At 44.8% G+C, this 108,580-nt stretch carries 91 protein-coding genes and 1 other RNA gene; 37 read left to right on the top strand and 55 right to left on the bottom strand.

What is annotated here, in order from left to right:
* Nucleotides 1-157: 157 nt before the first annotated feature.
* Complete coding sequence (locus tag H6F77_RS06375) at nucleotides 158-787, bottom strand: LysE family translocator (RefSeq protein WP_190486467.1); 630 nt, start codon at nucleotides 785-787, stop codon at nucleotides 158-160.
* A 13-nt stretch (nucleotides 788-800) separates the two neighbouring features.
* On the bottom strand, nucleotides 801-3,494 hold the full coding sequence (topA, locus tag H6F77_RS06380; protein ID WP_190486469.1) for a type I DNA topoisomerase: 2,694 nt from the start codon (nucleotides 3,492-3,494) through the stop codon (nucleotides 801-803).
* A 470-nt stretch (nucleotides 3,495-3,964) separates the two neighbouring features.
* On the opposite strand from topA, the gene H6F77_RS06385 reads away from it, so the two are divergent.
* Nucleotides 3,965-4,258, top strand: a complete 294-nt coding sequence (locus H6F77_RS06385; protein WP_190486471.1) for a DUF8820 family protein — start codon at nucleotides 3,965-3,967, stop codon at nucleotides 4,256-4,258.
* A gap of 395 nt (nucleotides 4,259-4,653) precedes the next feature.
* On the opposite strand, the gene H6F77_RS06390 is transcribed toward H6F77_RS06385, so the two are convergent.
* Nucleotides 4,654-4,836, bottom strand: coding sequence for a hypothetical protein (locus H6F77_RS06390; protein ID WP_190486473.1), 183 nt, complete (start codon nucleotides 4,834-4,836; stop codon nucleotides 4,654-4,656).
* A gap of 296 nt (nucleotides 4,837-5,132) precedes the next feature.
* Between H6F77_RS06390 and H6F77_RS06395 the strand changes: the two genes are divergently transcribed.
* Nucleotides 5,133-6,566, top strand: coding sequence for a cytochrome c biogenesis protein (locus H6F77_RS06395; protein WP_190486475.1), 1,434 nt, complete (start codon nucleotides 5,133-5,135; stop codon nucleotides 6,564-6,566).
* A 263-nt stretch (nucleotides 6,567-6,829) separates the two neighbouring features.
* A complete protein-coding gene (locus H6F77_RS06400) occupies nucleotides 6,830-13,087 on the top strand; it encodes a PAS domain S-box protein (RefSeq protein ID WP_190486477.1) in 6,258 nt (2,085 codons plus the stop codon).
* A gap of 124 nt (nucleotides 13,088-13,211) precedes the next feature.
* Here H6F77_RS06400 and queF read toward each other — a convergent pair whose 3' ends face one another.
* The 5 genes from queF to H6F77_RS06425 form a co-directional block, all read right to left on the bottom strand.
* Nucleotides 13,212-13,643: a preQ(1) synthase gene (gene queF / locus H6F77_RS06405; RefSeq protein ID WP_190486478.1), complete on the bottom strand. Its 432-nt coding sequence runs from the start codon at nucleotides 13,641-13,643 to the stop codon at nucleotides 13,212-13,214.
* Nucleotides 13,644-13,677: 34 nt separating this feature from the next.
* Nucleotides 13,678-14,082, bottom strand: a complete 405-nt coding sequence (locus H6F77_RS06410) for a hypothetical protein (RefSeq protein WP_190486480.1) — start codon at nucleotides 14,080-14,082, stop codon at nucleotides 13,678-13,680.
* A gap of 95 nt (nucleotides 14,083-14,177) precedes the next feature.
* On the bottom strand, nucleotides 14,178-14,552 hold the full coding sequence (locus tag H6F77_RS06415; protein ID WP_190486482.1) for a phasin family protein: 375 nt from the start codon (nucleotides 14,550-14,552) through the stop codon (nucleotides 14,178-14,180).
* 204 nt (nucleotides 14,553-14,756) lie between these two features.
* Nucleotides 14,757-14,853, bottom strand: an RNA gene (gene ffs, locus H6F77_RS06420) — signal recognition particle sRNA small type.
* Nucleotides 14,854-14,946: 93 nt separating this feature from the next.
* Nucleotides 14,947-15,213, bottom strand: a complete 267-nt coding sequence (locus H6F77_RS06425; RefSeq protein WP_190486485.1) for a YciI family protein — start codon at nucleotides 15,211-15,213, stop codon at nucleotides 14,947-14,949.
* Between the two features lie 67 nt (nucleotides 15,214-15,280).
* Between H6F77_RS06425 and H6F77_RS06430 the strand changes: the two genes are divergently transcribed.
* A complete protein-coding gene (locus tag H6F77_RS06430) occupies nucleotides 15,281-15,835 on the top strand; it encodes a 2'-5' RNA ligase family protein (RefSeq protein ID WP_190486487.1) in 555 nt (184 codons plus the stop codon).
* Nucleotides 15,836-15,880: 45 nt separating this feature from the next.
* On the opposite strand, the gene H6F77_RS06435 is transcribed toward H6F77_RS06430, so the two are convergent.
* The 4 genes from H6F77_RS06435 to H6F77_RS06450 all read right to left on the bottom strand — a co-directional run bounded on the left by H6F77_RS06435 (nucleotide 15,881) and on the right by H6F77_RS06450 (nucleotide 19,606).
* Nucleotides 15,881-17,182: a RuBisCO small subunit-like domain-containing protein gene (locus tag H6F77_RS06435; RefSeq protein WP_190486489.1), complete on the bottom strand. Its 1,302-nt coding sequence runs from the start codon at nucleotides 17,180-17,182 to the stop codon at nucleotides 15,881-15,883.
* Between the two features lie 127 nt (nucleotides 17,183-17,309).
* On the bottom strand, nucleotides 17,310-17,633 hold the full coding sequence (locus H6F77_RS06440) for a ribulose bisphosphate carboxylase small subunit (protein WP_190486491.1): 324 nt from the start codon (nucleotides 17,631-17,633) through the stop codon (nucleotides 17,310-17,312).
* 47 nt (nucleotides 17,634-17,680) lie between these two features.
* Nucleotides 17,681-18,091, bottom strand: a complete 411-nt coding sequence (gene rcbX / locus H6F77_RS06445; RefSeq protein ID WP_190486493.1) for a RuBisCO chaperone RbcX — start codon at nucleotides 18,089-18,091, stop codon at nucleotides 17,681-17,683.
* An 84-nt stretch (nucleotides 18,092-18,175) separates the two neighbouring features.
* Nucleotides 18,176-19,606, bottom strand: a complete 1,431-nt coding sequence (locus tag H6F77_RS06450) for a form I ribulose bisphosphate carboxylase large subunit (RefSeq protein ID WP_190486495.1) — start codon at nucleotides 19,604-19,606, stop codon at nucleotides 18,176-18,178.
* Nucleotides 19,607-20,081: 475 nt separating this feature from the next.
* On the opposite strand from H6F77_RS06450, the gene H6F77_RS06455 reads away from it, so the two are divergent.
* The 4 genes from H6F77_RS06455 (at nucleotide 20,082) to H6F77_RS06470 (ending at nucleotide 23,984) form a co-directional block, all read left to right on the top strand.
* Nucleotides 20,082-21,194 (top strand): ligand-binding sensor domain-containing protein, encoded by a 1,113-nt coding sequence (locus tag H6F77_RS06455; RefSeq protein ID WP_190486497.1) that lies wholly within the window; start codon nucleotides 20,082-20,084, stop codon nucleotides 21,192-21,194.
* 133 nt (nucleotides 21,195-21,327) lie between these two features.
* On the top strand, nucleotides 21,328-21,873 hold the full coding sequence (locus H6F77_RS06460; RefSeq protein ID WP_190486499.1) for a hypothetical protein: 546 nt from the start codon (nucleotides 21,328-21,330) through the stop codon (nucleotides 21,871-21,873).
* Between the two features lie 60 nt (nucleotides 21,874-21,933).
* The gene (gene panB, locus H6F77_RS06465) at nucleotides 21,934-22,713 is read left to right on the top strand and encodes a 3-methyl-2-oxobutanoate hydroxymethyltransferase (protein WP_190486501.1); all 780 of its coding nucleotides are present in this window, start codon (nucleotides 21,934-21,936) and stop codon (nucleotides 22,711-22,713) included.
* A 161-nt stretch (nucleotides 22,714-22,874) separates the two neighbouring features.
* The gene (locus tag H6F77_RS06470; protein ID WP_190486503.1) at nucleotides 22,875-23,984 is read left to right on the top strand and encodes a tetratricopeptide repeat protein; all 1,110 of its coding nucleotides are present in this window, start codon (nucleotides 22,875-22,877) and stop codon (nucleotides 23,982-23,984) included.
* Between the two features lie 437 nt (nucleotides 23,985-24,421).
* On the opposite strand, the gene H6F77_RS27800 is transcribed toward H6F77_RS06470, so the two are convergent.
* Nucleotides 24,422-26,866 carry a tetratricopeptide repeat protein gene (locus H6F77_RS27800; RefSeq protein WP_242021955.1) on the bottom strand — a complete coding sequence of 815 codons (2,445 nt, stop codon included), beginning with the start codon at nucleotides 26,864-26,866 and terminating at the stop codon, nucleotides 24,422-24,424.
* Nucleotides 26,867-27,177: 311 nt separating this feature from the next.
* Between H6F77_RS27800 and H6F77_RS06480 the strand changes: the two genes are divergently transcribed.
* Nucleotides 27,178-27,438 (top strand): hypothetical protein, encoded by a 261-nt coding sequence (locus H6F77_RS06480; protein ID WP_190486505.1) that lies wholly within the window; start codon nucleotides 27,178-27,180, stop codon nucleotides 27,436-27,438.
* Between the two features lie 101 nt (nucleotides 27,439-27,539).
* On the opposite strand, the gene H6F77_RS06485 is transcribed toward H6F77_RS06480, so the two are convergent.
* Together H6F77_RS06485 and H6F77_RS27805 are read right to left on the bottom strand one after the other, a co-directional pair.
* Complete coding sequence (locus H6F77_RS06485; RefSeq protein ID WP_190486508.1) at nucleotides 27,540-27,908, bottom strand: hypothetical protein; 369 nt, start codon at nucleotides 27,906-27,908, stop codon at nucleotides 27,540-27,542.
* A gap of 274 nt (nucleotides 27,909-28,182) precedes the next feature.
* Nucleotides 28,183-28,704, bottom strand: coding sequence for a hypothetical protein (locus H6F77_RS27805; RefSeq protein WP_242021957.1), 522 nt, complete (start codon nucleotides 28,702-28,704; stop codon nucleotides 28,183-28,185).
* A 2-nt stretch (nucleotides 28,705-28,706) separates the two neighbouring features.
* Between H6F77_RS27805 and ahcY the strand changes: the two genes are divergently transcribed.
* Nucleotides 28,707-29,984: an adenosylhomocysteinase gene (gene ahcY, locus H6F77_RS06495; RefSeq protein ID WP_190486510.1), complete on the top strand. Its 1,278-nt coding sequence runs from the start codon at nucleotides 28,707-28,709 to the stop codon at nucleotides 29,982-29,984.
* Between the two features lie 139 nt (nucleotides 29,985-30,123).
* Here the strand turns inward: ahcY and H6F77_RS06500 are convergent, their stop codons facing one another.
* Nucleotides 30,124-31,524, bottom strand: coding sequence for a WD40 repeat domain-containing protein (locus H6F77_RS06500; protein ID WP_199321204.1), 1,401 nt, complete (start codon nucleotides 31,522-31,524; stop codon nucleotides 30,124-30,126).
* 328 nt (nucleotides 31,525-31,852) lie between these two features.
* On the opposite strand from H6F77_RS06500, the gene H6F77_RS06505 reads away from it, so the two are divergent.
* Nucleotides 31,853-32,539, top strand: coding sequence for a PspA/IM30 family protein (locus tag H6F77_RS06505; protein WP_190486512.1), 687 nt, complete (start codon nucleotides 31,853-31,855; stop codon nucleotides 32,537-32,539).
* Between the two features lie 90 nt (nucleotides 32,540-32,629).
* Here the strand turns inward: H6F77_RS06505 and H6F77_RS06510 are convergent, their stop codons facing one another.
* Nucleotides 32,630-33,253, bottom strand: a complete 624-nt coding sequence (locus H6F77_RS06510; protein ID WP_242021959.1) for a VOC family protein — start codon at nucleotides 33,251-33,253, stop codon at nucleotides 32,630-32,632.
* A 380-nt stretch (nucleotides 33,254-33,633) separates the two neighbouring features.
* Here H6F77_RS06510 and H6F77_RS06515 point away from each other — a divergent pair, with 380 nt between their 5' ends.
* Nucleotides 33,634-35,358, top strand: a complete 1,725-nt coding sequence (locus tag H6F77_RS06515; RefSeq protein WP_190486516.1) for an ABC transporter ATP-binding protein — start codon at nucleotides 33,634-33,636, stop codon at nucleotides 35,356-35,358.
* 44 nt (nucleotides 35,359-35,402) lie between these two features.
* On the opposite strand, the gene H6F77_RS06520 is transcribed toward H6F77_RS06515, so the two are convergent.
* A complete protein-coding gene (locus H6F77_RS06520) occupies nucleotides 35,403-35,777 on the bottom strand; it encodes a c-type cytochrome (protein WP_190486518.1) in 375 nt (124 codons plus the stop codon).
* A 351-nt stretch (nucleotides 35,778-36,128) separates the two neighbouring features.
* Between H6F77_RS06520 and petG the strand changes: the two genes are divergently transcribed.
* Nucleotides 36,129-36,242 carry a cytochrome b6-f complex subunit V gene (petG, locus tag H6F77_RS06525; protein WP_190486520.1) on the top strand — a complete coding sequence of 38 codons (114 nt, stop codon included), beginning with the start codon at nucleotides 36,129-36,131 and terminating at the stop codon, nucleotides 36,240-36,242.
* 47 nt (nucleotides 36,243-36,289) lie between these two features.
* Here petG and rsmD read toward each other — a convergent pair whose 3' ends face one another.
* Both rsmD and hisH read right to left on the bottom strand, forming a co-directional pair.
* Complete coding sequence (gene rsmD, locus H6F77_RS06530; protein ID WP_190486523.1) at nucleotides 36,290-36,838, bottom strand: 16S rRNA (guanine(966)-N(2))-methyltransferase RsmD; 549 nt, start codon at nucleotides 36,836-36,838, stop codon at nucleotides 36,290-36,292.
* A 94-nt stretch (nucleotides 36,839-36,932) separates the two neighbouring features.
* Nucleotides 36,933-37,568 (bottom strand): imidazole glycerol phosphate synthase subunit HisH, encoded by a 636-nt coding sequence (hisH, locus tag H6F77_RS06535; RefSeq protein ID WP_190486525.1) that lies wholly within the window; start codon nucleotides 37,566-37,568, stop codon nucleotides 36,933-36,935.
* 679 nt (nucleotides 37,569-38,247) lie between these two features.
* Here hisH and H6F77_RS06540 point away from each other — a divergent pair.
* Entirely contained in the window at nucleotides 38,248-38,433 is a 186-nt protein-coding gene (locus tag H6F77_RS06540) for a hypothetical protein (RefSeq protein ID WP_190486647.1), read from the top strand.
* 174 nt (nucleotides 38,434-38,607) lie between these two features.
* Here H6F77_RS06540 and H6F77_RS28825 read toward each other — a convergent pair whose 3' ends face one another.
* Nucleotides 38,608-38,715 (bottom strand): transposase, encoded by a 108-nt coding sequence (locus H6F77_RS28825; RefSeq protein ID WP_190486527.1) that lies wholly within the window; start codon nucleotides 38,713-38,715, stop codon nucleotides 38,608-38,610.
* 160 nt (nucleotides 38,716-38,875) lie between these two features.
* Between H6F77_RS28825 and H6F77_RS06550 the strand changes: the two genes are divergently transcribed.
* Nucleotides 38,876-39,415, top strand: coding sequence for a C15 family peptidase (locus tag H6F77_RS06550; RefSeq protein ID WP_190486530.1), 540 nt, complete (start codon nucleotides 38,876-38,878; stop codon nucleotides 39,413-39,415).
* A 186-nt stretch (nucleotides 39,416-39,601) separates the two neighbouring features.
* On the opposite strand, the gene H6F77_RS06555 is transcribed toward H6F77_RS06550, so the two are convergent.
* Nucleotides 39,602-40,171: a tetratricopeptide repeat protein gene (locus H6F77_RS06555; protein WP_190486532.1), complete on the bottom strand. Its 570-nt coding sequence runs from the start codon at nucleotides 40,169-40,171 to the stop codon at nucleotides 39,602-39,604.
* A 328-nt stretch (nucleotides 40,172-40,499) separates the two neighbouring features.
* On the opposite strand from H6F77_RS06555, the gene H6F77_RS06560 reads away from it, so the two are divergent.
* A complete protein-coding gene (locus H6F77_RS06560; protein WP_190486537.1) occupies nucleotides 40,500-40,799 on the top strand; it encodes an HNH endonuclease in 300 nt (99 codons plus the stop codon).
* A gap of 123 nt (nucleotides 40,800-40,922) precedes the next feature.
* Here H6F77_RS06560 and H6F77_RS06565 read toward each other — a convergent pair whose 3' ends face one another.
* Complete coding sequence (locus H6F77_RS06565) at nucleotides 40,923-41,786, bottom strand: alpha/beta fold hydrolase (protein ID WP_190486539.1); 864 nt, start codon at nucleotides 41,784-41,786, stop codon at nucleotides 40,923-40,925.
* Nucleotides 41,787-42,129: 343 nt separating this feature from the next.
* Between H6F77_RS06565 and sufU the strand changes: the two genes are divergently transcribed.
* The 4 genes from sufU to H6F77_RS06585 all read left to right on the top strand — a co-directional run bounded on the left by sufU (nucleotide 42,130) and on the right by H6F77_RS06585 (nucleotide 45,747).
* Complete coding sequence (gene sufU / locus H6F77_RS06570; protein WP_190486541.1) at nucleotides 42,130-42,612, top strand: Fe-S cluster assembly sulfur transfer protein SufU; 483 nt, start codon at nucleotides 42,130-42,132, stop codon at nucleotides 42,610-42,612.
* A 6-nt stretch (nucleotides 42,613-42,618) separates the two neighbouring features.
* Nucleotides 42,619-43,140 carry a Ycf51 family protein gene (locus tag H6F77_RS06575; RefSeq protein WP_190486544.1) on the top strand — a complete coding sequence of 174 codons (522 nt, stop codon included), beginning with the start codon at nucleotides 42,619-42,621 and terminating at the stop codon, nucleotides 43,138-43,140.
* A gap of 149 nt (nucleotides 43,141-43,289) precedes the next feature.
* Nucleotides 43,290-44,453 (top strand): iron-containing alcohol dehydrogenase family protein, encoded by a 1,164-nt coding sequence (locus H6F77_RS06580; protein ID WP_190486546.1) that lies wholly within the window; start codon nucleotides 43,290-43,292, stop codon nucleotides 44,451-44,453.
* A gap of 82 nt (nucleotides 44,454-44,535) precedes the next feature.
* Complete coding sequence (locus H6F77_RS06585; RefSeq protein WP_190486549.1) at nucleotides 44,536-45,747, top strand: aspartate aminotransferase; 1,212 nt, start codon at nucleotides 44,536-44,538, stop codon at nucleotides 45,745-45,747.
* A gap of 119 nt (nucleotides 45,748-45,866) precedes the next feature.
* Here the strand turns inward: H6F77_RS06585 and H6F77_RS06590 are convergent, their stop codons facing one another.
* On the bottom strand, nucleotides 45,867-46,481 hold the full coding sequence (locus H6F77_RS06590; RefSeq protein WP_190486551.1) for a hypothetical protein: 615 nt from the start codon (nucleotides 46,479-46,481) through the stop codon (nucleotides 45,867-45,869).
* Nucleotides 46,482-46,976: 495 nt separating this feature from the next.
* Here H6F77_RS06590 and H6F77_RS06595 point away from each other — a divergent pair, with 495 nt between their 5' ends.
* A complete protein-coding gene (locus H6F77_RS06595; protein ID WP_190486552.1) occupies nucleotides 46,977-50,870 on the top strand; it encodes a hybrid sensor histidine kinase/response regulator in 3,894 nt (1,297 codons plus the stop codon).
* 74 nt (nucleotides 50,871-50,944) lie between these two features.
* The gene (locus tag H6F77_RS06600) at nucleotides 50,945-51,943 is read left to right on the top strand and encodes a 1-acyl-sn-glycerol-3-phosphate acyltransferase (protein ID WP_190486554.1); all 999 of its coding nucleotides are present in this window, start codon (nucleotides 50,945-50,947) and stop codon (nucleotides 51,941-51,943) included.
* A gap of 48 nt (nucleotides 51,944-51,991) precedes the next feature.
* On the opposite strand, the gene H6F77_RS06605 is transcribed toward H6F77_RS06600, so the two are convergent.
* The 14 genes from H6F77_RS06605 to hisG form a co-directional block, all read right to left on the bottom strand.
* Nucleotides 51,992-53,854 (bottom strand): ABC transporter ATP-binding protein, encoded by a 1,863-nt coding sequence (locus H6F77_RS06605; protein WP_190486556.1) that lies wholly within the window; start codon nucleotides 53,852-53,854, stop codon nucleotides 51,992-51,994.
* A gap of 164 nt (nucleotides 53,855-54,018) precedes the next feature.
* A complete protein-coding gene (locus tag H6F77_RS06610) occupies nucleotides 54,019-54,912 on the bottom strand; it encodes an STM4011 family radical SAM protein (RefSeq protein ID WP_190486557.1) in 894 nt (297 codons plus the stop codon).
* Nucleotides 54,913-54,940: 28 nt separating this feature from the next.
* Nucleotides 54,941-56,140, bottom strand: a complete 1,200-nt coding sequence (locus H6F77_RS06615; protein ID WP_190486559.1) for a HEAT repeat domain-containing protein — start codon at nucleotides 56,138-56,140, stop codon at nucleotides 54,941-54,943.
* Nucleotides 56,141-56,146: 6 nt separating this feature from the next.
* Nucleotides 56,147-57,505 carry an STM4012 family radical SAM protein gene (locus H6F77_RS06620; RefSeq protein ID WP_190486561.1) on the bottom strand — a complete coding sequence of 453 codons (1,359 nt, stop codon included), beginning with the start codon at nucleotides 57,503-57,505 and terminating at the stop codon, nucleotides 56,147-56,149.
* 131 nt (nucleotides 57,506-57,636) lie between these two features.
* Entirely contained in the window at nucleotides 57,637-58,470 is an 834-nt protein-coding gene (locus H6F77_RS06625) for an STM4013/SEN3800 family hydrolase (protein ID WP_190486562.1), read from the bottom strand.
* Between the two features lie 204 nt (nucleotides 58,471-58,674).
* The gene (locus H6F77_RS06630; RefSeq protein WP_190486563.1) at nucleotides 58,675-59,808 is read right to left on the bottom strand and encodes an STM4014 family protein; all 1,134 of its coding nucleotides are present in this window, start codon (nucleotides 59,806-59,808) and stop codon (nucleotides 58,675-58,677) included.
* Nucleotides 59,809-59,822: 14 nt separating this feature from the next.
* A complete protein-coding gene (locus H6F77_RS06635) occupies nucleotides 59,823-61,001 on the bottom strand; it encodes a leucine-rich repeat domain-containing protein (protein WP_190486565.1) in 1,179 nt (392 codons plus the stop codon).
* Between the two features lie 92 nt (nucleotides 61,002-61,093).
* Entirely contained in the window at nucleotides 61,094-62,353 is a 1,260-nt protein-coding gene (locus H6F77_RS06640; RefSeq protein WP_190486567.1) for an STM4015 family protein, read from the bottom strand.
* An 85-nt stretch (nucleotides 62,354-62,438) separates the two neighbouring features.
* Nucleotides 62,439-63,674 carry a HEAT repeat domain-containing protein gene (locus H6F77_RS06645; protein WP_190486569.1) on the bottom strand — a complete coding sequence of 412 codons (1,236 nt, stop codon included), beginning with the start codon at nucleotides 63,672-63,674 and terminating at the stop codon, nucleotides 62,439-62,441.
* A gap of 313 nt (nucleotides 63,675-63,987) precedes the next feature.
* Entirely contained in the window at nucleotides 63,988-64,134 is a 147-nt protein-coding gene (locus tag H6F77_RS06650; RefSeq protein ID WP_190486571.1) for a hypothetical protein, read from the bottom strand.
* A 64-nt stretch (nucleotides 64,135-64,198) separates the two neighbouring features.
* A complete protein-coding gene (locus H6F77_RS06655; RefSeq protein ID WP_190486573.1) occupies nucleotides 64,199-65,998 on the bottom strand; it encodes a PAS domain-containing sensor histidine kinase in 1,800 nt (599 codons plus the stop codon).
* Complete coding sequence (locus tag H6F77_RS06660) at nucleotides 65,988-66,803, bottom strand: alpha/beta fold hydrolase (protein ID WP_190486575.1); 816 nt, start codon at nucleotides 66,801-66,803, stop codon at nucleotides 65,988-65,990. Before H6F77_RS06660 ends, H6F77_RS06655 begins: the two co-directional genes overlap by 11 nt.
* Before the next feature lie 321 nt (nucleotides 66,804-67,124).
* The gene (locus tag H6F77_RS06665; protein ID WP_190486577.1) at nucleotides 67,125-67,322 is read right to left on the bottom strand and encodes a hypothetical protein; all 198 of its coding nucleotides are present in this window, start codon (nucleotides 67,320-67,322) and stop codon (nucleotides 67,125-67,127) included.
* Nucleotides 67,319-67,963: an ATP phosphoribosyltransferase gene (hisG, locus tag H6F77_RS06670; RefSeq protein WP_190486579.1), complete on the bottom strand. Its 645-nt coding sequence runs from the start codon at nucleotides 67,961-67,963 to the stop codon at nucleotides 67,319-67,321. Before hisG ends, H6F77_RS06665 begins: the two co-directional genes overlap by 4 nt.
* Nucleotides 67,964-68,109: 146 nt before the next feature.
* On the opposite strand from hisG, the gene H6F77_RS06675 reads away from it, so the two are divergent.
* Nucleotides 68,110-69,045, top strand: coding sequence for a hypothetical protein (locus tag H6F77_RS06675; RefSeq protein ID WP_190486580.1), 936 nt, complete (start codon nucleotides 68,110-68,112; stop codon nucleotides 69,043-69,045).
* Nucleotides 69,046-69,137: 92 nt separating this feature from the next.
* Here the strand turns inward: H6F77_RS06675 and H6F77_RS06680 are convergent, their stop codons facing one another.
* Nucleotides 69,138-70,661: a serine/threonine-protein kinase gene (locus tag H6F77_RS06680; protein WP_190486582.1), complete on the bottom strand. Its 1,524-nt coding sequence runs from the start codon at nucleotides 70,659-70,661 to the stop codon at nucleotides 69,138-69,140.
* A 497-nt stretch (nucleotides 70,662-71,158) separates the two neighbouring features.
* Between H6F77_RS06680 and H6F77_RS06685 the strand changes: the two genes are divergently transcribed.
* Nucleotides 71,159-71,848 carry a response regulator transcription factor gene (locus H6F77_RS06685; RefSeq protein WP_190486584.1) on the top strand — a complete coding sequence of 230 codons (690 nt, stop codon included), beginning with the start codon at nucleotides 71,159-71,161 and terminating at the stop codon, nucleotides 71,846-71,848.
* Between the two features lie 181 nt (nucleotides 71,849-72,029).
* On the opposite strand, the gene H6F77_RS06690 is transcribed toward H6F77_RS06685, so the two are convergent.
* Nucleotides 72,030-72,608, bottom strand: a complete 579-nt coding sequence (locus H6F77_RS06690) for a pentapeptide repeat-containing protein (RefSeq protein WP_190486585.1) — start codon at nucleotides 72,606-72,608, stop codon at nucleotides 72,030-72,032.
* A gap of 332 nt (nucleotides 72,609-72,940) precedes the next feature.
* Here H6F77_RS06690 and H6F77_RS06695 point away from each other — a divergent pair, with 332 nt between their 5' ends.
* Nucleotides 72,941-73,321, top strand: a complete 381-nt coding sequence (locus H6F77_RS06695) for a hypothetical protein (RefSeq protein ID WP_190486588.1) — start codon at nucleotides 72,941-72,943, stop codon at nucleotides 73,319-73,321.
* Between the two features lie 68 nt (nucleotides 73,322-73,389).
* Here the strand turns inward: H6F77_RS06695 and H6F77_RS06700 are convergent, their stop codons facing one another.
* Entirely contained in the window at nucleotides 73,390-73,854 is a 465-nt protein-coding gene (locus tag H6F77_RS06700) for a hypothetical protein (RefSeq protein WP_199321205.1), read from the bottom strand.
* Nucleotides 73,855-74,088: 234 nt separating this feature from the next.
* On the opposite strand from H6F77_RS06700, the gene H6F77_RS06705 reads away from it, so the two are divergent.
* The 3 genes from H6F77_RS06705 (at nucleotide 74,089) to H6F77_RS06715 (ending at nucleotide 77,470) form a co-directional block, all read left to right on the top strand.
* Nucleotides 74,089-74,433, top strand: a complete 345-nt coding sequence (locus tag H6F77_RS06705; RefSeq protein ID WP_190486590.1) for a hypothetical protein — start codon at nucleotides 74,089-74,091, stop codon at nucleotides 74,431-74,433.
* Between the two features lie 119 nt (nucleotides 74,434-74,552).
* Complete coding sequence (locus tag H6F77_RS06710) at nucleotides 74,553-76,763, top strand: pentapeptide repeat-containing protein (RefSeq protein ID WP_190486592.1); 2,211 nt, start codon at nucleotides 74,553-74,555, stop codon at nucleotides 76,761-76,763.
* A gap of 152 nt (nucleotides 76,764-76,915) precedes the next feature.
* Nucleotides 76,916-77,470: a hypothetical protein gene (locus tag H6F77_RS06715; RefSeq protein ID WP_199321206.1), complete on the top strand. Its 555-nt coding sequence runs from the start codon at nucleotides 76,916-76,918 to the stop codon at nucleotides 77,468-77,470.
* A 766-nt stretch (nucleotides 77,471-78,236) separates the two neighbouring features.
* Here the strand turns inward: H6F77_RS06715 and H6F77_RS06720 are convergent.
* Nucleotides 78,237-78,374 carry a hypothetical protein gene (locus tag H6F77_RS06720; RefSeq protein WP_190486595.1) on the bottom strand — a complete coding sequence of 46 codons (138 nt, stop codon included), beginning with the start codon at nucleotides 78,372-78,374 and terminating at the stop codon, nucleotides 78,237-78,239.
* A gap of 50 nt (nucleotides 78,375-78,424) precedes the next feature.
* On the opposite strand from H6F77_RS06720, the gene H6F77_RS06725 reads away from it, so the two are divergent.
* The 4 genes from H6F77_RS06725 to H6F77_RS06740 all read left to right on the top strand — a co-directional run bounded on the left by H6F77_RS06725 (nucleotide 78,425) and on the right by H6F77_RS06740 (nucleotide 82,747).
* Nucleotides 78,425-80,851, top strand: coding sequence for a phosphoketolase family protein (locus H6F77_RS06725; RefSeq protein WP_190486597.1), 2,427 nt, complete (start codon nucleotides 78,425-78,427; stop codon nucleotides 80,849-80,851).
* A gap of 132 nt (nucleotides 80,852-80,983) precedes the next feature.
* Nucleotides 80,984-81,142: a hypothetical protein gene (locus H6F77_RS06730; RefSeq protein ID WP_190486599.1), complete on the top strand. Its 159-nt coding sequence runs from the start codon at nucleotides 80,984-80,986 to the stop codon at nucleotides 81,140-81,142.
* 230 nt (nucleotides 81,143-81,372) lie between these two features.
* On the top strand, nucleotides 81,373-82,584 hold the full coding sequence (locus H6F77_RS06735) for an acetate kinase (protein WP_190486602.1): 1,212 nt from the start codon (nucleotides 81,373-81,375) through the stop codon (nucleotides 82,582-82,584).
* Between the two features lie 16 nt (nucleotides 82,585-82,600).
* Nucleotides 82,601-82,747, top strand: coding sequence for a hypothetical protein (locus H6F77_RS06740; RefSeq protein WP_190486604.1), 147 nt, complete (start codon nucleotides 82,601-82,603; stop codon nucleotides 82,745-82,747).
* 146 nt (nucleotides 82,748-82,893) lie between these two features.
* On the opposite strand, the gene lepB is transcribed toward H6F77_RS06740, so the two are convergent.
* The 3 genes from lepB to H6F77_RS06755 form a co-directional block, all read right to left on the bottom strand.
* On the bottom strand, nucleotides 82,894-83,952 hold the full coding sequence (gene lepB / locus H6F77_RS06745; RefSeq protein ID WP_242021961.1) for a signal peptidase I: 1,059 nt from the start codon (nucleotides 83,950-83,952) through the stop codon (nucleotides 82,894-82,896).
* Nucleotides 83,953-84,097: 145 nt separating this feature from the next.
* Nucleotides 84,098-84,880, bottom strand: coding sequence for an SDR family oxidoreductase (locus H6F77_RS06750; RefSeq protein WP_190486608.1), 783 nt, complete (start codon nucleotides 84,878-84,880; stop codon nucleotides 84,098-84,100).
* Between the two features lie 126 nt (nucleotides 84,881-85,006).
* Nucleotides 85,007-85,798 (bottom strand): DUF8623 domain-containing protein, encoded by a 792-nt coding sequence (locus H6F77_RS06755; protein WP_190486609.1) that lies wholly within the window; start codon nucleotides 85,796-85,798, stop codon nucleotides 85,007-85,009.
* Between the two features lie 160 nt (nucleotides 85,799-85,958).
* On the opposite strand from H6F77_RS06755, the gene murG reads away from it, so the two are divergent.
* Nucleotides 85,959-87,020, top strand: a complete 1,062-nt coding sequence (murG, locus tag H6F77_RS06760; RefSeq protein WP_190486611.1) for an undecaprenyldiphospho-muramoylpentapeptide beta-N-acetylglucosaminyltransferase — start codon at nucleotides 85,959-85,961, stop codon at nucleotides 87,018-87,020.
* 30 nt (nucleotides 87,021-87,050) lie between these two features.
* Here murG and H6F77_RS06765 read toward each other — a convergent pair whose 3' ends face one another.
* A complete protein-coding gene (locus H6F77_RS06765; RefSeq protein WP_190486613.1) occupies nucleotides 87,051-87,365 on the bottom strand; it encodes a WGxxGxxG family protein in 315 nt (104 codons plus the stop codon).
* Nucleotides 87,366-87,524: 159 nt separating this feature from the next.
* On the opposite strand from H6F77_RS06765, the gene H6F77_RS06770 reads away from it, so the two are divergent.
* Both H6F77_RS06770 and H6F77_RS06775 read left to right on the top strand, forming a co-directional pair.
* Nucleotides 87,525-87,845: an S-layer protein gene (locus H6F77_RS06770; protein WP_190486615.1), complete on the top strand. Its 321-nt coding sequence runs from the start codon at nucleotides 87,525-87,527 to the stop codon at nucleotides 87,843-87,845.
* A 115-nt stretch (nucleotides 87,846-87,960) separates the two neighbouring features.
* A complete protein-coding gene (locus tag H6F77_RS06775) occupies nucleotides 87,961-90,477 on the top strand; it encodes a hypothetical protein (protein WP_190486617.1) in 2,517 nt (838 codons plus the stop codon).
* Nucleotides 90,478-90,529: 52 nt separating this feature from the next.
* Here the strand turns inward: H6F77_RS06775 and H6F77_RS06780 are convergent, their stop codons facing one another.
* The 7 genes from H6F77_RS06780 to ybiA form a co-directional block, all read right to left on the bottom strand.
* A complete protein-coding gene (locus H6F77_RS06780) occupies nucleotides 90,530-91,657 on the bottom strand; it encodes a hypothetical protein (protein ID WP_190486619.1) in 1,128 nt (375 codons plus the stop codon).
* Nucleotides 91,658-91,820: 163 nt separating this feature from the next.
* Nucleotides 91,821-93,455 (bottom strand): hypothetical protein, encoded by a 1,635-nt coding sequence (locus H6F77_RS06785; RefSeq protein ID WP_190486621.1) that lies wholly within the window; start codon nucleotides 93,453-93,455, stop codon nucleotides 91,821-91,823.
* Nucleotides 93,452-95,788, bottom strand: a complete 2,337-nt coding sequence (locus tag H6F77_RS06790; protein ID WP_190486623.1) for a CHAT domain-containing protein — start codon at nucleotides 95,786-95,788, stop codon at nucleotides 93,452-93,454. Before H6F77_RS06790 ends, H6F77_RS06785 begins: the two co-directional genes overlap by 4 nt.
* A 9-nt stretch (nucleotides 95,789-95,797) precedes the next feature.
* A complete protein-coding gene (locus tag H6F77_RS06795) occupies nucleotides 95,798-97,249 on the bottom strand; it encodes a tetratricopeptide repeat protein (protein ID WP_190486625.1) in 1,452 nt (483 codons plus the stop codon).
* 494 nt (nucleotides 97,250-97,743) lie between these two features.
* Complete coding sequence (locus tag H6F77_RS06800) at nucleotides 97,744-98,106, bottom strand: hypothetical protein (protein WP_190486627.1); 363 nt, start codon at nucleotides 98,104-98,106, stop codon at nucleotides 97,744-97,746.
* A 138-nt stretch (nucleotides 98,107-98,244) separates the two neighbouring features.
* A complete protein-coding gene (locus H6F77_RS06805) occupies nucleotides 98,245-98,454 on the bottom strand; it encodes a CHAT domain-containing protein (RefSeq protein WP_190486629.1) in 210 nt (69 codons plus the stop codon).
* 106 nt (nucleotides 98,455-98,560) lie between these two features.
* Complete coding sequence (gene ybiA, locus H6F77_RS06810; RefSeq protein ID WP_190486631.1) at nucleotides 98,561-99,031, bottom strand: riboflavin biosynthesis intermediates N-glycosidase; 471 nt, start codon at nucleotides 99,029-99,031, stop codon at nucleotides 98,561-98,563.
* Nucleotides 99,032-99,530: 499 nt separating this feature from the next.
* Here ybiA and H6F77_RS06815 point away from each other — a divergent pair, with 499 nt between their 5' ends.
* Nucleotides 99,531-101,531 carry a glycoside hydrolase family 10-like protein gene (locus tag H6F77_RS06815; protein ID WP_190486633.1) on the top strand — a complete coding sequence of 667 codons (2,001 nt, stop codon included), beginning with the start codon at nucleotides 99,531-99,533 and terminating at the stop codon, nucleotides 101,529-101,531.
* A 94-nt stretch (nucleotides 101,532-101,625) separates the two neighbouring features.
* Here H6F77_RS06815 and H6F77_RS06820 read toward each other — a convergent pair whose 3' ends face one another.
* Nucleotides 101,626-103,533 (bottom strand): response regulator, encoded by a 1,908-nt coding sequence (locus H6F77_RS06820; protein ID WP_190486635.1) that lies wholly within the window; start codon nucleotides 103,531-103,533, stop codon nucleotides 101,626-101,628.
* 387 nt (nucleotides 103,534-103,920) lie between these two features.
* Between H6F77_RS06820 and H6F77_RS06825 the strand changes: the two genes are divergently transcribed.
* Nucleotides 103,921-108,228 carry a PAS domain S-box protein gene (locus H6F77_RS06825; RefSeq protein ID WP_190486636.1) on the top strand — a complete coding sequence of 1,436 codons (4,308 nt, stop codon included), beginning with the start codon at nucleotides 103,921-103,923 and terminating at the stop codon, nucleotides 108,226-108,228.
* A 10-nt stretch (nucleotides 108,229-108,238) separates the two neighbouring features.
* Here the strand turns inward: H6F77_RS06825 and H6F77_RS06830 are convergent, their stop codons facing one another.
* Nucleotides 108,239-108,448, bottom strand: a complete 210-nt coding sequence (locus H6F77_RS06830) for a hypothetical protein (RefSeq protein WP_190486649.1) — start codon at nucleotides 108,446-108,448, stop codon at nucleotides 108,239-108,241.
* Between the last annotated feature and the right edge of the window lie 132 nt (nucleotides 108,449-108,580).

Genomic DNA, 108,580 nt, shown 5'->3' on the forward strand with positions numbered 1-108,580 from the left:
TCTCGCTCAAAGTTCCCGTCTAAAAAGCCATTTCATAGGGGAACTGGAACTCAATGTGAACATCTTAACTTCTCCATTCTCAACACTGCTTAGAGCTTAACCGAGAAGTATTGGGAGGCCTCCTGGGAACGAGTTTTGAGTCTTTACCTCAAAAAATTCAAACTCGACCGCTGAGGATAGCTAAACAACCAAACCCAGTAATAATAGCACCAGAGACTTTATTCACAAGCTGCAACACCTCAGCGCTTACCTTAGTCCGAAGTACATCCACACCAGAACTAAGAATTAGCCACCATAAACTTGAACCGAAGAAAACGCCCACAGCCAACATTGCAGTTGAAATATAGTCGCGATCGCCTGCGTCTGCAAATCCAAAACTAGCAAACACAGCCGCATACGAGAAAATAGTCACGGGACTAGCCAGTGTAAGGAAAAACGTTGATGCATAAGCACCAACAAGATTATTTTCTTTCCCCTCCGCTAATTCCTCCGCTTGTTGGGATAAAAATATCTTCAGCCCTAGAATACAAAGAATCCCACCCCCAATAAAGTGAAGCCAGACTTGTTCGCGGAGCAAAAAAGTAGAAATGAAAGTTAGGCCAAATCCGGCAATAGCGCCATAAATTGCATCCGCAGTAGCCGCACCCAAACCAGAAGCAAAGCCAAATGCCTGCCCTCCAGCCAAAGTACGGCGAATGCAAAGCACGCCAACTGGGCCAACTGGTACAGCGATTGAGAAGCCGATTAGCAGCCCTCCGAGCAAAAAACTTATTAAACCAATTGTCATGGATCTAAGCTAGCTAGGAAGTTTTTTTCTTGGCACGAGTTGAAGTCGTTGTTGTCTTTTTAGCAGCCGTCTTCTTAGTTGTTGAAGAAGTTCCCGCTGCCTTACTCTTATTCGATGCAGCTGATTTGCTCGATTTCCCCGTTGATTTCGCAGTAGTTCCTCCCTTAGCAGCTAACGCTTGCAGGGCGGTTTCTATTGTCATGCTTTCCACAGTTTCACCTTCTGGCAGTGAAGCATTGGTTTTGCCATGCTTCACATAAGGGCCATAAGGGCCATCGTAGATATTCACTGGCTCTCCATCAGCAGGGTGAGCGCCCAATTCCCGTAAAGCTGCCTTGGACTTGCGTGCGCTTCCGCCGCGTCCGGTCTTGGGCTGTGCCAATAACTCTAGCGCACGTTCCAACCCAACGGTTAATACATCATCGCCAGTTTTAAGGGAGCGGAACTCTTTCCCTTCTTTACCCTGGTCGTGGACAACGTAGGGGCCAAACCGTCCCAATCCTGCTTGGACTTTACTGCCAGTTTCCGGGTGGACTCCCAAAAGACGGGGTAGCGCTAACAGGCCAACTGCCATATCCAGGGTCACATTTTCTGGGGTGACACCCTTGGGTAGAGAGGCACGTTTGGGTTTTTTATTCTCCTCAGTGGTATCGCCTAATTGGACATAGGGGCCGTAAGTGCCGATCAGAACATAAACTGGTTCTCCGGTTTCTGGATGCAAGCCAAGTTTTTCCGGGCCTTCTGTTTTCTGCTGTAGAAGGGTCTCAACTAGCTCAACGTTAAGGTCTGAGGGGGTAAGATCTTTGGGGATTGAGGCTTTTACTGGCCCGGATTCGTTTTCAGCTTCGACGTAGGGGCCGTATTGACCGATGCGGACTTTAGCTCCACCTAAATCGTCCAGTTCTATGGTGCGGGCTGCTGTGGCATCTATCTCGCTTTCCCTTTCCTTAACTTGCGTTGCCAGCCCTTTATCTCCCAAATAAAACTTTTTCAGATATGGCAGCCATTGTGCTTCGCCCATAGAGATATCGTCTAGGGTCTGTTCCATCTTGGATGTGAAGCTGGTATCTACCAAATCGGGAAAGTGTTCTTCAAGCAGACCTGTGACGGCGAAGGCGGTGAAAGTGGGAACGAGGGCGTTACCATTCATCTGAGCATAGCCGCGATCGATGATAGTACCTATGATGCTGGCGTAGGTGCTGGGACGACCGATTCCTTCACTTTCGAGGGTTTTTACCAGGGAAGCTTCGGTGTATCGGGCTGGTGGCTGAGTTTCGTGACCGATGGAATCTAGGGCTTTGCAGCGTGGCTTGTCGCCCACTTCGAGCGGAGGTAGGATTACTTCCATGTTTTCAAGTGCGGCATCTGGATCGTCTGAACCTTCGACGTATGCGCGTAAGAAGCCGTCAAAGTCGATACGTTTGCCGCTAGCACGGAAACCCGCATCTTCGACTTGCAACTGTACTGTAATTTGAGTTTGCTGGGAGTCCGCCATTTGGGTAGCGACAGTGCGCTTCCAAATCAAGTCATATAGTGAAAATTCGCGACCGCTTAAGCCTGTTTCTTGGGGAGTGCGGAAGGTGTTTCCAGCGGGGCGGATGGCTTCGTGGGCTTCTTGAGCGCCTTTGCTCTTGGTGGTGTACTGGCGGGGTTGGGGGCTGAGGTATTGGGGGCCGTACATTTGCTCGACACAACTGCGGGCGGCTGCGATCGCTTGTTGCGATAAGTGTACGGAATCCGTCCGCATATAGGTAATATATCCCTGCTCGTACAAACTCTGAGCAGTCCGCATTGTGTCACGCGCCGATAAGCCCAGTTTCCGGTTAGATTCCTGTTGCAGTGTCGAAGTCGTAAACGGCGGTAAAGGTTTGCGAGTAACGGGGCGTCGCTCTAAATCTGCCACGGTCCAAGTTTTACCAGCCAGTCGCGCTTCTAAGCTTCTAGCTTCAGCTTCACTCAGCAAAATCACGTTCCGACCAGCAGTAATTTGCCCCGTAGCTTCATCAAAATCGCTGCCCGTTGCTACCTTAGTTCCTCTGAGGGTGACAAGTTTTGCTTCAAATGGCGTCTTGTCTTTGTCTAAAGTTGCTTTGAGATCCCAGTAACTACCCTTGCGGAAAGCACGCCGCGCACGTTCCCTTTGTACCAACAGCCGCACCGCTACAGACTGAACTCGCCCTGCTGATAAGCCATAGGAGATTTTTTTCCACAGCAGGGGCGAAAGCGTGTAACCCACAAGGCGGTCGAGAATGCGCCGCGTCTCCTGAGCGCGTACAACCTGCTCATCAATATTGCGGCAGTTTTTCAGAGCGTCGCGGATGGCTTCTCGCGTGATTTCGTGGAATACCATGCGCTTGATGGGCACCTTGGGCTTTAGCAGCTGGAGCAAATGCCACGATATACTTTCGCCTTCGCGGTCTTCGTCAGTTGCCAGAACTAATTCGTCGGCTTCTTTTAGAGCATTTTTTAGCTGGGTGACAGTTTTCTTTTTGTCCTTGGGGACGATATACAAAGGTTCAAAGTTAGCTTCCACATTGACGCCCAGCTGCGCCCATTTTTCCCCTTTATAGGCTTCGGGAATTTCGCTAGAAGATTGGGGAAGGTCGCGCACATGACCCATCGACGCCTCAACGATGTAGCTGGAGGGCAGGAAGTTACGAATGGTACGTGCTTTAGTGGGTGATTCGACGATAACGAGGGTTGTCATGGGGGCTTGTTAAGTAGCAGCTGGGCTGAACAGTCTAATTTAAATAATTTATGCCAAATGTCAAGAGGTGCGAACGAGTAGCTTCACGGATCTAGCGATGGTATGCCGACTCGAAATGAATTTCGCTCTAGGTAGCGGTGCATTAGCGCCGCTAATACCCGAAGCTAGCTCAAGCCGCATATAAGGCAAGCCATTCGGCCAGTTGCAACAGATTTGGGGACTTTTGCCATAGTGCGGGGGTGAGGTTAGCAAGACCAAGATCGCTAGCCTTAATGTCAAGCTATCTCAATTTCTAACTTACTGCTGATGGGTAAGGCTGTCGAACCGTAGCTGACGCTAGCAGAGATCTAGATTATTTTGGAGATGTGGGCAGCGATCGCACGCCTTAACTCTTATTGGTGGCAGCAGTCCATCCCGCAAGCATAGTGTTGTGCGACGCCTGAGACAAAAATATTTCAGGAGAATAATTTATGCAACCGATTCGACAAGGCGACGTAATTTTACTGCCTGCGGAGCAAGTCGAGGGAAAAACGCTACCTCACCTGACCTTAGCAGAAGGCGAGGTGACTGGACACGCACACCGCATCAGCGACGGACAGGCGGAATTGCGCGAAGAGAAAGGAATCTTATATTTGCGGGTACTTTCCCCGGAGGCAACTTTAACCCATGAGGAGCATAAGGCAATTAAAATTCCTCAAGGCAGTTGGATGGTGAGAATTCAGCGCGAATACGAGCCTAATTCTTGGAGATACGTTGCTGACTAGGGTGAAAAAGGTTATTGATAATCCCGGAAAAGGGGAGAGCGATCGCGATCCCCCGCCCCTTGGCTAACGCGCTTTCCACCGCGCCAATCGAGCTTCAAAAAATCTCTGAAGCCGTCAAGGCATCATAGGCAACTAACGCATTTGAAGAACAATTTTTTTATAGGCCTTATGCTGCCGTGAAACATTTTGTAACACTCAAAAGCTCCGCAGCAACAATAATTCATAGAGTGCGGTACGCTATGATTTTCTAAAAAATTTATAACCTAAATGATGTAATAAATAATTAATAATTTGTCAATTAAGTTAGCCAATTAATTATAATTTTATTTTAAAAGAAAATATATGAATTAGTACCTATATGTTGAAGATAATTAAATTATAATTTCATAAAAACATTAATCTGAGTAATTGAGGCTAGTAACTTTGATTAAAGTAGAGCGGTATTGAATTGCCATCATCGGGCTAAAAGCGGGGAAATCTTTCAGGCGATAGTCAAGCATTAGGGGTTGTTGTTGCCGAGAGAAAATAGCTGTAGCGTATGCGATCGCCCTATCAACCTCTTCGTGAATGACGAGCAACTGACCAGTCGCTATGGGAATTGGGAGCGATCGCAGAGATTTTTTGCGGGCGATCGCCCCACAAGCTTGCCAGCCAGATTTACACTAAAGTGTAAAGGCGAATAGCTGGCATTCTATTTTAAGGAATATTTTGTACCCTTCGCCCAGATGGTGCGATGCGAGCGTACTAGCCACCAGCAATGTCAAATCCAGTTGATTGCCCGTAATAAATTCTGTACGCAGTATGGGTAAGCTACTGGATTTGATATAAATTGTCTAATCAGGGCTTACCTGCCTGCTATCTTGAAAATCATACAATGGCTGTGAACGACTCGTTTTTATCAAATTTATCAAGCTGGGGGTCAGCTCCGCAAAAGTTCTTCAAACGGGAGTTGTTGCCCCTCTTAGCAGATTTGCGGCTGGCGATTTTCTTGCTTTTAGCGATCGCGGTCTTTAGCGTTTCTGGCACTGTCATTGAGCAGGGGCAATCCCTGGCATTTTACCAATCCAACTATCCAGAAAACCCAGCTTTGTTTGGTTTCCTCACCTGGAAAGTTCTCTTAACGCTTGGCTTAGACCACGTTTATCGGACTTGGTGGTTTTTAGCCATACTCATTTTGTTTGGCAGCAGTTTAACAGCTTGTACTTTTACGCGCCAATTTCCTGCTTTAAAAGCTGCCCGTCGCTGGAAATTTTACGACAAACCGCGCCAGTTTCAAAAGTTAGCTTTAAGCGCTGAATTAGAAACTGGCTCTTTGAATTCTTTAGCTACATTGTTGCAACAGCGGCGCTACAAAGTTTTTACTGAAGGGAATACGCTCTACGCTCGTAAAGGCATAGTCGGACGCATTGGCCCGATTGTCGTCCATGCGAGTATGTTAATCATTCTTTTGGGCGCTATTTTAGGCTCGATGACAGGCTTTGTTGCTCAAGAAATGGTTGCTAGTGGCGAAACTTTTCAGATTAAAAATATTTTCGATGCTGGACCTTGGGCAAAAGCGGAAGTCCTCAAAGATTGGGCAGTGCGAGTGAATCGCTTTTGGATTGACTATACTCCTAATGGTGCTATTGACCAGTTTTATTCCGATCTTTCTGTCGTGGACAACCAAGGGACAGAAATTGACCGCAAGACGATTCACGTTAATGAACCGCTGCGTCACAATGGAGTAACTTTATATCAGACTGATTGGGGTATTTCCGCTATCCGATTGAAGTTTAATAACAGCCCTATTTTGCAGCTGCCAATGTCGCCGTTAGATACCAACGGCAAGGGGCGAATTTGGGGAACTTGGATTCCTACTAAACCGGATTTGAGCGAGGGCGTTTCTCTTTTAGCTAGAGATTTACAAGGAACGCTGCTGCTTTATGATGCCAGCGGCAAATTGATTAATACTATCCGTGCTGGAATGTCACTAGATGTAAATGGGGTAAAGTTAACTATTGCTGATGTTGTAGGCAGCACTGGGTTGCAAATTAAAGCAGATCCCGGTATTCCACTTGTTTATGCAGGCTTCGGTTTGTTGATGTTGGGCGTGGTTATGAGCTATGTTTCCCACTCGCAAATTTGGGCATTAGAAAAAGGTACTTCTGTTGGTTCTGGGAAGGAGTTAGTAACGTATCCTTTTTATGTGGGTGGAAGGACTAATCGCGCTCAGGTAGCTTTTGAGCGAGAAGTTATGGAAATTTTGGATCAACTGGCGGCATCACCCAAAGAGCTGCCCGTTGTTACAACTGAAACCGTAGCTAGCTAAGATGATTTAAAAGGCGATCGCCTTTTATAATATTTAACCTAGAGGCGTTCTATGCAACGTCTCTAGAAGCCGTTCAAAAGTATGAAGATTGCGGTATCCGCGAGCGCGCATACATCTACCTATAAATTTAAATACATTGTTGCCAATCTTATTCTAAGAAATTTTATTTCCCAGTTATACTTACTAAATATTACCTATTTATTTGTTTATTTAATTAATAATTATTTAATTCTAGTATTTTACCACAAGCAGGCGGCAAATTGATGAGTAACATCAAAAAGAGAGTCCTGGTCGAGTTGATTGCGATCGCGGCTGTTGCCATGTTGGGATTTACGATGGCAACTTTTAAGTTATCAGAGATAATTAGCAAGCTGGCGTGCGAACGTCAGGAATCGCAAATTGTAGAATTTTTTGCTTTTATTTTAATTATGTCGCTGGCTTTTGGCTTTTTATTGTGGCAGATCTGGGGAAATCGGCACAATAAAGAGCTATTACAGATAAACTCAGAAAGCGAGTACCGCTTTCTATTTGAAAACAACCCACATCCCATGTGGGTTTATGACCAAAACACCTTAGAATTTTTGGCCGTTAACGATGCCGCTATTAATCATTACGGCTATTCGCGAGAAGAATTTTTGAGGCGGACAATTCTAGACATTCGTCCTCCCGATGATGTCTCCCTTCTGTTGGACGTTATATCTGTAAGTTCTCCTGGCGTTAATATACCAGGCATCTGGAAACATCAGAAAAAAGACGGCAGCATTATTGACGTAGAAATCGTATTTCATACCTTAACATTTGCAGGTAGAGCTGCCAGATTAGTTCTTGCCACTGATATTACGAATCGCCTATGGGCAGAGCGGGCATTGCGGTCTAGCGAAGAAAAATATCGAACGCTGTTTGAAGCATCCGCTGATGCAATTTTTTTGCAAACTTTAGATGGTTTTGTGCTTGACGGTAACACTTCAGCGTGTGAAGTATTTGGTTATAAACAAGAAGAATTAGTTGGGCTAAGTTTAAAAGATTTATTTACAGAAGATACCGCTAATCAAGTAAAGGCTTTAATCGCAGAAAGGTTAACGGAAGGGTGTATTTTTATAGAAGGAATTAGTAAAAATAAAGATGGCACAATTTTTCCATCTGAAGTCAGAGTAAAACGGCTAACGATGTGCGGTATTGAAATGCTTATTATTTATGTAAGAAATATCAGCAGCCGCAAGAAAACAGAAGAAAAAGTTATTTTTCAAGCGTCAATACTAGATCAAGTTCGTAATGCTGTAATTGCTACGGATGTAGAGGGAAAGATTATCTATTGGAATAAGTTCGCCGAAAAATTATACCAATGGAAATCAGAAGAAGTAATTGGAAAAAGTATTTATGCGATCGCAGTTCCGCCCAACAGCCAAGAAGAAGCTCAGGAAATTATTGCGGGTTTGAATAAAAGTCTATATTGGGAAGGTGAATTTGTTGTAAGTCGTAAAGATGGCAGCACATTCACGGCTCAAGTGGTGGATGCAGTAATAAAAGACACCCAGGGTAAACCGACAGCATTTGTTGGCGTGAGTATAGACATTACAGAACGCAAGCAGGCAGAGCAAGCATTGCAATTAGTTGTCCGAGGAACTGCATCGGTAACTGGCAATGGATTCTTTTATGAGTTGGTACGTTATCTGGCTCTTGCACTTAAAGTTCGCTATGCCCTAATTGGTAAAGCGATAGACAAAACGGGTAATAAAATACAGACTCTTGCAGTGTGGGCGGGTGACGAGTATGGCGAAAACTTTGAATACGATCTCGCGGGTACTCCTTGTGAAAATGTTGTAGGTCAGGCTCTACGCTTCTACCCTTGCGGCGTGCAGAGTCTTTTCCCGTTCGATTCTCTGCTAGCTGATATGGAAGTGGAGAGCTATCTGGGAATTCCAATTTTTGATTCGCAAGGCAGCAAACTTGGGATTTTGCTGGTGATGGATGATAAAGAAATGGCAGAATCGCCTAGTGTAATTTCGATAATGAGCATTTTTGCAACAAAGGCGGGAGCAGAATTAGAGCGCAAAGCTGCTGAAGAAAAAATTGAATTTCAAGCGAATATTTTGGCTCAAGTGAAGGATGCTGTTATTGCCGTAGATAACTGCGATCGCATCACTTATTGGAATCAGGGAGCGGAATTTTTATATAATCTAAAAATAGATGAAGCACTAGGACAGCCTATAGATGAAGTAGCTAACTATCGCTGGGTTAAACCAGAAGATGAACGGGCGGCAAGTGAATCTTTGGTAGCAACAGGTTTGTGGAAGGGAGAAAAGATTGCTACTAGGGATAGTGAAGAAATTTATATAGAATCAACAATTAGCATACTTAAGGATAGTAATGCTAACCCTGATGGCTTTCTTTATGTATGCCGCGATATCAGCCCCCGCAAGCAAGCAGAAGAGGCATTGCGCGAGAGCGAGGAGCGGTTCCGACAGTTGGCAGAGAACATTCATGAAGTGTTTTATCTGTCGGATCTGAGGAAGCCTAAGATAATTTACGTCAGTCCTGCCTATGAAGAAATTTGGGGTAGCACCTGCGAAAGTTTATACAAGCAGCCCACTTCATTTATGGATGCCCTGCATCCAGAAGATCGAGATCGGGCGATCGCTTTCTACGCCCAAAAACAGCGGGGAGAGGATTGCGAACTAGAGTATCGCATCGTGCTGCCTGACGGAGCGATACGTTGGATTTGGGATCGCAGCTTTATCATTTGCGACGAATTTAATCAACCTTACCGCGTCTGCGGTCTTGCCCAAGACATTACCGAGCGCAAAGCCGCCCAAGCAGGACTGCAAAAAGCTTATGATGCCTTAGAGATTGCAGTAGAGCAGCGAACGAGTGAATTAGGTAGCGCGATCGCGCAACTAGGAAACCAGATTGCCGAACGCGAACGCATCCAAAAAGCACTCCATCAAAGCGAAAGGCGCTATCGTGCTATTTCTGAACTCACCTCTGACTATGTATATGCTGTCAGGATTGACCCCAATGGACAACTGGCGGTTGAATGGGTGACAGAAGCATTCAACCGCATTACAGGCTACAGCTTAGAGGAGATAAATACCCTCGGTGGTTGGATGCGGGTGATTCACCCCGATGATTTGGAAATTGGTAAAGTATTCGGCGAAGCCATCTCCTCCAATCAGCCATTTGTGGGTGAATACCGAATTGTGAGAAAAGATGGTGAAATACGCTGGCTTATCGATCGCGCCCAACCGGAGTGGGATGCATCTAGCTCTCGACTTGTTGGTATGATTGGCGGCGTGCAAGACATCACTGTTCGCAAGCACGCTCTTCAAGCATTGCGAGAATCAGAGGAGCGGTTGTCTGCTTTAGCAAAACTCGTCGAAGACATCGCTGCCAATATTCCAGGCTCGGTGTATCGCCTAGCTATAAAGGATAACGGAAATATTGAATTACCATTCCTCAGCGCAGGCACGCAGGAACTTACTGGAATAGCTCCCAAGGAGGCGATGGCCGATCCCTCGCTATTGCATACAATTATCCATTCTGATGACAAAGAGCAGTTCGTTCAACTTACTTCAGCATCAGTTGAGACTCTTGAGCCTTTCCGCCATGAATACCGCATTATCACAACATCAGGGCAATTAAAGTGGGTGCAAGATAGTGCCCGTTATTACCGAACAGACAAGGGCGATGTAGTTGCAGACGGCGTGGTTCTCGACATCACCCCGCGCAAGCAGGCAGAAGAAGCGCGGTGGGAGAGCGAGCAACGTTATCAAACTTTGGCAAGAGTATCGCCAGTGGGTATATTCCGCTCAGATGTGAGGGGACAGACTTTATACGCCAACGAACGAGCCTGCGAGATTGCAGGAAGGACACCCGAACAAGTCTTGGGAGGCGGCTGGGGACAAGCGTTACATCCCGACGATCGCGATCGCGTATTTGTCCTATGGGAACAAGCAAAGAAGGATAATTTGCTGTTTCAGTCAGAGTATCGCTTGTTGCGCCCAGACGGAGTACAGACGTGGGTACTTGCTCAGGTAGCCGCTGAAAAGGGGAACGACGGAGAAGTTATAGGCTACGTGGGGACAATTACCGACATTAGCGATCGCAAGCAAGTTGAGGAGGAAAAAACCAGTTTAATCGCCTCTCTACAAGAAAGTCAGGAACGTTTTAGAAGCGCATTTGAGCATACGCCAATCGGCATGGCACTGGTGGGAATCGATGGTGCTTGGTTGCAGGTTAATCGTTCGGTATCCGAAATTTTGGGTTATTCAGAAGCCGAATTGCTAAAGAAGAATTTCCAGGAACTCACTCATCCAGAAGATCTAGATAACAATCTTGACTGTAAAGACAAATTGCTGGCGGGTGAAATTCGCACTTACCAAATGGAGAAGCGATACATCCACAAGCTTGGTCGCATTGTATGGGTGCTGTTGAGTGTCTCTTTAGTAAAGAACTCTGAGGGCAAACCTCTTTACTTCATTTCTCAGATGCAAGACATCAGCGATGCAGTGGCGGCGGCTACGCAACGCAAGCAAGCTGAAGAGGAACGCCAAAAGTTGGTTTCTCTGGTCGAAAACAGCGCTGATTTCATTGCTATGGCTACGTTTGAAGGAGAACCATTTTATCTTAATGAAGCAGGGCGACAACTCGTTGGCCTCGATAGCGTTGAAGAGGTTCTGGCAAGTTCAATCTCTGACTATTTATTGCCAGAAACTTGGTTGCAATATCGCGATGTTATTATTCCCGCAGCTCTGCAAACTGGTTATTGGGATGGTGAAAGTCAGCTTCGCCACTTTAAAACGGGAAGACTCATCGACGTACAAATGAGCTTATTTATTGTGCGAAATCCCGAAAGTGGGGCACCTATGTGCTTGGCAACAATTCAGCGCGACATCACAGAACGCAAGCAGGCAGAGGCGGCGCTGCAAGAGAGCGAAGCGCGGCTGCAAATGGCTCTAAGTTGTGCGCTTATGGGTACTTGGGACTGGAACGCGATCGCTGACGAGGTGAAGTGGTCGGATAGTATTGAATTTCTCTTTGGTGTTAATCCAGGTTCCTTGGCTGGAACTTATGCAGCCTATCTAGACTGCATCCATCCAGAAGATCGCAACTGCGTGGAACAGGCGATCGCTCTTTCTCTTAAGGAAGGTAGAGATTATTACGTCGAGCATCGCATCATCTGGCCTGATTGGACAATTCGCTATGTAATAGCTAAGGGGATGGTCTTGCGGGACGCAACAGGACGTGCCGTGCGGATGACAGGGGCGATTGTCGATGTTACTGCGGCTCGACAAGCAGAAGATGCACTAAAACAGCAGAACGAGCGATCGCGTCTGATTGCCGAAATTGCTCAGCGCGTTCGTCAGTCTCTTAACCTCACTGAAATCCTCAACAAGACTGTCACAGAGGTGCGAGATTTTCTGGAAGTCGAACGGGTAGCAATCTATCAAATAGATGTTGGCTTTGATGGTAAGTTTGTTGTCGAATCTGTTGCAAGCGGCTGTTCTTCACTTTTAGGCATCGCTTTAAAAGATCCTTGTTATAGTGCAGGATATATTCGCAAGTATCAACAGGGACACGTAACTGCAATTGCTGACATTTACACGGCGAAGCTAGCCCCTTGTTACGTTGATATGCTGGCTAATATCAAGATTCGCGCCAATCTGATTGTGCCAATTTTATTAGAAAGCGAACTCTGGGGCTTTCTCTGTGCCCATGAATGTTCCTCTTCACGTCAATGGCAGCAGTTGGAAATAGATTTGCTGCGCCAACTATCAACGCAGGTAGCGATCGCCATCAAACAATCCTCGCTTTTTCAACAACTCAGCGATCGCACTGCTCAACTGGAAGCTGTCAATAAGGAACTAGAAACATTTAGTTATTCTGTTTCCCACGACTTACGCGCCCCTTTGCGCCGCATTGAGGGTTTCAGCAAAATTTTGCAAGAAGACTACGCCGATCAGCTAAACGAAACAGGCAAAAACTACCTCCAGAGGGTTATATCCTCTACTCATCGCATGGGAGAACTGATTGAGGACTTGCTCGATCTATCTAAAGTGACGCGCACGCATTTTGAGCGCACTCAAGTCGATCTCAGCACTATGGCAAGAGCGATCGCCGCCGACCTCCAGCACCGCGACCCGCACCGACAAGTAGAATTTATAATTCCTGACGACCTTATCGCTAAGGCTGATGCACGGCTATTGCAAATAGTTCTAGAAAATCTTCTCAACAATGCCTGGAAGTATACATCCCACCACGCTACCGCCCGCATTGAAGTCGGAATCTGGTTCCATCCTGCTGGCTATCCAGTCTTTTTCGTCAGCGATGACGGGGCTGGCTTTGATATGGCTTACGCCAACAAACTCTTTGGGGCTTTCCAGCGCCTCCACTCACCTAATGAGTTTCCAGGTAGTGGCATTGGTCTAGCCACCGTACAACGCATTATTAATCGGCATGGCGGTCGCCTCTGGGCTGAAAGTGCTGTTGAACAGGGGGCAACTTTCTACTTTACCCTTAAATAAATTTGTAGGTACTTATATCAAATCCGGTTAATTGCCCATAATCGATTAAATTCAATTCCTCGCTAAGGAATTTGTAATGTTCTTCTCACCCTTAATTATGGTTATTCAACCGGATTTGATATTATTAAGCCTTTTGGCGTTGATGGCGGACTTCTATAACGGTATGGACGTTACCGCGAGGGGAAAAATCTCCTTTAATGGTGACTTCTAAGGGGTCGCAGGCTGCTACAAAGTCATCCAAAATTTGATTAATTGATTCTTCATGAGAAATGTAGCGATCGCGGTAGCTATTTATATAAAGCTTGATCGCTTTTAGTTCTACTACCCGTTCGTTTGGCACATAGGTAATATGGATCGTGGCAAAATCTGGATATCCAGAAAATGGACACTTACAGGTAAACTCTGGCAATGTAATGTGAATATCGTAACGTCGTCCTACTCTGGGATTCGGAAACGTAATTAACTGTCCCTCGGCGATATTGCGTTCGCCGTATTTTATATCTGTTGCTTGTGCCCCAGTATCATCCGAATTTGATTTTGTTGAAGAATAGCTCATCTTGACTAGATATTTAAGCAGAATGCGACAAGTCTCAGAAGGAATTATAATCGTCCGAGTTAGGAAATCCCGATTGCCAGTCTGGGCAATTTCCTTCTTCCCAGCCGTAAGGATGCATACCGCAGACTAATAAATTTCCGCCATAAACCTGACCGTGATAATGATGGCAACCAACACAGGCGGGGTGTTTTTCTGGAGTAGGCTCTACTGTATAGGTGAAAGAGGTATCCGTTTCACCCATCACTTCTTCAAATTCGGAATAAATGTCAGCTAGTGGTTCAAAGAGTTCTTGCAAACACTCGTCTAGCTCCTCGCCCATTGTAGTTTGTAACTGTTCGGCAAGGGAGTCTGCAATTTCTACAACCCCATTAAAGAACTGCTCGATTTCGTAAGCTACTGATTCGAGCATATCAAAGAAATCTTTAGGCCAATCTTGCATATTTGGCAGTTATTATCGACACAACTATATCCATTAGAGTAGCAACCAGCCCCAGAGATGGAACGTGCGATCGCAATACTTCGCGATCGCGCATTCTAATCTCGTCTCAGCCTACGCAGCTCTTCTTGCATTGCTTCCACCTGTTTCCGCATGTCATCCACATCTTTATCTGGTTTCTTTGCGGTTTCTTCATCCTCTGTAAGGATTTCTATGCGACGCGGCTCATTATTTGTTGGAGTCTGTCCCGATGCCTCCACGCTTTGCTGCTGTTGAGCCTGCTTCACCATATCATCAACCATGCGACGGGCTTCTTCCGTCGTCATTTCTCCTTTTGCCACCATTTCATCTGCGAGTTTTTGAGCTTGAGACCGCAGCTGACCTATGGTTTCCCCCGCTTGCTCGCCTGCCGATGCAGCTATCCCAACACCCAGGTAAAACGCTTTTTTGACAATATCTCCAAAACCAGGCATGGCAACTATTTCTATTTGCGTATTCTTCTTCTCATTCCAGGATAAGCGTCAAAGCTGTAAAATGCCCACTCACCCAAGACAGACACCAACTTTTTGCAGCATTATAGCGGGATATGAACCGAACCCCGGTTATAATTTTTATTTCAATCCCTGATAGGGATTTTGATTTCCCCGGCTGATATACAGCAATTTGCGGGATTATCAAATGACCCGGATTCCACGCCTATCGCAAGCATCCCGTATTGCTGCTACCTTCCGGTTCTGACAAGGTTTGGGCGTTGCGATCGCATGGGTCCGGATCAACATTACTATAACATCCTTTGACAGCAGTTGCCTAATTTAATCTTAAAAAGCTGCTTTTATATTAAAAACAGCTTTCTTACCTAGCGCTCCGTTACTCCACCACCACGCACCAGTGATACAGCTCGTATTTAACGCAGCCATTTTGCACGAGGGGATCTTGGTCAATAATTGCCTGCGCCTCTTCTCTTGATGACGCCTCAAATAGCATCATTCCACCTCCCCGCCTCGCCCAATAGCCCGTCCGCGCCTGATGCCCCTTGGCTATTAAATCCTGCACGTAGGCTTTGTGAGCGGGTACATATTTGTCAAAAGTGGTTTTATCGACGATGCCTTCTTCAATCTTTACAAACCAGGGCATTCTAGTTGTTAGTTCTTAGGTATTACTTGCTAACTTATTAAAGTAACTTAATCCGAGGCGTAAATATTTGGACAAAGCAAAAGCCCTATTCTTTATCGCACTCTTGCCACCCTTAGATATTCAGGATTATGTGTCGGACATTAAGCAGCACTTCGCCGAACGCTATGCCAGTAAAAGTGCGCTGAAATCTCCCCCGCATATTACGCTGCAACCGCCTTTTGAATGGCTAGTGGAGCAAGTGCCAGTCATAGAAGCATCGCTGAAAGCGTTTGCCACCATGCGATCGCCTATTCCTATCACGTTATCAGGGTTTAGTGCCTTTGCCCCCCGCGTTATCTACATCAACGTCCTTAAAACGCCAGAATTGCTAACTTTACAAAAAGAGTTGATGTCATGCATGGAGGCTGAGTTAGGAATTGTAGATACTGTTTCTAAGCAACGCCCCTTTGCCCCCCACATGACAGTCGCTTTTCGAGACTTGACGCGGCAGAACTTTAAGGCAGCATGGCCGGAATTTCAGCATCGACAGTTGCATTTTGAGTTTGCCTCGTCGAACCTGACGCTGCTAATTCACGATGGCAAGCGCTGGAACATCGGCAGCGAGTTTCCCTTCTTGTTATAAAATAGCCCGGATAGTCACTACCGGGCTATTTAGCTACTAGCAACCTTACACATCCGGGCGCTGGATAATCTTCTCCATAACCCGTCGTTTGGCTTTGGGGTCGATACCAATCAAGCGGATATAATCGCCAGAGTGTTCTGCGAGACAACTTTCCACAGCCGCGATCGCTTGTCTGCGATCGGTGTCCGAAATAGTTGGACAACTTTTCCAAGAATTAGTCCGAAATCGTCGCCGATCTACATACTCGATACCAATGTTATAACCCCCACTCAGTAGATTTTCCACATGTTCCAAAACTTCTGAACTTAGTTTTGCATGACCGTTACTACTACCAGAACCCTTAACCTTGTCTGGGTTATGAGATTTAGTCGGTTCATTCGCCAACTCATTCCGAGTAACAGCCTTATAGCTTTCTTGGGGTATAGATGTAACCCTCGCAGAATCTCTACCACCAACATCGCCAAATTGCGACGAGTGATTGTATTCTTGTGATAGTTTCATGTCCTCAACGCGCTGCTGTTCTTGCCTCATCACGTTGCCAAATTCGATTAAGCGAGGCAGTTTGAAATTAGGCTTGGGGAATTCGGGCGGGCCATCAACACTGTTGACTACGCGAACAGAAACGCGCTCAAAGCCTATGTCGTGGATGAACTGACGAATTTGTTCGTCATAGATGCGCGATCGCAGGGCGCTAAAGAAATCAACTGCTTGATTGGGGAATTTATCAACAAGTTGTTCAATATCGCTGCTAGGAAGATTATCTTCTGAGAAAATCCCCTTAACAATTCCAATCTTCTCCTCTCGATTGGGTTCCCAGAAAAACTTGTCCATCCTACCATCGCGAATCAACGGTGCGTATAGGGTCGATAAGTCATTCCCAGTAACAATAATTGGCACGCGATGTAGAGGCGTTGAGTCATAACTGCCGGGAAGTTGCACATCTGTAGGGTTATCGGCAATATTCATCAGAGTGCCGTTAACCATCTGAGTATTTACAGTATATTGAGTGCCTTTATCCATACGCCCAGCGCCAGCATCTAAGTCGTTGATCATCAGCACGCACATTTTGCCGCGCACCTTGATAAACTCAGCAGCTTCCCGATAGCGCAACCGAATTAATCGCGCTGGATCTCCAGCATCAGGACTTTCTAATTCGCCAGCAGACATATGGACAGCTTCGATGCCCATTTTCTCAAATACTAACTCGCATTGAAAAGATTTTCCCTCACCTTTGCGCCCATGAACTCCCAGAAGTAGAGGGACTCTTACACCAGGGAGATCTAAGTAATTTTTGGTGATATGAACTGCGAGTTTATCTAGAAAGCGGGGAGAAATGTAATAGCTCATAGTCTGTTATGTTGAATTGCTCGAATTGCTTGTAGGTTGATTTTCCCACCAATGAAATAAGAGAGGTAGAGTAATCTACCTCTCCTATTTTTAAATAGTTTCAGTTAACGAGTCTACGCTAATAAAACTAGCGTGGCTTGTGAACGATGAAGCTGAGAACTTGGCACTGCTTCACGTTATCGAAACCCACGACCCGGATGTAGGAGTTGGAATACTCAGAACGGCAAGCTTTTACTTCATTGAGTACTTCGGTAGGAGTTCCAGCGTTGAACAAAGGAAGCTTCCACAGAGTCCAATAGTGCATTTCTGGTGCGGAGCTTTCGCTGAATTCTACAGCGGGGATGTAGCCCTGATCCAGAATGTACTGCACTTGCTTGTTAATCTGGCTATCGCTGAGGGGTGGCAAGTATGAAAGGGTTTCGTAGCGACGCTCTTTTGGTAGAGTTTTCATAGCGTAAGGGAAAGTCTTCCTTGTATAAATGTTGTCAGGTGGAGCGGCTAACCAGAAATATTATCTTGATTAGGCTCAGAATCCGGTTGCTGTACAGGATGGGGGCTGGGTTCGCCGACAGTGAGGTGCGTCATTTTCTCCAGATGCTGCCGCCGATGTTCCATATTGCCTTGCTGAATGCTGGCGAGAACCATCTCCGGTAAGAAGTCTAAGACTTCCTCCGCCATGTGTTCTCTCACGGTCATTATCCGAATTGCCAGCTCTTGTTTTTCCCGCAGTAACGCTTGCAGAAAAGCTTCTCCATCTTGAACGCTGTTGTTTCCAGAAAAGCTATGCAGCCAGAGTGCTAAGGGAGGATTTGTTTCGCTCAACTGAGCAAGAACAATCCGCAAGGCTTGATAGGTCAGGTAGCTGTTCAGCACCTTGGTGGTGTCTTTCGCAACTTGTTTAAGATCCATGCTTGACCCCAGCCTTAGATAATTAGTAGTTAGGAGTTAAGAGTTTTGAATTAACTACTTATAACTCCTAACTCCTAACTTTGCCTACAGGGTGTCCATTGCCTCGAACTCGAACTTGATTTCCTTCCACAGTTCGCAGGCAGTGGCCAACTCAGGACTCCACTTGCAAGCTTCGCGGATAACGTCGCCACCTTCGCGCATGAGGTTGCGGCCTTCGTTACGAGCTTGGATACAAGCTTCCAAAGCGACGCGGTTTGCAGTTGCGCCAGGAGCGTTACCCCAGGGGTGTCCCAGAGTACCACCACCGAACTGCAAGCAGGAATCATCGCCGAAGATTTCTACCAGTGCTGGCATGTGCCATACGTGGATACCACCGGAAGCAACTGGCATTACACCAGGCATGGAAGCCCAGTCTTGGGTGAAGAAGATACCGCGTGCGCGGTCTTGTTCAACATAGTCTTCGCGCATCAAATCGACGAAGCCCATGGTGATGCCTTTTTCGCCTTCTAGTTTACCGACGACGGTTCCAGAGTGCAGGTGGTCGCCACCAGACATCCGCAAGCACTTAGCCAACACGCGGAAGTGGATACCATGATTCTTCTGACGGTCGATAACTGCGTGCATAGCGCGGTGGATGTGCAGCAGGATACCGTTGCGGCGGCACCACTTAGCCAATGTGGTGTTAGCTGTGAAGCCACCAGTCAGGTAGTCGTGCATGATGATTGGTGTTTTAAGTTCTTTAGCGAACTCAGCACGCTCCATCATTTCTTCGCAGGTCGGGGCAGTAACGTTCAGGTAGTGGCCCTTGATTTCACCTGTTTCAGCTTGAGCTTTCTCGATGGCTTCTTGAACGAACAGGAAGCGATCGCGCCAGCGCATGAATGGCTGTGAGTTGATGTTTTCGTCGTCTTTGGTGAAGTCCAAACCGCCGCGCAGACATTCGTATACTGCACGACCGTAGTTCTTAGCAGACAAGCCCAACTTGGGCTTAATCGTACAACCCAACAGAGGACGACCGTACTTGTTCAATTTGTCGCGCTCAACGGTGATACCGTGAGGAGGGCCTTGGAAGGTCTTCAGGTAAGCGACAGGAATCCGCAAGTCTTCCAAGCGCAGGGCACGCAAAGCTTTGAATCCAAACACGTTACCTACGATCGAGGTAAGCATGTTTGTGACAGAACCTTCCTCGAACAAATCTAGAGGATAGGCAACGTAGCAAATATACTGGTTATCTTCGCCGGGAACTGGCTCGATGTCGTAGCAACGGCCTTTGTAACGGTCTAGGTCGGTCAGCAGGTCTGTCCACACAGTTGTCCATGTACCTGTGGAAGACTCAGCAGCCACAGCAGCACCCGCTTCTTCGGGCGGTACTCCAGGCTGAGGCGTTACGCGGAAGGCGGCCAGAATATCTGTATCTTTAGGTGTGTAATCAGGCGTGTAATAAGTGAGGCGATAATCTTTTACCCCGGCTTGATACCCAGTTTTAGACTGAGTTTTGGTTTGTGAGTAAGACATGTATTCCTTCCTGAGCAATTACTGAACTTTGCCACGGATTAGCTATAGCCTCTGTCGATGGCCAGTGCTTTTTTTTGGGGCTAAGAAGCTATTCTAAGTTTCCCCGTCTCCGTTGGTTTTTTTTAACCCCGCAACCTGTTTGGTTGGCTGTTAAATCAGTCTATAACAACTGCACTACCTTTAAACACTATTTTAGAGATCGCATTTTTTAAATATTTGTATAACTCTGTCTTATGTTCACAAATAAAGTAAAATTTTGTAACAACTTGTTGTTTTAATTGCAGCGATCGCTCACAACATATCGCCAGCGCGTAACAAATCTACCAGCCTTTAAAATGGCAAAATTAAATATATTTAAGGAATGGAGAATGGGGAATTAGGAAGGGAAATTGGTAATTAGCATTAATTTTCCGACTTTCCCTGCCTATCCCCCTCTTTCCACTCTCCCCCTTGCCCCCTCTCGCTCTCTTGTTACATGAAACTTATTAACGTGCGTATAGGATTATTTATCACTACAGCGCTGCTAGGGTTGGCAGCTTTGCCAATAGGTGGAAAAATCTCCAACACAGAGGGATTGGGCAATGACGGACGAGTCTTGGCTCAAACAACCAACGACAATTCTCCATTTTACGCACCTAACCCACCGCCGCCCAGAAAAGACCCGTTGCCAGCAGAACGCGCAAGACAAGAAGCCACACCAACAAAAGCTGATTTTCGCATCAGTTCATTGCAAGCGGATTATTCAGGGGATCTCTGGGTTGGTTCGTGGCAGGGGCTATCTCGGATTAACCCCAATACTGGAAGAGTTGTAGCCCGCATTAATCTACCCAACTACACCCTTGGTGCGTTAAGTCAAGACAAAGTGGGACGGATTTGGGTAGGGACATACGAGGGTCTGTTGCGAGTAGACCCCCGCAGCAATGAAGTAACGGCGCAAAATATCGCTTTACCGTCTAATCGCGTGTTGTCGCTGTTGATAGACAAGCGGGGTTATCTATGGGTGGGGAGCGATCGCGGCCTTTCCCTCATCAGCCCCGACCAGGGATTATTGATGACAACCCTACAAGATCTACCAGGTGTAAGCGCCAACGCCCTTACCCTAGACCAAAAAGGTCAACTGTGGGTTGGAACGCTAGAAGGTCTGGTACAAGTGGATACAGCCAGCGCCTTAATCCGCCATCGCATCAGCAGCGTACCAGGCACAGTAGTTCAAGCCCTTGCTACTGATAATCAAGGTATGCTTTGGGCCGGAACCCCCAACAGCTTGCTTGTCATTGACCCAAACACTCGTCAAGTAATGCGTTCTATTACCGCATTGCAAGAGCGTAACGTTACATCTGTGCGCTTTGCTAAAGATGGTAGCGTTTGGGTGGGTACGGATAACGGCTTGGTGAAAATCAATCCCTCGACAGGCGATCTTCTCGGTCAGATTTCTGGTTTGCCCTCAAGTCGGATTATGTCTCTGGCGACTGACGTTGGCAATAAATTATGGGTGGGAACCAGTGAAGGATTAGCCTGGGTAAGTTTAACCACTGGGGTTGTGAAACCGCATTTGGCATTTATCAGAGAAAGACCAGCGGACTATTAAACCGCCACCTTGAAAGTAAAATTGTCAATCCGTATTTTTGCGTAATTATTCAGAAACAAGTTGAAGTCTCTTACAGGATGGCTTCTAGTCACCCGGCTAAAACAAGTCTTAGTTGTAAGAGGTTGACGCTTTCATGCTGAAAAAAGTTGTTGGGACAATTGGAATTTGCGCGATCGCTCTAACTACGAGCCTAGCAATTAGTAAAAAGGCTGATGCTAAAACGTATGCTACAGGAGACATTGCAGTAAACGCGATTAGGCTAGATACTTATACAGGCAGTACTAAACCGCGCCGTGCATACTTCGAGGTTCCCGATAGCAACACTGCCGTTTCTGCCTATGGCGATCGCATGACTCTCTCCGATGTCCACATTGCGCGGATGATTGCTTTGACTCATAACTATCACTGCACCTCAATCTATACGAGGGGCGTTGAAAACGTGATGATATGGAACTACGCAGCAGACAGTGGCAGACTCAGCAAGGGACAGGTTAGATTGCGTTGCAGCGTTGTCGAATGGGCAGTAAAAACATACGGATTAGGTAGAAAAGTACCGATGGCAATTAAGGTTTCAAATTCGCCTGCGGATGTTCTCACCATTCCTGTCTTAGACATACAAGGCGAAAGGGAAACTAAAAGCTTCATCAAATTTGTGCGATCGCTTAAACCTAAAAGTTAAAGTATTTAAAAGTTATCAGACGCAATAAATCGGCTTCTGGCAACTTCAAAGGAGAAAAGTATGGCAGTCACAACCGGGCAATTAATCCAGTGGAAACAACAGAAGCGTCCGATTGTGGCGCTGACAGCTTGGGATTATGCGATCGCGCAGCTTTTAGATACCGCTGGAGTAGATTTAATCCTGGTAGGAGATTCCCTTGCTATGGTAGCGCTAGGTTATGAAACTACCCTGCCAATTAGTTTAGATGAAGTAGTGCATCATGCCAAAGCTGTGCGGCGTGGAGTTAAACGGGCATTACTATTAGTTGACTTGCCATTTTTGAGCTATCAGGAAAGTCCGCAACAAGCAATACACTCAGCCGGAAGAGTATTAAAAGAAACTGGCGCACAGGCCGTAAAGTTAGAGGGGGGATATCCAGCAATGGTAGAAACCGTCAATCGCGTGACATTAGCTGGTATTCCAGTAATGGGTCATGTGGGTTTAACGCCGCAATCGGTGCATCAGCTTGGTTATCGCCAGCAGGGTAAAACGGAGGAAGCAGGGGAGAAGATTTTACAAGAGGCGATCGCGCTTGAACAAGCGGGTGCTTTTGCCCTCCTATTGGAGCATATACCAGATACTTTGGCGTCGCGAATTACCGAAAAATTGACAATTCCGACAATTGGTATTGGTGCAGGATTGCACTGTGATGGTCAGGTACTTGTTACAGCCGATCTGCTGGGTCTTTCCGAAAAACAACCCCCCTTTGCAAAATCTTATATAAATTTGCGCCAAGTAATTTCCCAGGCAGTGCAGGATTATAGTGTTGAGGTACGAGAGCGCCGTTTTCCAGAAGCTTAGAACATAAGCTAATTAAAATTTGTTAACTGGGGCAAATTTAAGATACTGGTTCAGACGGCGATCGCATCCCCCCTAATTAGCCAAATCTCATAGTCAGATCCGGGTATCAGGCTTATGCTTTAGGTGATAATAAATCTACCTTCTGATAGACGCATAGGTTTATGAACGAAGATCGCCTCAAAGCCTATATCAAGCTAATCAACTCCCTTCTGACTTGCGCCAAAGGTCAAGCAGTGGAGATTTTAAACGCCAACCAAGACTTGATTGACGTTGGCTTGGTAGAGACAATGGAAGGAGTAGCAACTATTTTGGTCGAACGGGGCGATCGCAATGCCGCCGATTGGTTGCGAAATATTGCTGCACAACTTGCCGCGGCGATAGGTAATTCACCTCAAACAAATCAAACAGGGGTGTCCCAGGAAGAGGGTAGAACCTCTGCATTGCCAGAGAATAGACTTTCGCAAGCCTATCTCTATTTTTTAATCAATCTTTTACAGAAAACCCAAGAAAGCGACGGCAACGTCGAAGTAGTTTATCCTCTGTTGCAAGCTAACTTAAACAAATTGGATGATAAATTTGTTCAGGTGTTGCAAACTTGGGCAATTTCTACAATAGCGGAAGTAGATCGAGAGACAGCGTATGAACTTGCGGGAGATATTAACAGTTTCAGCAAGTTAATTGCCAATTTTCCACACGGCGACAGGGCTATTAATTTAGAGATAGCGATCGCGGGTTATTTAATTGTTGAAAAAGTTTTTACCCGCGATCGCTTCCCGGCAAAATGGGCTAGCCTGCAAAACAATCTGGGCAATGCTTACCGCGATCGCATCCGAGGAGAACGAGCGAATAATTTAGAAGCAGCCATTAGCTACTACTTGTCTGCATTGCTGGAAGATAACCGCGAAAAATTTCCTCAAAACCATGCGGAAACTAAATTTAACCTTGGCATTACTTATCAAGAAGCCGGACAGTTGCACAATGCTTACCTTGCTTTTGCTACTACTATTGAAACGATAGAATCGCTTCGCCGTCCGCTTTTTTTAGGTAAGAATTTGAAAAAAACATTAGCTGAGGAATGGCATCCGGTATATGCAAGCTTATTGGAAGTTGCTTTGGAACTCGCCGCTAAGGAACCGGGGTACTATGTCCAAGCACTTGAGTATATCAAACATAGCCAATCTCCCAAGCTTATAGAATTCCTCTTCACCCAAAATGATATAGCTTGCAGAGTTGGTAACGAACTCCAGCACCTACGACAAGAGATGCAGTAGCAATCGATTTTTTTAATTATAGGAATTAGTATATTTAATTCGCCATCGTCCCACTTTGAATTTTAAAACTAAAGAGAGCATCCCACTTTTGTAAAAATACTTGGCGACTGAAGTGGGGCTATACAAACCCGCGTCCGCCTACGCGGACTAAATAGATAAATCTAATTATTTGTAGGATGCAGCGAGCGTAAGCAGACCCCATTAACCCCATATCAATGTTGGGTTTCGTTCCTCAAACGCCACGTCGCTCAACGGGGGGAAGCACCGCACGCGAGTGGCTCCCCAACCTACTTCAGATGTTTAGTTTAATTATGTCTAGTTAGTATAAGGGTTTGAAATTTTACTCTGCTAAATGTGACAAAAGAACGATAACTGTTGCTATTGTGAAGGTAGAAGGTAAAAGTCTGTAAGGCATTTTTTACTTTTACCTTTTTACTTTAAAAATTCTGCTCCCACTCTTGCTCAATTCTTTCTAAATCCTTAGCTGCTCCCAATTGCTGAAAGATTTGATGGGCTGTGTTGTAATGCTGTTGGGCAAGTTCTGTGTTGTTGCGCCGACGCTCAAGCCTTGCCAAGTCATAGTAAGCGTCAGCAACTTTCTGAGTATGTCCCAATTCTTGCAACGTTGCCAAAGCATCTTTTATAAACGGTTCTGCTGCTTCTAGATTACCTCTAAGCATTTCAATTTCTCCAAGACAACCAATTGAGGTTGCCATGCCAGAGCGATCGCCTAATTGAGTCTCTATTTCCAAACATCGGCGATACAGGCGCTCTGCCTCATCCCAGTTGCCTCGACAGTTCTCGATATCTCCCAACACTCCCCAACTTGTTGCCATGCCAGAGCAATCGCCTAATTGAGTCATTAATTCCAAATATTTGCGATACAGGCGCTGTGCCTCATCCAAGTTACCCCGATGGCGCTCGATATCTCCCAAGTGTCCCCAACTTGTTGCCATGCCAGAGCGATCGCCTAATTGAGTCCTTAGTTGCAAACATTGGCGATACAGGCGCTCTGCCTCATCCCAGTTGCCTCGACAGTTCTCAATATCTCCCAACAATCCTAGTGAAGTAGCAATACCACTCTTACTGTCTTGCTCTTGGGACAAAGATAAAGCGTCTTGAAAATAGTTTTCTGCTTCATTCCAATTGCCACAATCACGATGAATACAGCCTATAGCTCTGAGACAGTACGGACGTTTATCATCGTCAACATGAGGTAAAATCTGTTCATACAAATCTTTCAGTAAACTCCAGTTTCCCCAAGGTTTGAGGTAATCTTCTATACTCCAGTTCAGTAAGCTAAATGCTTCGCTGTAGTTACCCAACTGAAAAGCAAAATGTTGAGCTTCCAGAACTGGACGCAAATCCTCTAACGTCTTAGCATTTTCGACGTTTTTGCCAGTGCAATAAAACTGATAAACACTTTTGAGGAGATTGGGCAGCTCGTCTTTATACTCTGCTTGCAGAAACTCCACAATCACCCGATGCAAGCCATAAAAGATCTCACACTTCTCCTCATCGTAGCGACACTGCACCAAACTACTATCGGCTAATCGCTCTAAAATCGCTTCAGTTTCATTAATTTCTTCATCCATTAATTCAGCAGGTTCTTCCATTTCTGCTGCCATCGAAAAGCGACCAAATTCTTCTTCATCATCCCTATATAATCGCAAAAACGTTAATCCTCGAATATCAATCCCCACCCGCAACACACACATCCGGCAAAGTAAATCTCGCGCCGCTTCACTCTGCCTTGCCAACTGTTCCCTTAAAATCGGTTCAGCCTTTTTCGTCACCAATTCCGGATGCTTGCGGAGATGCCCAGGTTTCCCCTTCCCAACAGCCGCCAATTGAGTTAATAAAAATACATGACCCTCTACCCGTTCAGACACCCACAGCAAATCTGCCTGAGTATCTTTCAACTGGCGCTGTCGCAAAATCTCAACCCCTGCCTCATTCTCCACACCCCTCAGCGTCTCAATCCACACCAACTCTGAATCCGGTTCAGCCCCCTCATAGCGCATATCCGCCAAATCTGCTGGCACTTCCCGACTCGTCAAAATCGTCTGAGAGCGATGCTGCTGATACACTAAAGCATTTAGTAACTTACCCCAATCCGCTGAAATGGCTCGATGGGCTTTTGGTGCAGACATCTCGCCTGCATCATCAGCACCCTTAGCTGGGTGCAAAATCGATTCCAGGTTATCCAACACCAAAAGACAGGGCGTTTTTTCTAACCCCTCAATAATTTTCGCAATCTTCTCACTCGCATCCTTCAACGGTTCTGCTGTCTCAATCCCCAATCCATCCCTTAACAAAAACTCCGCCACATCATCAAAACTGCTCCCCTTCTGCGCCTTGAAGTACATCACGCACTCATAAGGACACTCTTCTAAACTTCCCCCCTTAACAAGGGGGGTTAGGGGGGTTGTTCCCTTAACAAGGGGAGTTAGGGGGGTTCTTCCCTTCTCAACGAAGGATTTTCCAGCTACATTAACGCCCAACGCTTCCAAGAGTTTAACCACTAAACTCGTTTTGCCAATACCCCCTTGCCCAACCAATGCCAATACCTTCAGCCGATTCTCCGGTTCCAGCAATCTTGCCAGCAATTCTTCCAGCAGTTTATCTCGCCCCTGCCAAACGGGTACAACAGGGATTGCCTCATGGACAACCACCCGCTTTTTAAGTGTTGTTTCCTCCAACTCATCCTCTGAAGCGCCGGAGGAGGGAACGCTTGAATGTTTAGATTTCTGATACTCATTAGTTAAAAAACTCAGCAACTTGGCAGCTTTTCCCGTGCCACTGCCAGCGATACTGAACTTTTCGTAAACCTTTCCCATGCGATAATTCAGTGTCGGTTCAGTGATATGGCAAGCAACCATAATCTCTTTGTTGCTCTGATCACTGCCAAACTTTCGCAGGAAAACATCCGTTTGCTCTGAGGAAAGCCTATAACGATCAGCTATCTGACTCAAAAACTCATGCGGCAGCATCAACTGTTATCCCTATCACCTGATAGCCAGTCTAACCAGAAAAGCCTTAGTAGTAGGCGGATATAGCCCAAATTTAGAGCTATCTCTGACAACTCAGAGTTATCTCAGGATAGTTTTGGAGGATTTTAGCATCAATTTTAGAGAAGCCTCTAAAACCCAATTGCGACAGTAGGTGTAGTCAAGAAATTGAGGTTACACCGATGCTAATCAACGCTATTCTGCTGCTACTTCTGCAAAAGTCTGGTGAGGTTGTTCTAGCGCTGCTACTGGAAAGCTTGTGGAAGCGGGTTCTGAGCGATCGCAACCTCAAGCAACGGCTCAAATCCCTGAAGCTCAGTATTCTCGTACTATATCTGGATTGGGTTTTACTCAAATCATCCATGAAAGATCTACCTGAGCAGCAAGAAGACGAAAATCATTATAAGGAAGCAGATAATCAGTCAAAAAGCGATCGCCTGTAAAGCGAAGATGCCCGACTTCTCCAAGAAGTCGGGCATCTGAGGAGCTGATATTTTACAGCTCAAATAGAATTGCTATAGTTGGTGCAACTATTAGGCTGTTATTACAAACCAACTAATTCACGAGTTTCAAAATCATTGAGTTGTTGGACGAGCGATAGCCGTGCTTCCAACTTGGCAACGCTGAACTGGTTACGCATATATTCTAGGTGAACAACAGCATTAGCCTTTTCAGAGTTTAGCTGGATAAGCGAATCGAGCGATCGCTGATATTCGATGTTGGTGGCAAGCACGTCAAACCGACGCGCCTTGCGTTGATTTTCATTTTTCAGATCTACCTCAAAAGCTGCTATTTTGTCAGCATTACCTTCCAAGCGATTAATTAATAAGTGGATAGAAGCAATCTGAGAATCTATCTCATTGACTCGTTGAGCAGCAAGAGCGATCGCCGCAGGATATTGATTCAGTTTCATAGCAATCTTCACGACTACAAGAATACTCGTTGTAAAAAATTCTGTGCATAGGTCAGAGCGGGCTTTGCCTTTGAGCCATATGGCTTATAGCCCTTACTATTACCCACATATGCCTCAAACATTGCAGGTTGTTGCTGGGTAATATAGCCTTACCGACCGGAAAGGCTTTCATAGTAGATGGGATTGGGGGAGAAAAACCCCCTGCATCCCTGTTTTATTGCGTAGATGTGTTTAAGAGCAAAAGACTTTCACCCTGCGGGTAAATTAGAGGCTATTAAGCAACTAATTCTTTTAATTGGGGTGCGGGAGCAACAACTGGAACATCGAGGGTAACTCGCTCAGGCTGAAGAACTGGAGCCTGTTGCAAAACTTGGACTTCAATATTAACAGCAACTAGATATGAACCAGCCTGCTCTCCTACAGCTTCGGCGATCAACCGAGCCAAGTCAGGGCGTCCACCTGTGAGGGCGTCTCGTAACGTGCAGCGATCCCAATCGTGGCTCGCATTGGGATTGAGTTGGAGAATGTAGTGCTTGTTCATGGGGTGAAAACTTGACTCCATCGGGGGTTGAGACGGTTGCTGAGTTGATTCGCCTACCCTTTTATTATAGTACAAGCGTACTAAAAATGGGGAGATTTTGGGAATGGGTTTTGAGTGGAATCTCTCACTCTCCCAGACTCCGGACTCCGGACTCCGGACTCCGAACTTCGGACATCGGACGCCGGACAACCCATCCTCATCTCGTGCGATTTGGTAATCTAGTGGAGACTGCCAGTGTAATTTTTTTGAAGACATACATGATTGCAACTCCAACGACCGCCAAGCACGAAGTTAAAGACCTGTCCCTCGCCCCCCAAGGCAGACAACGCATAGAATGGGCGGGTCGGGAAATGCCCGTGCTGCGGCAAATTCGCGATCGCTTTGCCCAAGAAAAGCCGCTAGATGGCATCCGTTTGGTCGCCTGCTGCCACGTAACAACAGAAACGGCTCATTTGGCGATCGCCCTCAAAGCTGCTGGTGCAGACGCCCTCCTAATTGCCAGCAACCCCCTCTCAACGCAAGATGATGTTGCTGCCAGCCTCGTTGCGGATCATGGAATCCCCGTTTTCGCCCTGAAAGGCGAAGACGCTGAAACTTATAATCGTCACGTACAAATTGCCCTCGATCACAAACCAAACATCATCATCGATGATGGTAGCGATGTAGTCGCAACGCTGATTCAAGAACGGCAGAATCAAATTGCCGATCTCATTGGCACAACGGAAGAAACCACAACGGGAATTGTTCGCCTCCGCGCCATGTTCAAAGATGGTGTTCTCACTTTCCCCGCCATCAATGTCAACGACGCCGACACGAAGCACTTCTTCGACAACCGCTACGGTACCGGACAATCAACCCTCGATGGCATTATCCGCGCCACTAACGTTTTGCTAGCTGGTAAAACCATCGTTGTCGCTGGTTACGGCTGGTGTGGCAAAGGAACTGCAATGCGGGCACGCGGAATGGGTGCTAACGTAATTGTGACGGAAATCGACCCAACCAAAGCCATCGAAGCGGTAATGGACGGCTTCCGCGTAATGCCTATGGCAGAAGCCGCATCTCAAGGTGATTTGTTTATCACCGTTACTGGCAACAAGCACGTCATTCGCGCCGAACACTTCGACGCTATGAAAGATGGGGCGATGGTTTGCAACTCCGGTCACTTCGACATTGAAATCGATCTCAAGTCGCTGGGTGCTAAAGCAACAGAAGTTAAGCAGGCGCGGAACTTCACGCAGGAATATCGCCTTAAGAATGGCAAATCAGTTATCGTGCTGGGTGAAGGCCGATTGATTAACCTTGCTGCTGCTGAAGGACATCCCAGCGCGGTGATGGATATGAGCTTTGCCAACCAGGCTTTAGCTTGCGAATATTTAGTTAAGAATAAGGGCAAGCTGGAACCAGGCTTGCACTCAATTCCTGTTGAGGTTGACAAGGAAATTGCGCGGCTGAAGTTGGAGGCAATGGGAATTAAGATTGATTCGCTGACTTCCGACCAAGTTGAGTACATCAACTCTTGGACTTCCGGAACTTAATCATTTCCCTTGCTTGTGCTAAATTTAGAAGCTATTAGCTAAAAGTATGGATTATGAAGTGCAAGATTGCATAATCAACCTTCATAATCCATATTTTTAAACTAGCGATCGCCGCTAACCAATGAACAATTAACCATCTTTATACAGCCCAAATCTTAATAGCTTCGCCAAGGCTGCCGCTAACAAGAGTTTGACCATCGTGGCTGAGGGCGAGAGAAAGAACGTAGCTGCTATGCCCCGTCAAGGTGCGGAGTAGTTTTCCCGTCACCAGATGCCAAATCTTAATCGTGTTGTCATCGCTGGCACTGTATAAAATCATTCCATCGGGGCTGATGGCGACCGAACTAACTGCGCCTGCATGATCCGAGAGAGTATGCAGCAGTTCTCCTTTATCTAGATCCCAGATTTTTATGGTGTTATCATTACTGCCGCTAACGAGGGTGTGATTATCAGGGCTGATAGCGACAGAACGGATGGCGACGGAGTTTTCCGTCAGCGTGTGCAGGAGTTCTTTGCTATCGAGGTCTCGAATCTTAATCGTGCGGTCGTTGCTAGCACTCGCAAGAGTGCGACCATCGGGGCTGATAGCGATCGCCTTCACTTCACCAGCATGACCGCTAAAGGAGTTGAGCAACTCTCCATTGCTCAAGTTCCACAGCTTGATTGTTCTGTCGGAACTACCACTCGCTAGAGTGTGCCCGTTGGGACTTATGGCAACGCAATGAACCCAGCCTGTATGCCCTGCTAAGGTGTTGAGTAGCTCTCCAGTCTTGAAATTCCATATCTTGATGGTTTTGTCGCCGCTGCCACTTGCTAGAGTCTCACCATCTGGGCTGATGGCGACAGAAGTGACAGAACCAGAATGCCCGTCAATGGTTTTTAACAGTTCGCCAGTAGCAATATTCCAGACTTTGATGGTCTTGTCATTACTACCGCTGACGAGATTATGGCCATCAGGGCTAATAACGACGGATCTGACGGCTTCTGAATGTTTCCTGATGTTGTGTTTGCAGGTAAACAGTCGGTAGGAGTGGAATCGCTGTATTGCTTCTTTCGCCTTTGGTAAGGCGCTTTGGCTCAATAAGTGATAAGCTACGCGCTGCACTTGTTCTGATTCGTCTGCTAGCGCTTGAATTAACAAGTCTAGACCATCAGTGTTAATTTGCGCCGTAGCTCTAGCCAGATCTGCTTGAAGTTGGGATTTTTCGGCCAAAGCCTGATGCAATCGCACTCTGAGTTCAGCTAAGCGCACTCCCAAGGTTAATGGTGCTGCTAATTCGGGCGATCGCACAGACTGTAGATGCAATCTCTCGTTCGTCTCGTGCTGAAGACGCGCTTCCAGTTCATCTAGTTTTGCGCTCAACTGCATTTTTGACCACAAGCCTCTTGCCCAAGTCAGTTTGACTTGTTCGTTTTGTATTAAGGCGTCAGGCACGCAATCGAGAAATTTGGAAATTTGGGTGAAATCCCAGCCGCAGGTAATGCAGCCATTGATTTCCCCTTCGGTGTATTCGGTTTGACAAATAGGACAGTGAGCCACAGATGCAACCCAAGAGGCTTCGCAAAGGATTTTCTTCTAGGATGTCACTCCTGAAGGTAAAAAGGCAAAGTGTCTGGAGAAATTAACTACTTTGAGTATACCCACAGACAATACAGACTTGCGTCTGCCCGCTTGTGATGTAGTAAATAGCTAGAACTAGCAGGAAACACCACAAATCTGTTTATTTTACACGCTGCGATCGCACTGCTACCCCAACCTGGCTTTGGTGGAGATACTTTTGGCAAATTATTTATTTTTGTGATAATTGGCCTAATTTTGGGAATACTTAAATTAGGGAATGCATTCATGGTAAGAAAACTGCTGACTTATGGACTATACTCAACTGCGAGCCGCCGTTGCTGCAAATATAGAGGCTCAAACAATTGCTCAAAGCTATTACGAAAAAGCTCAAGCTGAAGCACAACAATGGGAAATTAGGCATCAACTTGCTTTAAAGGAAGGCTGTGAAGAGTCCATTCGTCAGGCCGAATTTCGCAAGCACGTCTGTGCAACCAAAGCAGGCAATCTCAAAGCTGTGTTAGAAGAGCAAACATATACATTAGCAATTCTTCAACATAAGCTAAATTTAGCCCAACCTAAATTTGGTGAATTTCATACTACGCACATACAAACATATTGTGAATTGCCTAGCAATTTACCTGCTATTAATTTGCAAACTAAATTGCGCGAACTTGAACGAACTATGGAAGCTATGAACGTTCAACTTCTCCAGCAGCAGGCAGCAATTGCCAAGCTACTAAAAGAAAACTCAGCTGCTTTAGCACAAGTACAAACTTTGTTGGCAGGAGATTCTTGCCAAGCAACTCCTCTGATAAGTAATACCGCTATAGACACGCTAATTGCTTATCTTGAGGCTGGCAGCAATGTACCTAATGAATTTACTGCTAGGAAAAATCACCTACTTTCTAATTCTCCCAAGCCTCAAACAAATGTAATTTCTTTATGCGTCGATACAGAATTTAGAGGTGTAAAAAATAAGCTAAATCAATACTAACTGCTTATTTCACCTAATTTTGGTTACGGTCTTCGATTAAGGCGATCGCTCTCTTCATTATCACCGCCTTAATCTTTTGCATAGCGCTTATCAAGACAATTCCGAACAGCGAAGCCCGCCTATATTCTGACAGTAAAAAGTTGCGTTATTGTCAGGGCTACGGCTTATCAACTCTATAATTTGTCCTGCCGAGTTTTGCAGAAACCACTGACATAGCGAATCCCCATCCAGCGGTTCCAAAGATAAAGGTCGAAAACCTTTTTTCTGCCAAACTAATGCAGCGGCAGGCACATCCTCAACGCGAATTGCAACATGGTGGACGCCAGCCAGTCCCCTTTGTTGTATAAAACGGTCTTTTTGATCGCCTGGGGCGTGGGGTGCATCCAGAACCACCAGCCCGCCCGCTGGCATCAGCATTGTTAGTAAATATATCCATAAATCGGTTTTAATATTGTATCCATTAGGGCAAAAATCTATAGGAAAAAGTCCTGGCCCTTCAACTATTTTGTTTCCATAACAACCCAAAGCTGAGGCGTAGTTTTCCAGACTCTTGTGGTTAGGGAATGTTAGTACACAGTGATCTATAAAGACCTTCTCACCATATAACTTGGTAACAAAAGACCATTTAGAGAATAATTCAGGAGCAGTAAATCCTTCTTTGAATTCCAGCAGTCCATCTTTTTCATAAAAAGGTGACTCTAAGGTAGAGTCCAAAAAATTATTTATCTGTGCTGTGGCCATATTTTTTATAAATAGGATTTCTTGTGGTGGAGGGGCAAAGAAAAGGGATTTGTCTTTACATGAGAAACCCGTCTTTATAAATTGTACATAAAACTTTACAAAAACAGTGTAAGCTAGATTTTACTGAATGATTAAGCTTTGCTGCTGGCATATTCAATGGCAAGGCGAAACCAGTTGGCAGAGGTTAATTACCCGCAGGACTTAGCCAGAGATCCTCCAACCCCCACATTCCCAAGCGGAGCATGGGAACGAGGGGGGCTTTAGAGGACTTATCCGGAGAGGTTCTATACTCAGAAACACTTGAAAACTGGTAGCGTCAGACAAAGCAATAAGATTATTTTGGACATCGCGACTTGAAAAACCGCTCTAGTTACTGGCAACTACTCCCCTACATCCGCCCGCACTGGAAAACCATCTCCCAGGCATTTGCTTGCACGTTGGGTTTCACGGTCTTCTGGCCGATACAGGCCATACTGGCTGGGCAAATCGCTAATTTTATCGGACAGGGCGATATAGCTGCACTTGCCAAAATAGCTGGAGTGCTGGCGTTGGTTTTTCTAGTCCAGAAAATCATGCAGTTTGGTCAGGATTCGCTGATGGCGAAAGCAGCGATCGCAGTTGCGTTTGATTTGCGAAAACAAGTCTACTCCCACTTACAGCGGCTCAACCTTAGCTATTTTGAAACTGCACAGACAGGCGATCTAACTTACCGTCTTACCGAAGATATCGATCGCATTGGCGAAGTCATAAATAAAGTCTTCCACGACTTTATCCCCTGCGTGTTGCAGTTGATAGTCGTCCTGGGCTACATGATTTATCTCAACTGGCAGCTAACACTAGCAACATTTTTAGTTGCGCCCCTCATGGGTATTTTAATTGGCTGGTTTGGCGAAGAGATGCTGAAGTTTTCGCGCCGCAGCCAAAATCGCGTATCCAACTTATCCGCTTTGATGACAGAAGTATTCAGTGGAATTCGCCTAGTACAAGCTTTCGCAGCTGAGGAGTATGAAATTGCCCGCTTTGCCGAGGAAGCTGAACAAAACCGTCAAGCCAAGTATGCGACGGAACGGTTGAAGGCGATTCAGTTCCCCGTAGTGGGATTTATGTATGCGATCAGCGTGTTGCTGCTGCTATTTCTGGGTGGCTGGCAAATTTCCAAGGGCAACCTGACTGGGGCGGGATTTGTTAGTTACATTGCAGGTGCAGGACTGTTAATTGACCCCATCGCCCATATAACTAGCAATTACAACGAGTTTAAACAAGGTCAGGCATCTGTTGACCGGATTTTTGAACTGGTGGCAATTCAGCCAACTGTTGTCGAAAAGCCTGATGCAGAGGTTCTTCCCGTTGTCACTGGCAAGGTGGAATATTGCAATGTCAGCTTTGCCTACGATAGCACTCAACCTGTATTACAAAATTTGAGTTTTCTGGCGCTTCCGGGAGAAAAGATAGCCTTGGTTGGGGCATCGGGTGCGGGTAAAACTACTTTGGTTAATTTGCTACCCCGCTTTTATGACACGCAAGATGGAAAGATTTTAATTGACGGCGTTGATATTCAGAATGTGACGCTGCGGAGTTTGCGGCGACAGATTGGGATTGTGCCGCAAGACACGATGCTATTTTCTGGAACGATCGCTCAAAATATCGCTTTTGGACAAGCAAATTTTGATTTAGAAGCTGTTGAAGCGGCGGCTAAAGTTGCCAACGCCCACCAGTTTATTAGCCAGTTTACTCAGGGCTATCATACTTGGGTGGGAGAGAGGGGCGTTAATTTATCGGGGGGACAGAGACAAAGGATAGCGATCGCGCGTGCTGTCCTCCTCAACCCTAGAATCCTCATCCTCGACGAAGCAACTTCTGCCCTAGATTCAGAATCGGAAGCCTTAGTACAAGAAGCCTTAGAACGGATCGTCGAAGGGCGTACCGTATTTGTTATAGCCCACCGCCTCGCTACCGTCCGCCGCGCCGACCGAATTTTTGTGATGGAAGGGGGGCAAATAGTGGAAGCCGGGACGCATGAAGAGTTGTTAGATAAGGGCGATCGCTATGCCCGTTTCTATGCACAGCAGTTTAGTTAAGGGCTGGGGACAGAGGAAGTATGAGAAATTAAACTCAAAACTCATTACAGCTTTTCTAAATAACTAAGAAGGTCGGCCATTTCTTGCGAAGAGGGCTGAAATTGTGGCATTGGCGGCGTCTTACCACCAATCACTTGATTGATTATGTTCACGCGAGATTTTCGCCTGGAGATATTGCCCAAACTTGGCCCCACTCTACCTTGCGCCTGCAAGCCGTGACATCCAGCGCAGTTCATTTCAAACATGGCTTGTCCGCGCACCGGGTCGCCAGCCACAGACAAAACACTGTGTATATAAGGATCGGAGGCTCGCAATAGGTGAAAACTCACGACACCCATGAGTATGGCCAGCACGACAGCCAGCGCCATCACGCCCACGCGCTGTAGTAAAATTTCAGATTTGACGAGCTGGTTATCCAAAGGTCTCCTGTTAAAGTGAGGATTTACAAAAAGATTTTTTTATCAATCCAGAGAAAAACCCATCGAATAGCCGTAGCATTGCAGGGACTGGGTATCGCTCCACATTTAGATTAATAAACATAGCTTAAGATTTATAGACAGTCGAGGCAAGAGTTCTTAACACCAATTAAATTTGGGGGCTAGGGAATAACAATTATTCTTATCGCCAGGGCTGTCTGTAGTTGAATCCCCAAGCGGTTAGCCTTGCGCGGGCGAGAGGGGATTGAAACTTAGGCATTGGTACTCGACCAGCCAACGCAGAAGCTTGTAGTATGAAAAACAGGCAATAAACTTTAACACAGGAGAACTTACGTGGTAGAACCGCTGCTTTCAGGCATTGTTATTGGCTTAATCACAATCACCCTTGCTGGGTTATTTTTCGCTGCTTACCAGCAGTACAAGCGCGGAAATCAGCTAGGGCTGTAGAGTCTAGTAGGGTGGGCAATGCCCACCTGCTTAAAATTTTGTAGGCGTCAGTTGTTAGCCTGACAATAAAATGTTAGGGCTGTATTGCCATAGTATTTCTCGCGGCAGATTTCCAGAGTGGGAATGGGTGCAATAGTCCACTTGTTGGGACTGTGTTCTACTGCCATCTCACCATCAGCACTAAGTAGGTTATATTGAGCGATCGCCTCTAACACTGGTTGATATAATTTACTAGCATAGGGAGGATCGAAGTAAATGCGGTCAAATTGCTGCCCCTCCAAGCTTTTTAACCGTTTCACCACATCCCCGCGCACTACCTCAAATTTTTGATTTTCCTGTGCTACTTGTTCCCAATTTTGTTGAATAATCTCGCAAGCTTTCGCCCATTGTTCGATTCCCACTACCAAGGCTGCACCCCTACATAAAGCCTCAGCGCCCATCGAACCGCTACCCGTACACAAATCCAACCAGCGACAGTCTGCAATCGTACCTTGCCAAATGTTGAAAACGGCTTCGCGCACGATGGCTGGTGTCGGTCGGGTGTCTAGACCGGGTATAGTTTTTAGCAAGCGATTGCCGTAAATTCTTATGGGCATTTAATTTAGAGATTAATTTAATGTAAACCGCAGATAAAAGCTACCTATGTACCTATATTTGAGTTTATCTGCGGTTTTTACAAAGTTGCATCTTCTAGGCTAGTGCTGGAGTCTTCACTAGAGAGACAAAGTTGGAGAGAATTTGCAGTCCGGCGGTGGAAGATTTTTCGGGGTGGAACTGGACGGCCATCAGGTTGCGATGCGCGATCGCTGCTGTTACAGTTTGACTACCGTGCGTCACTGTCGCCGCCCGTACTTTGGGGTCAACAGGGTCAACATAGTAGGAATGGACGAAATAAGCCCAAGACTGGTTGGATAGATTTTGCCACAACGGGGCATCTGGTTGGGCGAATTCGAGTTGATTCCAGCCCATGTGAGGAATCGTTAATCCTGTTTCTGGGTAAAATCGTCGCACTACACCGGGGACAATTCCCAATCCGGGTTCTTTACCTTCTTCACTAGAATCGAACAAAATTTGCAATCCCAGACAGATACCTAAGAAGGGTTTCCCGCTGTCAATAGCCCTATGAATCGGTTCGGCTAGCCCGCGCGATCGCAATTGTTGCACGGCTGGGTCAAATGAACCAACTCCCGGTAACACAACACCATCCGCTTGTTCTATTTCCTTTGGAGAATCGGTAATTTTGGGGGTTGCACCAGCTTTCTCCAATCCTTTGCAAACCGAGTGCAGATTCCCCAAATCGTAGTCTATGACTGCAATGACTGACATTAATGTGCCCTTTTATTGTGTTGGTGTATGGTTCCCCCTATGTACACTCTACCTTCTTTCTCTGAAAACTTCAAAAATGCCCTTTTCCACCTTCAGGTAGATTGTATTCCAAGGAGTGTTTCTTTATTTTTGGGTATACTTTTTTCTAAAAATATGAACTTTATTTTGTTATTTGCATTTTAGCTCTTTCTCTCTACTGCATCCCACCGACAAGAACATTAATACTATGATTGAAAATAAGTGTTTCACTTTACACCTCAAGTTACTCGCATTAACTGCTACCTTTGTTACTTGCGAAAAAAGACGCATTTCTCACAACCTTGTTTATGTATATCGATTTTGTTCTATAAGGAATTTATTTTGTTTCTGAGCGCGATAGTTTTCTTTTTCACTAAACTATTTCACCACCTATGGAATGACACAGCACGTTATTTTATAGCAATTTTTAATGATTTAGTATAATTAAAATTTTGCAATTTTTAACTAACAAAACCAGTATAATTGCTGACTTATCATCTGCTTTGTATAAGTATGCGTAAATTTACGGAAGACGTATAAAACTAACATATATTACAGTTTAATTGTTCTTACAAACTTTAACTTTCTAAAATCTATGCAGAGATTATTGCAAAAACTCCTGATTGTTTTTCTGGCTGTTTTATTAATTTCATCTTCAATAATGACATCTGCTGAAGCAGCTAACAGAAGAGGGAGCCACAGGTCTGGCGGTACTAATAGTCATGGAAAAGGTAGCCACTATGAAGGAGGACATTTTACGGAACAAATTATAACCTCAATCTCTAACAATAAAAGTATTGATAGCGTTCCTGTAACTACCGTACCAACTCTACCTAATAGTTTATAAAATTTAGAATTGCTATCGAAATTTTTTATGAATGCTAATATCTCTAGCTTTTTAAGTTGGGTTATTAGCATTCGCCATATTGAGAAAATGCTTTATATAGCGTTGAATTAAGTTAAAATAAACAAATTTTTAAGTTATTTTTTGTTTTTCGCGTTAACAAAGTGATAACTTTGGCTAACTAGAGAAAGAAGCTAGCAGCCGCTTACAGAAATTATTAAAATTCGCCATACCATAAACTTGCCGTTTAATTAGGTTAATTCGATTATGAATTGCCTCTATCACAACATTGATTGTCGGTTACGGAAATCTTCGTAAATCCCTATGCTTTGATTAGGAATCGTTGTGAGCGCCTTGCACTAGATAGACGGCGGATGATTTAATTGACGATTTATTTATTAGATAAGCACTCTATTAAAACATAACTAGAAACACAAATCGGGCAATGAAAAGAAAAATACTGCTAACTTCCTTTCAGACCTGGATGCCGCATCAGAAGTCTAACTCATCTGATGATTTATTGATGGAAATCGCCAAGCTTGATTTATCGCACGAACTAATATATTTAAGGCAACTGCCCGTAGATGTTCAGCTTGCAAGCAGTAGCGCGATCGCAAAAATTGACGAAGTGCAACCGGATGCGATTATCTGCTGCGGTATGGCAGAAAGTCGAACAACATTAACAGTGGAATCTAATGCAAGCTGCGGTCAAGAAGTAATTAAAACCTCTTTAGATCTTGGTCAATTAGTAGGGGGGCTAACTGGGACTGGTATTAGCCACGATGCGGGTAAATTTGTTTGCGAAGGTCTGTATTACCAAGTTTTGAAATACTTGAGAGAACAGCAGAAAAATTGCCCCTGTATCTTTGTCCACGTTCCAATTATGACCCAGGATAATTTGGCGGAAATTGTCGCAGATTTTTTATTAATAATTCAGCACATGGTAACGAGGCAAGAATCTTATAGCAGTTCTCATTCTGAGTAACAAGCAAAATCTCTAGGAGTACAAAGCTTTGCGCCCCTAGAGATATAGAGTAAAGAATTGAGAATTGCTATAACTTTCTCGCAGGGCGATCGCCGCTCATGTAAAGATAGACTTTATCTATCCCCAGGTTCAACACCCTGCCATGTTTTGAGCTTTAAATTCTTATCCCAAACACTCGGTTTACTTTTAACGTTTGGCTATCCCAGTACCCCGAGTGGTATACGTCTGGACGTTACGCATAGCTTGGCTAGCATAAGGATCGCCGGGACGTTGCTTGAGTGCCCTTTGGAAGTTAATCAGTGCGGTTTGATAATCCTTTTTCTCAGTTGCTGCGTAGCCAACTTGCATAAATCGTTCGTAGTTAGATGCTTTTTTGTTGAGCCTAACTTTAGCCTCATCAGGCTTCATATAGTCGGTAACATTCCAATAAGCAATGGTAGCGTAGCGATCGTTAGGGCGTTCCTGTAGAGCTAGGGTAAAGTAAGACAAAGCTTCGGGATAATTTTTTCTTTGGCTAGCAGCATATCCAAGTCGCATATGGCGATCGTATGCATACTCGACACCATTTGTTGGCGTTCCTTGTCGCGTAGTTGCTGGTGTTGCGATTACTGTTTCAGGTTTCGGGGTGACAACTTGCTGTGTTGTTGTAACTTTTTGCGTTTTAACTATTGTTTGGGCTTGCGTTTGTTTAGCAGGAGCAAACAAAGCGATCGCGATAACGACTGGTAGATATGTTGTTAAAGATGTTAGCTTCATAGGTAGTTTTTCCCTCTGGTTTATTATTTCCTTCTGTTGGTTAAGAAGGTTTTTTGAGTTGTTTTATATTTTTATGATGGCAGTTAGTAAACTGCGATACATCTTCCACAGGTGGAGATTTATTTAACTGTCTTCATCTACCTATTGATAGAAAGTTACAGTTTAGTCTCAAATTGCGGGAACAAATTAAATTAGTAGAAGTCGCTTTCTGCGGATGGCGATCGCTCTCGTTTCAGGCGCCGTAATATAGCTTAACATCTGGCCATATACCCCAAGGAGGGCGTATTCTGTAGCTAGCTGAAGAGCCGCGATCGCACTTGCCTAGATTATGTCAGCCTGGAAAGAGATAAGACAGCAAGCATTGCAAAGAGACAACCGCACTTGTCAAGTTTGCGGTAAACCAAACAGCGCCCAAGTTCATCACGTCACGCCTAGAAGCAAGGGTGGAAAAGATGAATTGTCCAATTTAATAACGCTGTGCGGTAAGTGTCACATGGTTATTAGTCCCGTTCCTGAATGGTTGCTGACAAAGCTTTGGGAAATTCAACCGGATGAAATTAGCGGTGAAAGAGAAAGAATATTGCATCGCATCGACGAACTTATGATAAATATAAATATGCATTATTGAAAGAGTTGCGATCGCTGGTTGAGTTGGTTAGTTTGGGATGTTTTACCAAGCTCTTAAAAACGTGAGCCTTGTTTTATAAAAAAGGTATGCTGACTTCTCTTCTTCACGAAGTAGTTGAAACTTCTATAGTAGGAATGGGTAGCTATTAAAAAGCCACTCAATTAACTCTTTATCGAATAGCTCTGGTTCTTCAAAGTGAGGCGCATGACCGCTTTTTTCAAATATGCGGATAGTAAGATTACTGAACTTATCTCTTACTGCTTCCCACATATGCGGTGGTGGTTGGAGGTAATCATAGCGCCCAAGAGCAAGAAACACAGGGGAAAGTAACTTATCTAAGTTCTCAGTAATATCGATATCCCGAAAAACCTCGCCCCAGACATAATCAAACATAGCCATATTTACTTCTATACCTTCCCAAAGTTTGGTTGCGTCATAGTTGTAGTCAAACCAACTTTTTGGCCCCATGAGAAGGCAATAGGTAATAAAAGCTTTTTCAGGTGCGGCGGATATTTCTTGAGGCAACGTAGCTAGGTTTTCAGCAAGAACTGCTTTACGCTCAGGACAAACAGATTCATTCAGATATCGTTGGGCAGCAGCATGACCTTCGGGCGACAAATTCGGCCCTACACACATCATTACCAAATGAGACACATTGGTAGGATATTTCTTGGCATACTCCAGCGCCATAAATGCATGGCCTGAATGACCAATCAGAACAATTTTATCGAATCCTAGCTCTTTCCTAACGAGTTCAATATCATCAACCAGTAAGTCTATCTGGAACAAAGAGGTATCTTTACAATCGTAAGGAGGCGAGAAACCTCGATGATCGACAAAGGCCAACTTTAGACTGTTACGGAGATTGGTAGAAAACGTTCTTGAGTAATACAGCGAACTTCCAATCACAATGGTAGGAACACCGTGACCCTCAACAATATACTGGAGCTTAAAACCGCTTGAATAGACGTGACCTCTTAAAGACATACTCTTACCTCTTTAAAAATCAATAGCTTAATCAATACATTACGTTTCAACCACTGCTAATTTTAGTATTAACCAACCACCAATCGCATCCCGACGCCGACCTTTTTCCCTAAGAGGCACGTCCTGAAAAATGCTTTTGTTTTGAGATTAAAAAGGTGATAGAAAGAAACAATACAAAATGCGCTTCGCACGAGAAGTAAAAAAATATTCGCCAGGAAGCGGAAGCAACGGATGACCGCGTGTTTTGCAAATATGCCTGGATTACCGTAACCGTTATCACCACCTGATGTTGAGAGACGCTGATAGGATCGAGATAGATGAATAAAGTCTTACCAATCTCCCTATGACTCTGGGCAATCTGCGCGATCTCTACCAGCAAGTAATTCTGGAACACTATAAGAAACCAAAGCACAAGGGCAAAACCGCTGTTGTGCATCGCCAGCAGAGGGGTCACAATCCTTCGTGCGGCGATACGATTGAGCTAACCCTTCAGCTAAATGAAGCGGGCGATCGCATTGAAGACGCTAAATTTGAAGGAGAAGGCTGCGCGATCGCGATGGCTTCTGCCGATCTCATGGCTGGCGCTTTGCGTGGGAAGAGTGTAGACGAAGCGCTGGAAATGGTGCAACGCTTCCAAAACATGATGAAAGGCGAAGCTGAATTCCCCAAAGAACAGCGCAAGCTAAACGTCATGCAAGGCGTCTCCCAGTTTCCAGTGCGGATCAAATGCGCCAACTTGACATGGCATACTCTAAAAGCTGCCCTCGAATCCGCAAATGTCGAGACGGCAAATGGATTTGTTAGCAACGAGAAAGAAGACGCTTAAAAAGCCATGTTCACAACAGCAGATTTCCTTAACTACGCCAAGTGGTCGGGTATCCTCACCTTACTATGCGGCGCGATCGCCTTTCTGGGTTTCATCTTTAAATGGGGCATCCGGTTTAGGTTTGTGGGCATCACCGGATTTATGGGCCTCCTCACAGGAGGTTTATTGGCCTTAAGTATAGTGCCCCTAACCCACAGTGAAATTCCCGGTGCAGTACGCTACTCGCTAGTTTACGACACCGGATCTACGCAAGTTGTAATTACTGTGCCGCCGCAAATCACCGAAGAACAATTAGACGCAACTCTGCGTCAAGCCGCTAGTAATTTATATTCCTACGGGCGCATGGGTCAGGGCAACAACAACCAGCTTACCGTTCGGGCACGCACGGTTATCCACCCTGAACCTGGTGTTTCCAAGTTGCTTTACTTAGGGGAGATACGCGCTTCCCTCGCCAACCGCAATGATGACAAACTAGCGATCGAAATTCACAAAGAACTATTCGCGCAACTGCCAAAACCAACCGCTTGAAAAAGTTGCGTAGGATAGGCACTGCCCGCGAGGTTAAGATAAGGTGGGCAATGCCCACCCTACTTAGGTTATGTAGCAAAGACTATCTATAAATATTTCCCGAACATTCTTGATTAATAACGTTATCTAGAAGTAAGATAATTCGTTCTATGGCTAATCAATCCTCACCAGAATTGCTCGCACAACAGACTAATGCGTTGTTTTCTCTGATGGTTGCTCCAGGGAGAATAATGCGGGGCGTCCAGGCATTATCTCATGCGGGAGTGGCGATCGCGCACCTTGGTCGTCGTCCTTTAGTTGTCGGCGGCGATCGCACTCTTGCCGCTACTTTACCCAAATTGCAGCCAGTTCTAGAACAGCAAGGTCTGCAACTTGAACAAACTTCCTATGGCGCAAATTGCAGCGAATCAAGTCTCGCATCCCTCCGCCAAGCAGTAACAACTCATCAAGCTGACTTGATTATCGGTGTCGGCGGCGGTAAAGCGTTAGATGCTGCAAAATTACTTGCCCACCAGTGCGGGTTGCCCATCGTCACAATTCCCACATCAGCCGCAACGTGCGCTGCGTGGACAGCCCTCTCTAATATCTATTCTGACGAAGGCGCATTTCTCTACGATGTTAGCCTCGATCGTTGCCCAGATTTGCTGATATTAGACTACGAATTAATTGAAACGGCTGGACAACGCACCTTAGTTGCTGGAATTGGCGACGCCTTAGCCAAGTGGTACGAAGCATCTGTAAGCAGCGGTCACTCAGATCAAACATTAATTATTGCCGCAGTACAACAGGCTAGAGTGCTAAGGGATATTTTGTTTCAAAAAACTCCTACAGCGATCGCCGAAACTGGGGGAGAATTTTGGCGAGAAGTTGTTGACGCAACCGTTCTACTTGCTGGCGTCATCGGTGGATTGGGAGGCGCACAGTGTCGCACCGTAGCAGCCCACGCCGTACACAATGGTCTGACTCACATTCCGGCTAGCCATCATGCATTACACGGAGAAAAAGTTGCCTATGGTATCCTAGTGCAACTGCGTTTAGAAGAAATGCTGTTGGGCAATCAACTCGCAGCATCTGCACGGCAACAGTTGTTGAAGTTCTACACCGAGATTGGTTTACCTGCGAGTTTAGGCGATTTGGGGTTGGGCAATATTACCCTAGCAGAGTTACAGCAAGCAGCTGAAATTGCTTGTGCCCCCAATTCGGATATTCACAGGCTACCGTTTAAAGTTGTGCCAGATCAGCTTATGGCGGCAATGGTTTCCACCAAAACGCCAGTAGAAGCGGGGCGACAGAATCTCGTTAGTAGTTCATAGTTCGTGGTGTTTTAGCAATGAACTATTAACCACCAACAATCAGCAATTGTAGTTTTTTAGATCGGGAGAGCATTGTCTTCAAATGACTTTAGATTGGATTAGCCCAGCGGAACGCTTACAATCACTGCCGCCCTACGTGTTTGCCCGCTTGGATGAACTAAAAGCCAGGGCACGCGAACAGGGTTTGGACTTGATAGACTTGGGAATGGGCAATCCGGATGGCCCAGCGCCCCAGCCAGTAATAGATGCTGCGATCGCTGCCCTGCAAAATCCCGCAAATCACGGCTATCCACCTTTTGAAGGTACGGCCAACTTCCGTCGCGCCATCACTAGCTGGTATCGTCGCTGCTACGATGTTGACTTAGATCCGGATAGCGAAGCTTTACCCCTGCTGGGTTCTAAAGAAGGTCTAACCCACCTCGCCTTGGCTTATCTCAATCCAGGTGATTTGGTTTTAGTCCCCAGTCCAGCTTACCCAGTGCATTTTCGCGGGCCGATAATTGCTGGTGCTAAACTCCACAACCTCATCCTCAAACCAGAAAACGACTGGTTGATAGATATCAGCGCTATTCCCGAGGATGTTGCCAGAACTGCGAAAATTCTCTATTTCAACTATCCCAGCAACCCCACTGGCGCAACTGCACCCCGCGAATTTTTTGAAGAAATTGTCGCTTTTGCCCGCAAGTACGAAATTTTACTCGTCCACGACCTTTGTTATGCTGAATTAGCCTTTGATGGTTATCAGCCGACCAGCTTGTTAGAAATTCCTGGCGCGAAGGACATTGGAGTTGAGTTTCATACCATGTCCAAAACCTACAATATGGCAGGCTGGCGCGTGGGATTTGTTGTTGGCAATCGCCACATTATTCAAGGGTTGCGGACTTTAAAAACTAATCTGGATTACGGCATTTTTGCTGTCTTGCAAACTGCGGCTGAAACTGCGTTGGAACTGCCAGATAGTTACGTTCAGGAAGTGCAGCAACGCTACCGCCGCCGCCGCGATTTTATGATTGACGGATTGGCTGCGTTGGGGTGGAATATTCCCAAAACAAAAGCCACTATGTATCTGTGGGTTCCGTGTCCTCCTGGTATGGGTTCGACGGATTTTGCCCTAAATGTATTGCAGCAAACTGGGGTAGTGTTGACGCCTGGTAATGCTTTTGGCCCTGGCGGGGAGGGTTACGTGCGGATAAGCTTGATTGCAGAGTGCGATCGCTTGGGTGAAGCTTTGCAGCGTTTCAAACAAGCAGGTATTCGCTATCAAACTGAGGCGCTGGTTTCTGCTTCCGATTAATTAACTTGGTGGCGATCGCGCTATTATTGAGTCCGCTAAGGCGGACTTTGTTTTTATACCAGTCTGCGGGCAAATTACAAAAAGGGGATGCGATCGCCATAGCAATGCTCCCCGTTAATCTACTTCAGAGTAAAAGATTTTGTCTCGCTAATTTCAGTACCCGCAACCTTGTCATAAAGAGTTAGCGTAACTTGGTACACTCCAGGCGCTACTTTATTATTAGTATTAACGCTGCCATTTGGAGATGGTGCTATATCATTTTCTAAGACAGCTTTGCCTTTTTCTCCTAATAAATTTTTTTGGGTAAAAATTACTTTACCCTTGGCATCTTTAACAGACATATCCATGTCAAGCCAGTTTTTGCCGTCATTACCTTTTTTAAATTTCCCAACGTTGAGTAAAACAAAATAAATCGTGTCGCCTCTTTTAAAAACAGCATCCTTGCTAGGAGCCACTTTATTGTCTGCTGTTTTTTTCGCTAGAAGGGATTGTTGAAAAGTTAGTTTGCTGGAAGTTGCGCTGGCGGTAGTAGGAGAAAAACTTGGCGTTGCGGTAGTAGTAGCAGCTGAGTTTGTTGTAGCCGAATTTGAGCTATTTGTATTAGTAGGAGAAGAAGTTGGGCTGGGGCTGCTAGTAGTAGATGTATCGGTTTTGCCACCACAAGCGCTGAGAATCGCTACCAAGCTACCTATAATTAGGGTAGTAGGGGCAAATTTTAATATATTTTTAATCATTTGTACCTCAAGGAGATTAAGCGACATTATTGGTAAAATTCATTATATTTGAAAGGTAAGGAGTTGAAAAAGTCAGGCAGAGGTATTATATGCCGGAATTACACCGATAAAACGAGTAAAATGAAGTTTACGGGAGCGCGGAGCCTGCAAACTAAGGTCAACTTTTGGTGGGCTGTAGTTAGAGATGGGATAAAGCGGCGATTCTACAAAATGCGATCGCTATATGTGTACGCAAGCACGGTCAGGGGTTAAATTTACTAAGGTTAAGTATCCTTTCTAACCTAGAGGCGATTGCGCTTCTGTACCATAAATTTAGCTCAAAAATATAAAAATAGAATTAGAATATCCGGTATAATTTCATCTTTCACAAGAAAGATATTTACTGGCGTTCCTGCCCCCATGCCGAGAATGACAACGTTAAGTCATGCTGGTTATGGTGGATTCAGGAAAAAATGAGCCTTAGTACTGTACTAGGGGTATGCTAAATTGCAGCCTATGCGGACAAGCCAAGAAATTCAGGCGGAAATAGAAAATCGGTTCGGTTTTATCCCGCCCTTCTTCGCCCCAGCGCTAGAGATTGCCGAGATCCTTGAGAACCTATGGCAACAAACGCTGTCGGGGTACATCAACAATCCTCTGCCAGCACTGTTCAAGGAAAAGCTATTCGCTTATTTGTCGCGCTACTGTAGCTTACCTTACTGCCTCATCTCCCACAGTTGCACGCTGCGTCCGCTGGGAATGACTGCAACAGAAGTTCTAGAACTGCTGGAATCGCCCCCGCCTACGGCAACGCAAATCGAGGAACAACTGAAGGAGTTAGCAAACATTTCGGCAGGAATCGCACAAGATCCGAAGCGGCTGCAATCGGAGCTAGAAACAGAATCGGCGTTTGCTAAGGGTGTGTTTGCTGGTGCCATCTTTATGTTCCTGAGAACAAATTTGGCCAGTGTTTGCCGCCGCGAGATGCATCGTATTTTGGGGTCAGTATACTACAACCACCTGACGGCGTTTTTGGTATACGTGAAAAGCTGCCACACATGGGTAGAAAATCACCCTGAGCTGGCGTATGAAGCAGACAAACGCGCCGAAGAAAACCTGGGAGGATTGCTAAGAGAGGAGCCGAGTTTATTTGACTTTTTCCGCAACTATAGCGATCGCATTAGACGTGAAAGCGAGAACAGAGAAGAACAACTGCTCGCTGAGATAAACGAGCGTCAAAGAGCGCAACAAGAACGCGATCGCTACTTAGAGCAGTTGCAGAAGGAACGCGAGTATTTAGAAGCAGTAGTTCAGCAAATGCCCGCTGGCGTAACGATCGCCTCTGCTCCCGACGGGAGGATAATTCTGTGCAACAGGCAAGCCGAAGAACTATGGGGTTCGCCCGTACCGATGCCTCAAGCGATCGCTCAATACAACGAATATCAAGCTCTATATCCAGATGGAAGTCGCTACAAAGCAGAAGATTGGCCGATGGCGCGATCGCTTATTAATGGCGAGGTGGTGAAAGATGAAGAAATTTCCACCATCCGCGGTGACGGTACGCCAGCGATAGTCAGCATTAGTTCTGCCCCGATTCGTAACAGCGAGGGGAGGATCATCGCCGGAGTTGTCACCTTCTCAGACATCACCGAGCAAAAGCAGATGCAGCAAACGCTGCGCCAGAGCGAAGAAAAGTTGAGGGCGCAATACAAAAATATCCCCATCCCCACTTATATATGGCAGCGTGTCGAGTCAGATTTTGTCTTAGTTGATTACAACTATGCTGCTGTTGCCATTAGTAAAGGTGGTATTGCTGACTTTGTGGGAAAAACAGCCAGCGACCTTCACCGCGATCGCCCAGAAATACTCGATGAACTCTGGCAGTGCTTTCAAGAAAAGACCCCCATTAAGCGAGAGATGCCATACCAGTTAATCTCTACGGGGGAAAGCAAGCATTTAGCAGTCAGCTACGTTTATGTGCCGCCCGATTTAGTGATGGTGTATGCGGAAGATATTACCAGCCGCAAGCAGGCAGAGCAGCAAATATTACAGGCTAACGAGCGCTTTACTCTAGCGGCGGCGGCGGTAAATGCCGTTATTTATGACTGGGATGTTATTTCCAACCAAGTCGAAAGGACGCGAGGCATTGAAGAAATTTTAGGCTATAGCCCTCAAGAGGTGGAACCTACTAATAAATGGTGGCGCGATCGCATCCATCCAGACGATCTGCAACGCACTGACGAACAAATGCGAGACGCCTTGGCGAATGCAAGCAGTTTCACCGTCGAATATCGCATTCGCAACAAGGAAGATCGATACCTGTATGTGTGGGACAGAGGGATAATCGTCAGAAATGACCGAGGGGATGCAGTGCGAGTAGTAGGCTGCACCTTGGACATAAGCGATCGCAAGCAGGCAGAGGAGGAACTAAAACAACAGAAAGAGATTCTGCAAAGCATCCTGGATAATATCCCCGTAATGATTGCTTTTTACGAGAATTCCCAAGACATAACGTATGTCAATTTAGAGTGGGAGAGGGTATTTGGCTGGTCTACCGAAATGCTCAAAGGAGGGGGAAGCAAGGAATTTTTTGCCCAAATTGCCCCAAACCCAGAAAACCGCAAGATGGGTTACGAGTACATGGCAACAGCACAAGCAGGCTGGCGCGATTTCAAAATTGTCGTTGCGGATGGCAGCGTTCAAGAGCATTCGTGGGCAAATATTCGGCTTTCCAACGGGATGGCCATAGGCATTGGAGTGGATGTTACCGAACGCAAGCTAGCTATGGATGAGTTGCAAGCATCTGAGAGCCGCTTCCGGCAGTTGGCAGAAAATCTGCCAGATGTATTTTGGATGTCTAGCCCCGATAAGAGTCAGATACTTTATGTCAGCCCCGCTTACGAAGACATATGGGGTCGTAGCTGCCAGAGTTTGTACGAACAGCCAACATCGTTTTTGGATACAATCTATGCCGAGGATCGCGATCGCGTAGCTGGTATTTTTGCGGTTCTGATCCAAGGAGAGGCTACAGAATTGGAGTATCGCATCGTCCGTCCCGATGGCGAGGTGCGGTGGATTCGCGATCGCGGTTTTCCCATCAAAGACGAGTCTGGTTGTGTTTACCGCATCGCCGGAATAGCTGCCGATATAACTAAGGCCAAGCAGGTTGAGGAGGCATTGCGGCAACACGCAGAAGCATTAGAACAAGCAAACCGGATTAAGGACGAGTTTCTGGCAATAGTGTCCCACGAACTGCGATCGCCGCTTAACGCCATCTTGGGTTGGGCGAAGCTACTCCGCACCCGTAAGTTTGACACGGCTACTACGGAACGCGCACTTGAGACGATCGAGCGCAATGCCAAGTCCCAAGCGCAACTCATCGAAGATCTGTTGGACATTTCCCGCATTCTCAGGGGTAAAATTCACCTGGAGATGCGTCCAGTCGAATTGATATCGGTTATTGAGGCAGCGATTGATACGGTACGCTTTGCAGCCGAGGCTAAATCTATCGAGTTTAGATTTTCGATTGTAGATTTTGGATTAGGAGATATTGGGGAGAATTTACAATCTATTGCACGCTTCTTAGTTTCTGGCGATACGAACAGATTGCAGCAAGTTGTCTGGAATCTTCTCTCAAACGCCATCAAGTTCACGCCCGAAGGCGGTCGGGTTGAAGTCCGATTGTCAGTAATAGGGAATGCGTCTGTCCAAGACTCCGGACTTAGCTATGCCCAAATAGAGGTAAGCGATTCAGGCGTGGGTATAGGTGCTGACTTTCTCCCTTATGTATTCGAGAGATTTAGGCAAGGAGATAGCACGACTACGCGATCGCACGGTGGATTGGGACTGGGTTTAGCAATAGTACGGCAATTAGTGGAACTGCACGGCGGAAAGGTATTTGCGACAAGTGAGGGAGTCGGAGGCGGTGCGACGTTTAAAGTCCATTTGCCACTGCTCAACACTGCCGAGACAAAAATTTCTAGTGTTAAAGAAAACACGAGCGGTACTGACGAGCGCGCCGCAAGCGCTATTAGGGGGTTGCGGGTGCTGGTAGTGGATGACGAAGTTGATACCCGCGAGTGGATCTCGCAGGCGTTAGAACATTATGGAACTGAGGTAATAGCGATCGCCACAGCCAAGGAGGTGCTTGAGGTTCTCGACAGGTTGAAGGCAGATATACTGGTGAGCGACATTGGAATGCCTGTTGAGGACGGCTACTCGCTGATTGCTAAAGTGCGATCGCGTAGCAGCGAGCAAGGGGGAGAAATTCCCGCGATCGCTCTCACGGCTTACGCGAGGGAAGAAGACAGGCAACGATCTTTTCAAGCAGGTTTTCAGATGCATGTGTCTAAGCCTATAGAGCCGCTAGATTTAGTAAGAGCGATCGCCAAACTAGCTGGACGAAGTTAAGGAATGGGGAAGGAGGATGGCGGCTGCAATAAATCGGCGTCTCTACAAAGGCTCTGGACTTTTAATAGTGTGATATGAATTCTTATCGATTTAGTTGGTTTGATTGGTTTTGTCTGTGGTATCCACCAGGATGGTTAATTTTATTCAACCGCCACTGGCAGCATTATCATGACGATCCAGATGGTTGGAATTGGTTTGAATATTTATTGTTTCTAATTCCTGGAGGATTTTATTTAGCCTTTTTCATCCGCTGGTTGCGTCTCGGCTGTCGTTTTCCTCGCGGTGAAAGTAATAACTTCGATCCCAATTATCAACAAGCATTCCGAGATGAAATTCTGACTTTTATAGTCAAAGATTATTTTCGCGGCGAGCTACAACAAGTTGAGAATTTACCCGAATCAGGGCCATTGATAGTAGCAGTAAACCATGCAGGGATGTGTTACCCTTGGGACATTTTAGGGTTAGCTTGTCTGTTGAGTCAGACACGAGGATGGGTAGTGCAACCGCTTGCAGGCGTGCAATTGTTCGATCATCCTTGGGTACGTTGGTGGTTGCCGCCTGGATGGTCAAAAGTTTTGGGGGGAGTAAGAGCAGAAGCGGAAGAATTTGAAGCGGCGATCGCGAGTAAGACAATTTTACTTTATGCGCCCGAAGGCATACGCGGGCCAGGGAAGGGATGGGCAAAACGCTATCAGTTAGAAAGGTTTCATCCTAGTTTTATGAAGTTGAGCGATCGCTATCGCGTTCCCGTTCTGCCTGTAGCTTGCATTGGTAATGAAAACTTGCATACTTGGAATATTAATATTAAACCTTTAGCAAGAGCGCTCGATCTACCTTTTTTGCCCGTATCTCTTTTGATGATTGTATTTGCTTTCTTTCCCTCAATGGGAGTTTGGGCAATGAGAACCCGAATGAAGTATTACATCCAGCCCGTGTATAAAGCTTGGTCAGAAGAAGATGAATTGCCAGAAGAGAATAGCGATTCTCGCCTAGAGCGATCGCGTGCTTACCGACACGCACAACTATTACAAGAAAAGCTGCAAATGCAAATTAACGACTTAAGAAAAACATAAACATAAACCCTTTCCTTTAAGGAAAGGGTTTGGGTTGAGGTCAAAACATCAACTTCCTAACTTCTGCAACTTATACAAACTTGCATACAATCCACCTTGCTCTAACAATTCATCGTGACTCCCAGACTCTATTAATTGACCGCGTTTTAGCACCAAAATCCTATCTACGTTGCGAATAGTCGAGAGGCGGTGAGCAATAATAATCGCAGTACGCCCAACCAATAATTTATCTAAAGCTTCCTGAATTAACGCTTCTGTACCTACATCTAAACTCGCCGTTGCTTCATCCAAAACTAAAATTCGGGGATGGCGAATAGCAGCGCGGGCAAAAGCTAAAAGTTGCTTTTGTCCCCCAGAAATATTAGTGCCTCTCTCGCGCAATTGAGTATCGTAACCTTGGGGTAATTGTTCGATAAACTGGGCAACATTAGTCGCCTCAGCCGCGCTGCGAACTTCTTCAAATGGGTAAGTTTCACCCAGAGTTATATTACTCTTTACATCACCCGCAAATAGAAAGCCATCTTGCAAAATTACTGCTAAGTGATGCCGCAGTTCTGTTTGCGGTAAGTCGCGAATATCAACGCCATCTAGAAGAACTCTGCCTTTGCTGGGTTCGTAGAGACGACACAAGAGACGAATTATTGAGCTTTTTCCAGCACCAGTAGGGCCAACTAAGGCAACTTTCTCGCCAGGACGGATAGTGAAATTTAAATCTTGCAGAACGTATTCATCATTTTTGTAAGCTAACCAGACATTTTCAAAACGAATTTCGCCGTATTTGGGTTGGCTATTCTCTTTTCCAAAAGAGGGAAAAGAATTAGAATCATCAGCGGATGAGGGGAGCTTTTTAGGATGTTGTGGATCGCGAATCTCTATCGGTTCGCTCATAATATTGCTGATGCGTTCGACTGCTGTAAATCCAGATTGCAGCGTGGTGAATTTTTCAGCAAAGCGGCGCACGGGGTCGAAGAGACGCTGGGAAAATAGAATGAAGGCTGAAAGAGTACCAAAAGTGAGAGCGTCTCCTATAACCATCAGGCCACCCAACCAGAGGACGCAAGCGATCGCTACTAACGAAATCCACTCTAATGTTGCAGAAACTGCTGACTCGTTAAAAATGGTATTATCTACTTCTTTGATATAGCGTTGGTTAATAGCGCGAAACATTTCTGCATTGAATTTCTCGCGGCGGAACATCTGTACAACGTTCATACCGACGATGTTTTCTTGCAGCATTGAATTCAGCGCAGATAGTTCTTCCCTAGCTTTGTAGTTCGCTTTGCGGTACTGCTGTTGTAAGTACATAATCAAAAGGCTGATTGGTATCAACATCAGCACCAGCATCAATGCTAATTGCCATTGCACCGTAAACATGGTGATGCCAATTACCAATATCTGTAAGACATCGCTAACAATGCCCACAGCACCAGTAGAGAAAACATCGCCCAGGGCTTCCACATCGCTGCTGAGGCGAGTAATTAATTTCCCCACTGGGGTTTTATCGAAAAATCGCACCGCCAGAGATGTGACGTGATAAAACAAATCATCCCGAATATCAGCGGTAATTTTCTGCCCCACTTTCTGCACCAGGTATCCCTGGACGGCTACAAATACCAAGCGGACTGCCATAGTTACCAGCAGCAAACCGGAGAGAATATTTAAGCCTTCCCAGAGGTCGCGTCCTTGGAGAAAAGACCAAGTTTGCTCTTTGCGAATAAAGGAAACAGCCTCTCCAATTATTAGGGGTTGAACTGCCCCAGCCACAGATAGGGGCACCAACAACACCATCGAAATTAGGAATTCGCGTCCGCTGCGGCGGGCATAAGGGACGAGTTGCAGGAATAGTCGCCAGTCGGTTTCGCGGGGGCGTCGATTTTCATCAGCTTCTTTTAACGGTGATAAACTAGCCATTCGATTTTAGATTTTGGATTTTAGATTGTGGATTATCCCCACGACCTGAGTCGATAATGGAATTGAATTTTTCAGGATGAATCCGCCCTGGATCGACCAGAGGTTATTTTAACTACGCAAAACACACGCTTTCCAAATGTAGCGTAGGCGACTGTACAATCGTCTCATGCGGGAGATTGAAACGCGATCGCGGTAGTCTTATCGCTTGCAGTTTTAGTGGGAATTCGCTCTAAGATACCGGAACCAAAGACTTTATCTAGTTCTAAATACTCTAGATGGACGTAGCCGATATGACAGTGGCAGGTATCGTTGGTGCAGGTTCGCGCAAATAGTGCTGCTTCAAAGTTGGGGTCGTAAATATTGCCAATTGGTTGCTTAATAAAGTGACAGCGCCGCATAGTACCGTTACCATCGACAGAGATAACGGACTCTCCTGCACGACAAGCGCGATCGCGGCTGGGATATTGGTGAGTATTGAGGCGAAATAAGGGGTCAATTGACTCAAAAAAGCGCAAATCTTCTTCAGACATTTGGGGAAGTTCGCGTTTTACGGCATTAATCCAAAGGTAGATATTTTGTGGTAATTCGCGACGCAAGGCAGCAATTTCTGCTTTGAATTGGGGGAACCCGACAACACCAGCGCTGAAGCGGACGCCGCGTTTATCGAGTTCTAGGGATTTTGCCAGGAAGCGATCGCGCTTTACCCATTCTGGATGAAATGTTGCCCACAAAGCTAGTTTATCTTTGTTGCATTCTTCCACCCAATTTAAGTTACAAGAGAGATTAGTTTGAATTGCAGCTTTGTCAACGTTAGGCATTTGAGTTAATTTAGCCAAAGCTTTTTGATACCAGCTATGGATTAAAGCTTCTCCCCAAGGTGTAATTAAAATTGAGAATCGGTGCTGTGTATTTTGGGCTATCCAGTCAGTAAATCGCTCTAAAGCTTGTTGGTCTATAGCTAATTCTGCGGCTGATTCTTGTCGCTTGGCGAAGGGGCAATATTCACAGCCATAGTTGCAACTGATTAAAGGGCCGCGATAGAGAATTGTTATGTGCATTGGTAATTATAAAAAGGCAAAATTAAAGTTATTCAGTGATAGAACAGTAGCGATAATTGCGATAATCTTGCTCGATACTCTTTTGCTTGTTTGCTATAAGTTGGACATCTAACTGGTTTAGTCGTTCAATCATTTCATCAGATAAGAAATTCTCGGAAAGATTGAGGATATCAAGTCGGTTTACCGCCGGACAGTTTAGCAAAGCTTCTGCACCTTTATCTCCCAGCGTTCCCATCGAAAGGTCTAGCACTTTCAGGAATTCAATCTCAGTTGAATCTGCTACCGCCTCAGCAATCTCGTCTGAGTATTCGCTGTTACATAGCCCTAAGTAAGCTAGCCTGGGAAATAACCCGTTGTAAAGAATTGGCATCAAATCACCTACTGAAGAATCTCCCCCGTAATTTGGCGTACCTAGCCATAACTCAAGGTGATTTAACGCAGGCAACTTCAGATCGCAAATCTGAGTAATGGTTTCGCTACTAAGTCCGCCGCTTTCCACGATCAGCGCCTTTAAATTGTCGTGGCGCAATGGATTACAATCTAAGCCACCACCACAACGTACTTGTAATATTTCCAATTGCGGATAAGCTTCCAAGATAGGGCTGATGTTGTGATGGTTAAGCCAGGAAATCTGGTAGTCGCAACCATAGGGACCGCTAAACACAGCTTTAAGACTTTTGAGCCGATCTTTAGCAGCAATAAGATCGTTATGAAACGCTCCTCCCCACGCGAAAAGTAAAGCTTCAATCTTACTGGCTTTAGGATCTTGGAGAAGGGCATCGAAATGTTTATCCTTTAGAACATAGGCAGCGCCTGCGGTTTGGGTAATGCCAGTTTGAGGGTCGAATTCTTTAACTTTCCGATTGGCAAACCTGGTAAACCTGTAATATATTTTTGACTTTTCTAGAAGACGCTCAACCAAATCCCAAGGTTTGTATTCTCGCAGAGCTTGTTTGACTTGAGGCTCTATTCTATCCCGCAATAACTGATAGGCACAATGCTGCACTTGTGCTGATTCATCTTGCAAAGCTCGAATTACCAAATCTAAACCTGCATCAGCATAATTAAGAGCTTCATTAACAGCCACTATCCGTGCTTTTACCAAAGGACTTGCCAAGCGTTGCTTGACACCCTCAATTCCTCCTAAGATAGCACCTTGTACTGGTGGCGGTGATTGTCCTCCAAGGACGGCATCATGTTGTTTTGGTTGGTTAGGCTCGTTTGTCATATTTAACTATTTCAACTCGTAGGTTTGCATTAGTTGCTGGACTTTATCTGAGAACAACCAAGCGCCAATTGTGTCGGAACGTTCAACACCAAAATCAGTTAAGCGCAGAGTTGCATTATCCAAATTAGCTAACTTCAGCGATATCAGTTGGGATAGTTCGGGAAAATCTGCGATCGCATCCGTTCCAAACTGCTGGCGATATGCTGCAAAACTTAACCCTTCATCAGACAACAAAGACAATAAAATATAGCGGCGCTGGCGTTCTTCTTCATCAAGTAGAAAGCCATAATTTGCATAGGCGAAACTTTCATCGCTTTTGTTAATAAAAACTTGTAAAATCTCGCGCACTTCCTTCGCATCTACTGCGTAATCGTTCGAGTAATGTAAACTGTCAGTGTAAGACCGCGCACCGCAACCCAAACCAACCATTCCATCAGCTTGACAACAATAAACTGGCCCTTCAAATGTAGTTGATTGTTTGGCGCGGAACATCCGCATCGAAACTTGGGTGTATCCTTCAGCAAGCAGAAAATCTCGCCCTTCGCGGTAGCAAGCGAGGCGAATATCGTCCCACTCGCGGTTAGAAATACCCATACCTGTAAGCGGTCGCACGTAGAGGGGATATAGATAAATTTCTTCTGGCTGAAATTGCAAAGCTTGGCGAATAGAATACAGAAAAGTGTCTACAGTTTGACCGGGTAAACCATACATCAAATCGATGTTAATAGTAGGAAAACCAGCCTTTCGCATGAGAGCGATCGCATCTTCCACTTGCTGCGATTTTTGCCGTCTGTGAATAGCTAAAACTTCCGCATCAATGAAACTTTGAACCCCTATGCTGGCGCGATCTATACCACGCGATCGCAACAAGTTTAATTTATCTTTATCCACAGTTTCCGGCGACATTTCTACAGAACCGGGGATGCAAGGCAAATCAGCGCCCATAGTTTCAGAAGCAATATCTAAAATAGCTTCTAATCCGCCTATTGGTAGTTGAGTAGGAGTACCGCCACCGATAGCAAATCGGGCGAAAGATGTTTCACCCAAAGCCGCTTTTACCCGCTGCGCTTGTCTTTTTACAGCCTTAATATATTGACTGACAAAATCCTCATTATGCGTAACCGTCGTAAATAGATTACAAAATCCGCAACGCATCTCGCAAAACGGGATATGAATGTAGAGGAATAGCGCATTCTTATCTTGTTTTGACCATAACTCGGAAAGTGAAATCGGCGGTTCAATTGGTCGATAAGCTGTTTTATGGGGATAAGAATAAACGTAGGCTTGATAAGGGGATTCTTGCAGTAGATTCCGCAGTTCTAAGCGATGGTATAAATTTGGATTCTTGTCCAGGTGAGTCGTCATGGTAAATTTTCCTTGGATAAATTTTGATTAATATAGCAATCCTAAATCAGTTGTGAAATCTCTATAAAGCTCTTTCCTTTGCGCTCTTTGCGTCTTGGCGGTTCATTAAAAAAATCTTCCACAAATATATTTTATTGTAGAAACGGCAATTTATCGCCTCTCGCTTCACTAGAGTTTAAGATGAATTCAGCATAAGGAACTGTACCAACAATAGGGTGATTGAGACGATGACCAGTGTAACCGTCTTCGCCATAAGTTGTACCGTGATCTGAGCATAAAATGCACAATGTAGGTGCGCGTTTTTGCAATGTTTCCCAAAGTTTACCTAACTGGCTATCTACATATTCCAAAGCAGCAGCGTGGGATTCTATTGTGTCTGTTTTTGCACCAGAAAGGTAGAAGTAATTTGGTTGATGTAAGGCTGAAATATTAATGAAGATAAATAAACGGCGATCGCGTGGTATTTTTATTAAAATATCTTGAGCGATCGCTATTTGATTTTCTGTAGATTTAGGGTTAGTAACTCCAAGTTCAGGACTCCAATAACTCTCCTTAAATAACGCAGGAAATACATTACTAAGAGGCGTGAGTTTATTGAAAAATCCTACTCCACCAATGCAAACAGTATGATAACCTTTCGACGCTAAACTGGTTATTATATCCGCACCGTCTAAAACGCAAGTATTGCTGTTAATAGTAGTACTTCCTTCAAACCGCAGCGCAAACAATCGCGGGTGGACTCCTGGCGTTATAGGTGTAGGTAGAAACCCAGCAAAAAAGGCGTGGTGCGCTGCATAAGTAAAGTTCCCTGGCGTATGGCGTTCCTCCCATCCCCCGCTGGGTAAAACCTTCGCTAAGTTGGGCGTGCGTCCTTCTTCGAGTAGTTTTTTTGCCACATCGTAGCGTAGGGTATCTAGGGTTATGAATAAGATATCGTGCGTACCAATTAAGTTGTTAATATCCATAAATTTTAAGGTGAATTTTTTAGGGAGAGACGCGATAAATCGCCGCCTCTACAAGAAAGAAAATATTATAGCAACCCTAAATCAGTTGTAAAATCTCTCTTCCGCTCTTTCCTTCGCGCTCTTTGCGTCTAACGCGCTGACGCGCTTCGCTTCGCTGACGCGGTTCGTTTAAAAAAATCTTTCACCAATCTGCGGAGGACTGTTTTAGGAGATAACTCTATTTAGCATTGCTTGCACTTCGCCGGTGTAAGTATCCAAACCTTTATAAATTATTCCTGGTAATAAATCCCCAAAAGCGTTAATTTCAAGAATGGCATGATGTTGGAAGTTAGGCGTAATAAGCAAATCGACGCCGCAGTATAAAGTATTAGGAAATAGCGCCGCAGCCGCTTCGCAGGTTTGCTGCATTTTCTCCCAGTTATCCGCGCCTACTTTAGTAAGAAATTCTTCCGTGTCACCGCGTTCGTTGCCAAGGTGCAGGTTAGTCATGGGGCTTTTTCCCAACCTTACTACAACGTGTTGAGCAATGCCATTAATAACTACTACTCGGAGATCGAATTGGCAATTTTGCAGACGCGCTTTAGGGAGCCATTCTTCAACTTGTACGCCTTCTTTAGCGAGGATGTTGATAATATCGGCAATTTCTTCGCGTTGGGTATAGTGGCGAATTTTGCGGGAGTTGTAGAGAAGAGTTTGCCCGTTTTCTCGCACTCGTTCTACTGTAGTGATAGCCGACTCGTAGCGCGAGTTAGCTTGGTAGGCGACTACTCCAGAAGCAGCAGAACCGTGAGATAGTTTAACGAAGACGCGATCGCACTCTTGATTTTGCATTTGTTCTCGCAGTTCGTCATAATTTTTGATGACGCCAAGCGATCGCGGTACTGGTATCTGGTGACGGCTAAACAGTTCGTGACACAATGGCTTATCGAACATTGCGGCAATTTCTTGGGGATGGTTCATCGTCGGCGATCGCAGTTGAGTTTCCCACCTCTGCAAGAGCGATCGCCAGCCAAGATACCATTGTCTATGGTAGAGAATTAGTCCTTTATCGAACTCTAAATTAACAGCATCAGCAGCACTAATGCGCTGGCGATCGCTAGCATCCTCGACATCCGCGCCAGCAGCAATAATCGCTTTATCTACTTCAAAGTTTCTTTCAGGCGAATCAAATCTAATAATAGTGTTCGGTGCGTCGAATCGTTCCAGGCTATCTCTAAAAGCAATCAAGTCAGAGTAGGAGACTACCGTTGCTGGCGCTAAACCGCAACGTTCTAATGCTTCTTGGAAAAACCCAACACGCCGATTCTCAGGATTGGCGATAATGATAAAATTTAGCATTATTTTGCTCTGGTTTACTCATACAAAGCGCAGTAGCGTTCTTCTTCATCGTCCTGCGGCTCTGCAATTACTTGACATTTAAGCTCAGACAACTTTTCAATCATGCTTGCAGATAGATTGTTCCTTGAGACATTGAGCGTATGAAGCTGATTTATTGATGGAAAATTCAGTAAAGCTTCAGCTCCCTTATCAGTCAAAGTTCCCATTGAAAGGTCAAGTATTGCAAGGCGGTCAATGACCGTAGGCAATTCTGCTAAACACAGAGCAATATTGTCAGAATAGTCGCTACTACGCAGTCCCACATACTTCAGATTAGGAAACAACTTTCCTTCCAAAAGTGGCAATAAGTGTTTTATTCCAACATCTTCTCCATACGTGTAGAAGCCACCAAGCCACAACTCAAGATATTCCAATGCTGGTAGGTCAAGAGCGCAAATATCATCAATAGTTTTAGGATCACCCATTGTGAAACCTGTCTCGACAACTAGGGTTTTTAAGTGTTCGTGTCGTAACGGTCTGGCCCGCAAACCCCAACTACCGCGCACTTGTAGCACTTCTAACTGAGGATAAAGCTTTAATATAGAGGTGATATTACCAAGGGCAAAGCGGGAGTTTCTATATACACTTTCGTAACCATCCCCAATGAACAAAGCTTTAAGATTGGTCAATCGTTCGCAAGCATTAGAGATAAACTTTACAAAAGTGTTAAATTCTTCATCCTCATCCCACATTGGACAGACTAAGGCTTCAACATTACTGACTTGCGGTTCTTGTAGCAATAATTTTAACTGCTCGGTATTCACAACATAAGCAGTACCAACTGGATTTGTAATGCCAACTTCAGGATTAAATTCTTCTATTGTCCAATCTTGTAATAGCGTGAAAAATAACCAAGGGTTGTAGTCCAGTAACGCCTGCTTGCCTTTTATACCTCCCTTTTGCCGCAATAACCGCGAGGCAGAATGCTGTACCTGCTTTGTAGAATCATTCAAAGCCCCAATTACCAAATCTAAACCAGATTCGCCGTAATTTAGCGCCTCCGAAAGCGCAGCAATTCGTACTTCTACAACTGGATTTGTCAGGCGGCGTTTAACCCCTTCGCGTCCTCCCAAAACGACACCCGCAACCGGAGGTGGAGCTTGACCACCAATAACAGCATCATCTTTTCTTGGCTGATTGGGATTGTTGTTCATATCACCCTTGGCGCGTGCGGTACTTATTTAGAATTCCCAAAACTAAAGCAATGCGATCGCTCTGTCTTTCCTTGAGTAGAAATATTCAACAATTACTCAGCAACTGAACAGTAACGGCTGTATCCATACTCTTCTTCGTCATATTCCTCTTTCTGATCGTTCGCGATCGCTTGGATATCTAATTCAGACAACCATTCAACTGTCTCCTCAGACAGAAAATTATCTGCAACATTGAGGATATCGAGCCGATTTACAGCCGGACAGTTGAGCAAAGCTAATGCGCCGTTGTCACTAAGAGTACCCATCGAGAGGTCTAGCACTTTAAGATGTTCCATCAGCGGCGATCGCGCTATCCACAAAGCAATCTCATCCGAGTATGTGCTGTTACGCAGTCCCAAATATGTCAAATGAGGAAATAACTCGCCAGAAATAATCGGCATAATGTCTTCAATCGATGAATTTCCCCCGTACCCATCGCTACCCAACCACAACTCAAGATGCTCTAAAGCTGGCAAATCGAGAGCGCAAATCTGGGTGACAGTTTCGCGGCTTAGTCCGCCAGTCTCGACGATCAGCGCCTCTAAGTTTTCGTGTTTTACGGGACTGAATGCTAACCCTTCACCACCACGAACTTGCAGCACTTCCAAGTTAGGATAAGCTTCTAAAATCGGACTTATATCGCTTTGCTGAATCCAAGAAATCTCCGACTCTTCCTGGGGGATATCCCCGATGAACACAGCTTTGAGATTAGCCAGCCGCTTCTTAGCAGCAACAAGCGCATCCACGAGAATTTTGGAACTACCATCAACAGCTACGTTTCCGTTCCACATCCCAAATACTAAAGCTTCAACCTGTCCTGCTTGGGAATCTTGAACCAGCCTTTCTAACTTGATGGTAATATCTTCGGTTTCGTTCCAATCGCTTCCTAGAAAATAGGCGATACCGAAAGGATTGGTAATGCCAGTTTGAGGAGAGAAATGCTTAACTCTGCGGTTTGCAAACTTGCTGGCGCGATCGCCTATAGCTGCTTCTAAGCGCTCAACTAGGTTCCAAGTGCGGTACTGTTGTAACGCCTGTTTTACGTTAAGTTCTGGTCTTTCCCGCAGTAGCATAAAAGCTCTTCGATGCACCTGCGCGGAATTATCATTTAAAGCCGCAATTACCAATTCTAAGCCAGGTTCGCCATACTTCAATGCTTCGGAAAGCGCCGCAATTCGCGCTTCTACAACCGAACTTGCCAAGCGATTCTTAACACCTTCAAGTCCTCCCAAGATAACGCCTCCTACAGGGGGTGGTGCTTGTCCGCCAAGCACGGCATCATCTTCTCTCGGCTGATTGGGATTGTTGTTCATATTACCTTTTACTTAAAACTAATTATTTCTACAACAACTGGCATCGAAGCGATCGCATTCTGTTTTTAACTAGAAATCTTTAGTCTCACTCACCCAGAGGATAGTAGCGATCGCTTTCATCTTCACAATTCTCATTCAGAGCATAGTAGCGATCGCCTCCATATCCAGAATCATCCTGTGCATCTGCAATTACCCAACACTTAAGCTCAGATAACTCTTCAACCATGTATTCACACAAGCGGTTATTAGAGACATTAAGTGTGTGAAGATAAGCGGTCGCCGGACAGTTTAGCAAAGTTTTCGCCCCCTTGTCTGTTAAAGTCCCCATCGACAGATCCAACACCGCAAGGCGATCGATTATCGGCGACTGTACAAGGACAGATGCAATTCGATCGGTTTCTTCGCTACTACGCAATCCCAAATAGCTTAGATTTGGAAATAATTCATTGAAAAGAATGGGGCTTAGGCTATCAATGGCCTCTGTTAAATATAGCTGCGTACCCAGCCACAACTCAAGATATTCTAGGGCTGGTAATCTGAGAGCGCAAATTTGGGCAAAATTCCTATCATCGATATCAGCAGTTTCGACAATGAGTGTCTTTAAACAGTCGTGTCGTAGGTCTTCTAAATTTAGAGAGGAATACCTATCGATGCGACCCCGAACCTGCAACACCTCAAGATTAGGATAAGCCTTTAAAATAGGGCTGATGTCGCTCACTTCTAGCCTGGATTTTCTATATTGGTGTTCTTCACCATCTCCGATGAACAACGCTTTGAGACTTGTCAACTGCTTGCTTGCGCCAGAAATAGCATCTACATAAGTTTTAAATTGTTGTCTATTCTGGTAGTCATACCGCATTCGACAGACCAAGGCTTCGACTTTACTCGCTTGTGGATCTTTTAGAAGCATTTCAAATTGATCTAGTTTCACAACGTAAGCAGTGCCGACTGGATCTGTAATGCCTATTTGAGGGTTAAAATCCTCATGTTTCCAGCCCGCTAATGTCGTAAAAAACTCCCAGGGTTCGTAATCTAATAAAGCCTGCTTTACCTTAAAATCTGTCTTGTCCCGCAAAATCAAATAGGCTTTGCGCTGCACTTGCAAGGAATTATTCTGCAAAGCTTCAATTACCACATCTAAACCTAATTCACCATATTTGAGTGCTTCTCTGAGAGCAGCAATTTGGACTTCTACAACCGAACTCGCCAAGCGACGTTTAACACCTTCAATTCCTCCCAAGATAACGCCTGCGACTGGGGGTGGTGCTTGACCGCCAAGCACGGCATCATCTTCTCTCGGCTGATTGAGATTGTTGTTCATATTACCTTTGGCGCGTGCGGTACTTATTTAGAATTCCCAAAATAAAGGCGAGGCGATCGCTACTCCATCTCTTGTCCGGTTCATCAGAGGACTCGAAAACAGCGCAGTTGCGATCGCCCACCATTTTAGTACATTTGTACTAAAAACCCAAATTTTGTAGAGAGGGGGATTTATCGCCTCTCATCTTGTAAGAACGCACCCGCGATCGCTATTCAACAAAAGGCGTTGCTGAATTGCGAATGATTTAGATACCTCAGAAGCTGATTTTATCTGCCAAAACCATTACTTTTCAGCAACGCCAGAAATTAATCTCTCAAACATCTTTCAGGAGTACTGGTGCGGGTGAAAATTGGGCTGTTCTAATGAAGATTTCTGCCTTGACGTGTTGCAAAGACTGCGAGCCATCTTGTAGTCGCTGTCCTAAACTGTCTAGGACAAAATTTTCTTTTACTAATGCCACACAGACCGAAATTGCAGATTGCAGATTTAAAATTTTTTAGTACAAGCCCCTAGTTTCTTAACCCCTACTCAAGATTAAGCGGAAATTGAAGGATAAATTGAGTCAGGTTTTGGCTGCTCTCAACCCAAATCGATCCGCTCATGTGTTCGACTAGCTTTTTTACCAGTGCCAGACCTAAACCCGTGCCACCATGTTTCCAGGGGTCATTGTTAGGGATGCGGTAGAACTTATCGAAGATGCGATCGCGTTCTATTTCAGGAATTTCGGCACCTGAATTACTGACTTCAATTTGCAAACAGGGGATATTGCGACGGTTACTATCTACCGCAAAGCGGGCTGAAACGCTAATTGTTTCTCCGGCTGGAGTATACTTGCAAGCATTTTGGAGTAACTCTGTAAGCACTCGCCCCAGATAAGTAAGATCCGCCATAAAGGGTGGCAAGTCTTCTTGAACCCAAACTTTCAAGTATTGCTCTTGATTAGAGGTACGGTGAATAAAAGGTTCCACGACATGAGGGAGCCAAAAATGGAGATGAATAGGAGACAGATTTAAGGGGGCTGTACTGGCATCAGTGTGAGCCAGCTCCAACAGGGTATCTATCAAGTCAAGCTCTTGTTGACTTTCGGTTTGCAGGATTTGAAAGTACTGACCGATAGGATTTGTATGCTCGAATACTCCCAGAGGAAGCAAACAAATTTCTAACATCTCAAGTGCCATCTTCATACTGGACATCGGTGTCCGGAGTTCGTGGGAGATGGTACTTAGGAAATCGTTCTTGAGTTGATTCAGACGTTTTAGTTCTTGGACTTGAAGTTGAGCGGCCTGATACAGACGAGATTGGCGCAGAGCGATCGCACAATGATTGGCAACTTGTTGTACCAACCGAATTTCTAAATTACTAAAAGTTTCTTCCTTTTGCCTGAACAAACATAGATTGCCTAAAACCCCCCGATCGTCATAAATAGGGCAAGCAAGAATTGCTAACTGCTTGGGATTATGCAGCAATCCATGCGAAATAATTGAACACAATTGCAAAACTTCCCCCTGCATGGGAACGGAGGCAATGACAGGAATAACAGAAGTAATTTTCACAGCTTGCCCAGGCGCCAAAGTCAGGCTTTGGTTGTATTCATAGGCAACGATCGGTTGCGTCTGGTGTGAATTATATATTTCAACATCACAATATTCGATTGCCAACTCAACGCCTAACTCTTGCACTGCGGCTTGCAGGATCTGTTCCTCATCCAAGCTGTCACGAACTTTGTCTGCAATCCGCTGTAGTAAGGACTCAAAATTAAGCGCTTGTTGTAGTTGGGCTGTTCGCTGCTGAACTTGTTCTTCCAGCTTCGCATTCAGTTCCAATAATTCTGCCTGCTTGGACTCTAATGCTATCTGAGCTTGCTGCAACCTAGCGTTAGCCTGGTTCTCGGCCAAAATGGCGGCTTGTGCATCTTTCTTTGCCTGAAGAAGCTCATCTTCATACCGAACTCGCTGACGCACAAGTACAAAGATACATTCATTAATGAAAACGCCTGAACGTTCCTGGCGCACTGCATTCACCAGTACGGGTAGGGTATTGCCCTGTTTATGCCTGAGTGAGATGTATATCTCTTCCACCTTGCCATGTAGCTTGAGCAATGGAAAGAAATGGGTTTGATAGAAGATGCGACCAGCTATCGGCAAAATCGAGTCAATACGTTGCCCCCGCAGTTCGTCTAGTTCATACCCAAGTAATTGCAGCAGCGTAGCATTTACAACGACAATTTTGCCATCGTCTGTAAACGTGAGAAAACCGCAAGGTACGGTGTTTAGTAGTTCATCTAGGTGATAAATGTCTCCTGATTTAAAGCACTCAGGTTGCATGGGCAGCTGTCAAATATTCTTTGATGAAATGGATACTTTCCTTGGGATGGCTCATGTGCGGGCAATGCCCGGTAGCCGTAATGATTTGTAGCGTGCTTTCAGGCAAGTGGCGGTGCAGGTAATGACCTACCTCGAGCGAAGCGATCGCATCTTCTGAGCATTGCAAAATCAGGGATGGAACGGTCACTTTCGGCAAGTCGCAGCGGTTATCGGAAAAGAAAGTAACTTCAGCAAACTGACGAGCAACTACTGGATCGGTTGAACAAAAGCTAGTCTCAAGCTCATTTATAAGCTCAGGACGCTCCTCATTCTTCATGATGACCGGGGCAAAAAAACTTGCCCACCCAATGTAATTTTTCTCCATAATATCCAGCAGCTCTTCAATTTCTGGGCGCTCAAACCCTCCCCAATAATCGGGTAAGTCATTGATATAGCAAGGGGAGGGAGCAACAAGAATCAGGCGCTCGAAGCGATGGGGAGCTTGAATGGATGCCAAAATGCCAATCATGCTACTAACCGAATGGCCGACGAAAATCACATTCGTCAAATCCAATGCCTCGCAAATATCAAGGATATCTTTAACATACCCATTAATATCGCTGTACCGCTCAACGCTATAAGCATTCAGGTCTGATTTTCCAGACCCAACATAATCAAATAAGACAATTTTGTAATCATCCTCAAAGTCTGGCGTTAAAAAACGCCACATATTCTGGTCACAGCCAAACCCATGAGCAAACAGCATCGGCTGTGTGCCTCGACCGAATAAGGTTACATTATTTCGTAAAATAATTTCTGAAACCATGAGAAATTACGCAAAGGCGCTAAATATAGAGTAGGAGTCATAAAGTCTCTTGCAAATTAGCTTCCCTAGATAGGTTGCTAAAACTGCAAAAATGATAAAAATCAGGACATAACTATTGCATCCAACATCCTGATGAATTCATGATATCGCAAACTCTATGTGGCAAACGCTGCAAGCGCCGTTTTGGAGTGCAGAAAAATACATTTAAGCAAATGGTCAACGCGCTCAAACCTCTACGTGAGAGAGGTTTCTCAACCAGGTTCCAAGCCCAAGTTAGGCATTGAGTATCGCATCTTGGTCGCTCTAGAATATTGCCCTTGATTATCGCACCAACTTCCACATTGGCAGCAGTTGGGGAGTGAGTGGAGCAACAGGAAAGTCGCATCGTGCATTCGGTTGAGGGCGTTGCTGAATTGCTAATGATTTAGATAACTCAGAAGCTGATTTTATCGTGCCAAAAACATGACTTTTCAGCAACGCCCAACAAAAATTCAGGCGATCGCGCCTAGCCTGATTCAAACCGCCGCTAGACTTGCTTCGCGCAGTTTTTCCACCCAACTATGCAGATTCCCGCTGTTGAGACGATAACTCAGGGGATGGGCAATCAGCCGCGACGTACTCACATACAGAGTATCAATCTCCACCAACCCATTCTCTCGCAGCGTGCGACCCGTCGAAACCAAGTCTACAATCGCCTCAGACATCCCCGTAATCGGCCCCAATTCAACAGAACCATACAAAGGCACAATCTCTACAGGCAAATCCAGGCTGTGAAAGTACTCGCGGGCGCAACGCACAAATTTAGAGGCAACTCGACAGTTTGGCGGCAATTCCACTGCGGAACGATAAGGGCTAGAATCGCGTACCGCTACCGACATCCGACATTTGCCAAACTGCAAATCTGCTAATTGTGCAACTTGCGGCGCCTTCTCCCGCAGCACGTCGTAACCGACAATTCCTAGCTGCGCTTGTCCGTATTCTACATAAACTGGCACGTCATGCGCTCTTACCAGCAAAGCTTTAGCCGTCTTAGTCGGGTCCTCAATTTGCAATTGGCGCGTTCCTGAGTCTAGAAAAGCGCTGAAGTCCAATCCTACTGTTTTAAACAGGCGGATGCTATCTGTCAAAAGTGCGCCCTTGGGTAATGCAACTGTAATCATGGGGCAAGTTAAGCGATTTTGGATTTTAGATTTTGGATTTTAGATTGTAAAACAAAAGCACCAAAAGTATTTGGTTATTTTAAATAAGGTAATCTTTAAATAAACCTAAGTAGGTAAACGAAATTAAACATATCACCAGTATTGTTATGAATAAATTGTTACTGATATTCGTTTTCTTCTTACTGAGTTTCAACATAGCGATCGCCAACGCCCAAACGTTCGCGCCACCAACAGCATACCGCTCTCTCGACATTATTGACGGAGCCGGGTTGTACAAAACCCAACTCGCTGATGGTAATGAAGCCTACTTGCAAGCAATCGACTTACGAAAAATGCACGTAGACCAAATTATTGGCGATGTAGAAAAAATGGGTTTGGGCGAGGGTAAATATTATCGCGTTAATGGGAATTCCAACAGCCCTTATTTTCCGATGCAACTATTTTCCGATGTAGAGAATCAGTACAAAACACTTTACGGCAAACAAGTGTTCTCAATAATGAACTGTGCTTTCTTTGAAGAATACAAAGCCAGTACGCAATTAGCCTTCCCGCTTAAAGTTAACGGTCAATTAATTACCGCAGGAAGCAGTCCGTATGGCCCTTTTAGCGGGGCAGCAAATGATTACTACAAAAATATAAAACTCAAAGCACTCGTGTGGAACGATAACACTGCTTATATTACTGATTATGACCCTAAATCGGGTTTCCCCCTCACTAAACCAAGCGTCAAAAATGCTCTCGTAAGCTATCGCTATAGCGATCATCCTGCTAAAATTTTGGGTAAAGACCAGGCAAATAAATACCACGTCATCGGGACATTAAACAAAGATAAAACTCCCGGCGATGAATTAATTTTAATACTAACTGTTAATAAAACTACGTTAGATGAAGCAGCAGAATTACTCCGTAAATTAGGCGTGAAAGGAGATATTTTAACCAGCGATGGTGGTAGTTCTACGTTTATTACCAATCCCCGTACTGGTAATTTGCTCGTACCGCAACCAGTCAATATGAAAGATAACCCCAATGCCAATAAATTACCGCATTATCTAGGATTCCGCAAAAAAGGAGTCTCTAAATAACCAGCAAAAAATTTATGCTCAACCTCACTCTTCGGTTAACCCCTGGCAAGTTTAGAACAGAGAAAGTTGTTGGAAAATATACAGTTAAAGTATTAATTACTAGGCAAATTAAGGTCTAACTGGTAGTTACTTTCTTTAACGCCTTCTGGCAAACTTAACTGAATATAGTATTCACCTCTTAAAGGCATCTTTCCTTCCCATTGTTGTACTTGCTTGGCTTGGAAGTTAAGCAGTTCTCGATTGGGTGCTAAGATGGTCATCGCTGCTTTGCCTGCACTCAGGGAAGCCCTGAATTGCTGGCCTTCTTCAATAAAAATAATGTAGTTAATCAGTTGATTAACTTTCAATTGACCTTGCTTTGATGTTCTTTCTCCTCTTAATAAAGTTACGCGATCGCTCTGGGTAACTTGTGGCGAGATGGGAGTTGGAGTTAAAGTAGGCGTTGGTACAATAGTTTCACTGATAGGACTGACAGTTGGTGCGATGGATTCTGGAGATAATGCAGTAGTTGGAGCGATCGCCGCTTTGCGAGATAGTTTTACTCGATTCGTATTAAACATCGAGCCTAGCAAAACAACGGGACCAATGCTAATAAATAATACTACTCCGCCAACAATAGTAGCTAAAGCCCAAGGGTTATTCCAAATAGGATTTCTAGTAGGTTGACGGGTAACAGTTGGACGGCGAGTTGTACTTGCACTGCGGGTTGGTGTCGTCTGCGTTTTAATCTGTTGTTGAAAAACAGTTGGATGTTCTGATGTACCCACTAAACCGTGAAGCGATCGCAAAGCTTGCAAAACTTCTGTTGCTGATTGGTAGCGATTATTAGGTCTGGCACTCATCATCCGATTCAACAAATTGGAAAAATGCAGGCTGAGGGTGGGAAGCCACTGATGCCAGCGCCAAGTCATTGTCGATTGATCTAATAATTCCTGCGGCTTTTTACCAGTCATCAACACAACTGTTGTTACTGCTAAAGCATAAATATCGCTATTAGGATAAACTTGGCCAGTCCGCAGTTGTTCGTCTGGTGAATAGCCAATTTTCCCCATAGTAGTTCCTTGGGGAGCTTCTTCAGATGCTTGCAAATTAGCAACGCCTTCCTTTACCGCACCAAAATCAATCAATACAGGCAAGCGATCGCTCTCCCTCAAAATAATATTTTCTGGTGAAATATCCCTATGTATAATTCCCTTGCTGTGGATATGCTCTAATACTGGCAACATGTCCTGCAAAAACTTCACCGCTTCCGCTTCTGAAAAGGTAGTATCCTCCTCTAAACGCTCGTCCAGCAAAACCCTATAAGTCTTACCTTCAACATAATCCTGCACGAAAAACAGCCGCTTACCCTGTTCAAATGTCGCCCGGAATTTAGGAATTTGGGGATGGTCAATCTTATAAAGAACCTCCGCCTCTCGCTGGAAGAGTTCCTTTGTTTTGTTTAAAACGTACTCACCTGCTTGCGTGGGTACGAGATATTCTTTAATAACGCAAATTTCGTTAAAGCGATCTCTGTCTTGCGCTAAGTAGGTGCGCCCAAACCCCCCCTGGCCGAGAGATTTGGTTAATCGATAGCGGTTTTGCAGGATAACCCCAGGCGGAATTGGTGGTTGCATGGTAGGCTCATTGCTTCTAGTTAACTCGGAACGAGTTGCACCCTTTTCAAACCCTAACTGGACAACGGTCTTAGACTAATACTTCCCTATCAAAGACGAAAACAAGTCAGCCCCACTAAAAATTTAATAGCATTATGCTACCTTTGGATAGTTTTTTTGTTGATACTTGGGGCGATTGAGGTGTTGTAAGGTCAATATATTTCGCTTTAACGCCACTTTTAGCGTATATATCAATAAGTTTGCCAGTTACAACTTGTTTGCATGCATTCCGAGCAAATTGGTGTTATAAGATACCATTACGCCAGTCTCAGGATACTGTTTCTGGTTATTCAAGGTGAGGGAATAAGAAGCTAACAAGCTTGATATCAAACCAGGTAAAGCTGCTTTTGGCAAACAGAAAAATCGCATAAGGCAGGTACTAATGTGGGTATGGGGGTAAATGTAATTTAGTGCGATACCCTTGACCCTGCGGCTTTTATGTCTAAAAAATAAATATTATGCGAATTCTTCTGGTTGATGATGAAATTGAACTAACTGAACCGCTGACTCGCGTGTTAACCAGTGAAGGCTACAGCGTCGATGTGGTTTATGATGGTGCTGCTGGGAGCCAGATGGCAGCAGTTGGGGGTTATGACCTGCTGATTCTGGATTGGATGTTACCGCATCAGACGGGCTTGGAGATTTGCCAGCAGATGCGATCGCGCGGCGATACCACACCAGTATTATTTCTCACCGCCAAAGACACCATAGATGACCGCGTAAGGGGACTAGACGCTGGTGCTGATGATTATCTAGTTAAGCCTTTTGAATTGAGAGAGTTACTAGCGCGAGTCCGCGCTAGGGTGCGTCGTCCAAGTGCGTTACAAGAAACCCGCAATTTACATCCGTTAATGCGTATAGCTGATTTGGAATTGGATTGTGAAAATCAGCTTGCTTATCGTCAAGGACGGATGATTCAACTATCTGAAAAAGAATGCCAATTGTTGGAATATTTTATGCGTAATGCTGGCAGTTTGCTAACTCACGCGCAAATTTACCAAGAACTTTGGGGAGATAACGAGCAACCTAGCAGCAATGTTTTGGCGGCTTTAATTCGTTTGCTGCGCCGCAAAATTGAGGTAAATGGTGAAACGCCTCTAATTCACACCGTATACGGTAAAGGATACCGTTTTGGCGAAAACGCTTGAATTTTTAAATAGCTCAGGACTTACGCAGATCTTCTATCTGTAGCCCGGCAATGCCCACCTTACTACTAAATAAATGGATCTAATTATTTGTAGGACGGGTTTCGCTTAGGCTCTACCCATCAAACCCATGTCAATGTTGGGTTTCATTCCTGGAGCAAACGTTTTTGCTGATTTGTCAGCTTTAGGGGTTGAAGAGCGGTCCTTCGATGTAAACTCCATCGGGCAAAGTGACTTGCCAGAAAAAAGCTTGTTGAAAAGTAAAGAAACCTCTGACATCAGCTTTGGAAAAGTCAACTTTGATAATAGTCGCAAATTCGAGATCCACGTTGCTGAAATCAGCCCCATCAACGTTATATTCAGCCATTGTGACGCCGTACATATTGGCTCCAGTGAAATCAGCACATCTACAACCACCTTGCAAGAAACTTGCTCCAGTCAGATTGGCATCACGCAGACTAGACAACGAGAGAGCAGATCTACCCAACATAGTACCGACAGCAATGACTCCTTCCAAATTAGCTTCCCTCAGATCGCTTTGAGTCAAAGTAGCACCGCTCAAGATTGCTCCACTCAGATTAGCCTCTCTCAAATTCGTGAACGTCAAGTCAGAACCACTAAGGTTGATACCCCGCAAGTCAGCACCGTGAAGATCGATTTTATACAATCTGCGTTCAGAGTCGGCTCTAAATTTGATGGCGGAGAAGTTTCTTTCCCCAGCAGCATACCTACTCAACAACTCTTCTTTAGTGATTTGAATCATATATATAGCGAGCCTAAATAATTCGTGAAGGCAAGATACCCGACTTCTTGGAGAAGTCGGGTATCTTAAGGGCTTGGTATTAAAAGCAGCCGATAAATTTGGGGTTTTTAAGTTTAATGTTTGAGTGAAATATTTACTTAAATTACTATTTTAAAAGTAATAAATCAAAGGTATAAACATAATCTGAACAAAGTTTTGAATAATAAAATTTTAATTAAAAATTGAAAACGCTTACCATAAATGGGCGTAGCAGTGAAGATGGTCAAACGGCTGGCAGCGCATTAGGATCGAATGTAGAGCCACTTTCCGGATAATTGATATAGGAGATAGCCGTGAACCAGAACAACCCTAAGATATTGCAGTTTAACTTATCTGGCCTCGGCTTTTGGGTAGCCCTGGTAGCGATCGCGTGGTTGCTGGGGGCAATTGGCTTGGGCTGGTTAGTTAAGTCTTTTGTTATTATCGTCGGCTTGATCGTTATTACACCAGCGATCGCATTGATAGGATTTCGGTTTTGGGTAAAACGCAACTTGGTTGAAGACGATTGTCCTGTTTGCGGTTATGAGTTTACTGGTTTTAACCGCACCGAGTTCCAGTGTCCTAGCTGCAAAGAACCCCTAAAAGCCGATAAAAATCATTTTGTCCGCCTTACCCCTCCCGGTACTATTGACGTTCAAGCCGTTGAGGTATCAGCAAAACAGATTGAAGATTAATAAATTGCTGGTTCATTGTTCATTGGCAAATGGCTATTAACGATGAACCACGAACAATGACTGCTTGCTTATCTCTTTTGAGTAATAGAAAGGGTGAAAGGATGTTGGCCGCCAGAGCGATCGCCTATAAAAATCTTATAAGTACCCGCAGGCCAAACTCCTGACATTTCTGGGTTTTCTCCCGAAGCTTTATCTGCTAGAACGCAGAAGCGTCCCCCCGGCCCCTCAACCACCATTGTAGGTTGACCCTCTGCTTTAACGCTGAACCGCATATAGTCTATTTGTCCCTGCGTTACCTTAATAACTTGGTTTGGTGTTGAGCCAATGTTGCCGCAATTAGTTTTGTTTGTCCCCCCAGATGTACCGCTAACAACGATTGGTTCGGTCTGGGAACTACGCGCTAGTTCTAGAACTGGCGCATTGCTGCTAGCAACACCAGCGCTAGTTAATATCGTAGCTAAGGCGGTGGGAACAACCATCCAGTACTTGCCTGTCTTCATATTGTCGCTCACCGTGTTTGTTGAATCTCTCAATCCTATTGTCCTCAATTGCGATACACCCCTGGGGGATACGTGTTCCTCTATCCCAAGTGTCATATCTATTTTGGTAGATTTTAGATTTTGAATTGCACTGATGCAAGGTCTTATTTTGTCAAATAGCGGGCTAAACGAAACCGACCTTCGCTAAGATTGCAGATGAAACAGCACACTAGACAGCAACTTTTTGGCTAGATGCCATTTTGCGCCTCCGCATGGGAAATAAAACAGATGAATAATCCAGAAAATCGCGACTGGGAGCGTAAACTCCAAGAACTAGAAAAGGAAATCGATAAAACTCCTACAGGAGCCAGAATCCAGCCAGGACAACCGCTATCTACTCAAGCCGAACCCTCGGAATTAAACCCATCGCTGCTATTGAACAAAATCGTTACATGGTTTAACGGTCTATCAAGTGGCGGTAGAATTGTGGCGATCGCGGTTGGAGCAATCGTTGGTTTTGCCGTCCTGAGAACTGTTTTCCAACTTGTCGCCTCCTTAATTAGTCTGGCCGTCTTAGGCGTGTTAGTCTATGCAGGGTACAAGTTCTGGATAGCTAAAGAACGTCGCAACTAGCATATGCGTTGGTAGCTGTCCGGCGATCGCGCGATCGCTACTAGCGCACAAACGCTACGGTGACGATGAACTATAGACTATGGACTATGGATAGCTGCATCGTCTAAAGTCTAAATTCTATGGATCGCCCTAGCGTAAAAAAATCTACAGATAAAAAAAGCAAGCCGTTGCCAAAGGGACTTTACAAACTGCCACTTTTCAGCAGGCGCATCGCGGCATGGGCAGTGGAAATTTCGTTGGTAGCAGCCAGTACTGCGGTTCCTTTCAGCATTGGGGTTTATGCTCAGTCAAACTCAGGAGCCGCTCCTGTTCCCCTCAACCCAATGGTAGCGACTACAGGGGAGGCGATCGCTAAAACCCTAGCTCTACCCCTGCGCGAAACTAATCGACAAGTCCCCCCACTCACCAATTTATTCTGGTGCGGAGCGCTGCTTGCACCCCTCGCGGTTACTTCCTGGCAACTATATTTACTAGGCAAAACTGGTCAAACTACGCCTAAGCGGTGGTTTGCCGTGCGGGTAGTAAAAGCGTCTGGAGAAAACCCCGGTATAATTCGTGCAATTTGGCGAGAGCTAGTAGGTCGCTGGGGAGTGCCACTGGGAGTAGCTTATACGATCTGGCGCTACAGCGGTGCATTCCCGGATGGGGGAATATTGCTGGGACTAGCAGGCTTGATGATAGTGGGCGAGAATGCGATCGCTCTGTTAAGCAGACAGCGGCGATCGCTGCACGACCAAATCGCCGGAACCTATGTCCTGGGCGTCGCTCGTCGTAACTTGAATTCCAACTCACACCCGCCGCAACGACCGCTCTCTGAAGGTCAACCAGTCCGTCTAGAGGTGCAAAACACCTGGACGGAACCAGACCCCGAAACCGACAACAACCGACGACGCGAAAGCGTTACTACCATCATCCTCACAGCACTACCAAGCTGGAGATACCTGACCTTGTGGCACTGGATGCGCGAACATCCAGGTATCACTCTGCTGATAGTAGCTATTGCCGGAATGACTTCCGTGTTAGGAACCTTTGTCGGTACGCAAATCTACATTCAAGGTCAGGCAAATCGGCGGGTGTTTAAGCAGCAGGACAACGAAGTATTTCTCGCCTTAGTCAGACAATTAAGTGCCATTTCCCCCAATGCAGTGGAAGAACGCCGGGGAGCTATGCTGGCGCTGGCTAGACTTGACGACCCCCGCGCCATTCCCTTCTTGGTGGATTTGTTGGGTCAGGAAAAAAGGGATGGGTTAATAGATGCGATTCAGCAATCTTTGGTGAGTAGCGGTCCCAAAGCTTTACCCTACTTGCAACGCTTGAATCAATCTCTGCGAAATGACAAAGAGGCGCTGCGGAGTAGGGGAATACCGCAGGAGCAGAATTTGATCGCCTTACGACAAAGAGCAACCCAGAGAGCGATCGCCAAAATTCTCACGATCTACACCAGTCAAGTCCATAAAGCCAATCTCAGCCGTATAGACCTGGGTGCAACTACCACTGGCCCAGTTCAATTTACCTTGGTTTTAGACAAAACTGACTTATCCGGAATTAACTTCAAAGGAGCCATCCTCAGCAATGCCAGCTTGCGTGGTAGTCGCTTCTATGCTGCTGGTGAAGACAGGCGTTTTGGTACTTTCGACGATTGGATTAGCGACCTCTCAGGTGCAGAACTCAAGGAAGCTAACCTTACTGGGGCAATTTTGAGCCAGGTAGCCATGACTCGCACCAACCTAACGCGAGCCATCCTCAACCGAGCCGACTTGTCAAATGCGATCCTGACAGGAGCCAACCTCAGCAGTAGCTCTTTAATTGCTGCGAATTTAAGGAGTGCCAATCTAGAAAATGCCAGCCTGACTGGTGCAGATTTAGCAAATGCGAATTTTTCAACTGCGAACCTGCATAGCGCTAGACTCGCACAGGTAAGCGCAATTGGCGCTCAGTTTTCCTTTGCCGACTTAACGCAATCCAACTGGCAAGGCGCAGATATGACGGGAGCCAATTTGAGTGCTGCCAAGTTGCAAGGAGCCGACTTCAGTTCTACCAAGCTGATGAATGCCAATCTCGCTCAAGCTCAGTTGCAAAATGCCAACTTGCGCTCTGCCGATCTAAGCGCCGCAGATTTGCGCGGTGCAAACGTGGATGGAGCCGATTTCCAGGGTGCGAACTTTGCTGCTGCTTTACAAACCCAGTCCGATCAATTTCTGCAAGCGCCACCTCCTGCGGCAAGTGCTGCACGCATCAAAGGCGTTAATTTTGCTAAAGCGAAAAATTTAGATGCAAGAGCTATTAGTTTTATCTGCGATCGCGGAGGTCGTCATCCTCAATGTCGATAGGTGCATCAAAAGGTAAAAGAAAGAGGAATTTTCTAGCTTCCCTTTTGATTTCTGCCTTTTTACTTTCTCTAGGGTAAGACTAGGGGCTGAAATTAAGCTAAAATCGCGTTCAAAACCTAAGCATTCAGCTAGGTGGGCGTGAGGAGGAAAAAATGAAGCGTTTTAAAAATTTGGTGTCAGGAGTTGGCGCGACGGCTTTGAAACTAAGAAATAAAAACTTAAAAATTATTTCTTTGGTATGTAGCCTTTTACCTTTTGCCTTTTGCCAGCCTGCGTTTGCTCAGGCTGCATATGGCAGTTATGTTGGTGTAGGTGCCACCTATGGCACGAATAGAGATGCGAATGGAGAAGGTCGTCAAGTGGGTGGAGTCCTTACCGCACGCTATAAACTCTTAGAAGTTCCCCTGTCTCTGCGTGCCACTGCTTTGATCGGCTCTAGTCCTGCGATCGTGCCCACTGTTTCTTATGATGTTCCTATCAATTGGCAAATGGATGCCTATTTGGGCGCAGGCGTTGCTTTTGCTAACAGCGATAAACCTTCGCCTGTAGGTAACAAAACCAGCTTTGCGCTCCAACCTGGAATTGATTACATTATTCCTAACAGTAATACTGTAATTTTTGGCAATGCTATTATTGCTTTTGATGCCTACCGTAATGGTGGAGGTACTGCTGTTTCTGTACAAGGCGGACTTGGTTTCAGATTCTAAAGGTCATTGTTCATTGTTGATCGATCGTTGCTCATGGCGATGAAACATGAACAATGAACTATAGCCATTTTATTTTTATTTTCCTAGAACTTTTTAAGTAACCGCAAAGGGCGCAAAGAAGGACAAAAAGCTAATTTTACAACTCATTTAAGATTGTTATAGCGGTTCTTGCTTAAATGAGGTACGCGCTAAAATTTTCAAGGCTTGATTGGACGGGATTTGGCGGACTTCACTTGTGTGAAAACCTCTATGAATGATTCTAAAGGTAGTGAAAATTCCGCAATAATAGGGTCAAAAGTTACTAGATAAATTCCGCTATTTTCAGGATTGTATGTGTCAATAAATTACTTATATTCATGGGATAGAAATTTTTTTAATGTTGACCAGAACGTTCTTTAGTAGGGTTAGCATTTTTTGTATGTAAAGTTTTGTATCGACATTCAATATTTCTATATTTTCTCTACCTTCGGTTGGATGTTTAAGTTAAAAGATGTATCAAAATGAATAGGTATGACCCATTTCCTGCACATTCCACCTCTTTAATCCAGAGATAAGGTGATTTTAAACAAGATAGTAGTGAATAGTGAAGTGTAGGGAATACCATTGAGTTAACTAGAAATCGCGATTTTTGTAATACGACAATCGAGGTTGTTTGATTCAATAACTCAGACGAGTGTTAATTATTAACCTTAGCCAAACTGTATTGAAAGTGGCTGATTGTATAAGTTAGGTATGAATAAAACCATAGTTAGTGGTTAATATCTGCTTAACTATGCTGAGATTTAGGAATGTAGTACCCAATAGTAGATGCACTGTACGACATCACCTCTTTGACATTCATATCTAGTCTTAAAACATAAGGTTTGAAAACTGTGTAGACGCTCCCCGGCTTGTCTTTAGACATCGGGTATTCAGCAATTTTTTAACCAAAATAGATTATAGGATGCAGAATTTATGACCATTTTTCCTTCTAAGACAAAGGTTTCAGATGTCGAAAACGGTAAATCTGCCCCACTTAGTCCTGAAGAACTACGTCAGATAAATGCTTACTGGCGTGCCTGCAACTATCTAGCTATAGGGATGATTTATTTACGTGACAATCCACTGCTAAAAGAACCCCTAAAGCCCGAACACGTTAAGCATCGCCTGTTAGGGCATTGGGGTACAAGTCCCGGTTTGAGCTTTATCTACGTCCATCTCAACCGTTTAATCAAGAAATATGACTTGGACGTGATTTACATGGCAGGCCCCGGTCATGGCGCTCCGGGCATCCTTGGGCCTGCATACTTAGAAGGAACCTATTCCGAGGTTTATCCTGATAAAAGCGAGGACGAGGAAGGTCTGCTCAAGTTTTTCAAGCAGTTCTCCTTTCCTGGTGGAATTGGCAGCCATTGCACGCCTGAAACTCCTGGCTCGATTCACGAAGGCGGTGAGTTAGGCTACAGCCTCTCCCACGCTTACGGGGCTGCTTTCGATAACCCGGATCTAATTGTGACAGCAGTTGTTGGTGACGGTGAAGCAGAAACAGGCCCTCTGGCAACAGCTTGGCACTCCAATAAATTTATCAATCCAATTCGGGATGGTGCCGTTTTGCCTGTCTTGCACCTGAACGGCTACAAGATTGCTAACCCAACCATCCTATCCCGCATTAGCCATGAGGAAATAGAGGACTTATTCAAGGGCTATGGCTACACGCCTTACTTTGTAGAAGGGGATGACCCAACGCAAGTACACCAGGTGATGGCAGCAACCCTAGAAAAAATTGTTCTGGAAATAAAAAAAATTCAAACTGAAGCCAGGACTTCGGGTGTTGCGAGGCGTCCTCGTTGGCCCATGATTATCCTCCGCACCCCCAAAGGATGGACTGCTCCAGCAGAGATAGACGGTCATAAAGTAGAGGGATTTTGGCGATCGCATCAGGTACCAATGGCAGATGTAACTACGAATCCTGCCCACCTGGAGATTCTAGAAAACTGGATGAAAAGCTACAAACCAGAGGAATTATTTGATGAGCATGGCAGTCTGATTCCGGAACTCAAAAAGCTGGCTCCTACTGGTCATCGTCGGATCAGTGCCAATCCCGTTGCTAACGGTGGACTTCTGCGTAAGCCATTGCGCCTACCCGACTTCCGCAACTATGCTGTTGAGGTAGCCAAGCCCGGTGCAGTTGAGGCTGAAAACACTAAGCCTCTAGGGAACTTCCTGCGAGATATCATGCGTAATAACATGACTAATTTCCGCATATTCGGGCCAGATGAAACCGCCTCCAATCGACTCAATGCTGTCTACGAAGTCAGCAAGAAGGTCTGGTTGGCAGATATCCTCCCTGAAGATGCAGATGGCAGTGAACTATCTACTGATGGGCGGGTGATGGAAATGCTCAGCGAACACACCCTGTTAGGCTGGCTGGAAGGCTATCTTTTATCTGGGCGGCATGGTTTCTTCCACACCTACGAAGCTTTTGCTCACGTTATTGATTCCATGTTCAACCAGCATGCCAAGTGGCTGGAAATAAGCAAAAATGAGGTTCCCTGGCGATCGCCGATTTCTTCAGAGAATATCTTGCTATCCTCTACTGTTTGGCGTCAAGACCACAACGGCTTTAGCCACCAAGATCCAGGCTTCATAGATTTGGTTACTAATAAGAGTGCTGAAGTTACCCGGATTTATCTGCCTCCCGACGCTAACTGTCTACTTTCTGTAGCCGATCATTGCCTGCGTAGCACCAACTACGTCAATGTCATCGTTGCAGATAAGCAAAAACACCTCCTGTTTCTCAACATAGAACAAGCGATCGCGCATTGCACCAAAGGCATCGGCATCTGGGAATGGGCAAGCAACGACCATCATGGGCAAGAACCCGATCTTCCTGATGTTGTTATGGCATCTTGCGGAGATGTTGTGACTATGGAAGCCTTAGCTGCAACTGCCATCTTAAGAGATGAGTTCCCCGATCTAAAGGTACGGTTTATTAATGTTGTTGACTTGTACAAGTTGCAACCAGATACAGAACATCCACATGGACTCTCAGACTGGGATTTCGATAGTCTTTTTACCACAGATAAGCCTGTTATTTTCAATTTTCACGGCTATCCTTGGCTGATTCACAAACTTGCTTACCGTCGCACTAACCATGAAAATATCCATGTGCGCGGCTACAAGGAAAAAGGCAACATTAACACACCACTTGAGTTAGCGATTAACAACCAAGTTGATCGGTTCAATCTGGTGATTGACGTGATTGACCGGGTTCCTAAGCTGGGTTCTGCTGCTGTCTATGTTAGAGAACGCATGAAGAACGAAATTATTGACAACCGGAATTATGCTCACGCTCACGGTACAGATAAGCCAGAAATTGTCCACTGGAAGTGGCCTTACTAAGTTGATTTGAGTTCAGGACTTACGCAAAAGAATTCTTCGTTGTCTATGCGTAAGTCCTAGTCATATAGAAATCGAAGTCCTGCGCTTGCGACAAATCAAAAACTTTTTCACATCCTTTTATGTTTTCAAGGAATGCCGATGTTGCTCATGGGAGATGAGGTCAGGCGATCGCAGCAGGGCAATAATAATAGTTACTGCCAAGACAATGAACTGAGTGAGTTTGACTGGAGCAGTATCGAAAAACACAAGGATTTATTGCGCTTTATCCGAGGACTGATTCACTTCACCTAATCCTTAAAAATCTTTCGGCAAAAAAACTTCTCAGTGTTACTTATGGCAGTTATGAGCCGCACATCGTCTGGCATTCACGTTTGGGTAGTGGAGAGGGCTGGCACCAAATTGTACCCTTAATTGCAGATCAAGAATATCAAGCTGAGGGGCGATCAGTAGTGTTGCTGATGGTGCGTTCACTGCTCTTATACTAACCGTGACTGTACTCTCATTCAAAATTAGTGAATACGATGAAAACATTGATCGTGAATGCAGGCTCCAGTAGCCAAAAAAGCTGCCTTTATGAGATTGTTGGTGATGCACTTCCCAACCATCCTCCTCAGCCTCTGTGGGAAGGCCAAATTGATTGGACTCACAGACAGGGGTTGGCAGAACTGAAGGTTAAAACAGCTTCAGGGGCTATTCTCAAAGAAGAGTTACAGCTAGAGTCTCGCCCCGCAGTGCTTGCTCATTTGCTCAAAACACTTTGGAGTGGAAACACTCAAGTAATCGAGCAACCAGAGGCAATTGATGTTGTCGGGCATCGCGTAGTGCATGGAGGTCTGGAATATCAGCAGAGTACTATTATTAACTCTGAGGTCAAAGAGGCGATCGCTCGTCTTGCCACCCTTGCCCCGGCTCATAATCCTGCTAATCTCGAAGGAGTCGAGGTCTGCGAGCAAATTTTGGGAAAAGTGCCCCAAGTGGCTGTATTTGATACTGCCTTTCACGCCCAAATTCCAGAGGCTGCGGCAATATACCCTGGCCCTTACGAGTGGGTAGAGCAGGGCATCCGTCGCTATGGCTTTCACGGCATTAGTCATCAATATTGTGCTGAACGCACAGCTCAGATTCTGGGTCGAGATTTGCTATCTCTGCGGTTAATTACTTGTCATTTAGGTAATGGTTGTTCTCTAGCAGCGATTCGTAACGGTCGTAGTGTTGACACGACGATGGGGTTTACACCATTAGAAGGATTAATGATGGGTAGTCGCTCAGGATCTGTTGATCCTGGCATTTTGATTTATTTACTACGACAGTATAATTACTCGGCTGACAAACTAGATGAACTGCTTAATAAAGAATCTGGGTTGCAGGGAGTATCTGGTGTGTCGAGCGATCTACGGCAGATTCTAGAAGCCATCGCCTCTGGCAACCACAGAGCGCAACTAGCGGTAGATATCTACCTACATCGCCTGCGGTCTGGTATTGGTGCTATGCTCGCTAATTTGGGAGGGCTAGATGCTCTAGTTTTTACAGCAGGAGTGGGTGAAAATGCGGCATTAATTCGGGAAGCTGCTTGTACTGCCTTTGAATTTTTGGGGCTGAAACTCGATCCACAAAAAAATACTCCATCACCATTTGATCGGGAAATTACAACGCCTGATTCAGCAGTACGGGTTTTGGTCATTCATACTCAAGAAGATTGGGCGATCGCGTGCGAGTGCTGGCAACTTCTTTGAAAAACTGGTGTAGACGTTGCAAATCGAAGGGATGATGCAGATTTTGCTGTTAGCAGACCAAGGTTATCCAAATGAAGCGATCGCATTGATGTTAATGATAGTAAATCAACAGTATATACAACTTTTGATCCAAGTGAAGCTAGAAGAATTATTAATCGTTTAAAGTTTCATTACACTCCAAAGCATGGTAATTGGATTGTATCAATATAGCGTTGTTGGTTAAATGAGGTATACGCTAAAGTTTTAAATGCTTTACTGGCCTAAATCTTGGTGTATTTAACTTGTGTGAGAACCGCTAGATATGAGCAATTAATTTCTAAAATTAAGCGATCTAATTCGTTTTGGCGGCCAGTAAATTTTATAAGCTTTGCCTACAATATTCTGACTGGGGAGAAATCCCCAAACATGGGAATCTAAGCTGTTGTTGCGGTTGTCTCCCATAACAAAATACGATGAACCTGGTACGGCTTCCTCTTCCCATTGATAAGCTGGGGGTTCGGCAATATAATGTTCGCGGAGGGGTTGGTCATTGATATAAACGACACCGTTGCTAACTCGCACAAATTGACCAGGTTCGCCTATTACCCGCTTGATAAAAAAATGTTTGGTTTGATTAGTTACATCCTTATCTAAAATTTGAGCGGCTAAGGGTTCTTCAAATACAATTAAATCGCCTCGCTTTGGTAGGTAATAATTTGATTTCCTAACTAATATTTTGTCTCCTACCTGGAGGGTAGGCTGCATTGAGTTACTGGGAATTGAAAAAATATCAATTTGTCGTGAAAGCCAACTAGGAAAATAACTAATAGTTAGTCTAAAGGCCAGCGTTAATCCAACAATAATTAGGATAATATGCTGCTTGGAAATGGTGTGTTGTCGCGGAAAAGTAATATAGGCATGGTAACAAGCGATCGCGGCGATCGCTGCTGCAAATATAAGTAGTTGCGAAAACGTAGCGGCGACGGAAAAACACAATGTTGTTAAAAATAAAAAAATTGCACCGCTAACAATTTTTTTAATATAAAGTTGGCCTAAACCTGGCAGAATAAACGATAACAAAACTGCAAACCAAGGATCTTTGTTGATGACAGGGATAAGTTCGCGTTGGCTTTGCTCTATGCGTTTATTTACACAGTCGCGGGCATCAAATAAACTGAAAAGATAAATAAATAAAATAGGCAATAAACAGACGCCACCGACAACAGTGTTACCAGTAGCACTGAATAACGACCAGGCAGCGATCGCAATCATTACCGCCTGCATCAACATTAAAAACATTCCTCTTAACCTCTCTCCGGCATATATTTGACCGATGCCAGGAAAAAATAGCGAGAGATTTACAGCCAACCAGGGTTCTTTAGGCATCATCAACATTTAAGTAGATGGCAAATGTGGCAAGGCAAGGCAAAACCCAGAGTGTTGCTTTTTGTGTTTTACCTTCTACCTTCTACCTTACACAATGCCCTATGCCCTATGCCCCATTTCCCATTGCCTATTACAAGTTTTATTAACCCTAGCTGCGGCGGTGGACTAGAGTGGCAGTTGCTTGGTCTGTGGGCACTAATAGAATTTCGCTGATATTGACGTGGGCTGGTCGAGTAACGCAGAAGAACACCACATCAGCAATATCTTCTGGTGTCAAAGGCGTCAAACCCTGATAAACCTTATTAGCGCGATCGCTATCGCCGTGAAACCGCACGTTACTAAATTCTGTTTCTACTAAACCAGGATCTACTGAAGTCACGCGCACTGGCGTTCCTAGCAAATCTTGCTTCAATCCTTCAGTAATAGCTCTAACTGCGGCTTTGGAACCACAGTAAACATTGCCGCCTGGGTAAGTTTGATGACCAGCGATTGAGCCAAGGTTGACTACATGACCTCTACCGCGACTGACCATTCCTGGTACTATGTGGCGGGTCATATAAAGCAAGCCTTTGATATTAGTATCGATCATTTCTTCCCAGTCTTGAATGCTGCCTTCGTGGAGTTTATCTAAACCGCGACTTAGGCCAGCATTATTAATTAGAACGTCTACATCAGACCAAGATGGGGGTAGAGAAGAAATGGCAGATTCTACTTGCTCGCGATCGCGCACATCCATCTGCAACAAATGCATCTCGTTGTTAAACTCTTTACCAAGCTTGGCGGCAAGTTCTTCGAGGCGATCGCGGCGTCTAGCAGCTAGAATTAGTTTCGCGCCAGACGAGGCAAAAATATTGGCGCAAGCTGCACCAATGCCACTACTCGCCCCTGTGATAAAGACGATTTGATTTTGGATGGATGTGTTTTTGCTCATAGGTAATGGGTAATCGGTAATGAGAAGACAACCGAATGGGGGTAAGCAAGTCAAAAGCATTCCCAGGCAGGGCCTGGGAACGAGGGCAAAGAATTAATTACCAAGTGCCAATTACCAACTACCAAGTTATTTTAATACTTGCAGGCGTTGGGTAATCATCGTCATGCCGTCAGCCCGCAATAAGACAGCGGAAATCCAGTAATTGCCTTGTTTAGCAGGAGCTTTACCCATCTTGAAGATGCCGCCAGATGAGAGTAACTCCAGATCGAAATTACTGGGTTTGAGATAGCGATCGCTCTGTACGGGTTCTTCTAGTGCCGAACCCAGCAGCAGATCGTCGCCTAGAGGTTCTTTGACAATCGCATCAAAGCTATACTCCTGACCGCTGCGAACCTGCTGCGGTAACTTGATTTCTACTTCTGGAGGTTTTGCCCCAGAAGTAAGCTGGGTGCGCTCTGTGAGAATATCTTGGCGGACAATTTTTGTGCCTTCAAAAAGTTGGCGCGATCGCACGCTTGACTCAAGTTTCGTGTCCTTGCCATCCACTAACTGGCTTCCAGCGATCCGAGTCACCGTTTCGGCGACAAAACCATTAGCCCCGGGTTCCCACGACTGGAGTTCTGTACGATAGGTCAGCTTTGGGTAACGCTTCCACAGTTCGCTTAAAGCCTTTTCTACCGAAGGGCGAGTTAAGCCGTCGGAGTGGCTAAAATTCGGGCTGTAGAACTGCATCACCGACTGGACGTTTTTGCTATTAGCAGCGGCATCAATTTGCGTCAGGGTGTTTTTGAGCTGGGATGGTGCTTTATCCGGACTTTCTGCCCGGACGTTAGTGGTTATTAAGACACAGCTACACCCAACCATTAAACTGAGGATGGGTGCAATGAATCGCGCAGAGTGGGTTACAGGGTTACGCATCGGTGATAATCAGCTATCAGCAGACTTTAGGCTTTAAACTTCACTTTAGACAATAGAGCTATCCATGTCTGTAGTCCATAGTTCATAGAGTATAGTCGCTAATCCGCTTATCCACAGTGATTTTGGAATACAGCCAAGGGTAATTTGGAGAACTAACACGATGTCGAACGCATCAAAAAAATTGCTAATAGCGGCGAGTGGCACGGGGGGGCATCTATTTCCGGCGATCGCACTAGCCCAACAACTGCCAGACTACAAAATTGAGTGGTTGGGCGTCCCCAACCGACTAGAAACCCAGCTTGTACCAAAGGAGTATCCCCTCCACGCTATTGAGGTGGAAGGATTTCAACAACGCTTTGGACTGGGAACGTTGGGCATTTTGCTGCGGCTGACTGGTTCAATCCGCTATGTGCGCGAACTGCTAAAAGAAGGACAATTTGATGGATTGTTCAGCACGGGGGGCTACATTGCCGCACCAGCAATTATTGCGGCGCGATCGCTAGGCTTGCCTGCGATTATGCACGAATCCAACGCCCTCCCCGGCAAAGTGACCCGCTGGCTGAGTCCTTGGTGTACTAAAGTGGCTATCGGTTTTGAATATGCGGCACACTATCTACCCCGTACCGGAACGGTGTATGTAGGGACTCCGGTGCGATCGCAGTTTCTTTCACCGCAAAAACTAGATCTGCCAATTCCTGACGACGCCTTTTTGATTGCGATCGCAGGTGGTTCTCAAGGCGCGGTTGCCGTCAATCAATTAGTAAGACAATGCGCCCCAGCTTGGATAGAAGCAGGTGCGTGGATTGTCCACCAGACAGGAGATAACGACCCAGAAGCCCAAAGTTTCCAACACCCGCATTATTTTTCCCTACCTTTCTATAGCAACATGGCGGGACTGCTGCAAAGAGCTAATTTAGCAATTAGCCGCGCTGGGGCTGGAACGCTTACGGAACTTGCAGTAACGAAGACTCCTGCAATTTTGATTCCTTATCCTTTTGCTGCTGAAGATCACCAAGTTTATAATGCCCAAATGTTTGCCTCGACTGAGGCAGCTTTGGTTTTCCGGCAATCGGAAATAACACCCGAATTGTTAGAAACTAAGGTGCTGAACTTAATGCGATCGCCAGCACAAGTTGCACAAATGGCCCAACGCACTGGGGCGCTAGCAGTTACCGACAGCGCCGAACGTCTGGCACAAATGGTACGTGAAATGCTTGCTTAAGTGGCGCTATGTTCGGTCACGCGATGGCATTTATAAATCGTTCGACCGACCTACTGTATGGGGTTCGCGATTAGTTTTGGGGGAACGCATAGGCTGTTCGCGTTTGCGGGTTAAACCACCCAGACCAGCCAAACCTAGCAAGCCTAACCACCCCAAATTAAAATCGCGATCGCGTTGTGTTTGTGTTTCCACAACATCATTCTGAAGGGGAGCTACGTCTGTATTAGGTCGCTGAGTAGGAGTATCTGTATTTTGAGCAGAAGCAGGAAGGCTTAAAGACAAAATGGCCAAATTCGCTGCAAAAACTCCAGAGAATAAAACTTTAGACAATTGGGAGCGATTCATAATTCATCCTCTATGTTCTTTCTCCCTTAAAGCTATCGGCTGGCGCTAGGAACAAAATCAATCTGTAGCTGTAAACTCACAGGATAAACCGTATTACTGTAGGGATAGAAACCTTGTGGGTGATACTATTGCGGTATATTACTGCAAGGGTTTTTCTATATGAAATTTAAATTTATTGCCACAGTTGTATTGCTAGCCTCAAGCGGGTTCGTGGCTCCGGCTGAGGCTCAAAATCGTGAGAACATTTCGCCGATACAGCCATCTGCTCAAACTCAACCAAGTAGCGATCGCGTTCTGCAAGCTTGTTCCCGCGACGCTGCTGATACTCTACCCAGCCCATTTATCGATGTGTCGCCTAACGACTGGGCGTTTAAAGATGTACTGAGTATATATTACTGCGGTGCTTATAGAGGCTCGATTCCTCCAGATAAGGCTAGAGAGTTGCAACAACAATCTAGCAACCAAAATCGACAAGTTTAAACTGTAACGGATATTGGTGATTTTATACTTTAGAATAATTTTAAATTCCAAAGTTTAAAATCTCATACTTTTCAATTTTTTATTGGCGATCGCTAACTTTACCAGGGCTATTATTATGCGTGGTTTCACTCCTGCTATTTATTTTTTGGTTGCGATCGCTGTCTCGTCTTTAAGCTACATAGCTAATGCCAACCCAAGCACTACGGCTTCTACAAAAAATAGCGATACTTCAACCGATATTTTTACCCCCCAACTAGAGCAAATTAGAAACAGCCTGTCTCCAGGGTGGGTGATGCGCTTGCCATCTCAGCGTTCGATAGGGGATAAATTAAATGCTCAAAGTAGCAAATACATTCTTGGCGTCTATCCTTCAACGCCGGAAGCTGGTTTAACAGTTAGCATTTTTAGTTGCAAAGAGCAACAATCCTCTTGTTTAGTCGGCAGTTTTGTCGCCGCTGCCAAAGATTCAATTAATGCTCAAAATGAATTAAAAAAACATCAGGCGGCAGCTACGCCGATTACTCTAGCTAATAATGATAAGGGATATTTATTGGAGGGGATAAAACAACAGCCCGTATCTAGTTTTTCATCGGTGATGTGGGAGCAAGATAACCAAATATATACAGTCAGGTTCCCAAGCGAGTTGCGCCAGGATATCCTTTATATGGCTTATTCGATGAGCCGCGAAGTACCAATTGAAAGCGCGATCGCATTACAAAAAATACCTTTAGAAAATTCAGTTACAGTAAATAAAGGTGTAGAACCTGAGCCAAAAACTGAAGAAGTAACTATAAAATATTCTGGTAATTCTGTAGATAAAAGTATTGGAGAAAATGCAGCGCGATCGCCAAACCTTATTATCGCCCAAAATGAGCGCTTAGATAGCCAACCCTCGGATAAAAATGATTTAGCTAATCCTACCCCAACAAGTGTTTTACAAAATCGTCAGCCTATCCTAACAACAGCAAACCAATTGCGACAAGGTGAGGTTTTAACTAACGTCCGCTACCGCCAATCTTTCCCATCAGGAAAGTCTAGCGATGTTGGTTTGACTGGTCAACCAACTTTAGGATTTACTTGGGGTGTAACTAACAACCTGGAGCTTACTTTAGAGGGACAAACAGTTGATAACTCAGGCCCGCGTCGCCAAGGGCCTTTCATTGCACAAAGGATAGATAGATTGGGGAATGGCCCCAACTTTTTTCAAGAAATTACCTTACAGGCAAAGCACAGAATTTGGCAGAATGAGGAAGGGACACAAGCTATCAGCGGTGTAGTTGCTACTTCAATAGGAAATGCAAAACGCCCTTACACTTTTTCTGGCCCTGCTGCGTCAAGCGTAAAAAATGAGGGAGTAGTTACTTCGCTAGAGTTGCCTTATACAATCGCACCGGATGAGCGTTTGCAGTTGACTTTTTCACCAAAAATTGCATTTTTACCAGAAAGTAATGCTTTATATTTTAATCGTCCTCCAATCGCCAATCCTGGTTCTTTTGGTACTACCTTTGGCTTGGCAGGAGGTGTTAGCTATCGCATCAATCCAAGGCTGATATTATGGGGAGATGCATTTGTTCCGGTAACAGGTAATAACACAATTAGCCGCGAGACGGGATTGCCTGCTCGAACTATTGCTTTTAATGCAGGAATGCGGTACTTAGTCAATCCTAGATTGTCTACAGATTTATTTGTTTCTAATACTTTAGGTAATACAGGTGCTTTGTCTGTAGTAGCCGATAGAGCTTTGGCTTCTGTGGGTTTAGGCGTTACGTTTTTACCAGGAATTACCGGAGCCAATCGCCGCTACTCTCAACATTTTGATTCCACTCAGCAGCCACCTCCTAATACTCCGGCTGGATTTGCTTTGTTAGATGGCGGTAATGTTCCTAGCCAACAGATGCGCGTGACTTTGCAAGCAGGCGGACAGGGGATATTAAGTGGAATTAGATACGGAATTTTAGATGATTTGGAAATTGGGGCTTTTCTAGATAGTATTCCCGGCACTATAGATGAATCTGAGTTAGGATTTAGCGGAAAAATACGATTTTTGCATCAAGCAGATGGCGACCCGCTTACACTAAGCGGCGCGGTGACAATAGCACGTTCAAATAATGTGCTTGTAAATCTAATTAATAATAATCGCAATGAATTTAAAGAACAAGGTTTGAAGAAGGGTGGGTTTGCTTTTAGTAACGAAGAAGAGGGGGAATTGTTTATTGTCACTCTCTCTACGCCTATGAACTATCAATTTAAAGGTGGAAGTGCGCTATGGCTAACTCCTACTGTGGCATACGTGCAACGCAATGGATTGCAAATGGCGGGATTCAATGTAGGAGCCTCGGTTCCCGTAGTCAAAAACTTGGATGCGATCGCAGAAGCTGGTATAGACTTAAGCGGTAAGGGTAACGCTTTTATTGGCAATACTAGGGAGACAGTTATTCCCTGGATTTTAGGCTTGCGTTGGAATCCTTCCTCGGTTTTAGGTTTTTCAGATAGAAATATATTTTCTGGTTTGCAATTGGAAGCATACCTTACAAATCGTCTCGGTGCGACGCCTTTTCAAAGCCTAAGAGTAGCCGCCGATAATGAAACGACATTTGGCGTCGGCGTGGTGCTACCAATCAATCTTAGGTAATAGTTTTAGTTCAGATCCCCGACTTCTTGGAGAAGTCGGGGATCTCGCGGGGTTAAAAAGCTTGCAACTTGTATTGAGAGTTTGGTAAACCAAAAGAACTCAAAATTTCGGACATTTTGCCATCGATTGTCCAAGCATTATCGCTTTGCGCGATCGCTTTCACTACCATTCTTTGCGTCTCGTTTAATTCCTCTATTTTCACCTTAGCAGATACTTTTTTGCCAGTGAAAGCAAGATATAACAACATTTCAGCTATACTCAGGGCGCTGGATGCATCTACAAATTCTAGAGTTTGCATCAGGGGTGGGATGAGAAATGCGATCGCATCAGCTTTCAAATCCCCCAAACATTGGCTGACATCTGCCACAACATTACCATTCGCCCAAGGCAATTGGGAATACAATCCCGAAACTAATTGTGGTTCAGCCATCACATTTACCAGCACCTCTACCGCGTCGGGTGGGGTTTGCTCTTTAGCTAGTTTTGCCAGCGCCATTGCTGCTGCTAAAGTAACTAGATTATTTGCCTCCGAATTCATTATTGCTTCAAAAAGTTTTATCAGAGATTCAACTAATTCTGGTTGATGTACTGCTAAATTTCCCAAGCTCAACACCATGCTGGCTTTTACCCTTGGTTCTGCTTCTTGCTCTAAATGTTTAAACATCTGCGAGATGATTCCTACCACAGACTCTCTACAAAAAGCCAGCGTGTAAGCAGCAGTCATCCTAATATTTGGATCGTTATGTTCCAGCAAGTTTAAGTAAACATCTTTACCTGCATAAACTGCATCGCGAACGTTGTTTACCCAAATTAACTCTATTTCTTTTTCCAATTGATTTTTCACGAACTCTGGCGTATTTGGTTCCAGGGGTTCTTCGGAAATTTCATGTACATCTAGATACGATCTACCCTGCGCTAAGTATGCAAGCAACGTTAATATTTCATCTTTATCTTGTACAGTTTCACTTTGTAGCAGTTCTATCAAAAATGGAACGGCATATGATGTCGCTTCATAGACTGTACCTTGATGGCAAATATTGCTGTACAGCTCATTTATCGCCTTCCCACGAATGTCAGCATTATCTGATGCCAAGTTTCTAATCAACTCTGGGACATCATCAGCAGAACCATAAGCGTGAGTAAGTTGATGCCAGTTTATTGTTTCTAAGTCTTCCAACATAGATTTACTCCCCCTTTTGTTCTTTTTCTCTGTCTTTTTACCACAATAATCAAGAACGTTATCAGGGGTGCAAGTCAAAGCTTAAATTTCCTCCTTCTCATATTTGTAGTTGTCTTTCTGCTGCAACTATGCAATTAATATGCTTCGGAGGATAGATGCAAAGTTAGCTGTTTTTACGATTGGGCGATCGCTCTTTTTCTTGCTGCTGAGATAGCAACAGTTCTGGACTTTGGGAATTGGATAGTTCAGTTATCCTAATTTCTTCCTCCTGAGAACTGCCTAAAATTAAGTTAATAGTACGAGCGATCGCGCTTTTTGGATGTTTCTGAATATATCGCACAGAGAATGATGCGATCGCCACTCCCACTAAACCAGCGCCTAAGCTGAATAGAACCGAGAGTGTTAAATGATGCGGCGGGTTTAGACCAAAAGAAGGCTTGAAGTGAAACGGAATTAGTGTTAATTTTTGGTCTGGCTTTTCTGCAATGAGATAAGGTGATGCAGTAGCAGCAACACCAGCAGTACCAATTCCTACACCGACAATAGCAACGGTATTTTGTAATTCACGATCTCGTTTTTTTTCTTTTCTTTCATTATCTTGTAACGTTTGTTGCAGTTCGCGATCGCTATTTTTTTCTCTAATTTCTGCTTCGCGATCGCACTTGGCTTGTTCTATTTCAACTAAACCCCGTAATGTATTGATAAATTCGCCAATCAAGTCTTTACCTGGTTGGATATAGCTGAGGTAGGTTTCTATCTGGTCGAGGTAGCGTTTACAGGTAGTTTCGCCAAACTCTTGCCAAGTGGAAATATCGCCCGTTTGCCAGAATTTTTGTAAGTAATTTTGATAGTTTATCTGATTGGTTTTGATGGTGGTATAATGTGCTTGCAGATTTCTCAGTTGCCGTTGATACTGCATCGATAGTGATGGCATTAATTCTAGAAGTTTTTGCAGTTCTTCTAATGGCTGATCTGGCTTAAATTCTTTAATTTTGGCTTCTAGCTGACTATAAACTTTTCTGGCTTCACTATAACTTTCTCGCCCTTGCTTATAGGCATATTCAACTTTGTGATGAGTCCAAAGTAGTTCTCTCGTCCAATTATAACTATCAGAATTAACGCTAATTGATTTATTGTTTATTGAAACTAGCAACCGATAATGAGAAGTTGATTCTTTTGTAGCTTTATTAATTAATTCATATTCAAATAATGGCATTTCAAACAATCTTCCCTGCTTGACTAAATTCCCTTTGTATTCTGTATTTTCTAGGAATTTATCGATAATTTCTTGAGCTAAGTCTTTACACTTATTAATAGTTATTTCATCTTGCCCATAAAGCCAAAAAGTTTGCCCAATAAAGTTTACAGATTTCTCAAATAACAGAGAGTTTATCGATAAGTCTTTAATTTGTGCTGGAGTGATTTCTGGTAGTAAAAGAGTTAGATCAAAGGCATAGGTATCGTGGAGTAAAAATGGCTGTAATGAACCACTAATATTTAATTCTCGGAGTTTAATAGAAGTTAGTTTAATCGGTTGCTCATCTCTTGTGAGCCATTCATTGGTTAAGTTTAATGCACCTGGATTGTGTTTATAACTTTTTGAGTCTTTATCAGCCAGATAATAACAAGCTAACTGCGATTTAAATGCTGTTTCCTGCAATTCTGGGAAAGGTAAATCTTTGCCAATATTAATTAAATTTTCCCAGATTAATTCTGCCTTAGCTGAGGATCGATCGAGGGGATCGGCTAAAGTTTGACATAGGTGAAAAGTATAGACACTTAGGCTAAAGTTTCTCATACTGATGGTGGCGGTTTTGGGGAAGATTTGTCAGTATCATCAACTTGTACTGCTTGTTCAATTATCTTTATGAGTGACTCAGTTTTTTCTCCCGGTTTAGTATCAGATTCACTTCCAGCGATTCCTTTATTTACATTCATCAACTTAGTATTGTATTTTCGCTTAATCGCTGGTTTATCTTGTAGCCAATTTTCAATTATCTTGATATTATCTTCATCATTGTCTGTTAATTCATCTTTGAGAGAAGCTAGGGCATCTCTCAGGTTAATAAATAAATCAGCTTCTTGAATTAGTTGTTGGAAAATTTCTAATTTGCCGATGCTATTAGTCATGTTTTGCTCTCCTTTGCCAGCCGCACAGAAGCCAGCCCAATGATAGGGATTTTGATAGATTTTAGCATTGGCTCCTTGGGTTGCTTTGTCGTCTTCCAAGCAGTCTTGTAAGATTTGTCGCCAGTTATCGTCTAAAAGGTGACATTGGTTTGTCCAGTCGATGAAGCCTTGGATGTCGGTGTCTCGTACCCAGATTTGTGCCTGGTTTAATGCCAGGGCGAGTTTACCGGGTTGGTGGTAGAGGTTTTCATAGGTTTTGATTAGTAAAATCGCTGTGGAAAAAGCATTTACTGACCACAGGCTGACGTATAAGCTGGGGCTACCCGCCAAGAGGAAACCACTGGTAAGGCTGATGTATTCGTCGGTGTTGTCGAGTTGAACTTGTCCGGTTTCGCAGGCGGAAAGGGTGACTAGGCTGCATTCACTGAGGTTGAAATAGCGGAAGATTTCTTCTAAGGTAAGAGTGCCATCGGCTAGTTTTAAACCAGATTTTAGGGGATCGTTGGGGTTGAAAGAACCGTGACAAGAAAAGAACAGATGATGGCTGTTGGCGACTCGTTCGGCTATTTCTAATTTTTCCTCTGATTGTTCGCCTTTTTTGGCATTTTCTTTGCTTAAAATTTCTGGGTTGGGGAAAATATTTTTGATGCTTTCTACTTCCATGTCAGCAGCCATCAAGTCCTCTGTGGGGTTTTGAATGGCGAAAAATTTATCGAATTTACCCCGTTTGTACTTTTGGACTTGGTGGAGAATTTGGCAACTGGGGGCGTAGGAAACTCCACCGGGAAAGGCATCTATTAAATATTTGGGGGTGTTGTTGGTAACTGGGAGGGCGTGGAGAGGGAAGAGGTGGAGGTAGCGGTGGGGAATAAGGATTAGTTTATCGCAGGTTTTGGGAATGGAATTGAGTATTTCATCAATGTGGAGGATTTGGGCTAGGTTAGCTAGTTGGGTTTCTAGGCTGTTTTGCCATTGTTCACGGTTACTATAATAATCTCTTAAATATTCCCTAGTCCAATCAATTAATTTATTTAAATCAGACTCACCAAATTCTAAATATAGCGGTTTTAAGTTATTTTTAGTGATGATGAAAATACAAAAGAAATTACCTAAAATGTACCATTCTACAATTACTGTTTCTTCATTTGTTAATTCTATAATTTGCCTAAATTCTAGAAATTTATAAGGATATTTAGAAAGAAACTCTTGACGCAACTGATTAATTTTATCATGATTGGGGTCAGTCGATTCAGCTAATAATTTACTTTGTTCGTCAATTTCTTTTTGTATTCGTTGTAAATCCTCAGACAAAAGTCCTAAGCTTTGACCTTGATAATTTAATTCTTTAATGGCTTGCATTTCTAATAAAATTCTAACTTTACTGCGTTCTGCATATTCTACAGCCTCAGCATATTTTTCTATTTTTATGCAAATTTTTACCATTGATTGATAAAGATGATTATTTATTTCATTTAATTTTTGCTTATATTCTTGATCGGATAATATCTCACCTTGAATAAATCCAGCCACATCATTTACAATTAAATTATCGTTAATATTTATAATATCTATAATATCATTGTGATAATTTTTAGTTTTGCTTGGTATATTGCGACCGTATATTTCTGTTAATACTTGACCATTATCCAAAGAAGGAAACACTATATTTCTACTAAAGTTTACTACCTCTATAGTTTCCTGAAAACATTCGTAAGCAGCCAATAATTGATTGCTTTTTTCATAAGCAATTCCTAAGTTAAATTTAGCTTCTAAATACTTGTATTTATTTCCCAGTAAATGATAAACTTGACTTGCACCAGAAAAAGCAATAATGGCTTTTTGTAAATTATCTTCGACACTATTCTGTTGTTTATTGGAGTAAGCAACACCCAAATTGTTTTGAGATTCTGCCCATTGCATAGAGCAATTTAACCTAACATAAATTTGACTCGCTATTTCAAGAGCTTGAATAGATTCTTCTATATAATTTTCTTTGTACATTTTTAGTCCTTAATATTGAAGATAAGCAATACCTAAATTTTTTTGAATACTTGCATATCTTTCAGGATACTGCTCACGAGTATAAAACAATAAAGCGTCTTTATAAGCATAAATAGCCTGGTTTATATTATTAAATTTTTCGCCTCTTCGTCTATATAAATAAGCATTTGCTAGATTGTTTTTTAGCCTTGCCCAGTCTTGAGGAAATGACTTTTGAGTTATAACCTGACTAGCGGCTTCCAAATAAAAAATAGCTTTTTCTATATTCTCCTCTCGGACACCAATATTTCTGTATTGGTATGCTGTAGCTAGGTTGTCTTGTGTCCTTGCCCATTCATAAGGAAATGCCTCACGGGTACGAACCGTTAAAGCTTTCTCATAACAAGCAATCGCGCTTTCAATATTCTCTGCCCTCTCTCCCGTGATTCTGTTACTGTAGGCATTTGCCAAATTATTTTGCGTCATTGCCCATTGTTCGGGAAAGGCTTGGCGGGTGTAAACGGATAATGCCGCCGTGTAATATCGGATCGCTTGTTCGATATTCTCTGCCCTGTCTTCCCTGATTCTGTCCTTGTAGGCAGTTGCCAGGTTATTTTGCGTCGTTGCCCATTGTTCGGGAAAGGCTTGGCGGGTGTAAACGGATAATGCCGCCGTGTAATATCGGATCGCTTGTTCGATATTCTCTGCCCTGTCTCCCCTGATTCTGTCCTTGTAGGCAGTTGCCAGGTTATTTTGCGTCATTGCCCATTGTTCGTGAAAGGCTTGGCGGGTGTAAACGGATAATGCCGCCGTGTAATATCGGATCGCTTGTTCGATATTCTCTGCCCTGTCTTCCCTGATTCTGTCAGAGTAGGCAATTGCCAGGTTATTTTGCGTTTGAGCAAATTCTTCGCTCCCCGGTTCCCGATTACTTAAAACTATTTGATAACCAGTAATAGCAATTTCAATATTATTCGCTCTATTCCCAAGCGGAAAATTAGTAATATGAATACTCAAATTTTCAATGATGGCAACAATTGACTTAATTGCTTCTGGATGTTCTGCAATTAAATTCTCAGCCACTTGCTGTAAAATTTTACAGAAGCGGGCATTGAGGAGATGTTGCCGTTGACTGAGAATAGGGTAAACTCCGGCAAGACCACTATAGCTTTCTTCTGCTTGCAATAATTCTAGGATAAACTCTAAATACTCTCGCGGATTTTTCACCTCAGCATTATCGCTATCTTCATCATTAGTCCTCCCCAATAATTCCCCTAGCTGACTGGCAAGACTTCGCAAGAAATTAGCCGCATTCTCCTCTCCTTCCTCTGCCAACCTTGCTGCTACTGCCTCGCAAGCTTTCAGAAACCCTTGATCCAGCAATTCTGAGTTAGCCTGGAAAATCTGCGGTTCCTCACCGTTGGGGCAATTCAGCAGTTGTTCAATCAGATTCAGATAAGCTTGGAGACGACTTTCATTCATTGGGCGTGACCTTCAGCACTCATACTGCTTGAGTTTAACCGCGAAAACAGCCAACTTCCATAAAGTGCCAAAATTATTTAATTTCCTCACCCGCCTGCTTCCTAGAAGCAGGGCAAAGGCATCTTAATTATTTGGTGATGTCTCTCGATAAGGAAATAATTAACCTGGTGATTGGTAACGATACAAACCTTCAGCTCTAAAACCTTGAGTAACCAGTGGCGAGATTTCCGACAACTCTTGCGAAGTCGGGAATCTGAAGGCTCTCCTTAAATATCATCAGGATTAATGCCCAGCGATCGCAATCTTTCTGTTTCCAATCGATGAACGATTATAGCCGAATAACTCTAAGGTTTTGCCCTAATCTGTAGCATTATTCTCACAAAAAAGCGGCATTTTCTACGGTTTATTCACAAACGTGAGCTAAATTATTACGCAGATGAAAAGCGAAAAGCGTTAACTTTGGGTTAGCGAATTTGCCTGTGGGGGCATATCGCTCATTTGCTAGGAGGAAATGGGGGGGAACTGCCAGTTGAGGGACTCTGCTGAATGGCATTTTGTAAGACTTGTTTATTGAGTTTATATTCGGGAGCTTTGATGTGGGCAACCTTACTACCAGGGAGTCGCTCGAAACTCGTACCGCTACTTAATTGATTATTGAGTTGTTCGAGTTGTGCATCAAGGATTTTAGGGTGTTTTTCATACCAAGCGGCGATCGCAACCGAAAGTTTTTCGATATCATCGGGTAAAGGTTTGATTAACTGCGCTAAGTTAGCCCGATCTTCAGCCGAAAAGAGAGACGAGCGCTTATCATTTAATAACTCAATAAATGCTTCTAGATTTTGTTCGTCAAATGACATAATTTAGACTCTCAGAGTTTCTCAATTCAACCATTAACTGTACTCTCTGCGCGGCATTGAGATTTAATCGGTTGATTAATTCCTCTTTTGTAGCATTTCTCAGCCAAGTTTGGGCGGTATTGAGAGTAAGAGTGATAGTTAAGCCTGCTGTGAGATTCTGATAAATTTCATCATCACCAAGCCGTTAGATAGGTCATTGACAGCCCAAAGGCTGCTGACGACCCTGGGACTAACCGCAATCAGGAAACCGCTATGTAAGCCTATATACTCATAGCTGAGGGAACTGAAGTCGTTTAACCCTGTTTCGCGAGCGGAGAGGACGACTAGGCTGCAATTGGTATCAGCCATTAACCCACCATCGCTGTCGGGGTAAATAATCTCTTGTTTATTCAGAGGTTGAGTTGGTGCGATCGCTGAATATCTCCTTTGTTGGGAAGTGCGATCGATTTAAATTTTACTGCTCGTTAACCCCACGCAATATCTCTCTTACCTCCATTAAAATCTTTCCCAGCATATTTTTACCACTTCCATCAGCACCACATCCCCAGTAGCGATCGCTAGGGGAATTCTCCACAATTTCCGCATCGCCAGTGCTAAGTAATTCTTCGCGAATATCTTTGTGAGTTTCAAATTTCCGCAGTACAGCTTTACGCATAATGTCATCTTTCACCTGTTCCCAATCACTGCGGAGAGGAAGAGAGCGATCGCGCCCCATGTTAGCGGCAACTTTCGGCTTTTTCACCAGTCTAATTTGGTCTGCGTGAGGCGTCCCGACAAACTTTTGCGCTTGAAAATAATGTTCGCTAGTCGGCCAATAACATCCATCCAACTCAAAGCCGTGAGGGGAAAAATTAGAGAAACATCCGTACTTTTCTCTAACGCTATAAAAGTAAACTGTCGGAGATTCTTCAGAATAATTAGCCATTTCGCTATGCTTAGTAGTTGCCAATAAGTATATGGACTAAACATAATTGTAGGGTGGGTACTGCCCACTAAATCTCTAAACTCCACAGACAAAGCGGATGGTGGCCACTGCCGGGCTACGTTTAATTATGCCCACCTACTTAATTGACAGTGTGGGGCGTTGTCAAGTATGTATCTAGGCATTGCTGAAGGCGATCGCGCAGTTCCCTATCGTTATCCGCTGGCTATCCTTTGCGAAACGATAGCCCCCTGTTAGCCCCACAGCAGCACAAATCTCAACAACGCAGACTGTAGATTACAACATTCGTAGCAAAACCATTATTTCAATAATATATTTATGAAAATGGGGAGAACAATTAGTTTCGATAACTGTCCATCAGTTTGAATGTATATATTTTGGTAGATGACAATCAATTCAGAGCGAATAATTTGGGTACAGAGTTTGTGCTGCCCAATTTACCCAACAAAGTTAAAATCGGCAAGTATATAACTGGTTGAATATGGTATCTAACTCTACTGCCTTCTCGGATATTCAAGATCATTGGGCACGCTCATTTATTACCCAACTCGCTCAACGAGGCATTTTTAGTGGGTTTCCCAATGGCACTTTTCGACCAAATCAATCAATGAGTCGCGCTGAATTTGCTGCTGTAGTCAGCAAAGCGTTTACAAGACCTGTGAAGCGGAGTTATGTCCCATTTGTTGACGTGCCTTCTAGCTACTGGGCGGCTGCTGCGATTAAAAAAGCTTACCAAAGTGACTTTATATCGGGTTTTCCTGATAAGCGCTTTCGTCCTGAAGAAAGGATAACCAGAGCAAATGTTCTAGTTTCTCTTGTAAGCGGTCTGGAAATAGTCTCTGACAGTACAACAGATATCAAGGCACAACTGCCAAAGCTTTATCAAGATGCCGCTACCATACCGCAATATGCAACAGACAAAATAGCGATCGCTAGCGCTGCTGGGCTTGTAGTTAATTACCCAAACTTGAAATTACTCAACCCTAATCTGGCAGCAACAAGAGCGGATGTAGCAGCTTGTATTTATCAAGCTTTAGTCTATCTAGAGCAAGTTCCCAAAATTCCATCTAACTACATCGTAGTTATAGATAAAACTGTCGCCGTTAGCCACCCAAGAGAGTTGCGGGGCGTGTGGGTTGGTAATATCTGGAACAGCGAGTGGCCTTCCAAGCCTGGACTCCCAGTTGAACAACAAAAAGCTGAACTAATCACCATACTTGACCGCATGAAAGCGCTGAACATGAATGCGCTGATGTTGCAGGTACGCACAGAAGGAGATGCAATTTATGCTTCTCAATTGGAACCTTGGAGCTTTTGGCTAACAGGAACTCCGGGCAAAGCACCAGAACCATTTTACGATCCCCTCGAATTTGCAATAGCAGAAAGCCACAAGCGCAATATTGAACTTCATGCTTGGTTTAACCCCTATAGAGCCAGAGTTTCGACTAAACAAACTCCCCCTCCTGTCAGCCCTCACATTGCCGTCACCAATCCAGAAGCAGTTTATGAATGGGGCACTGCAATGTGGATGGACCCTGGCCTTAGAGTTGTTCAGGACAAAACTTACAATGTGATTCTCAATGTCGTGCGTCGCTATGATGTGGATGCAGTGCATCTAGATGATTATTTCTATCCCTATCCCATCGACGGTAAGCCTTTCCCCGATGATAAAACATATGCAGCTTATCAGTTAGCTGGGGGTACGTTGAGCTTGGGCGACTGGCGGCGCGATAATATAAATCAGATGGTTCAGCGCTTATCGAAGGGTATTAAAGCAGCAAAACCTTACGTCAAATTTGGCATTAGTCCCTTTGGTATTTACCGCGTCGGAGAACCAGCACAAATTCGAGGTTTGGATAGTTATCAGGAGCTTTATTCTGACTCCAAAAAATGGCTGGAGCAAGGCTGGGTTGATTATTTATCTCCGCAACTTTACTGGCGCATCGAACCGCCTGCTCAGAGTTATCCGGTTTTGCTGAAGTGGTGGAGCGAACATAACCCAAAGAAGCGACACATTTATGTTGGTAATAATTTAAATAAGCTGGATGGGAAGCTCTGGACAAGTGAAGAAATTGACAACCAAATTGAGATTACTCGCAACCTTAAAGCGCAGTTTTCACTGGGAAATATCTTCTATAGTATGGAGGCTTTAGCTGAAAATCGTCAGGGCATTTATGACAATTTCAAAAACTTAGTTTATGCCCAACCCGCCCTGGTGCCAACTATGGCATGGCTGAATAATGTGCCTCCAGCCCCTCCAGCAAGTGTTAGCGTGAGCAACAACAACATTACTTGGAATGCAGCTTCGACAGAAAATATTCGTTACTGGACGCTCTATAGAAAAAATGGAGATGTTTGGAAGCTTCTAAAAATCTTTGATGGGGCGACGAGAGTGGCAACTGTTGCAGCAGGAACTTATGCTATATGCGCCGTTGATAGGTTGGCGAATGAAAGCGGGGGAGTGGTTGTTGCTGTTAAATAATATGCGTAAGGGGGAATAAGGAAACAGTTAGGAGTTATGAGCTAAGAAGGCAGTAATTTTTACTTGTAACTCCTAAATGTTTTGGGCGATCGCGTTAGCAGTGTTGTGCGTAAGTAGGGTTGGTACATTCTTTTTCTACCGGATAAACATTAGACCACGCACAAAACATCCGCAGGCAATTTCGACCCTCACCCTTGGCTTGATAAAGGCAGCGATCGGCCTGACGCAATAAAGTTTGAGAATCAACTAAATTAGTACCGCTAGCGATCGCGCCACCGATACTGATCGATACTGATAGCAACAGAGTCTCAGAAACCTTGATTGGGTCTTTGGCTATGCAAGAGCGTAAAAATTCGCCGTATTCCCAAGCAGCTTCCGGACTCAGCCCTTGGGTGATGCAGACAAATTCTTCGCCGCCATAGCGATACAACTGGCTGTTGGGGCGTGCGTTCGACTGCAACCGTCCGGCGATCGCTTGCAATACGCTATCTCCTACACTATGACCGTGCGTATCGTTAACCCGCTTGAAATAATCCACATCGATCACGAACAGACATAAATAGCGGTAGCGAGTATTAGCATCGCGGTTCCCCACCTGTCGCAGCATATGCGGTAAAGCCCGATCCATTGCCCGACGATTTAATAAACCTGTCAGCTGATCGGTAAGTGAAAGGGATTCTAGCAGTTCGTTACGTGCAGTAAGCTGCTGGTTAGCTTGTAGCAATGCTTTATTTGCTACTCGCAATTCTTGCATTAACCCCTGCGATCGCAGCCCAGCTCGCACCCGCGCCCGCAATTCGCTCATATCAATTGGTTTTGATAGATATTCATCTGCGCCTGTATCAAGCCCTTCCACTCGGTCTTTTACATCCCCCCGAATTGTTAGCAAGATAAAAAATGTTACTGATAATTCTGGATCGGACTTTATCTGGCGGCACACCTCTAGCCCATTCAGCGCAGGCATCATCCAGTCACAGATGATTAAATGAGGGCGTATTTGCCGTGCTTTAGCCAAACCATCTTCACCATTGCTGGCTACCGTGACTTCATGACCCATCAGTTGAAGCGAATTTTTTATTACTAACAAAACGCTGGGATCGTCATCAATAATTAAAATTTTCGCCATCGAGGAAACTTGCGTCGAGCTGCTATTACCAACTGTTAGGCTTAACGTCGATTCTGGTTCGCAAGTCTCTCCCTGAATCATTCTAGATGTGAAAGCTTGGACTCGCTCCAAATGCTTTTCTATCTTTATTAATAACTCAGGAACTCCCTCTAAGCTTTTTTGTTTAGCTTGACTTTCCATTGCAAGAGCGATCGCTTGCATGGATTGTACTCCTACATTGGCACTTCCACCTTTAATTTGGTGCGCTTTATGCTCTACCGTTATAAAATCCTGTACAGATATTGCTGTTTTTACACCTGTTAAATTCATTTGCGCGTCTTCTACAAACGCTTGCAAAATTTCTATCTGCAAATTTACATTTCCCAGCGTTATATCGTTCAAGCGGTTTAGATCGACAATGCCGTTGACATCCGCTTCATCTATTCTTGGTAGTAAGTTTCCTGGAACCGCTGTTGTTAGCTCTATCTGGCTATAGTCATTCTTGCCAGTTAAATTCACCTGACTCCAATGTTCTAAGCAAGCCCCTAATTCTTGTTCGCTGACAGGTTTTATCAGGTAATCATCCATCCCAAGATGGAGGCATCTGGCTCTATTTTCTATCATGCCATTCGTGGTAATGGCGATCGCTATTGTATGTTTACCTCTGCCTTCTAATTCACGTATCTTGCTGATGGTTTCATAACCGTCCAATACGGGCATTTGGCAATCTAGCAGCACGATGTCATAGTTCGACCGAGCCATCATCCCCAAGGCTTCTTGACCATTAGCAGCACTTTCCGCTTCATAACCAAGCTTTTTTAACTGTTTTAAGACAACCATTTGGCTAACGCGGCTATCTTCTACCAAGAGAATTTTCAGTCGTGACTGCTTGCTCATATATACCTATGGATGACTGGACTGTTAATTTAGTTGCTAAAATGTTAAATTATGTTAAAAAATCAACTTTTTTTTGTTCGTATAGAGCATAACATTGCCACGTTAATCCCTGTGCTTAGTACTAAGGCCAACAACTGTAATTCTACTGAGAAACAAAGACAATAGCTAGAGAAAATTGCTATACATCAGTAGATGCACTACTTGTTCGCACATAGGCTTTTCTCAAGCTTTAATAATTTTCTGGGGATAAACACAATTTATTGCAGGCGTTTTTAAAGACGCCAGTCTCCCCGCAGGGTGCATCAACATTACAATCTATTGAACTAACGTCACCACTGCCTTGTTTTCAATACATTTATAAAATTTAGAACGGCCATAGCGAGCGAGATGAAAGCACCTTTACCTGATAACGAACAAGAGCGCATTGAAGCGCTGCGGCAGTATGACATCCTGGATACCGCAGCTGAAGAGGCATTTGACGATATTACGCTTTTGGCTGCACACATTTGCTCCACCCCCGTTGCTGGCATTAGCCTAGTTGACTCAAATCGGCAATGGTTCAAATCTAAAGTCGGTCTTACGGCTCAGGAAACACCCAGGGATCTTGCTTTTTGCTCCCACACCATAGTGCAAAACGAACTGTTTGTTGTACCGGACGCTACACTCGACCACCGGTTTGCAAACAATCCTCTAGTAATTTCAACTCCTAACATCCGGTTTTACGCAGGGGCACCGCTAATTACAGTAGATGGCTTGGCAGTGGGAACCCTTTGTGTAGTTGATTCTGTGCCGAGATATTTAAGCCCTGAACAGATGGCCGCGCTACAAGTCTTAGGTCGTGGGGTAATAGCACAGCTGGAGTTACGACGGCAGAAACGCAGTAGCGAATCGCTAGCCATATTAACGCACTTCGGCGACAATCCGCGCAAGATGGCAGAGGAAGAGCAAGCTCATTTCTTCTCGCTTTCGCTGGATCTGCTTTGTATTGCTGATATGAAAGGCTATTTTAAACTATTAAATCCGGCTTGGACAAAAGCCCTGGGCTTTACAAATGAGGAACTACAGAGCAAACCATTCATAGAATTTGTTCATCCTGAAGACCGTGAAGCAACCATTGCCGAAATGCAGAAAGTTATAGCGGGTGTAGAAACACTTTCCTTTGAAAATCGCTATTTGTGCAAAGATGGTTCCTACAAATGGCTGTTGTGGAAAGCAACCCCGGTAAGCGAACAGGGATTAATTTACGCAGTTGCTCACGACGTTACCAATCGCAAGCATGCTGAAGAAGAAATGCGTCGCGCTCAAACGTTCCTTAATTCCATTTTGGAAAACATTCCTCACATGATTTTTGTTAAGGATGCGCGGGAACTCAGGTTTGTAAGCGTAAACAAAACGGGAGAGGAACTGCTTGGCCTTTCCAAAGAAGAGTTAATAGGGAAAAACGACCAAGATTTTTTTACCCAAGAGGAAGCCGATTTCTTTACGGCCAAAGATAGGGAAGTATTAGCAGGTAAAAAAATCGTAGATATCCCAGAGGAGCGGATACAGACTAAACACAAAGGTTTAAGGATATTGCATACTAAGAAGTTACCAATTTTGGATGCAGAAGGGGTTCCCAAGTATTTATTGGGTATTTCAGAAGATATTACCGAGCGCAAACAGGTACAAGAGGCGAGAAAAGAAACTGAAGATCGGTTCCGTCAGATGGCAGAAAACATTCGTGGAGCTTTCTGGATGACCGATCCCGAAAGAAAGCAGATGATTTATATTAGCCCTGGATATGAGGAATTATGGGGACGTAGTTGCGAAAGCTTGTATGAAAAGCCGGAATTATTTATCGAAGGAATTCATATTGAGGATCGCGATCGCGTAATTGCCGCCTTCGATAGCACCGGGGAGTACGATGAAGAGTATCGGGTTGTGCGGCCTGACGGGTCGATTTGCTGGGTACGCGATCGCGCCTTTCCCATTCGCAATTCTTCAGGGCAAGTTTATCGCATCGTCGGTACGGCAAACGACATCACAGAGCGCAAACAGGCACAAGAAGAATTAAATCGCCAAATCGAGCGATCGCACTTATTTGCCGAAATTACCCTCAAAATCCGCCAATCTTTGCAGCTCGACGAAATCCTTCAAACCACAGTCACAGAGGTGCGAACATTCCTCCAGGCTGACCGGGTTGTAATCTATCGGTTTTGGCCGGATAAAAGTGGCACTGTAGTCACCGAAGCCGTACTTCCTGGCTGGCCTGTCATTATAGACCACAACATCACCGACACCTGCCTGCAAACAGATTACCTCAAACTATATAGCCAGGGATGGATGAGGGCAATTGATGACATAGATCGCGCTGACATACAACCCTGCCACGCCGAATTTCTCAAACAGTTTGCAGTCAAAGCAAACTTAGTAGTGCCCATCTTGCAGAAAGACGAAATTTGGGGACTGCTGATTGCCCATCAGTGCGCTGCTCCCCGAAAGTGGTCTACCTTTGAAGTTGAACTTTTGCGCTCCATAGCCGATCAAGTAGGCATTGCCATAGCACAGGCTCAACTCCTAGAAGCAGAAACCCTCCAGCGTCAAGAACTAGAAATTGCCCGTCGCCAAGCCGAATTGGCCTCTCAAACTAAAAGTGCTTTCTTGGCCAACATGAGCCACGAAATCCGCACCCCCATGAATGCAGTATTAGGAATGACCGGGCTGCTTTTAGACACCCACCTGACTCCCGACCAACGGGATTTTGTGGAAACTATACGCATTAGTGGAGATGCGCTCCTTAGCCTGATCAACGAGATTTTAGACTTGTCTAAACTCGAAGCAGGGGAAATGGAGCTGGAAGTATTAGATTTTGACCTGTCCACCTGTGTAGAAGAAATCCTAGACCTGCTGGCTCCCCAAGCCCATGCCAAGAAACTAGAAATTGCTGCCTTGGTCTATCGCAACGCAGGAGGATCGTTTAAAGGCGATGTCGGTCGCCTGCGGCAAATTCTCACGAACCTGATTGGCAACGCGATCAAGTTCACTGAAGAAGGCGAGGTTCTTGTAAGGGCAGAACTGCAATCGGAAACCGCTACAGAATCTACGATTCGGTTTTCTGTCACAGATACCGGAATTGGTATCGCCTCTGAAGACCAAAGCAACCTTTTTCAACCGTTTTGTCAGGTAGACACTTCCGCCACCCGCAAATATAGCGGTACTGGTTTGGGATTAGCCATCTGCAAACAGTTGGTGAATTTGATGGGCGGAGATATTGGGGTTGAAAGTCAGCTAGGACAGGGAACCAAGTTTTGGTTTACCGTTACGTTCCAACGCACCAAACGCACTTCGGCTATGGATGATGCTGGACTGCTAGCAGGTAGGCGTCTGCTAGTAGTGGATGACAATGCCACTAACCGCAAAGTAGTACGCTTTCAAGTGGCCAACTGGGGTATGCAGGTGGATGAAGCGGATGGCGCAGCCGCCGCCCTCAAAGCTATGCAGGAGGCTGTGGATTGGGGAATGCCGTATGATGTCCTTCTCATCGATATGCAAATGCCCCTGGTTGATGGCATCAGCTTAGGAGAGAGGATTAAGGCTAATCCAGCCTTAGCACAAGTGCCATTGATCATGCTGACTTCGGCTGACCAAAGGGGTGAGGCACAAAGAGCTATCAACGCTGGATTTGTTGCCCATCTGGTTAAACCAGTGAAGCCATCGCGGTTACTAGATACTCTGTTGAGGTTCTTGCAGTTGCAACCACAAATAGCTTGTCCCATTGCTAACATGATGTCGAATGCGCCTCCTGCGACATCAACAACGCCGCCTCAACCCAAGGATTTCCCTGTTAAGCCGAAGCTAAGAATTTTGCTAGCTGAGGACAATTTGGTTAATCAGAAGGTGGCTCTGAAGCAGCTAAGTACTTTGGGTTACGAAGCGGATGTTGCTGCTAACGGCGAGGAAGTGCTGCGGCTGATAGAAAGAATTCCCTACGATTTAATTTTGATGGATTGTCAAATGCCAGTTCTAGACGGTTATGAGGCGACGCGAGTAATTCGCCGTCGCCAAGCTCTAGAACGCCGCATCCCATTTGCGAAGGTTTTGTCGGAGGGGAAGCGCCGTCCTATTGTGATTGCGTTGACAGCCAACGCGATGAAACAAGACCGCGATCGCTGTATTGAGGCAGGGATGGATGATTATCTGAGCAAACCTGTATCTAGGGAACAGTTGGCAGCAGTTATAGAACATTGGAGTCAAACTTTGTTCGCACCTGGCCCTATTGTCAACGTAGTTGTGAAGGAGCAGCTACCAGAAGAGATAGAAGCTAATATCATATTGGCTGAACCTGCGATCGCCAAGAGTGAAGATTTAAGCGATCTGGTTGATTGGGAATATCTCAATAAAATCTCTGAGGATAGTGAAGAGTTTGAGCTAGAACTATTGCAAATGTTTGTTGAGGAAGGTCAAACCCACTTAGATGCTCTAAAGATAGCGATCGCTATCCGTGACTTCGATCAACTTCAGCGAGAAGCCCATCATATCAAAGGTGCAAGTCTTAATGTGGGAATAGCAACGATGCGGGCAGCTGCACAAAATCTAGAACAGCTAGCTCATAACAACGAAATTGAAGGAGCAGATGAAATTATATTCAGTATTGAAACAGCGCTCTCTCGCATTCAAACATTTGTGAATTTTAAGCTCAAGAGCGATATCAACTGATAGCTAATATCTAAGCAAGTTTCTTGATGTCACCATAGGCGCGATAAAATTCGCCGCCTGCTGACTCGCGCACTTGTTCAACGAAGTAGCGATCGCCATCAAATTCATTCGTACCCTCAGCAACTTGTAGATGCAATCCTCCCCTGTTGCGCCACCGCCTCTTACTTTCCCACCCATTTGGCGCCGTTCTGGTGCAGAAAATTTCGTGAAGCAATGACATCAATATACCTTTTCAGCTTATACCATTTCACTTTAAATGTGATACACATAGTTGAGGAAGTGTTATCTTGAAATCTGTCCATGTCAGGTGTAGTAAAAATTAACATTACGGAAGACGCTGAAACTCTTCAGC

Source organism: Microcoleus sp. FACHB-831 (assembly GCF_014695585.1).
Lineage (GTDB): Bacteria > Cyanobacteriota > Cyanobacteriia > Cyanobacteriales > FACHB-T130 > FACHB-831.

Bases quoted from the DNA above. Each gene is read 5' to 3' on its own strand.
- H6F77_RS06615 (WP_190486559.1), bottom strand. From the start codon at position 56,140: ATGACAAACGAGCCTAACCAACCAAAACAACATGATGCCGTCCTTGGA.
- H6F77_RS06655 (WP_190486573.1), bottom strand. From the start codon at position 65,998: ATGCAACCTGAGTGCTTTAAATCAGGAGACATTTATCACCTAGATGAA.
- H6F77_RS06815 (WP_190486633.1), top strand. From the start codon at position 99,531: ATGGTATCTAACTCTACTGCCTTCTCGGATATTCAAGATCATTGGGCA.
- lepB (WP_242021961.1), bottom strand. From the start codon at position 83,952: ATGATGCCTAAAGAACCCTGGTTGGCTGTAAATCTCTCGCTATTTTTT.
- hisH (WP_190486525.1), bottom strand. From the start codon at position 37,568: ATGTCAGTCATTGCAGTCATAGACTACGATTTGGGGAATCTGCACTCG.
- H6F77_RS06605 (WP_190486556.1), bottom strand. From the start codon at position 53,854: ATGGCTAGTTTATCACCGTTAAAAGAAGCTGATGAAAATCGACGCCCC.
- H6F77_RS06480 (WP_190486505.1), top strand. From the start codon at position 27,178: ATGCTAATCAACGCTATTCTGCTGCTACTTCTGCAAAAGTCTGGTGAG.
- H6F77_RS06580 (WP_190486546.1), top strand. From the start codon at position 43,290: ATGGCTAATCAATCCTCACCAGAATTGCTCGCACAACAGACTAATGCG.
- H6F77_RS06550 (WP_190486530.1), top strand. From the start codon at position 38,876: ATGAAAAGAAAAATACTGCTAACTTCCTTTCAGACCTGGATGCCGCAT.
- H6F77_RS06825 (WP_190486636.1), top strand. From the start codon at position 103,921: ATGAAAGCACCTTTACCTGATAACGAACAAGAGCGCATTGAAGCGCTG.
- H6F77_RS06600 (WP_190486554.1), top strand. From the start codon at position 50,945: ATGAATTCTTATCGATTTAGTTGGTTTGATTGGTTTTGTCTGTGGTAT.
- H6F77_RS06415 (WP_190486482.1), bottom strand. From the start codon at position 14,552: ATGCCTGGTTTTGGAGATATTGTCAAAAAAGCGTTTTACCTGGGTGTT.
- H6F77_RS06625 (WP_190486562.1), bottom strand. From the start codon at position 58,470: ATGGATATTAACAACTTAATTGGTACGCACGATATCTTATTCATAACC.
- sufU (WP_190486541.1), top strand. From the start codon at position 42,130: ATGACTCTGGGCAATCTGCGCGATCTCTACCAGCAAGTAATTCTGGAA.
- H6F77_RS06395 (WP_190486475.1), top strand. From the start codon at position 5,133: ATGGCTGTGAACGACTCGTTTTTATCAAATTTATCAAGCTGGGGGTCA.
- H6F77_RS27800 (WP_242021955.1), bottom strand. From the start codon at position 26,866: ATGGTTGCTTGCCATATCACTGAACCGACACTGAATTATCGCATGGGA.
- H6F77_RS06590 (WP_190486551.1), bottom strand. From the start codon at position 46,481: ATGATTAAAAATATATTAAAATTTGCCCCTACTACCCTAATTATAGGT.
- murG (WP_190486611.1), top strand. From the start codon at position 85,959: ATGTCGAACGCATCAAAAAAATTGCTAATAGCGGCGAGTGGCACGGGG.
- H6F77_RS06645 (WP_190486569.1), bottom strand. From the start codon at position 63,674: ATGAACAACAATCTCAATCAGCCGAGAGAAGATGATGCCGTGCTTGGC.
- H6F77_RS06485 (WP_190486508.1), bottom strand. From the start codon at position 27,908: ATGAAACTGAATCAATATCCTGCGGCGATCGCTCTTGCTGCTCAACGA.
- H6F77_RS06710 (WP_190486592.1), top strand. From the start codon at position 74,553: ATGGATCGCCCTAGCGTAAAAAAATCTACAGATAAAAAAAGCAAGCCG.
- H6F77_RS06435 (WP_190486489.1), bottom strand. From the start codon at position 17,182: ATGAGCTATTACATTTCTCCCCGCTTTCTAGATAAACTCGCAGTTCAT.
- rsmD (WP_190486523.1), bottom strand. From the start codon at position 36,838: ATGCCCATAAGAATTTACGGCAATCGCTTGCTAAAAACTATACCCGGT.
- H6F77_RS06610 (WP_190486557.1), bottom strand. From the start codon at position 54,912: ATGCACATAACAATTCTCTATCGCGGCCCTTTAATCAGTTGCAACTAT.
- H6F77_RS06460 (WP_190486499.1), top strand. From the start codon at position 21,328: ATGCTGAAAAAAGTTGTTGGGACAATTGGAATTTGCGCGATCGCTCTA.
- ybiA (WP_190486631.1), bottom strand. From the start codon at position 99,031: ATGGCTAATTATTCTGAAGAATCTCCGACAGTTTACTTTTATAGCGTT.
- H6F77_RS06725 (WP_190486597.1), top strand. From the start codon at position 78,425: ATGACCATTTTTCCTTCTAAGACAAAGGTTTCAGATGTCGAAAACGGT.
- H6F77_RS06765 (WP_190486613.1), bottom strand. From the start codon at position 87,365: ATGAATCGCTCCCAATTGTCTAAAGTTTTATTCTCTGGAGTTTTTGCA.
- H6F77_RS06410 (WP_190486480.1), bottom strand. From the start codon at position 14,082: ATGCAAGATTGGCCTAAAGATTTCTTTGATATGCTCGAATCAGTAGCT.
- H6F77_RS06595 (WP_190486552.1), top strand. From the start codon at position 46,977: ATGCGGACAAGCCAAGAAATTCAGGCGGAAATAGAAAATCGGTTCGGT.
- H6F77_RS06620 (WP_190486561.1), bottom strand. From the start codon at position 57,505: ATGACGACTCACCTGGACAAGAATCCAAATTTATACCATCGCTTAGAA.
- H6F77_RS06730 (WP_190486599.1), top strand. From the start codon at position 80,984: ATGCCGATGTTGCTCATGGGAGATGAGGTCAGGCGATCGCAGCAGGGC.
- H6F77_RS06680 (WP_190486582.1), bottom strand. From the start codon at position 70,661: ATGCAACCACCAATTCCGCCTGGGGTTATCCTGCAAAACCGCTATCGA.
- H6F77_RS06565 (WP_190486539.1), bottom strand. From the start codon at position 41,786: ATGTCTTTAAGAGGTCACGTCTATTCAAGCGGTTTTAAGCTCCAGTAT.
- H6F77_RS06560 (WP_190486537.1), top strand. From the start codon at position 40,500: ATGTCAGCCTGGAAAGAGATAAGACAGCAAGCATTGCAAAGAGACAAC.
- H6F77_RS06660 (WP_190486575.1), bottom strand. From the start codon at position 66,803: ATGGTTTCAGAAATTATTTTACGAAATAATGTAACCTTATTCGGTCGA.
- H6F77_RS06675 (WP_190486580.1), top strand. From the start codon at position 68,110: ATGAATAAATTGTTACTGATATTCGTTTTCTTCTTACTGAGTTTCAAC.
- H6F77_RS06540 (WP_190486647.1), top strand. From the start codon at position 38,248: ATGACATCTGCTGAAGCAGCTAACAGAAGAGGGAGCCACAGGTCTGGC.
- H6F77_RS06820 (WP_190486635.1), bottom strand. From the start codon at position 103,533: ATGAGCAAGCAGTCACGACTGAAAATTCTCTTGGTAGAAGATAGCCGC.
- H6F77_RS06635 (WP_190486565.1), bottom strand. From the start codon at position 61,001: ATGAACAACAATCCCAATCAGCCAAGAAAAGATGATGCTGTTATTGGT.
- hisG (WP_190486579.1), bottom strand. From the start codon at position 67,963: ATGATTACAGTTGCATTACCCAAGGGCGCACTTTTGACAGATAGCATC.
- H6F77_RS06505 (WP_190486512.1), top strand. From the start codon at position 31,853: ATGGACTATACTCAACTGCGAGCCGCCGTTGCTGCAAATATAGAGGCT.
- H6F77_RS06785 (WP_190486621.1), bottom strand. From the start codon at position 93,455: ATGAGAAACTTTAGCCTAAGTGTCTATACTTTTCACCTATGTCAAACT.
- ahcY (WP_190486510.1), top strand. From the start codon at position 28,707: ATGATTGCAACTCCAACGACCGCCAAGCACGAAGTTAAAGACCTGTCC.
- H6F77_RS06640 (WP_190486567.1), bottom strand. From the start codon at position 62,353: ATGAACAACAATCCCAATCAGCCGAGAGAAGATGATGCCGTGCTTGGC.
- H6F77_RS06800 (WP_190486627.1), bottom strand. From the start codon at position 98,106: ATGTCATTTGACGAACAAAATCTAGAAGCATTTATTGAGTTATTAAAT.
- H6F77_RS06720 (WP_190486595.1), bottom strand. From the start codon at position 78,374: ATGTCTAAAGACAAGCCGGGGAGCGTCTACACAGTTTTCAAACCTTAT.
- H6F77_RS06440 (WP_190486491.1), bottom strand. From the start codon at position 17,633: ATGAAAACTCTACCAAAAGAGCGTCGCTACGAAACCCTTTCATACTTG.
- panB (WP_190486501.1), top strand. From the start codon at position 21,934: ATGGCAGTCACAACCGGGCAATTAATCCAGTGGAAACAACAGAAGCGT.
- H6F77_RS06470 (WP_190486503.1), top strand. From the start codon at position 22,875: ATGAACGAAGATCGCCTCAAAGCCTATATCAAGCTAATCAACTCCCTT.
- topA (WP_190486469.1), bottom strand. From the start codon at position 3,494: ATGACAACCCTCGTTATCGTCGAATCACCCACTAAAGCACGTACCATT.
- H6F77_RS06575 (WP_190486544.1), top strand. From the start codon at position 42,619: ATGTTCACAACAGCAGATTTCCTTAACTACGCCAAGTGGTCGGGTATC.
- H6F77_RS06555 (WP_190486532.1), bottom strand. From the start codon at position 40,171: ATGAAGCTAACATCTTTAACAACATATCTACCAGTCGTTATCGCGATC.
- rcbX (WP_190486493.1), bottom strand. From the start codon at position 18,091: ATGGATCTTAAACAAGTTGCGAAAGACACCACCAAGGTGCTGAACAGC.
- H6F77_RS06735 (WP_190486602.1), top strand. From the start codon at position 81,373: ATGAAAACATTGATCGTGAATGCAGGCTCCAGTAGCCAAAAAAGCTGC.
- H6F77_RS06685 (WP_190486584.1), top strand. From the start codon at position 71,159: ATGCGAATTCTTCTGGTTGATGATGAAATTGAACTAACTGAACCGCTG.
- H6F77_RS06385 (WP_190486471.1), top strand. From the start codon at position 3,965: ATGCAACCGATTCGACAAGGCGACGTAATTTTACTGCCTGCGGAGCAA.
- H6F77_RS06585 (WP_190486549.1), top strand. From the start codon at position 44,536: ATGACTTTAGATTGGATTAGCCCAGCGGAACGCTTACAATCACTGCCG.
- H6F77_RS06830 (WP_190486649.1), bottom strand. From the start codon at position 108,448: ATGTCATTGCTTCACGAAATTTTCTGCACCAGAACGGCGCCAAATGGG.
- H6F77_RS06425 (WP_190486485.1), bottom strand. From the start codon at position 15,213: ATGCCCTGGTTTGTAAAGATTGAAGAAGGCATCGTCGATAAAACCACT.
- H6F77_RS06400 (WP_190486477.1), top strand. From the start codon at position 6,830: ATGAGTAACATCAAAAAGAGAGTCCTGGTCGAGTTGATTGCGATCGCG.
- H6F77_RS06790 (WP_190486623.1), bottom strand. From the start codon at position 95,788: ATGTACAAAGAAAATTATATAGAAGAATCTATTCAAGCTCTTGAAATA.
- H6F77_RS06690 (WP_190486585.1), bottom strand. From the start codon at position 72,608: ATGATTCAAATCACTAAAGAAGAGTTGTTGAGTAGGTATGCTGCTGGG.
- H6F77_RS06770 (WP_190486615.1), top strand. From the start codon at position 87,525: ATGAAATTTAAATTTATTGCCACAGTTGTATTGCTAGCCTCAAGCGGG.
- H6F77_RS06375 (WP_190486467.1), bottom strand. From the start codon at position 787: ATGACAATTGGTTTAATAAGTTTTTTGCTCGGAGGGCTGCTAATCGGC.
- H6F77_RS06750 (WP_190486608.1), bottom strand. From the start codon at position 84,880: ATGAGCAAAAACACATCCATCCAAAATCAAATCGTCTTTATCACAGGG.
- queF (WP_190486478.1), bottom strand. From the start codon at position 13,643: ATGAGCTATTCTTCAACAAAATCAAATTCGGATGATACTGGGGCACAA.
- H6F77_RS27805 (WP_242021957.1), bottom strand. From the start codon at position 28,704: ATGTCTTCAAAAAAATTACACTGGCAGTCTCCACTAGATTACCAAATC.
- H6F77_RS06805 (WP_190486629.1), bottom strand. From the start codon at position 98,454: ATGGCTGATACCAATTGCAGCCTAGTCGTCCTCTCCGCTCGCGAAACA.
- H6F77_RS06630 (WP_190486563.1), bottom strand. From the start codon at position 59,808: ATGCTAAATTTTATCATTATCGCCAATCCTGAGAATCGGCGTGTTGGG.
- H6F77_RS06775 (WP_190486617.1), top strand. From the start codon at position 87,961: ATGCGTGGTTTCACTCCTGCTATTTATTTTTTGGTTGCGATCGCTGTC.
- H6F77_RS06450 (WP_190486495.1), bottom strand. From the start codon at position 19,606: ATGTCTTACTCACAAACCAAAACTCAGTCTAAAACTGGGTATCAAGCC.
- H6F77_RS06455 (WP_190486497.1), top strand. From the start codon at position 20,082: ATGAAACTTATTAACGTGCGTATAGGATTATTTATCACTACAGCGCTG.
- H6F77_RS06755 (WP_190486609.1), bottom strand. From the start codon at position 85,798: ATGCGTAACCCTGTAACCCACTCTGCGCGATTCATTGCACCCATCCTC.
- H6F77_RS06780 (WP_190486619.1), bottom strand. From the start codon at position 91,657: ATGTTGGAAGACTTAGAAACAATAAACTGGCATCAACTTACTCACGCT.
- H6F77_RS06715 (WP_199321206.1), top strand. From the start codon at position 76,916: ATGAAGCGTTTTAAAAATTTGGTGTCAGGAGTTGGCGCGACGGCTTTG.
- H6F77_RS06705 (WP_190486590.1), top strand. From the start codon at position 74,089: ATGAATAATCCAGAAAATCGCGACTGGGAGCGTAAACTCCAAGAACTA.
- H6F77_RS06795 (WP_190486625.1), bottom strand. From the start codon at position 97,249: ATGAATGAAAGTCGTCTCCAAGCTTATCTGAATCTGATTGAACAACTG.